The sequence below is a fragment of the Polaromonas sp. P3_B1 genome, assembly GCF_056402935.1.
Map to the genome: position 1 here is coordinate 1 of NZ_JBFUGK010000012.1, position 113258 is coordinate 113258.

General features: G+C 63.4%; 109 protein-coding genes (1 of these 109 running past the window's edge). 30 read left to right on the forward strand and 79 right to left on the reverse strand.

What is annotated here, in order from left to right:
* The 5 genes from AC1DXS_RS08850 to AC1DXS_RS08870 form a co-directional block, all read right to left on the reverse strand.
* Positions 1–339 (reverse strand): PAS domain-containing protein (locus AC1DXS_RS08850; protein WP_477737146.1); only part of this gene is annotated, 339 nt, incomplete at its 3' end.
* Positions 340–592: 253 nt separating this feature from the next.
* Positions 593–1000 (reverse strand): GNAT family N-acetyltransferase, encoded by a 408-nt coding sequence (locus tag AC1DXS_RS08855; RefSeq protein ID WP_477737147.1) that lies wholly within the window; start codon positions 998–1000, stop codon positions 593–595.
* Positions 1001–1122: 122 nt separating this feature from the next.
* On the reverse strand, positions 1123–1662 hold the full coding sequence (locus AC1DXS_RS08860) for a hypothetical protein (RefSeq protein ID WP_477737148.1): 540 nt from the start codon (positions 1660–1662) through the stop codon (positions 1123–1125).
* A gap of 12 nt (positions 1663–1674) precedes the next feature.
* Entirely contained in the window at positions 1675–2025 is a 351-nt protein-coding gene (locus tag AC1DXS_RS08865) for a hypothetical protein (RefSeq protein WP_477737149.1), read from the reverse strand.
* Between the two features lie 616 nt (positions 2026–2641).
* Positions 2642–3490, reverse strand: coding sequence for a helix-turn-helix domain-containing protein (locus AC1DXS_RS08870; protein WP_477737150.1), 849 nt, complete (start codon positions 3488–3490; stop codon positions 2642–2644).
* A 73-nt stretch (positions 3491–3563) separates the two neighbouring features.
* Here AC1DXS_RS08870 and AC1DXS_RS08875 point away from each other — a divergent pair, with 73 nt between their 5' ends.
* From AC1DXS_RS08875 to AC1DXS_RS08890, 4 genes are all read left to right on the forward strand, one after another.
* Positions 3564–3923, forward strand: a complete 360-nt coding sequence (locus AC1DXS_RS08875; protein WP_477737151.1) for a cupin domain-containing protein — start codon at positions 3564–3566, stop codon at positions 3921–3923.
* 78 nt (positions 3924–4001) lie between these two features.
* The gene (locus AC1DXS_RS08880) at positions 4002–4961 is read left to right on the forward strand and encodes a bifunctional helix-turn-helix transcriptional regulator/GNAT family N-acetyltransferase (RefSeq protein WP_477737152.1); all 960 of its coding nucleotides are present in this window, start codon (positions 4002–4004) and stop codon (positions 4959–4961) included.
* Positions 4962–5107: 146 nt separating this feature from the next.
* Complete coding sequence (locus AC1DXS_RS08885) at positions 5108–5683, forward strand: chromate transporter (RefSeq protein ID WP_477737153.1); 576 nt, start codon at positions 5108–5110, stop codon at positions 5681–5683.
* Entirely contained in the window at positions 5680–6273 is a 594-nt protein-coding gene (locus tag AC1DXS_RS08890; protein ID WP_477737154.1) for a chromate transporter, read from the forward strand. The genes AC1DXS_RS08885 and AC1DXS_RS08890 overlap by 4 nt, the downstream gene beginning before the upstream one ends.
* A 12-nt stretch (positions 6274–6285) precedes the next feature.
* On the opposite strand, the gene rlmB is transcribed toward AC1DXS_RS08890, so the two are convergent.
* On the reverse strand, positions 6286–7035 hold the full coding sequence (rlmB, locus tag AC1DXS_RS08895) for a 23S rRNA (guanosine(2251)-2'-O)-methyltransferase RlmB (RefSeq protein WP_477737155.1): 750 nt from the start codon (positions 7033–7035) through the stop codon (positions 6286–6288).
* 231 nt (positions 7036–7266) lie between these two features.
* Between rlmB and AC1DXS_RS08900 the strand changes: the two genes are divergently transcribed.
* Positions 7267–8118: a c-type heme family protein gene (locus AC1DXS_RS08900; protein WP_477737156.1), complete on the forward strand. Its 852-nt coding sequence runs from the start codon at positions 7267–7269 to the stop codon at positions 8116–8118.
* Positions 8119–8156: 38 nt separating this feature from the next.
* Positions 8157–10481, forward strand: a complete 2325-nt coding sequence (locus AC1DXS_RS08905) for a protein kinase domain-containing protein (RefSeq protein ID WP_477737157.1) — start codon at positions 8157–8159, stop codon at positions 10479–10481.
* Between the two features lie 15 nt (positions 10482–10496).
* Here AC1DXS_RS08905 and AC1DXS_RS08910 read toward each other — a convergent pair whose 3' ends face one another.
* Positions 10497–11192 carry an ABC transporter ATP-binding protein gene (locus tag AC1DXS_RS08910; RefSeq protein WP_477737250.1) on the reverse strand — a complete coding sequence of 232 codons (696 nt, stop codon included), beginning with the start codon at positions 11190–11192 and terminating at the stop codon, positions 10497–10499.
* 151 nt (positions 11193–11343) lie between these two features.
* On the opposite strand from AC1DXS_RS08910, the gene AC1DXS_RS08915 reads away from it, so the two are divergent.
* From AC1DXS_RS08915 to AC1DXS_RS08925, 3 genes are read left to right on the forward strand one after another with little or no spacing between them, the layout of a single operon-like run.
* Entirely contained in the window at positions 11344–11967 is a 624-nt protein-coding gene (locus tag AC1DXS_RS08915) for an arylesterase (RefSeq protein WP_477737251.1), read from the forward strand.
* Complete coding sequence (gene mnmH, locus AC1DXS_RS08920; RefSeq protein WP_477737158.1) at positions 11964–13031, forward strand: tRNA 2-selenouridine(34) synthase MnmH; 1068 nt, start codon at positions 11964–11966, stop codon at positions 13029–13031. The genes AC1DXS_RS08915 and mnmH overlap by 4 nt, the downstream gene beginning before the upstream one ends.
* On the forward strand, positions 13028–14125 hold the full coding sequence (locus AC1DXS_RS08925; RefSeq protein WP_477737159.1) for an SMP-30/gluconolactonase/LRE family protein: 1098 nt from the start codon (positions 13028–13030) through the stop codon (positions 14123–14125). The genes mnmH and AC1DXS_RS08925 overlap by 4 nt, the downstream gene beginning before the upstream one ends.
* A gap of 114 nt (positions 14126–14239) precedes the next feature.
* On the opposite strand, the gene AC1DXS_RS08930 is transcribed toward AC1DXS_RS08925, so the two are convergent.
* From AC1DXS_RS08930 to AC1DXS_RS09035, 22 genes are all read right to left on the reverse strand, one after another.
* Positions 14240–14416 carry a hypothetical protein gene (locus AC1DXS_RS08930; RefSeq protein WP_477737160.1) on the reverse strand — a complete coding sequence of 59 codons (177 nt, stop codon included), beginning with the start codon at positions 14414–14416 and terminating at the stop codon, positions 14240–14242.
* A 91-nt stretch (positions 14417–14507) separates the two neighbouring features.
* The gene (locus AC1DXS_RS08935; protein ID WP_477737161.1) at positions 14508–15686 is read right to left on the reverse strand and encodes a PLP-dependent transferase; all 1179 of its coding nucleotides are present in this window, start codon (positions 15684–15686) and stop codon (positions 14508–14510) included.
* A 256-nt stretch (positions 15687–15942) separates the two neighbouring features.
* Positions 15943–16467 (reverse strand): phosphoribosyltransferase, encoded by a 525-nt coding sequence (locus AC1DXS_RS08940; RefSeq protein WP_477737162.1) that lies wholly within the window; start codon positions 16465–16467, stop codon positions 15943–15945.
* Between the two features lie 100 nt (positions 16468–16567).
* Positions 16568–17908 (reverse strand): adenylosuccinate synthase, encoded by a 1341-nt coding sequence (locus tag AC1DXS_RS08945; protein WP_477737163.1) that lies wholly within the window; start codon positions 17906–17908, stop codon positions 16568–16570.
* Between the two features lie 53 nt (positions 17909–17961).
* Positions 17962–19152: an ATP phosphoribosyltransferase regulatory subunit gene (locus AC1DXS_RS08950; protein ID WP_477737164.1), complete on the reverse strand. Its 1191-nt coding sequence runs from the start codon at positions 19150–19152 to the stop codon at positions 17962–17964.
* Positions 19153–19268: 116 nt separating this feature from the next.
* Positions 19269–19457, reverse strand: a complete 189-nt coding sequence (locus AC1DXS_RS08955; RefSeq protein ID WP_477737165.1) for a DUF2065 domain-containing protein — start codon at positions 19455–19457, stop codon at positions 19269–19271.
* Between the two features lie 5 nt (positions 19458–19462).
* Positions 19463–20365 carry a protease modulator HflC gene (gene hflC, locus AC1DXS_RS08960; protein ID WP_477737166.1) on the reverse strand — a complete coding sequence of 301 codons (903 nt, stop codon included), beginning with the start codon at positions 20363–20365 and terminating at the stop codon, positions 19463–19465.
* Positions 20366–20376: 11 nt separating this feature from the next.
* Positions 20377–21795, reverse strand: a complete 1419-nt coding sequence (gene hflK, locus AC1DXS_RS08965) for an FtsH protease activity modulator HflK (protein ID WP_477737167.1) — start codon at positions 21793–21795, stop codon at positions 20377–20379.
* Between the two features lie 57 nt (positions 21796–21852).
* On the reverse strand, positions 21853–23034 hold the full coding sequence (gene hflX, locus AC1DXS_RS08970; RefSeq protein ID WP_477737252.1) for a GTPase HflX: 1182 nt from the start codon (positions 23032–23034) through the stop codon (positions 21853–21855).
* Entirely contained in the window at positions 23031–23300 is a 270-nt protein-coding gene (gene hfq / locus AC1DXS_RS08975) for an RNA chaperone Hfq (protein WP_411883131.1), read from the reverse strand. The genes hflX and hfq overlap by 4 nt, the downstream gene beginning before the upstream one ends.
* Positions 23301–23351: 51 nt before the next feature.
* Positions 23352–24695, reverse strand: coding sequence for a ribosome biogenesis GTPase Der (der, locus tag AC1DXS_RS08980; RefSeq protein ID WP_477737168.1), 1344 nt, complete (start codon positions 24693–24695; stop codon positions 23352–23354).
* A gap of 31 nt (positions 24696–24726) precedes the next feature.
* Positions 24727–25878 carry an outer membrane protein assembly factor BamB gene (gene bamB / locus AC1DXS_RS08985; RefSeq protein WP_477737169.1) on the reverse strand — a complete coding sequence of 384 codons (1152 nt, stop codon included), beginning with the start codon at positions 25876–25878 and terminating at the stop codon, positions 24727–24729.
* A complete protein-coding gene (locus tag AC1DXS_RS08990; RefSeq protein WP_477737170.1) occupies positions 25875–26567 on the reverse strand; it encodes a YfgM family protein in 693 nt (230 codons plus the stop codon). The genes bamB and AC1DXS_RS08990 overlap by 4 nt, the downstream gene beginning before the upstream one ends.
* Positions 26568–26661: 94 nt before the next feature.
* The gene (gene hisS, locus AC1DXS_RS08995; RefSeq protein WP_477737171.1) at positions 26662–28011 is read right to left on the reverse strand and encodes a histidine--tRNA ligase; all 1350 of its coding nucleotides are present in this window, start codon (positions 28009–28011) and stop codon (positions 26662–26664) included.
* A 5-nt stretch (positions 28012–28016) separates the two neighbouring features.
* A complete protein-coding gene (ispG, locus tag AC1DXS_RS09000) occupies positions 28017–29294 on the reverse strand; it encodes a flavodoxin-dependent (E)-4-hydroxy-3-methylbut-2-enyl-diphosphate synthase (protein WP_477737172.1) in 1278 nt (425 codons plus the stop codon).
* Positions 29294–30346 carry a helix-turn-helix domain-containing protein gene (locus tag AC1DXS_RS09005; protein WP_477737173.1) on the reverse strand — a complete coding sequence of 351 codons (1053 nt, stop codon included), beginning with the start codon at positions 30344–30346 and terminating at the stop codon, positions 29294–29296. The genes ispG and AC1DXS_RS09005 overlap by 1 nt, the downstream gene beginning before the upstream one ends.
* Positions 30339–31151 (reverse strand): type IV pilus biogenesis/stability protein PilW, encoded by an 813-nt coding sequence (pilW, locus tag AC1DXS_RS09010; RefSeq protein ID WP_477737174.1) that lies wholly within the window; start codon positions 31149–31151, stop codon positions 30339–30341. The genes AC1DXS_RS09005 and pilW overlap by 8 nt, the downstream gene beginning before the upstream one ends.
* Positions 31148–32296, reverse strand: a complete 1149-nt coding sequence (rlmN, locus tag AC1DXS_RS09015; protein WP_477737175.1) for a dual-specificity RNA methyltransferase RlmN — start codon at positions 32294–32296, stop codon at positions 31148–31150. The genes pilW and rlmN overlap by 4 nt, the downstream gene beginning before the upstream one ends.
* Before the next feature lie 79 nt (positions 32297–32375).
* Positions 32376–32801: a nucleoside-diphosphate kinase gene (gene ndk, locus AC1DXS_RS09020; RefSeq protein ID WP_122956648.1), complete on the reverse strand. Its 426-nt coding sequence runs from the start codon at positions 32799–32801 to the stop codon at positions 32376–32378.
* A 124-nt stretch (positions 32802–32925) separates the two neighbouring features.
* A complete protein-coding gene (locus AC1DXS_RS09025; protein ID WP_477737176.1) occupies positions 32926–34524 on the reverse strand; it encodes a pseudouridine synthase in 1599 nt (532 codons plus the stop codon).
* A gap of 3 nt (positions 34525–34527) precedes the next feature.
* A complete protein-coding gene (scpB, locus tag AC1DXS_RS09030; protein WP_477737177.1) occupies positions 34528–35361 on the reverse strand; it encodes an SMC-Scp complex subunit ScpB in 834 nt (277 codons plus the stop codon).
* A gap of 122 nt (positions 35362–35483) precedes the next feature.
* Positions 35484–36518, reverse strand: a complete 1035-nt coding sequence (locus AC1DXS_RS09035) for an RluA family pseudouridine synthase (protein WP_477737178.1) — start codon at positions 36516–36518, stop codon at positions 35484–35486.
* Between the two features lie 17 nt (positions 36519–36535).
* Here AC1DXS_RS09035 and AC1DXS_RS09040 point away from each other — a divergent pair, with 17 nt between their 5' ends.
* The gene (locus AC1DXS_RS09040; protein ID WP_477737179.1) at positions 36536–37360 is read left to right on the forward strand and encodes an outer membrane protein assembly factor BamD; all 825 of its coding nucleotides are present in this window, start codon (positions 36536–36538) and stop codon (positions 37358–37360) included.
* Here AC1DXS_RS09040 and AC1DXS_RS09045 read toward each other — a convergent pair.
* On the reverse strand, positions 37323–39329 hold the full coding sequence (locus AC1DXS_RS09045) for an ATP-dependent DNA helicase (RefSeq protein WP_477737180.1): 2007 nt from the start codon (positions 39327–39329) through the stop codon (positions 37323–37325). The genes AC1DXS_RS09040 and AC1DXS_RS09045 overlap by 38 nt on opposite strands.
* On the reverse strand, positions 39329–39532 hold the full coding sequence (locus tag AC1DXS_RS09050) for a DUF465 domain-containing protein (RefSeq protein WP_007871178.1): 204 nt from the start codon (positions 39530–39532) through the stop codon (positions 39329–39331). The genes AC1DXS_RS09045 and AC1DXS_RS09050 overlap by 1 nt, the downstream gene beginning before the upstream one ends.
* An 83-nt stretch (positions 39533–39615) precedes the next feature.
* Between AC1DXS_RS09050 and AC1DXS_RS09055 the strand changes: the two genes are divergently transcribed.
* Positions 39616–40404, forward strand: a complete 789-nt coding sequence (locus AC1DXS_RS09055) for a PP2C family protein-serine/threonine phosphatase (RefSeq protein WP_477737181.1) — start codon at positions 39616–39618, stop codon at positions 40402–40404.
* On the opposite strand, the gene AC1DXS_RS09060 is transcribed toward AC1DXS_RS09055, so the two are convergent.
* The 14 genes from AC1DXS_RS09060 to AC1DXS_RS09125 all read right to left on the reverse strand — a co-directional run bounded on the left by AC1DXS_RS09060 (position 40405) and on the right by AC1DXS_RS09125 (position 55845).
* Complete coding sequence (locus tag AC1DXS_RS09060) at positions 40405–41088, reverse strand: hypothetical protein (protein ID WP_477737182.1); 684 nt, start codon at positions 41086–41088, stop codon at positions 40405–40407.
* Positions 41085–42188: a cell division protein ZapE gene (zapE, locus tag AC1DXS_RS09065; RefSeq protein WP_477737183.1), complete on the reverse strand. Its 1104-nt coding sequence runs from the start codon at positions 42186–42188 to the stop codon at positions 41085–41087. Before zapE ends, AC1DXS_RS09060 begins: the two co-directional genes overlap by 4 nt.
* 20 nt (positions 42189–42208) lie before the next feature.
* Positions 42209–43639, reverse strand: a complete 1431-nt coding sequence (gene lpdA, locus AC1DXS_RS09070; RefSeq protein WP_477737184.1) for a dihydrolipoyl dehydrogenase — start codon at positions 43637–43639, stop codon at positions 42209–42211.
* A gap of 8 nt (positions 43640–43647) precedes the next feature.
* Positions 43648–44154, reverse strand: a complete 507-nt coding sequence (locus AC1DXS_RS09075; RefSeq protein ID WP_477737185.1) for a hypothetical protein — start codon at positions 44152–44154, stop codon at positions 43648–43650.
* The gene (odhB, locus tag AC1DXS_RS09080) at positions 44154–45425 is read right to left on the reverse strand and encodes a 2-oxoglutarate dehydrogenase complex dihydrolipoyllysine-residue succinyltransferase (RefSeq protein ID WP_477737186.1); all 1272 of its coding nucleotides are present in this window, start codon (positions 45423–45425) and stop codon (positions 44154–44156) included. The genes AC1DXS_RS09075 and odhB overlap by 1 nt, the downstream gene beginning before the upstream one ends.
* Before the next feature lie 56 nt (positions 45426–45481).
* Positions 45482–48370, reverse strand: coding sequence for a 2-oxoglutarate dehydrogenase E1 component (locus AC1DXS_RS09085; protein WP_477737187.1), 2889 nt, complete (start codon positions 48368–48370; stop codon positions 45482–45484).
* A gap of 232 nt (positions 48371–48602) precedes the next feature.
* Positions 48603–50378, reverse strand: coding sequence for a thiosulfohydrolase SoxB (gene soxB / locus AC1DXS_RS09090; RefSeq protein ID WP_477737188.1), 1776 nt, complete (start codon positions 50376–50378; stop codon positions 48603–48605).
* A 75-nt stretch (positions 50379–50453) separates the two neighbouring features.
* Positions 50454–51113, reverse strand: coding sequence for a sulfur oxidation c-type cytochrome SoxX (gene soxX, locus AC1DXS_RS09095; protein ID WP_477737189.1), 660 nt, complete (start codon positions 51111–51113; stop codon positions 50454–50456).
* Between the two features lie 16 nt (positions 51114–51129).
* Positions 51130–51936: a sulfur oxidation c-type cytochrome SoxA gene (soxA, locus tag AC1DXS_RS09100; RefSeq protein ID WP_477737190.1), complete on the reverse strand. Its 807-nt coding sequence runs from the start codon at positions 51934–51936 to the stop codon at positions 51130–51132.
* Positions 51937–51996: 60 nt separating this feature from the next.
* Positions 51997–52308: a thiosulfate oxidation carrier complex protein SoxZ gene (soxZ, locus tag AC1DXS_RS09105; RefSeq protein WP_477737191.1), complete on the reverse strand. Its 312-nt coding sequence runs from the start codon at positions 52306–52308 to the stop codon at positions 51997–51999.
* A 61-nt stretch (positions 52309–52369) separates the two neighbouring features.
* A complete protein-coding gene (soxY, locus tag AC1DXS_RS09110; protein ID WP_477661644.1) occupies positions 52370–52837 on the reverse strand; it encodes a thiosulfate oxidation carrier protein SoxY in 468 nt (155 codons plus the stop codon).
* Between the two features lie 128 nt (positions 52838–52965).
* Positions 52966–54114 (reverse strand): c-type cytochrome, encoded by a 1149-nt coding sequence (locus AC1DXS_RS09115; protein WP_477737192.1) that lies wholly within the window; start codon positions 54112–54114, stop codon positions 52966–52968.
* Complete coding sequence (gene soxC / locus AC1DXS_RS09120) at positions 54101–55444, reverse strand: sulfite dehydrogenase (RefSeq protein WP_477737193.1); 1344 nt, start codon at positions 55442–55444, stop codon at positions 54101–54103. The genes AC1DXS_RS09115 and soxC overlap by 14 nt, the downstream gene beginning before the upstream one ends.
* A 17-nt stretch (positions 55445–55461) precedes the next feature.
* Positions 55462–55845 (reverse strand): ArsR/SmtB family transcription factor, encoded by a 384-nt coding sequence (locus AC1DXS_RS09125; RefSeq protein WP_477737194.1) that lies wholly within the window; start codon positions 55843–55845, stop codon positions 55462–55464.
* A gap of 320 nt (positions 55846–56165) precedes the next feature.
* Here AC1DXS_RS09125 and AC1DXS_RS09130 point away from each other — a divergent pair, with 320 nt between their 5' ends.
* The 3 genes from AC1DXS_RS09130 to AC1DXS_RS09140 all read left to right on the forward strand — a co-directional run bounded on the left by AC1DXS_RS09130 (position 56166) and on the right by AC1DXS_RS09140 (position 60337).
* A complete protein-coding gene (locus AC1DXS_RS09130) occupies positions 56166–57446 on the forward strand; it encodes a surface lipoprotein assembly modifier (RefSeq protein ID WP_477737195.1) in 1281 nt (426 codons plus the stop codon).
* A gap of 10 nt (positions 57447–57456) precedes the next feature.
* Positions 57457–58920: a FecR family protein gene (locus AC1DXS_RS09135; protein ID WP_477737196.1), complete on the forward strand. Its 1464-nt coding sequence runs from the start codon at positions 57457–57459 to the stop codon at positions 58918–58920.
* A 67-nt stretch (positions 58921–58987) separates the two neighbouring features.
* Positions 58988–60337: a FecR family protein gene (locus AC1DXS_RS09140; RefSeq protein ID WP_477737197.1), complete on the forward strand. Its 1350-nt coding sequence runs from the start codon at positions 58988–58990 to the stop codon at positions 60335–60337.
* A gap of 23 nt (positions 60338–60360) precedes the next feature.
* On the opposite strand, the gene AC1DXS_RS09145 is transcribed toward AC1DXS_RS09140, so the two are convergent.
* Positions 60361–61383, reverse strand: coding sequence for a glycosyltransferase family 4 protein (locus AC1DXS_RS09145; RefSeq protein ID WP_477737198.1), 1023 nt, complete (start codon positions 61381–61383; stop codon positions 60361–60363).
* Positions 61384–61517: 134 nt separating this feature from the next.
* On the opposite strand from AC1DXS_RS09145, the gene AC1DXS_RS09150 reads away from it, so the two are divergent.
* Positions 61518–63650, forward strand: coding sequence for an O-linked N-acetylglucosamine transferase family protein (locus AC1DXS_RS09150; RefSeq protein ID WP_477737199.1), 2133 nt, complete (start codon positions 61518–61520; stop codon positions 63648–63650).
* Between the two features lie 103 nt (positions 63651–63753).
* Here AC1DXS_RS09150 and AC1DXS_RS09155 read toward each other — a convergent pair whose 3' ends face one another.
* The 3 genes from AC1DXS_RS09155 to AC1DXS_RS09165 all read right to left on the reverse strand — a co-directional run bounded on the left by AC1DXS_RS09155 (position 63754) and on the right by AC1DXS_RS09165 (position 67472).
* Positions 63754–64782: an XdhC family protein gene (locus tag AC1DXS_RS09155; RefSeq protein ID WP_477737200.1), complete on the reverse strand. Its 1029-nt coding sequence runs from the start codon at positions 64780–64782 to the stop codon at positions 63754–63756.
* A gap of 63 nt (positions 64783–64845) precedes the next feature.
* Positions 64846–66996 (reverse strand): xanthine dehydrogenase family protein molybdopterin-binding subunit, encoded by a 2151-nt coding sequence (locus tag AC1DXS_RS09160; RefSeq protein WP_477737201.1) that lies wholly within the window; start codon positions 66994–66996, stop codon positions 64846–64848.
* An 11-nt stretch (positions 66997–67007) separates the two neighbouring features.
* On the reverse strand, positions 67008–67472 hold the full coding sequence (locus AC1DXS_RS09165; protein ID WP_477737202.1) for a (2Fe-2S)-binding protein: 465 nt from the start codon (positions 67470–67472) through the stop codon (positions 67008–67010).
* A gap of 246 nt (positions 67473–67718) precedes the next feature.
* On the opposite strand from AC1DXS_RS09165, the gene AC1DXS_RS09170 reads away from it, so the two are divergent.
* Positions 67719–68252, forward strand: coding sequence for a hypothetical protein (locus tag AC1DXS_RS09170; RefSeq protein WP_413330802.1), 534 nt, complete (start codon positions 67719–67721; stop codon positions 68250–68252).
* A 28-nt stretch (positions 68253–68280) separates the two neighbouring features.
* Here AC1DXS_RS09170 and AC1DXS_RS09175 read toward each other — a convergent pair whose 3' ends face one another.
* From AC1DXS_RS09175 to AC1DXS_RS09220, 10 genes are all read right to left on the reverse strand, one after another.
* Positions 68281–70233: a propionate--CoA ligase gene (locus tag AC1DXS_RS09175; protein ID WP_477737253.1), complete on the reverse strand. Its 1953-nt coding sequence runs from the start codon at positions 70231–70233 to the stop codon at positions 68281–68283.
* Between the two features lie 108 nt (positions 70234–70341).
* On the reverse strand, positions 70342–71319 hold the full coding sequence (acuI, locus tag AC1DXS_RS09180) for an acrylyl-CoA reductase (NADPH) (RefSeq protein ID WP_477737203.1): 978 nt from the start codon (positions 71317–71319) through the stop codon (positions 70342–70344).
* 128 nt (positions 71320–71447) lie between these two features.
* Positions 71448–71870, reverse strand: coding sequence for an SgcJ/EcaC family oxidoreductase (locus AC1DXS_RS09185; protein WP_477737204.1), 423 nt, complete (start codon positions 71868–71870; stop codon positions 71448–71450).
* Between the two features lie 46 nt (positions 71871–71916).
* Positions 71917–72312, reverse strand: a complete 396-nt coding sequence (gene arr / locus AC1DXS_RS09190; RefSeq protein ID WP_477737254.1) for an NAD(+)--rifampin ADP-ribosyltransferase — start codon at positions 72310–72312, stop codon at positions 71917–71919.
* A gap of 157 nt (positions 72313–72469) precedes the next feature.
* Complete coding sequence (locus AC1DXS_RS09195) at positions 72470–72823, reverse strand: energy transducer TonB (RefSeq protein ID WP_477737205.1); 354 nt, start codon at positions 72821–72823, stop codon at positions 72470–72472.
* Positions 72824–72834: 11 nt separating this feature from the next.
* The gene (locus AC1DXS_RS09200; protein WP_477737206.1) at positions 72835–73458 is read right to left on the reverse strand and encodes an isochorismatase family protein; all 624 of its coding nucleotides are present in this window, start codon (positions 73456–73458) and stop codon (positions 72835–72837) included.
* A gap of 27 nt (positions 73459–73485) precedes the next feature.
* The gene (locus AC1DXS_RS09205; protein WP_477737207.1) at positions 73486–74109 is read right to left on the reverse strand and encodes a TetR/AcrR family transcriptional regulator; all 624 of its coding nucleotides are present in this window, start codon (positions 74107–74109) and stop codon (positions 73486–73488) included.
* 217 nt (positions 74110–74326) lie between these two features.
* The gene (locus AC1DXS_RS09210) at positions 74327–74851 is read right to left on the reverse strand and encodes a hypothetical protein (protein ID WP_477737208.1); all 525 of its coding nucleotides are present in this window, start codon (positions 74849–74851) and stop codon (positions 74327–74329) included.
* Positions 74852–75055: 204 nt separating this feature from the next.
* On the reverse strand, positions 75056–75508 hold the full coding sequence (locus AC1DXS_RS09215; RefSeq protein ID WP_477737209.1) for a DUF2721 domain-containing protein: 453 nt from the start codon (positions 75506–75508) through the stop codon (positions 75056–75058).
* A 62-nt stretch (positions 75509–75570) separates the two neighbouring features.
* Positions 75571–76335, reverse strand: coding sequence for a DNA-formamidopyrimidine glycosylase family protein (locus tag AC1DXS_RS09220; RefSeq protein WP_477737210.1), 765 nt, complete (start codon positions 76333–76335; stop codon positions 75571–75573).
* 246 nt (positions 76336–76581) lie between these two features.
* On the opposite strand from AC1DXS_RS09220, the gene AC1DXS_RS09225 reads away from it, so the two are divergent.
* The gene (locus tag AC1DXS_RS09225; RefSeq protein WP_477737211.1) at positions 76582–77373 is read left to right on the forward strand and encodes a glutathione peroxidase; all 792 of its coding nucleotides are present in this window, start codon (positions 76582–76584) and stop codon (positions 77371–77373) included.
* Here the strand turns inward: AC1DXS_RS09225 and AC1DXS_RS09230 are convergent.
* From AC1DXS_RS09230 to AC1DXS_RS09250, 5 genes are all read right to left on the reverse strand, one after another.
* Positions 77366–78727: a type II toxin-antitoxin system HipA family toxin gene (locus AC1DXS_RS09230; protein WP_477737212.1), complete on the reverse strand. Its 1362-nt coding sequence runs from the start codon at positions 78725–78727 to the stop codon at positions 77366–77368. The genes AC1DXS_RS09225 and AC1DXS_RS09230 overlap by 8 nt on opposite strands.
* Positions 78724–79068 (reverse strand): helix-turn-helix domain-containing protein, encoded by a 345-nt coding sequence (locus AC1DXS_RS09235; RefSeq protein WP_477737213.1) that lies wholly within the window; start codon positions 79066–79068, stop codon positions 78724–78726. The genes AC1DXS_RS09230 and AC1DXS_RS09235 overlap by 4 nt, the downstream gene beginning before the upstream one ends.
* A gap of 147 nt (positions 79069–79215) precedes the next feature.
* Entirely contained in the window at positions 79216–81369 is a 2154-nt protein-coding gene (locus tag AC1DXS_RS09240) for a TonB-dependent receptor domain-containing protein (protein WP_477737214.1), read from the reverse strand.
* A 339-nt stretch (positions 81370–81708) separates the two neighbouring features.
* Positions 81709–82692, reverse strand: coding sequence for a tripartite tricarboxylate transporter substrate-binding protein (locus AC1DXS_RS09245; protein WP_477737215.1), 984 nt, complete (start codon positions 82690–82692; stop codon positions 81709–81711).
* A gap of 56 nt (positions 82693–82748) precedes the next feature.
* Positions 82749–84071, reverse strand: a complete 1323-nt coding sequence (locus AC1DXS_RS09250) for a class-II fumarase/aspartase family protein (protein ID WP_477737216.1) — start codon at positions 84069–84071, stop codon at positions 82749–82751.
* A 140-nt stretch (positions 84072–84211) separates the two neighbouring features.
* On the opposite strand from AC1DXS_RS09250, the gene AC1DXS_RS09255 reads away from it, so the two are divergent.
* On the forward strand, positions 84212–85072 hold the full coding sequence (locus AC1DXS_RS09255) for a LysR substrate-binding domain-containing protein (protein WP_477737217.1): 861 nt from the start codon (positions 84212–84214) through the stop codon (positions 85070–85072).
* Between the two features lie 14 nt (positions 85073–85086).
* On the opposite strand, the gene AC1DXS_RS09260 is transcribed toward AC1DXS_RS09255, so the two are convergent.
* The 3 genes from AC1DXS_RS09260 to AC1DXS_RS09270 form a co-directional block, all read right to left on the reverse strand.
* The gene (locus AC1DXS_RS09260) at positions 85087–86343 is read right to left on the reverse strand and encodes an Hsp70 family protein (protein WP_477737218.1); all 1257 of its coding nucleotides are present in this window, start codon (positions 86341–86343) and stop codon (positions 85087–85089) included.
* The gene (locus tag AC1DXS_RS09265) at positions 86340–86864 is read right to left on the reverse strand and encodes a hypothetical protein (protein ID WP_477737219.1); all 525 of its coding nucleotides are present in this window, start codon (positions 86862–86864) and stop codon (positions 86340–86342) included. Before AC1DXS_RS09265 ends, AC1DXS_RS09260 begins: the two co-directional genes overlap by 4 nt.
* A gap of 124 nt (positions 86865–86988) precedes the next feature.
* Complete coding sequence (locus tag AC1DXS_RS09270) at positions 86989–87456, reverse strand: nuclear transport factor 2 family protein (RefSeq protein WP_477737220.1); 468 nt, start codon at positions 87454–87456, stop codon at positions 86989–86991.
* Between the two features lie 108 nt (positions 87457–87564).
* Between AC1DXS_RS09270 and AC1DXS_RS09275 the strand changes: the two genes are divergently transcribed.
* On the forward strand, positions 87565–88125 hold the full coding sequence (locus AC1DXS_RS09275; RefSeq protein ID WP_477737221.1) for a TetR/AcrR family transcriptional regulator: 561 nt from the start codon (positions 87565–87567) through the stop codon (positions 88123–88125).
* Here AC1DXS_RS09275 and AC1DXS_RS09280 read toward each other — a convergent pair.
* Both AC1DXS_RS09280 and AC1DXS_RS09285 read right to left on the reverse strand, forming a co-directional pair.
* Positions 88122–88580 carry a MerR family transcriptional regulator gene (locus AC1DXS_RS09280; RefSeq protein WP_477737222.1) on the reverse strand — a complete coding sequence of 153 codons (459 nt, stop codon included), beginning with the start codon at positions 88578–88580 and terminating at the stop codon, positions 88122–88124. The genes AC1DXS_RS09275 and AC1DXS_RS09280 overlap by 4 nt on opposite strands.
* A gap of 22 nt (positions 88581–88602) precedes the next feature.
* Entirely contained in the window at positions 88603–89061 is a 459-nt protein-coding gene (locus AC1DXS_RS09285) for a nuclear transport factor 2 family protein (RefSeq protein WP_477737223.1), read from the reverse strand.
* A 151-nt stretch (positions 89062–89212) separates the two neighbouring features.
* On the opposite strand from AC1DXS_RS09285, the gene AC1DXS_RS09290 reads away from it, so the two are divergent.
* Complete coding sequence (locus AC1DXS_RS09290) at positions 89213–89452, forward strand: hypothetical protein (RefSeq protein WP_477737224.1); 240 nt, start codon at positions 89213–89215, stop codon at positions 89450–89452.
* A gap of 150 nt (positions 89453–89602) precedes the next feature.
* On the opposite strand, the gene AC1DXS_RS09295 is transcribed toward AC1DXS_RS09290, so the two are convergent.
* The 4 genes from AC1DXS_RS09295 to AC1DXS_RS09310 are packed head-to-tail and all read right to left on the reverse strand — an operon-like array spanning position 89603 to position 92472.
* Entirely contained in the window at positions 89603–89908 is a 306-nt protein-coding gene (locus AC1DXS_RS09295) for a hypothetical protein (protein ID WP_477737225.1), read from the reverse strand.
* Between the two features lie 10 nt (positions 89909–89918).
* Positions 89919–90602, reverse strand: coding sequence for a hypothetical protein (locus tag AC1DXS_RS09300; RefSeq protein WP_477737226.1), 684 nt, complete (start codon positions 90600–90602; stop codon positions 89919–89921).
* Positions 90599–91624, reverse strand: a complete 1026-nt coding sequence (locus AC1DXS_RS09305) for an MlaD family protein (RefSeq protein ID WP_477737227.1) — start codon at positions 91622–91624, stop codon at positions 90599–90601. Before AC1DXS_RS09305 ends, AC1DXS_RS09300 begins: the two co-directional genes overlap by 4 nt.
* 44 nt (positions 91625–91668) lie before the next feature.
* Positions 91669–92472 carry an MlaE family ABC transporter permease gene (locus AC1DXS_RS09310; protein WP_477737228.1) on the reverse strand — a complete coding sequence of 268 codons (804 nt, stop codon included), beginning with the start codon at positions 92470–92472 and terminating at the stop codon, positions 91669–91671.
* A gap of 212 nt (positions 92473–92684) precedes the next feature.
* Between AC1DXS_RS09310 and AC1DXS_RS09315 the strand changes: the two genes are divergently transcribed.
* The 10 genes from AC1DXS_RS09315 to AC1DXS_RS09360 are packed head-to-tail and all read left to right on the forward strand — an operon-like array spanning position 92685 to position 101524.
* The gene (locus tag AC1DXS_RS09315) at positions 92685–93185 is read left to right on the forward strand and encodes a hypothetical protein (protein ID WP_477737229.1); all 501 of its coding nucleotides are present in this window, start codon (positions 92685–92687) and stop codon (positions 93183–93185) included.
* A gap of 1 nt (position 93186) precedes the next feature.
* On the forward strand, positions 93187–93693 hold the full coding sequence (locus AC1DXS_RS09320; RefSeq protein WP_477737230.1) for a hypothetical protein: 507 nt from the start codon (positions 93187–93189) through the stop codon (positions 93691–93693).
* Positions 93690–95999 (forward strand): cohesin domain-containing protein, encoded by a 2310-nt coding sequence (locus AC1DXS_RS09325; RefSeq protein WP_477737231.1) that lies wholly within the window; start codon positions 93690–93692, stop codon positions 95997–95999. Before AC1DXS_RS09320 ends, AC1DXS_RS09325 begins: the two co-directional genes overlap by 4 nt.
* Complete coding sequence (locus AC1DXS_RS09330; RefSeq protein WP_477737232.1) at positions 95996–96496, forward strand: type II secretion system protein; 501 nt, start codon at positions 95996–95998, stop codon at positions 96494–96496. The genes AC1DXS_RS09325 and AC1DXS_RS09330 overlap by 4 nt, the downstream gene beginning before the upstream one ends.
* Before the next feature lies 1 nt (position 96497).
* The gene (locus tag AC1DXS_RS09335) at positions 96498–96905 is read left to right on the forward strand and encodes a type II secretion system protein (RefSeq protein ID WP_477737233.1); all 408 of its coding nucleotides are present in this window, start codon (positions 96498–96500) and stop codon (positions 96903–96905) included.
* The gene (locus AC1DXS_RS09340) at positions 96892–97425 is read left to right on the forward strand and encodes a hypothetical protein (protein WP_477737234.1); all 534 of its coding nucleotides are present in this window, start codon (positions 96892–96894) and stop codon (positions 97423–97425) included. Before AC1DXS_RS09335 ends, AC1DXS_RS09340 begins: the two co-directional genes overlap by 14 nt.
* An 11-nt stretch (positions 97426–97436) precedes the next feature.
* Entirely contained in the window at positions 97437–98630 is a 1194-nt protein-coding gene (locus tag AC1DXS_RS09345) for a type II secretion system F family protein (RefSeq protein WP_477737235.1), read from the forward strand.
* A 14-nt stretch (positions 98631–98644) separates the two neighbouring features.
* Positions 98645–100276, forward strand: coding sequence for a GspE/PulE family protein (locus tag AC1DXS_RS09350; protein ID WP_477737236.1), 1632 nt, complete (start codon positions 98645–98647; stop codon positions 100274–100276).
* Complete coding sequence (locus AC1DXS_RS09355; protein ID WP_477737237.1) at positions 100257–100991, forward strand: hypothetical protein; 735 nt, start codon at positions 100257–100259, stop codon at positions 100989–100991. Before AC1DXS_RS09350 ends, AC1DXS_RS09355 begins: the two co-directional genes overlap by 20 nt.
* Positions 100988–101524 carry a hypothetical protein gene (locus AC1DXS_RS09360; protein WP_477737238.1) on the forward strand — a complete coding sequence of 179 codons (537 nt, stop codon included), beginning with the start codon at positions 100988–100990 and terminating at the stop codon, positions 101522–101524. The genes AC1DXS_RS09355 and AC1DXS_RS09360 overlap by 4 nt, the downstream gene beginning before the upstream one ends.
* Positions 101525–102047: 523 nt before the next feature.
* Here the strand turns inward: AC1DXS_RS09360 and AC1DXS_RS09365 are convergent.
* The 6 genes from AC1DXS_RS09365 to AC1DXS_RS09390 form a co-directional block, all read right to left on the reverse strand.
* Positions 102048–102518: a hypothetical protein gene (locus tag AC1DXS_RS09365; RefSeq protein WP_477737239.1), complete on the reverse strand. Its 471-nt coding sequence runs from the start codon at positions 102516–102518 to the stop codon at positions 102048–102050.
* Between the two features lie 54 nt (positions 102519–102572).
* Positions 102573–106310: an RHS repeat domain-containing protein gene (locus tag AC1DXS_RS09370; RefSeq protein WP_477737240.1), complete on the reverse strand. Its 3738-nt coding sequence runs from the start codon at positions 106308–106310 to the stop codon at positions 102573–102575.
* A gap of 62 nt (positions 106311–106372) precedes the next feature.
* The gene (locus AC1DXS_RS09375) at positions 106373–109225 is read right to left on the reverse strand and encodes an FG-GAP-like repeat-containing protein (RefSeq protein ID WP_477737241.1); all 2853 of its coding nucleotides are present in this window, start codon (positions 109223–109225) and stop codon (positions 106373–106375) included.
* Between the two features lie 78 nt (positions 109226–109303).
* On the reverse strand, positions 109304–111976 hold the full coding sequence (locus tag AC1DXS_RS09380) for an FG-GAP-like repeat-containing protein (protein ID WP_477737242.1): 2673 nt from the start codon (positions 111974–111976) through the stop codon (positions 109304–109306).
* Positions 111977–112741: 765 nt separating this feature from the next.
* Complete coding sequence (locus tag AC1DXS_RS09385; protein ID WP_477737243.1) at positions 112742–113188, reverse strand: hypothetical protein; 447 nt, start codon at positions 113186–113188, stop codon at positions 112742–112744.
* Positions 113189–113193: 5 nt separating this feature from the next.
* Positions 113194–113258, reverse strand: partial view of an RHS repeat-associated core domain-containing protein gene (locus AC1DXS_RS09390; RefSeq protein ID WP_477737244.1) — the 3' end only. The gene runs 3760 nt beyond the window's last position; 65 of the gene's 3825 nt are visible here — the last part of the coding sequence; its start codon lies off the right edge, out of view; its stop codon occupies positions 113194–113196.

The following is a 113258-nucleotide window of genomic DNA, read 5'->3' on the forward strand; positions in this document are numbered from 1 at the left end:
AGGCGGTGAGGCGGTGATGACCACATTGGCCCAGAACCGCGAGCCGTCCTTGCGGACTCGCCAACCCTCGTCCTCAAAGCGGCCTCTTGCTTTGGCGAACTCAAGCTCCTGCTGCGGCCACCCCGTGGCGCGTGCCTCGTCCGTATAAAACATGGAGAAATGCCGCCCGATCACGTCGTCGGCGCTATAGCCCTTGATGCGGCTTGCACCGGCGTTCCATGACACCACGTGGCCGCCTGGGTCGAGCATGAAAATTCCGTAATCCACCACGGAATCCACCAGCAGGCGAAAGCGCTCGATGCTGACGGAATCGTCGGGGAGCGCGGTGGGACGGGTCATGACGGAGAACATCCTGCTCATTGGCAAATGGCCGGCAGGGTCACGGCAGGCAAATAAAGCTTACTGCGTATAAATACAGCATCGCGGCGGCCCGGGCAAAAAAAAACCCGGGCGGCCCGGGCCTTAAAACTGGTAATACCAGCGGAGAGGTGCGATCTCTAACAGAGGCCGCGCCCTCAATATAGCCAAGCGAAAAGTAACATTGTGTAGGAGAACGCCGCGTTTTGCTGAGTGCGCAGGCGTTGCCGCAACCTTATTGCTTACGCCGGATGACAAACGCGTTGCCGGCCTGCTCGAAGCCCAGCGCCGGGTAGTAAGACATGGCGTCTGGCGCGGACAGCAGTATCAGGGACACCTGGTCCCCGATCAAAGCCTGCGTGCGCCGGATGAGTTCCTTGCCTATACCGGCGCCCTGGTATTTCTTGTCGACGGCAAGGTCCGAGAGGTAGCAGCAGTAGGCATGGTCGGTCAGCGAACGGCTCAGGCCCACCAGCTCATTGTTCACCCATGCCGACAGCAGCAAACTGGGCGCGGAGAACATGCGCGCGATCCGGGGCAGGTCGCCCGTCGGCCGCTTGATGCCGGACTGGTCGAAGACACGGACGACATCGAGCGGGTCCAGCGGATAGTTGTGGCGGTATTCAATGGTGATGTTTGTCATTGGGTTGAGGATGCGGAAGTTGTCACATCCCTCTTTTAGCCAGGCCGGGTAATCGCAGCAATGGACACTTTCGGCTCAAAGACACCAGAACAGCACCTCACGCCCTGAGGTGGCACCGAGTCTCAGGCGGCGTTTCGCTCAAAGTACCGTTGGTAGACATTGGTGTAATTTGTACCCGCCTGGCACGAGGTGATGTCCTCGTACTTGAGGCTCACCAGCTCTTCGTCCCAATTTGCGGCGCCTGAAAAACACTCCAGCCGCACCTCGCCATGCGCCATTTCTTTCACCCTTCCAATCACGAAGTCCGGCGCCTCCAGGCGCTCGCATTCAAGAATCAGCAGCGGATACCCGTGTGCGAGATCAGCGATGGCGGATCTCCAGTCCTCCAAATTGATTCGCAGTCCAAACGGAACCTGCGCTACAAGCCCATCCGTATCCAGAAGGGTTTGCTGGAATCTATCCGTTGCAGTGCAACGAACCTCCGTGATGTCGGCAACAGCCAGAACCATGAGTCCATCAAGACGGAAGTCGTAGACATACTGAAGAAGCACCAGATCATCCGAGGTGCCGATGACGAATCCCTGGATGGCGTTGTCGTCGATCCGGTCGCGCCTGAGCGAGATGAGCGAACGCTGCTCTTGATGACGAGTGATTTCGTACATAAGCCTCAAGCGCTAGCTTTCATCCGCATGGGTTGACCCGCGCGCCTTCTCCTTGTCCATGGCCGCACTGACTATTTTCAGCAGAGGCATGAGGACCCAGATTCCAGCAGCGAACGAGTACAGGGACCACACCGTGAAGAGCGCTGTACCGCGGGCGTACGGCCCCTTATAGACCAGGACGACAAGACCGAGCAGTATCCAGCCGGCGAATGCAATGATGAGGCGCTTTGTTGTCTTCATTTCAATGCTGGTTGCTGTCGGGCTCGCGCCGGTGCAAAAAATGATGCGCCGGCGGCAACGACCATGCTTATCGCCGCGGCAATCAATAGCGACGCCCAGCCTGAAACGTCGGATTGCATCCAAGTCAAAGCCACCAGCAATGCCGCGGAACTAAGGGCACCGGAAATCAGCGAAACAGCACCCTTAGGCGAACGGCGAGACATCTGTCCGGCCAGCCAGTAGGCGGCACAAGCAAGCCAGGCAGCGATAAAACCCAGAAGCAACACAGATGCCGGCGCCCCAACAGGCTCGGAATCTCCGCTTGCCAGGAAAAAAGCACCAGGCAGCAGGACGCAGATATACCCAGCGAGGAAACCAGTCAGCCACACAGTTGAAAGCCTAAGGTTGGCAGTGGGTTAACCCTGCTTCGATGGGTCATCGGCAGTCCGTGCTTGCTTGAGGCTGGGCCGCACATGTCGGACGCGGCAAGAGCAGAAAACTTCCGGCAAGCAATACCACTCCCGCCAATGCCCTAAGCAGCCACGACAATCTCCGAAAACCATAGCCGAGCATCACCAGCATTACCAAAGCGACCAAGCCGAAAACAACACTGATTGCCGTACCGCCCAGAGAACTGCCACAGAGCACTATCGTATAAAGGGCCGTAAGCAAGGACACGACCAGTGCCGCAGCGCCGGAAAGCGCCACGGTAGCGACCTTTCCGGTATATGAAAGATATTGAGGCACTGGCATAGTTTGGCTAGCCCCCAACCTTCATCTGCCGCAACCAGGCCCCAGGCGCCAAACCCACGCTGCCCTTGAAACGCCGGCTGAAATGGCTCTGGTCGGCAAAGCCGCAGGCGGCGGCCACTTCGGCCAGGCTATGGCCGGCCAGCATGGCTGACTGGGCGCGTTCCAGGCGCACGGCGTTGAGGTAAATATGGGGCGGCACGCCGAACTGGCGAGCGAAGGCGCGGGTCAGGTGCACGCGCGACAGGCCGGCCTCGCGCGCCAGGGCCTCCACGGTGATGTCCTGGTCGTAGTGGCTGCGCAGGTAGTCGCGGATGCGGGACATGCGGGCCGCGCCGGCGTCCTTGCCGCCCTCGCCCGCGCTGCGCCGCTCGCCATAGCGCTGCAGCAGCCGCACTAGCACATCACGCGTGAGTTCCTCGGCGCGCAACGATTCCTGGGCCTGCCCGGCCGCGCCTATGGCTTGCGCCAGCGCACGGCCCATGGCCGCGTCACGCACCACGGGCTGGCGGAAGTAGGCGGCCATGTCGACGCCGGCCTCCCTGTCGCGGCACTCGTCAACGACCTGCGGCGCCACATACAGCATGCTGTAGCCAAAGCCCTCCTGCGTGCCGCGCTGGCCGTCGTGCGGCTCGTCGGGGTTGAAGAGGATGACGTCGCCGCGCAGGCTGGCATGCAACGTGCCGCCGCAATGAAAGGTCTGCACGCCGGAGGCGGTGACGCCTATGGAATAGGTTTCGTGGCTGTGGCGTYCAAAGCTGTGCTCGGTGAAGTGGGCCTTCATCTGCGTCACGCCGGCTAAAGCGCCGGGACGAAAGCGCGCCCAGTCTTGTGAGGTGGGTTCCTGGGCATGGTGCATGAAACAATCGTACAAGACGCGGCAGGCGCGGACAAGCAGACTCTTGTCTTTCACCACACACAAGAGGAGTTCCATGAAAACCGACGCCATAGACCTGCAGGCCAAGCTCGCGAGCTTTGAGGGCCACTGGCAGCCGCGCACCGTGAGCGAATTCAACGGCCACGACGTGATGGTGGTCAAGGTGCAAGGCGAGTACAGCTGGCATTCGCACCCGGAGAGCGACGACTTCTTCCTGGTGCTCAAGGGGGAGCTGCATATCGACATCGAAGGCAGCCCCACCGTGATCCTCAAGCCCGGCCAGCTTTATGTGGTGCCGCGCGGCGTGCGGCACCGGCCGCGCGCGGCGCAGGAGGCGCAGCTACTGCTGATAGAGCCGACGGGCGCGCCCAACAGCGGCGATGCGGCCACCGCGGCCCCGCGCAGGGTGATCTGAAGCTGGGGCTCGCAAGCGGGCAGTACGGCAAACCCCAATTACTTGACTTTGTCAATCAATTGCTTGATGATAGCCGTCATGGCCTCTTCAAGTTCCACTACCCTCCCCTCGCCGGCGCCCTCCACGGCGCACATCAAGGCGATTCGCGGTTTCAACCGTTTCTACACCCAGCGCATCGGCGTCCTGGCCCCTTACCTGGGCAGCGAATTCTCGCTGACCGAGGTGCGGGTGCTGTACGAACTGGCCCACCGCGACCAGCCGACGGCCACCGAGCTGGGGCGCGATTTGTCGCTGGACGCGGGCTACCTGAGCCGCATCCTGCGGCGCTTTGAATCCAAAGGCTGGCTGGCGCGCGTGCCTTCTCCTGCCGATGCGCGGCAAAGCCTGCTCAAGCTGACGGAAGCCGGCCACGCGGTGTTCGCACCGCTGCAGCAGCAGTCGCGCGACGAAGCGGCCGCCCTGCTGGCCGGGCTGGCCCCGGATGAGCAGCGCAAGGTGGTGAGCGCCATGGCGACGGTGCAGCGCCTGCTGGCGGGTCCCGGCGAGGCCGCGGCGACGCGCACCGTGGTGCTGCGCGACCCGCAGCCCGGCGACATGGGCTGGGTGGTGCAGCAGCACGGCGAAATCTACGCGCGCGAATACGGCTGGAACAGCGAGTTCGAGGCGCTGGTGGCCGACATCGCAGGCAAATACCTCAAGAACCACCAGCCCGATTGCGAAAAGTGCTGGATTGCGGAGCTTGACGGCGAGCGGGTGGGCGCGGTGTTCGTGGTGCGCAAGTCGGCCACGGTGGCGCAACTGCGCATGCTGATTCTCACGCCGGGCGCGCGCGGCCTGGGCCTGGGCGCGCGGCTGTCAGACGAATGCATCGCGTTCGCACGCGCCAAGGGCTACAAAAAAATGGTGCTGTGGACCAACAGCTGCCTGGCGGCGGCGCGCGCGATTTATGCGAAGCGCGGCTTCAAACTGGTCAAGAGCGAGCCCTACCAGGGCTTTGGCCATAAGCTGGTGGGTGAGACCTGGGAGCTAAAGCTTTAGGCGTACAGCGCCCGGCGGTTTCCGGATTTGCAGGCACAAGCCCTCGTGAACCACGATCGGCGAGCTATCGTTTTAATAGCAGATGAAGCGCCTCGGCTTCTCGCAAACGAATCAGGGCGCGCGATGCGCACGGCGATAATGGGTCTATGAGCCCCATGCCCGCGGAAGAGCATCCGCAACCCAAGTCCCTCACCGACCTCTTTGTTTCATTCACCCTGCTGGCCCTTCAGGGTTTCGGCGGCGTCCTCGCTGTCGTGCAGCGCGAGCTGGTCGAAAAAAAACGCTGGATGACACGTGAGGAGTTCATTGAAGACTGGGCAGTGGCGCAAATCATGCCGGGCCCCAACGTGGTGAACCTTTCGTTGATGGTGGGCGGGCGCTATTTCGGCCTCAAGGGCGCGATGGCGGCGCTGGCCGGCATGCTGACGCTCCCGCTGGTGCTGGTGCTGCTGCTGGCGGTGCTGTATGCCCAGTTTGCCGGCCACCCCGGTGTGGCGGGCGCGCTGCGCGGCATGGGCGCGGTGGCGGCCGGGCTGATCGGTGCGACCGGCCTCAAGCTTTTCGGCGCCCTCCAGAAAAACGTGCTGGGCATGCACCTGTGCGTGGGCCTGGGCGTGCTGTGCTTTGTGTCTATCGCGCTGCTGCGCATTCCGCTGGCTTACGTGCTGCTGAGCCTGGGCCTTGCGGCCTGCGTGCTGGCCTACCGGAAGCTCCAGCCATGAACGAACCATTGCAGACGCTGCACCTGGCCTTCGGCGCACGGGAATGGTTTGACCTGTTCCTGCATTACCTCTCGCTGTCGCTGCTGTCGGTGGGCGGGGCCATCAGCACCGCGCCCGACATGCACCGCTTTCTGGTCGACAAGCAGCACTGGCTGACCGACGCCCAGTTCAACGCCTCCATCGCCATCGCGCAGTCGGCGCCGGGACCCAACGTGCTGTTCATCGCCTTGCTGGGCTGGAACGTGGGCCTGAATGCCGGCGGCATGCTGACGGGGCTGCTGGGCGTGTTCCTGGCAATGCTGGGCATTTTGATTCCGAGCACCACGCTGACCTACACGGCCGCGCAGTGGGGCCACCGCAACCGCGAACTGCGGGCGGTGCGCGCCTTCAAGCAAGGTATGGCCCCCATCGTGGTGGCCTTGCTGATCGCCACGAGCTGGATTCTGGCCGCTGCCAACGGCAGCTCGCTGAAAGACTGGCCGGTATGGCTGGTGACGGCGGCCACCGCTCTCATCGTCTGGCGCAGCCGCATCCACTTGCTTTGGTTGCTGGGCGCGGGGGCGCTGTTGGGCTGGTACGGCTTGATTTAAGCCCGGTTGGCCTTAACGCCGCTGGCGCAGGGCCTCATACAAACAAACGCCGCTGGCAACGGAGACATTCAGGCTTTCCACCGCGCCGCGCATGGGGATGCTGACCAGTTCATCACAGGTTTTGCGCGTGAGCTGCCGCATGCCCTCGCCCTCAGCGCCCAGCACCAGGGCGACCGGGCCTTTCAGGTCCACGTCGTAAATGGTTTTTTCGGCGTCGTCACTGGTGCCTATGCACCAGATATTGCGTTCCTTGAGTTCGCCCAAGGTGCGGGCCAGGTTGGTGACCATGAAATAAGGCATTGTTTCGGCCGCGCCGCTGGCGACCTTGGCGACGGTGGCGTTGATGCCGGCCGCATGGTCCTTGGGGGCAATCACGGCGTGGGCGCCGGCGCCGTCGGCCACACGCAGGCAGGCGCCCAGGTTGTGCGGATCGGTGACGCCGTCGAGCACCAGCAGCAAGGGCTGGGCCGTGCCGGCCTCTTCAAGCTGCTCAAGCAGCTCATCGAGCGACTTGACCTGGGCCAGCGCGTCAACCCGGGCCACCACCCCCTGGTGCCCATGGCTGCCGCACATTTTGGCCAGGCGCAGGCCGTCGGACTCGATCAGCCGCACGCCGGCCTCGCGGGCGCGGTCCGTGAACTGGCGCATGCGCGCGTCGCGGCGCGACGCATCGAAAAACACCTCGAGAACGGACTTGGGCGCGGTTTTGATGCGGACGCCGACGGCATGGAAGCCAAAAAGGACTTTGGGAGAAGAGGACATGCAGGGATTATCACTGCAGCCCCTGGAACCTCTTCACTGTCTAAACGGCGCCGCCCAGGCCGTCAACTGCGTCTTATTGGCATTACTACCGGTGCATCAGGGCCGACCGGCGGTCACAATGCGGACAGGGTAAGTCTAAAATAGTAACAATTTGTGGCCAGCACCGGCCCGACGATTTTTCACAATAACGCAGTTGGGGACGCTATGGGATTAAGGCTTAAATTCAATTTGGTGTTGATCGTCGTGTTCCTGGCCGGCTTCGGCGCAGCGGGCTTTATGTCACGTCAGTTGCTGCAGGAAAACGCCCGTGAGGAAGTGCTGCGCAACGCAAGGCTGATGATGGACACCGCCCTCTCGGTGCGCGCCTACACGGTGGAGCAGATCAAGCCCCACCTGGACAAGCAGCTTGAAGAAGTCTTCCTGCCGCAGACCGTGCCGGCGTATGCCGCGACCGAAACCCTGGGCCACGTCCAGAAGAAGTACCGGGATTACGGCTACAAGGAAGCGACGCTGAACCCGACCAACCCGCGCGACCGCGCCACCGACTGGGAAGCTGACATCGTCCAGCAGTTCCGCCAGAACGCCGACTCCAAAGAGCTGATCTCCGAGCGGGCCGCGGCCACGGGCCGGTTGCTTTATATCGCCAAGCCCATACAGATCACGAACGCGGCCTGCCTGCAGTGCCACAGCGTGCCGGCCGCCGCGCCGGCCAGCATGGTCAAAATTTACGGCGAGGCCAATGGCTTCGGCTGGAAGCACAACGAAATCATCGGAGCGCAGGTGGTGACGGTGCCGATGGAGATCCCCATCCGCAACGCCGACCGCGCCTTCAAGACCTTCATGGCGTCGCTGGCCGCGGTGTTCGCGGTGGTGTTCGTGGTGCTCAACCTGATGCTGAGCTGGCTCATCGTGCGGCCGATACGCCGCATGTCGCAGGCCGCCGACAAGATCAGCACCGGCGACTTCGAGGTGCCCGAATTCACCGACGGCGGCAAGGACGAGATGGCGGTGCTGGGCAGCTCCTTCAACCGCATGCGCCGCAGCCTGGAAAAAGCCATGCAGATGATTGACCGCGGCGACTGAGATTCATTGGACTTCGAACTGACGACGACCACGCCCGAATGACCGATCCCGAAGACAAGACCCGGACCCAGCCCGTGCGCCCCGGCCCTCCCTCGCCTGGCGGGGGTGGGGGCGGCGGTGGTGGTGGCGGCGGTGATATTGCCGCGCTGGCGGCGGGTCAAACCATCTTCGAATACCGCATTGAAAAAATGCTGGGCGGCGGCGGCTTCGGCATCACCTACCTGGCCCAGGACATCAACCTGCAGTTGCCGGTGGCCATCAAGGAATACTTCCCGGGTGACCTGGCCGTGCGCTCGGCCGACCTGTCAGTCCACGTCCGCTCCGGCGAAAACAAGGGCCAGTTCCAGTGGGGCCTGGAACGTTTCCTCGACGAAGCGCGCGCGCTGGCGTCGTTTCGCCATCCCAACATCGTGCGGGTGCTGCGCTATTTCAAGGAAAACGGCACCGCCTACATCGTGATGGAGTACGAGTCGGGCGACCCGCTCAAGCGCTGGCTGGCCAAGCAGCCGGCGCTGGACCAGCAGGGGCTGCTGAAGATCATCTACCCGCTGATGGACGGCCTGGAAGCCGTGCACAAGGTGAACTTCCTGCACCGCGACATCAAGCCGGACAACATCTATATCCGCGCCGACGGCACGCCGGTGCTGCTGGACTTCGGCGCGGCACGCCGCCTGACCGGCAACCAGGACATGACCAACATCGTGAGCCCGGGTTTTGCGCCTTTCGAGCAGTACCACAGCAAGGGCCACCAGGGGCCATGGACGGACGTCTATTCGCTGGGCGCGGTGATGTACTGGATGACGACAGGCCACAAGCCCATGGAGTCCGCATCGCGCGTGCGCGAAGACAGCATGCCCAAGGCCGCCGACACCGCCAGCGCGGTGGTCTTCGGCGCGCCGCTGCTGCGCGCGATCGACTGGGCAATGACGCCCAATGAAACCCAGCGGCCGCAGGACATCGCGGCGCTGCGCCAGGCGCTGATGAGCTCGGACTTTCTGAAGACCCAGACACTGCGCGCGGCCAGCGTGCTGGCGCCGCCCACGCCGCCTGCCCCACCCGCCCCGCCTGCGTCACCCGCGCCCGCGCCGGCATCCGCTGAAGTCAGGACAGTGTCCGCACCGCCCGACAGCGCGCTGCTCGCCTACGCCGCCAATTCGCAGTCGATACCGCTCAACAGCGCCGAGAACCTGCGCAAGAACGTGCTCGGCACCATCATGTTCCTGGACCTGGTGTCTTACTCCACCTATTCGGTGGAGCAGCAGGTCGTGGTCAAGTCGCTGTTCAACGAGCTGATCACCAAGGCCGTAGGCGGCGTGAATGAGTCCTCGCGCATCATGATCGACACCGGCGACGGCGCGGCCATCTGCTTCCTCGGCGACCCCGAGGAGGCGCTGCAGTCGGCGCTGCTGCTGCGCGACCTGCTGGCACAGAAATACGGCCGCAAGCTGTCGCTGCGCGTGGGCCTGCACCTGGGGCCCATCCGCATGGTGTTCGACATCAACAACCGGGTGAATGTGGTGGGCGACGGCATCAATGTGGCCCAGCGCATCATGGACTTCGCCAAGCCCAACCAGGTAGTGGTCTCGCGCGCCTACTACGACGTGATTTCGCGCATCACCGACAGTGCGGCAGGCCATTTCGACTATCTCGGCCCGCACATGGACAAGCACCTGCGCTCGCACGAGATCTATGCGGTGCTGGACCCGAATGCCATCCCGGCGGCGCCGGCGGAACGCAATCTGGAATTCGAACACACGGCCTCCTTCGCCGCGCTGGCATCCCTCACTCCCGAGATAGTGCATGACATCGAAGCCGAGCTGGCAAAGCTGATCGGGCCGCTGGCCAAAGTGCTGGTGAAGAAGTCGGTGCCGCGCACGGTGAGCGCGCAGGGGCTGCGCGACCTGCTGGCGGTCTCCATCCCCGACCCGACGGCGCGCGAAAACTTTGTGCGGCCGCGCAATGCCAGCGCGCCCGTGCACTCAGGGCCGCTGGGCGCCTCCGGCCCACGCACGGGCGTCACCGGCGCCAGCGGGATGACGGGCGCCACCAGCGCGGGTGCGACCAGCCGAGTGCATTCCATGCCGGTCTCAGGCCTGCGCCACCAGGACATGAGCCGGCCTTCGGGCGTGACATCGCCGTCGGGGACATCGAACTCCATCAATGTCCAGTATTTCAGCGCGGAACTGCAGGCCCAGCTTGACCGCATGCTGAGCCTGTACATCGGCCCCCTGGCCAGAACCCTGGTGCGCAGGGAAGCGGCGCGCCATACCACCCTGGGCGGCCTGGCCAAGGCCCTGGCACTGCAGATCGACAGGCCCGATGACCGGGCGAAATTCCTGGCCGCGGCGCAAAAGCTGCGCTGATCCTGTCGGCCGGCCCTAGGTCGAAACCACCCGCCCCGCGTCTATGGTGATGCGCCGCTCGCAGCGCGCTGCAATGGCTTGGTCGTGGGTCACCAGCACCAGCGTGGTCCCGAGTTCGCGGTTGAGCTCGAACATCAGCGACATGACGGTCTCGCCGGTGGCGAAATCCAGGCTGCCGGTAGGCTCGTCGGCCAGCAGCACCGCCGGCTGCACCACAAAAGCCCGGGCCAGCGCCACGCGCTGCTGCTCGCCGCCCGAGAGCACCTTGGGGTAGTGGCCCAGGCGCTCGCCCAGTCCGACGCGCTTGAGCATCTCCGTCGCCAGCGAGCGGGCGTTTTTGGCGCCCGACAGCTCCAGCGGCAGCATGACGTTCTCGAGCGCGGTCAGGTTGCCCATGAGCTGGAAGCTCTGGAACACAAAGCCGACCTTCTGGGCGCGCAGGGCCGCGCGGTCGTCCTCGTCGAGTGCGAACAGGTCCTGGCCGGCCAGCTTGACCGTGCCCTGGGTGGGGGTGTCCAGCCCCGCGATGATGGAGAGCAAGGTGCTTTTGCCCGAACCTGAAGCGCCCACAATGGCAGCGGTTTCGCGCGCGGCGAGCGCGAAGTCAATATCGCGCAAAATGGCCAATGTGCCGGTGGAGTCGGTGACCGACTTGAAAACATGCTCCACGGAAATAATTGATGCCTCAGGCTTTGCAGCCGCACCGGCCATGCCGGGCGCCGTGGAGGCCACAGAAGCATCATTCACGCCATTCACCGCGGGTTCAAACATGTCAGCCTCGTCAAAAAATATGAAATCCGACTTTACCAAGCTTGCCGTCCAGGCCCTGGCGCGCCTCGTAAAACCTTTGGCGGCGCTGCTGATGGCCGCGCTGCTGGGCGCGGCCCCGGGAGCCCGGGCGCAGACGCCCGCCCCTGCCGCCCAGGGCGGCGACACCATCCTGGTTGTCGGCGACTCCCTGAGCGCCGAATACGGCCTCAAGCGCGGCACCGGCTGGGTGCCGCTGCTGGAAAAGCAGATCGCCAGCGAAAAGAAAAGCGCCAAAGTCGTCAACGCCAGCATCAGCGGCGACACCACCTCGGGCGGCCGTTCCCGGCTGCCGGCGCTGCTGACACAGCACAAGCCCGCCGTGGTGGTGCTTGAGCTGGGCGGCAACGACGCCCTGCGCGGCCTGCCGCTGGACATGACGGAGCAAAACCTCAGCGCGATGACCCAGGCCGCCAAAAAGGCCGGCGCGCGGGTGTTGCTGGTCGGCATGCAGGTGCCGCCCAACTACGGCAGCGCCTATGCGGCGAGTTTTGCAGGCTTGTTCCCCAAGATCGCCAAGGCGGAAAAAGTGGCGCTGGTGCCGTTTTTCCTCAAGGGCATCGCGGACGCCGCCGATCCGGTGGCCGCCTTCCAGGCCGACCGCATCCACCCCAACGAACAGTCGCAGGCCCGCATGCTGGCCAATGTGTGGCCCGAACTGAAGAAGCTCCTCAAGTGAGCCTGGACCGGATTTCCGCCGAGGAAGCGCTGGCCACCCTGGGCCGTTATTCCGACATCATCGATGCGCGCAGCGAGGGCGAATACGCCGAGGACCACTTGCCCGGCGCACTGAACTGGCCCAGCCTGCACGACGAAGAGCGAAAAATCGTCGGCACCAGGTACAAGCAGATCAGCCAGTTCGAGGCCAAAAAGCTGGGGGCGGCGCTGGTGGCGAAAAACATCGCAGAACACATTCAGCGCGAGGTGCTCGAAAAACCCCGCGAGTGGCAGCCGCTCATCTACTGCTGGCGCGGCGGCAAGCGCAGCGGCTCGCTGGCGCTGGTGCTGGACCAGATCGGTTTCCGGATCACGCTGGTTGACGGCGGCTACAAGGCCTTTCGGGCGGCGCTGGTGGCCGACCTGCCGCAGCTGGCCGCGAGCCTCCATTACCGGGTGATCTGCGGCCCCACCGGCTCAGGCAAGACCCGGCTGCTGCAGGCCCTGGCGGCCGAAGGTGCGCAGGTGCTCGACCTGGAGGCGCTCGCGAATCACCGCAGCTCGGTGCTGGGCGCGATTCCCGGCGTGCAGCAGCCCAGCCAGAAGGCGTTTGACAGCGGTATCTGGTCGACCCTGCGGGGCTTTGACCCCGCCAGGCCGGTGTATGTCGAAAGCGAAAGCAAAAAAGTCGGCAATGTGGCCGTGCCGGACAGCCTGATCGCGGCTATGCGGGTCAGCCCTTGCCTGGACCTGCATCTCGATGAGGACGAGCGCGTGGCGCTGCTGCTCGAGGATTACGACTTTTTCGTCAGGGACACGGCGTTTTTCTGCGAACGGCTGGGCGCCCTGACGGAAATGCGCGGCAAGGCAACGGTGCAGGACTGGCAGGCCCGCGCACGCGCCGGCGGCACGGCCCCGGTGGTGCGGGAGCTGCTCACCCTGCACTACGACCCGGGCTATGCGCGCTCCATGGAGCGCAACTTCAGCCAGTACCCCAAAGCCATACAGCTCAATGCGGCCGACCGGTCCAGGCAGGCCATGGCGGAGTTGGCCCGGACCATTCTCAAGGAGGAGAAAACAGCATGAAAAAAACCCTTGCCGCCGCCGGCATTGTCCTGGCCGGGCTGGCCGCCTACCTGTGCCTGTGGCCGGTGCCCATAGAACCGCAAAGCTGGGAAGCCCCTGCGGCGCCCGGCTACACCGGTGCTTTCGCGGTCAACAACAAACTGGCGAACCTGAAAATCATTGCGCTGGGGAGCGCAGAAGGCCCCGAGCACCTGGTCGTGGCCAGGGACGGAAAGCTTTACGCCGCCGTTGCCGGCGGCGCCATCCTGCGGATGAATCCGGACGGCAGCGGCCAGGAGGTCGTGGTCAATACCGGTGGCCGGGTGCTGGGTTTTGATTTCGACGCGGCCGGCAACCTCGTCGCCGCCGATGCGTTCAAGGGCTTGCTGTCGATCTCGCCGGACAAAAAAATCACGGTGCTGGCCGACAAAGCCGCGGGCACGCCGATCCTGTATGCCAATGCGGTGGTGGTGGCGCGCAACGGCAAGGTGTATGTCAGCGACGCCTCCACCCGCTTTGGGGCCAAGGAGTGGGGAGGCACCTTCGAAGCCAGCATTCTCGACATCCTGGAGCAGTCCGCCACGGGCCGGGTGATCGAATACGACCCGGCGACCCGGGCCACGCGCATCGTGGCCAAAGGCCTGAGCTTTGCCAATGGCGTGGCCCTGAGCCAGGACGAGCGCTCGCTGTTCGTGGCCGAAACGGGGCAGTACCGTATCTGGAAGCTGCCGGTGGAAGCGCGGGAACTGGATGTCCGCAAGACCGAGGCGGGGCTCAAGCCGCTTTTTGACAACCTGCCGGGCTACCCCGATAACCTGATGCGCGGCCTGGACGGCAAGGTCTGGGTGGGCCTGGTCAAACCGCGCAACCCGAAAATTGACGGGATGGCCGGCAAGCCCTTTATGCGCAAGCTCACGCTTCGCCTGCCACGTGCCCTGTGGCCCATTCCCAAGGCCTACGGCCACGTGGTGGCGTTCACGGAAGATGGAAAAGTGGTGGCCGACCTGCAGGACCCTGCGGGCGCTTATCCCGAAACAACCGCGGTGACGGAGACGGCGGACAGGCTGTATGTGCAGAGCCTGCATGCCAGGGGACTGGGCTGGTTGCCCAAATAGTCTGGCGGCGAAACGTCGGCCCTTAAAAAAGAAAAAACCCGGCAACACACACGGTGTGCCGGGTTGTTGGCAGGCCTCAGCGCCCTCGCCCGCCTTTGCTGGAAAGCGGGTAACTCAAGCGGCGGGATCCGCAGGGGGGGTGTCGCCTGCAACGTCGCCTGTGGTGTCGGCGCCGTCATCCGGCGCATCATCCGTCTTGCCCTCAGCCTTGCGCTTGAGCTTTTCTTCTTTTTTGCGTTTTTTCGCGAGCTCTTTCTGGCGCTTTTCGTACGAGTAATTGGGAGTTGCCACTGCGTGCTTTCGTGAGGAGGTAACCCTTACTGTACTGCATTGCCGTCACGCCATGCCAGGCTTTTGGCTGGGTGTTTGGCTGGGCTTTGGATCAGGCTTTTTCCAGGGCCTGGGCGATATCGGCCTGCAGGTCGGCCACGGCTTCCAGGCCCACAGAGAAACGCACCAGGCCGCCCTTGTGGGGCCAAGGGGTGGTGCGCAGCGCCGCAATGTCGTAAGGCGCACACAGGCTCATGGGGCCGGCCCAGCTGTAACCCAGTTTGAAAAGTTTCAGGCTGTCACAAAACCGGTCCACCCGCGCCTGGGTGAACTCCGGCTTGAAGACGGCGCTCATCAGGCAGGCGGCGCCCTTGCAGTCGCGTTTCCACACATCGTGGCCGGGCGAGCCGGGCAAAGCTGGGTGCAGTACAGTGGCGATCTGCGGCTGACCTGCCAGCCAGCCGGCCAGCTCCCGCGTGGCGGCATCCTGGGCCGCATAGCGCAGGGCCATGCTGTTCAGGCCGCGCAGCACGAGTTCGGCATCGTTGCCGCCCACGCCGTAGCCGACGCGCATATGGCAAAAGTGCACCAGGTGGTGCAATGCTTCGTCGCGCGTGACGACGGAGCCCATCAGCACGTCAGCGCCGCCGCTGGGGTATTTGGTGAGGGCCTGGACCGAGATGTCGAGACCGAGCTCGAAGGCGTTGAAGGCCAGTCCCGCCCCCCAGGTGTTGTCCAGCGCGGTCACGATGCCGGCGGGGTGCGCATTCTTGTGCGCCTTGACGGCCGCGACCAGCGCCGGCATGTCAGGAAATTCCAGCGTGATGGAGCCTGGCGCCTCGATCCAGACCAGGCGCGTTTTGGGGCCCAGCTTGGCAACCAGGTCGGCCGGGTTCATCGCGTCGTAAAAACGGTGGGTGATGCCCCAGGCGGCCAGTTCGCCCTGCGCGAAGGTCTTGTTGGGGCCGTAGGCGTTGTCGGGGATCAGCAGTTCGTCGCCGGCCTTGAGCAGCGCCATGCCAACCAAAACCACCGCCGCCAGGCCGCTGGGCACCAGCGTGCAGTACTTGCCGCCTTCGAGGGTGGCGATGCGCTCTTCCAGCGTGAAAGTGGTGGGCGTGCCGTGCAGGCCGTAGGTGTAACCGGTCTTGTGTTTCCAGTCGCGGCTGCGCAGCGCGGCGACGGTGGGGAACGCGATGGTGGAAGCCTTGTAAACCCCTGGCGGGATGGCATCAAACCCGGCAGGCGGCTTGTAGGGATGGTGGATCAGGGTGGTGGATGTTTCACTCATGATCGCATGTTAACGGCAAGCCCGGAATCGCTGAGAACAACAGTACTTTTCCATGGCCCCTCTTATTCCAGCAGGGGCCGCGGAACCGGCTTTGCCGGGCCGCAGGCGCAGCGCCCCCCGAGGGGCTGGAGCCCGCGGCTCCAAGCCTGCCTGCGCAGGCTTGGACGGGCGACAGAGGCGAAGCGTCTCGCGAGCCGCGGCCTGCAAGGCCTCGCGCATTACACGAAGTCGAAGACGCAGTGAAAAGCGTGGGGGCTCAAATCTTCCATTTCGCCATCAATTGGGCCGGAGAGAGAGAGTCGTAGCCCTCAAACGGCTGGTGAATCCAGGGGTTGGTGGGCAACAACTCGACCGAGTAGTCGGGCTCGAAGGTGGAAACACCTTTGGTCCAGATCACGGCGCTGCGCAGCTCGGTGATGGGCTGGTAGTTGTTCTTGAGCTGGTGGATCACCGCGTTGAGCGTGTGGCCGGTGTCCGCCAGGTCGTCGACCAGCAGCACCTTGCCGGCGATCTCGCCCTTGGGGGTGGTGATGTAGCGGGCGATGTCGAGGTTGCCCTGCGTCATGCCTGCGTCGGCTCTGTAGGAGCTGGTGGACATGATGGCCAGCGGCTTGTCGAAGATGCGCGACAGGATGTCGCCGGGGCGCATGCCGCCTCTGGCCAGGCACAGGATGGTGTCGAACTGCCAGCCGGATTGGTGAATCTTGATGGCCAGCTTTTCGATAAGGTTGTGGTACTCGTCGTAGCTCACGTAGAGATGCTTGCCGTCTTCTGTCAACATGGGGCGCTCCTGATTCCTGGTGTATTCGCAGCCCGCACCCTTTTCGGCGGGCGGCAGGCTTGTTGGGCTAAGGCTGTGGCCGGTAACCGCTCATCACCGCTCAAGCGGCGTACGGGTTGCGCAGCAGGATGGTGTGGTCACGGTCCGGGCTGGTGGAGATCATGTCGATGGGCACACCCGTGACTTCCTCAATGCGGTGCAGGTATTTTTGCGCGGCCGCGGGCAGCTTGTCGTACTCCGTGACGCCGACCGTGCTTTCGCTCCAGCCCGGCAGGGTTTCGTAAATCGGCTTGCAGCGGGCGATGTCCTCAGCACCCATGGGCAGGATGTCCGTGATGTGGCCGTCGAGCTCGTAGCCGGTGCACAGCTTGAGCTCGTCGATGCCGTCGAGCACGTCCAGCTTGGTGATGCACAGGCCCGACAAGCCGTTGACTTGGGCCGAACGCTTGAGCAGCGCGGCGTCAAACCAGCCGCAGCGGCGGCTGCGGCCGGTGGTCACGCCTTTTTCGGCGCCCACGGTGCTCAGGTGGTAGCCCACGGTGCCGGGCTTTTCCCAGTCAAGTTCGGTCGGGAAAGGCCCGCCGCCCACGCGGGTGCAATAGGCTTTGGTGATGCCCAGGATGTAGTGCAGCATGCCCGGGCCGACGCCGGCGCCGGCGGCGGCATTGCCGGCCACGCAGTTGCTGGAGGTGACGTAGGGGTAGGTGCCGTGGTCGACGTCGAGCAAGGTGCCCTGCGCGCCTTCAAACAGCAGGTTGGCGCCGTCACGGTGCGCGTCGTTGAGTTCGCGCGAGACGTCTGCCATCATGGGTTTGAGCAGTTCGGCGTGGCGCATGGCTTCGGCGTACACGGTGTCGAAGTCGATGGCCGGCGCATGCAGATAGCCGGTCAGCACGAAGTTGTGCAGCTCCAGCAACTCGCGCAGCTTGGCGGCGAAACGGTCGGGGTATTTGAGGTCCTGCACGCGCAGCGCGCGGCGGGCGATTTTGTCTTCGTAGGCGGGGCCAATGCCGCGGCCGGTGGTGCCGATCTTGGTGGTGCCGCCCTTCTCGCGATAGGCTTCGCGCGCGATGTCGAGCGCGGCGTGGAAAGGCAGGATCAACGGGCAGGCCTCGCTGATGCGCAGGCGTGAACGCACTTCGACGCCGGCTTTTTCCAGGCCTTCGATTTCCTCAAACAGCTTGGCGGCCGACAGCACCACGCCGTTGCCGATATAGCACTTCACGCCGGGGCGCATGATGCCGCTGGGGATGAGGTGCAGCGCCGTCTTCACGCCGTTGATGACCAGCGTATGGCCGGCGTTGTGGCCGCCCTGGAAGCGCACCACACCTTGCGACATTTCGGTGAGCCAGTCAACCAGCTTGCCCTTGCCTTCGTCGCCCCACTGGGTGCCCACGACCACGACATTGCGGCCCGCGTCTGCGGTTTGTTTGTTTGTCATTTCAACTCTCGTTAAGGTGTGTTGGGATCAAGCCGGACGCAAGGCACGGGGCCTCACGCGGCTTTCTTCAGGGGCTGGACCACCCATTGACCGGCCGCATGGGCCAGTTCGCGGTCGCAATCGAATTCGTTGACTTCGTGCTCGTGGCCGGGCAGCACGCAGGCCACGGTTTCGCCGCCTGCGCGCAGGCGGGCGATGGCGGCACGCAGGCCGGCGTCCTCGCTCCAGGGTGCGCGTATGGCGGCCTTCAGGGGCCGGGGTGGCAGCACGCTGACGAGTTCCTTCAGATCCAGGCTGAAGCCTGCGGCCGGACGGTTGCGACCAAACACGGCGCCGACCTCGTCATAGCGACCGCCTCGTGCCAGTTCGGCGCCCTGCCCGTAGATGGCAAAGCGCGTGCCGCTGTAATAGGCATAGCCGCGCAAGTCGGCCAGGTCGAAGCTGACCTTGACCTCACCCTTTTCACCGCCGGTATGAGCCGCCAGCCATTTGAGATTCTGCAAGGCGGCTTTCAGACCGGTCGAGGGCGGCAGGACTTTTTCGGCCTCGGCCAGGACTTTTTCGTCGCCGTAGAGCTGCAGCAGCGCCTTGAGGCCGTGGCGCGCTTCGCTGGAAATGCCGTCCTTGAGGCTGGCCGTGAGGCTGTCGAGTTCGCTCGCGTCCTTGGCGGCCAGTGCGGTGTGGATCAGCGCAAGTGTTTTGCCGCTGACGGTCGCGCCGGCCAACAGGCTATTGACGATACGCACGTCGGCCATATCGACGCTCAATGCGGTGACGCCGGCGGCTTTGAGGCCCTCAAGCGCAAGCTGCTGGGCTTCGAGGTCGGCCTCCAGGCCGGCATGGCCGTAGATTTCAGCGCCGAACTGCAGGGGCTCGCGGGTGGCGTGGGGGCGGTCGGCGCGGGTATGCAGCACCGGACCGCAGTAACAGAGGCGAGCCACACCGCTGCGGTTGAGCAGGTGGGCATCGATACGGGCAACCTGGGGGGTGGTGTCGGCGCGCAGGCCCAGGGTGCGGCCCGAAAGCTGGTCGACCAGTTTGAAAGTTTGGAGGTCCAGGGCCTCGCCGGTGCCGGTCAGCAGCGACTCGAGGTGCTCGAGCAGCGGCGGCATGACGAGTTCATAGCCATAGCTGCGGGCGGTATCCAGGAACAGGCGGCGCAGCTCTTCGATGTGGCGCGCCTCGGAGGGCAGGACATCGGCAATTTGATCGGGCAATTGCCATGATGACGACCAGGCGGGCATTGTGATTTTCGTGGGCTGTTAAAAACAGCATTTTACCGGGCTTGGGACCGCTTTTTGGCTTGCGGGAGGCTGATAAGGCCCCCGGAGCGAAATAGTGCCTGGGCGGTGGAGGCGATTCAGGCCAGCACGGCCAACAGGATCAACCCCAATGCGATGCTGCACAGCCCGAAGAAGCGGATCTGGCCATCGCCCAGCGTGAGTATCTGCTCGAACATGCGGCGCCAGCCGCCGGGAGAGATGAAAGGCAACAGGCCCTCGATGACTAGCATCAGGGCCAGCGCCAGCCAGAAGGTGTTGCCGTCCACGCGGCTTATTTTTTGGCGGGCGCGGCGCTGCCGGTGCCGGGGCCCCGCATCGCCTTGAAGAAGTCCGAGGATGGATCCAGCACCATCACGTCGCTTTTCTTGCTGAAGCTGGCCTTGTAGGCATCGAGGCTGCGGTAGAACTGGGCGAACTGCGGGTCGCGGCCGAAAGACTCGGCATAGGTGCGGGCGGCTTCGGCATCGCCCTCGCCTTTGACCTTTTGCGCATCGCGGTAAGCATTGGCGATGGTCACCTCGCGCTGGCGGTCGGCATCGGCGCGGATTTTTTCGCCTTCGGCCTGGCCGGTGGAACGCAGTTCATTGGCCACGCGCTGGCGCTCGGCCACCATGCGCTTGTAGACTGAGTCGGTAATGGCCTCCACATAGTCCACACGCGTGATGCGCACGTCGACCACGTCCACGCCCCAGGGCTGGGCGCCCTGCACGGCCTGCAGCACTTCACGCTTGACGTCGGCCATCAGCGCTTCGCGCTTGAGCGAGAGCAGGTCCTTGACGGTGCGCTTGTTGATCTCTTCCTGGAATGCGTTGCGAACCACGCGGCTGAGCTGGTTGGCGCCGGCTTTTTCGTCCAGGCCGACATTGCGGATGTAGTCGCTGGGCTGGGTGATGCGCCAGCGCACATACCAGTCGATCACGACGCGCTGCTTTTCGGCCGTCAGCATGGGCTCAGCGTCGACGCTGTCGAGCACCAGCAGGCGCTTGTCGATGTAGGAGACGTTCTGGAAAGGCGGCGGCATCTTGAAATGCAGGCCGGGCTCGGTGACCACGTCCTTGATCTGGCCCAGGGCATAGACCACACCGAACTGGCGCTGGTCGACCACGAACAGCGTGGAACTGAGCAAGGCCAGGAGCACCAGCAGCGAGGAAACAATAAATCCAACTCTATTCACGATCGTTTTCCTTAGCGAGTTTCACGGTCGCGCGAGCGGGCGGAATCGCGCGAACGGGCATCCAGGGGTGGCAGGCTGGAGGTCGGCGCGGCGGGCACCGTGGAGGGCGAAGCCGAGCCGGGGATCAGCGGGGTGTCGCCTGAAACAGCGGCGTCGCCCTGGGACGTCATCTGCATGATCTTGTCCAGCGGCAGGTACAGCAGGTTGCTGCCCTGGCGCGATTCGACCAGCACCTTGGTGACGTTGGTATACACCTGCTGCATCGCGTCGGTGTACATGCGGTCGCGCGTGACCTGGGGCGCTTTCTGGTACTCAGCCAACACCGATCGGAAACGCTGCGCGTCACCCTGGGCCTGCGCCACGATCTTGGCCTTGTAGGCTTCGGACTCTTCCTTCAGGCGCGAGGCGGAACCCACCGCACGCGGGATCACGTTGTTAGCATAGGCCTGGGCTTCATTCTTGGTGCGTTCGCGCTCCTGGCCGGCCTTGAGCACGTCGTCAAACGCCGACTGCACCTGCTCGGGCGGGCGCACACCGCTTTGCTGCAGGTTGATGCCGACGACTTCAACACCGACCTTGTAGCGGTCCAGGATGGTCTGCATCAGGGTGCGCACGCGCGGCCCGATCTGGTCGCGTTCGTCGGCGAGCGCCGAGTCCATTTTCATCTTGCCGACAACTTCGCGTACGGCGGTCTCGGCAGCCTGCACCACCGCGGCGGCGGGGTCCTTGCTTTCAAACAGGTAGGCGCGTGCGTCGCTGAGGCGGTACTGCACGGCAAATTTGATTTCGACGATGTTTTCGTCCTCGGTCAGCATGGCCGAGTCGCGCAGGCCCGTGGCCTTGATGATGACGTCGCGGCCGACGTCCACCGAGCGGATCTGCGTGACCACGACGATCTCATGGCGCTGGACGGGATAAGGCAGGCGCCAGTTGAAACCCGCACCCACGGTGGAGTGGTATTTGCCGAACTGGGTGATGACGGCCTGCTGGCCTTCCTGGACGATGAAGAAGCCGGTGCCCAGCCAGATCAGCACGGCGACGCTGGCGATCAGGCCGACGCCTATGCCGGCGCTTTTCATGTCGGGCTGGAAGCCGCCGTTATTGCCGCCGCCGTTGCCGCGGCCGAAACCGCCGCGGTTGGGGTTGTTGTTTTTGCCGCCGCCGAAAAGCCCGCCCAGCTTGCGGTTGAAGTCGCGCCAGAGTTCGTCGAGGTCGGGCGGGCCCTGGTTGGGGCCCTGCCCTTGCGGACGGCTGGGGGGACGCTGCGGCTGCTTGTCATCCCGGGGCGCCTCCGGCTTGCTGTCGTCGGACGAGGCTTTGTCTTCGTCCCGGCCCCAGCGCGGATCATTGAGGTTGAACATGCCTTGGGCGCGTTGCCTGAGCCGGCCCGGCAAGGTCGTCAAAGTCTGCAGCACGGGGTTCAGATTCATGGGATCAAACTCACTTTTTTTCGTTACACCGACATTGTGCCTAATGAAACTGCCCTGTCAGGCAAGGTCCTCGGCCGCCAAGGGGATTTCCTCTGCCGGCAACGCCGCCGCGTGGCTGGCCAGCAAGGCGCGCAAAAGCGGCAGGCCCTCGCCGGTCCGGGCGCTCACGAACACCCGTTCAGCACTGCGGCTGGAGCTCTCGAATGCGTCCCGGAGTTCAAACATGTCCTGCAGTTGCAGGGGCATGTTGTCCTTTTCAATGGCGTCCAGCTTGTTGAAGACAAGTATTTGCGGCACGTCGGCCGCGCCGATCTCTGAAAGCACGCGCTGCACCTGCTCGATCTGCTCGAGGTAGTCGGGATTGGCGCCATCCACCACGTGCAGCAGCAGGTCGGCGTCGGCCGCCTCCTGCAGGGTCGCGGCGAAGGCGTCTATCAGGCCGTGCGGCAGGTCGCGGATGAAACCCACGGTATCCGACAGCGAGACCGAACGCCCCGCGTCTCCCAGGTAGAGCTGGCGCGTGGTGGTGTCGAGTGTGGCGAACAACTGGTCGGCGGCATAGGCGCGCGCCTTGACCAGCGCATTGAAGAGCGTGGACTTGCCCGCGTTCGTGTAGCCCACCAGGGAGATAGTGAAGGAGTTGCGGCGCTCGCGCTGCTTGCGCTGGGTTTGCCGCTGCTTCTTGACTTTGGAGAGGCGCTCCTTGGTCCGCTTGATGGCGTCGCCGATCATGCGCTTGTCGAGCTCGATCTGCTTTTCACCCGGTCCGCCGCGCACGCCGGCACCGCCGGTCTGCCGTTCCAGGTGGGACCATCGGCGCACCAGGCGCGTGGACATGTATTGCAGCCGGGCCAACTCCACTTGCAGCTTGCCCTCGTGGCTGCGGGCGCGCTGGGCGAAAATTTCGAGAATCAGCAGCGTGCGGTCGTTGACCGGCATATCGAGATGGCGCTCGAGGTTGCGCTGCTGCGCCGGGCTCAGCGACTGGTCGAACAAGACCTCGGTGGCGCCGGTGTCCAGCGCCAGCAGCTTGATTTCGTCAGCCTTGCCGCTGCCGATGAAGAGTGCGGCGTCGGGCGCCCTGCGCTTGCAGCTGACGCGCGCGACCGGCTGCAGGCCCGCTGTTTGCGCGAGCAAACCCAGTTCCTGCAGATCGGCATCAAAATTCGGGAGCCCAAGATCAACCCCCACCAGAAGCACGAGGGGTTTGGCGCTCACCGGAGCATCGGACGAACTCAGCTGGCGGGGCTTTCTTCAGACTCGTTGGTCGCGAAGTTCACGGCGCGGCCCGGAACGATGGTGGAAATCGCGTGTTTGTAGACCATTTGGGTCACAGTGTTGCGAAGCAAAACCACATACTGATCGAAGGATTCGATCTGGCCCTGCAATTTGATCCCGTTGACGAGATAGATGGATACAGGAACATGCTCGCGACGCAAGGTGTTGAGAAATGGGTCCTGCAGGAGCTGGCCTTTGTTATTGCTCACGATATTTTCCGTGTTCAAAAGTTAATAGAACCTGACCTTACCACAGCGCTAGCGCCGGGTCATGTAGTCCTAGGCCGATTCCTTGTCCTTAAAGGGGTTGTGCGAGCTTTTCATCTGGATGCGCAAAGGGGTTCCGACCAGATCGAACTCCTTGCGGAAACGCCCTTCAAGGTAGCGTTTATAGGACTCGGTGACGTGCTCCAGCGAGTTGCCGTGGATGATGATGATGGGCGGGTTCATGCCGCCCTGGTGGGCATAACGCAGCTTGGGGCGGAACACGCCCGAGCGCTGGGGCTGCTGGAACTGCACCGCCTCAAGCAGCAGCCGGGTCAGCACCGGGGTGGACATCTTGCGGTTGGCCGAGGCATGGGCCTGCACGATGGACTTCCAGACCGGGCCCAGGCCCTGGCGCTTGATGGCCGAAATCGCGTGGATGGAGGCGAACTTGAGGAAGCCCAGCCGGGTTTCGATGGAGCGCTCCAGCAGCTCGCGCTGGTAGGAGTCCACCGCATCCGACTTGTTGACGGCCAGAACCACCGAACGGCCGCTTTCCAGGATGTAGCCGGCGATGTGGGCGTCCTGGTCGGTCACGCCCTGGGTGGCGTCCAGCAACAGCAGCACCACATTGGCGTTTTCGATGGCCTGCAGGGTCTTGACGACGGAAAACTTCTCGATGGCCTCGAACACCTTGCCTTTGCGGCGCAGGCCGGCGGTGTCTATGAGTTCAAACTTCTGCCCGGCTCGCTCGAATGGCACCGAAATGGTGTCCCGGGTCGTACCCGGCAGGTCGAAGGCCACCAGGCGCTCTTCACCCAGCCAGGTGTTGATCAGCGTGGATTTCCCCACGTTGGGACGCCCCGCCACGGCCAGGCGAATAACGGAAGGGTCTTGCGGCTCAGGCTCTTCTTCCGGATCCGGCAGGTTCAGCGGCGCGAGCGCCGTATCGACCAGCGTGCGCATGCCCTGGCCGTGCGAGGCCGAAACCGGCAGCACCTCACCCAGGCCCAGCTCGAAGAACTCGGACATCTGCACGCCTTCTGTCATGCCTTCGGCCTTGTTGGCCGTCAGCACCGTGGGCTTGCCCAGCTTGCGCAGGTATTTGGCAATGTCGTGGTCCTGCGCGCTGATGCCGGCACGGGCATCGACCACAAACACCACCACATCGGCCTCGGCGACCGCCTGCCGGGTCTGCTTGGCCATTTCCTTGTAGATGCCGGAAGCCGCGTCAGGCTCGAAGCCACCGGTATCGATCACGATGTACTCGTGGGGGCCCAGCTTGCCGTTACCGTAATGACGATCCCGCGTCAGGCCGGCGAAGTCGGCCACGATCGCATCCCGCGTCTTGGTCAGCCGGTTAAAAAGCGTCGACTTGCCCACATTCGGGCGGCCGACCAGCGCAATGACAGGTTTCATCAATCGATTTCAGACAGGGCCACAAGGCCCTTTATTGGGGCTGGAAGCCGTAAACGCCGCCGCCTTGCGTCACGGCAACCAGCGTATTGCCCACCAGAACGGGGGTTGCAACGATAGCCGTGCCGTCGGTAGGCAGGCGGTTGAGCAGTGAGCCGTCTTCACGCGACAGCAGGTGCACATAGCCGGTAAAGTCGCCGATGGCGATGGAGCGTCCCACCACCACCGGGGCGGTCAGGCCGCGGTAGCGCAGGCGGTCTGTGCTCCAGGCGCGTTCGCCGTCGGTGCGGCGCCAGGCAATAACGTTGCCGTCGGCTTCGGTGCCGAACACAAAGCGGTCGTCGCCGTCCAGGCCTTGCACGCCGTTGGCGGGCTTGGTCCAGAGCAGGTTGCCGCGCGCTGCGTTGACACAGCCGACGCTGGCCTGGAAGGCCCGTGCGCAGACGACGTCACCCTGCCGGCTCACGTGCCCGACCAGATCGACGAGGCGTTCCACGTCATTGATGCCGCGAGGCGTCGCGATCGGGGCTTCCCAGCGAATGCTGCCGGTGGAGGGGTTCAGGCCCGCCAGACGGCCCGCCAGGCCCACCACCAGGGTGTCACCCACGGCCAGCATGACGCCGGACTGGCGCAGGATCAGGGGTTCATTGGGGCGCTGCTGGGTCCAGAGCTTGCGCCCCGTTTGCCCGTCAAAGGCGTTGACCGAACGGTCGGCCGCCAGCACGAACACGCGCGCACCAGCCACAAAGGGCGCGGTGAAGGCCTGGGCGCCCAGCTTCTGGCGCCACAGTTCGCGGCCGTCCTGCAGGGCAACAACTTCATTGGCCTTGGTGACCACGGCAACGACCTTGCCGTCATTACCGGCCCCGGCGGCCAACGGGGTATTGAGCGAAAACCGCCAGACGTCGCGGCCGGTCTGGGCGTCGATCAGGGCCACGGCGCCGTCGCCGCTGGCCACCGCCACGCTGTTGCCCGAAACGCCGGTATCCAGCGGGAAATTCACCTGCCCGACGCGCGTGGCCCAGGTCTGGCGGGCCGATACCAGGGCAGTCACCGGCTGGAGTTCAGCGGGCTGCGGCTTGGCGGGACCGCTGCCGAACATCGAGCAACCACCCAAGGCGGCGACCAGCAGGATAAGGGCCGGCACTCGCGCGGAATGGGCCAGGCTGAAAGACGAACGGATCATTTCTTCACCTCGGGATTCGATGCTTCGGTTGCGGATTTGGCTTTCGCGGCCGGGTCTACGCCCAGCGCATTGAGCTTGACTTCCACCAGGCGGCGGTACTCGGTGCGTTCGTCAAGCTCCTTGTAGGCCTTTTCATATTCCGCCTTGGCTTCGGCTTTTTTTCCCTGCGCAGCAAAGATGTCGCCGCGGCGGTCGGCGGCCAGCGCCGCAAAGCCCTTGGGGAAATTGCCCGAGACCTGCTGGAGCGCTTCGTCATAGGCCTTCTTCTCAAGCAGCAGGCCCGCAAGACGCAGGCGCGCGATGGCCTGGTAACCCTCGTCGGAGGCTTTTTCGGCAACCCAGTTCAGGGCGGCACGCGAAGCGTCGACATTGCCCTTGTCATAGTAGGCGCGGGCGGCCAGCAGACCGGCCTGCTGCGCGTATGCGGTTCCGCCGAAACGCTCTTTCATGTCCGCCAGGGAGCGATCAATCCGGGCTACATCGCCCGACTGGATGGAGCGCTCGACTTCTTCATACATGACCGAGGCCTGCGCCGCCTGATTGCGCTGCCAGTACTGGTAACCATTCCAGGCCGCGAAAGCGCCCAACACGACAATCAGGGCCCAGGTGATCATGTCACCGTACTGTTTCCAGAAATGCTTGAGCTCGTCAAGCTGTTCCTGTTCTTCCAAATCGAGGTGTTTTGCCATAAAAGTCTTCTTGTTCTGCCCGGTGACGGCGCGGATTGAGTTGGGGTGATTGTAGAGGCCCGGGAGAGGCGTCCCATCGGGACGGCCCGGTGGTTCAGCCGCGCAGGGTCTGGGCCCAGGCCGCAATATCGTCCAGCGGCTGGAGCGCCTGGGCTTGCAGCGCCTGGTCTTTTTCACCGCGCAGGTGTTTGACCGCGACACGGCCCTGGGCGAGTTCATCGTCGCCAAAAATCAGCGCAAACCGCGCGCCGCTGCCGTCGGCTTTCTTGAACTGGGATTTCATGCTGCCCATGCCTTCGGCCGTGCCGCAGTGCATCTGCACCTTGATGCCGGCGCCGCGCAGCGCTTCGCAGGCGGCCATGGCGACGGGCAAGGCCTTGGCCGACGGCAGGATGGCGTAGGCGTCGGGCGCGTTTTCGGGCGGCAGCGCGCCGACCGCTTCCAGCAACAGCAGCATGCGCTCCACACCCATGCCCCACCCGACCGCCGGTGTCGGTTTGCCGCCCAGCTGCTCGAAGAGGCCGTCGTAACGCCCTCCTCCGCAGACCGTGCCCTGCGAGCCGAGTTTGTCCGTGATCCATTCGAACACGGTCAGGTTGTAGTAGTCCATGCCGCGCACCAGGCGCGGGTTGATGCGGTAGGTCAGGCCCACGGCGTCGAGCGCGGCGCGCACCGCGTTCAGGTGGGCTAGCGAGGCTTCGCCGAGGAAGTCCATCAGTTTGGGCGCCGCTTCGACGATGGCCTGCATGGCGGGATTCTTGGTGTCCAGGATACGCAGCGGGTTGCTGTGCAGCCGGCGCCTGGCGTCTTCGTCCAGCATGTCGGCGTGTGCCTCGAAGTGCGCAATCAGCGCGGCGCGGTGCGCCATGCGTTCGCCGGGCTGGCCCAGGCTGTTGAGCTCAAGCCGCACGTGCTCCATGGGAATGCCCAGGTCGCGCAGCAGCGCCCGGCACATCAGGATCTGCTCGGCGTCCACATCGGGCCCGGCAAAGCCCAGGGCCTCGACGTCGATCTGGTGGAACTGGCGGTAACGCCCCTTTTGCGGCCGTTCGTGGCGAAACAGCGTCACTGCCGACCAGACCCGCATGGGTCCGTTGTACAGCGCGTTGTGCTCGACCATGGCGCGCACGATGCCGGCGGTGGCCTCGGGGCGCAGCGTGAGTTTGTCGCCGTTCATCGAATCGACGAAGGAGTACATCTCTTTTTCGACAATGTCGGTGACCTCGCCCAGGCCGCGCACGAACAACGCGGTCGGCTCCACGATGGGTGTGCGCACGTTGGCGTAGGCATAACGGGCCATCAACGCGCGCACCTTGGCCTCGAACCACTCCCAGCGCGCCGATTCGGGCGGCAGGATGTCGTTCATGCCTTTGACGGCGAGGAGTTTTTCCGTTTTTGCCACGGCGGATTTCTCCACCGCGGCGGCAGTTGCTTTTTCAACCATGAATTTCAGATGGCTTCAGCGACGGCTTGCGTGCCAAAGCGCTTTTCAATGTAGTTTTCAACGATGACCTGGAACTCCCGCGCGATGTTGTCGCCGCGCAGGGTCAGCCTTTTCTCGCCGTCGATGAACACCGGCGCGGCCGGGGCCTCGCCGGAGCCCGGCAGGCTGATGCCGATGTCCGCGTGCTTGCTCTCGCCCGGGCCGTTGACGATGCAGCCCATCACCGCGACCTTGAGGCCTTCGACGCCGGGGTACTGCTTGCGCCAGACAGGCATCTGGGCGCGCAGGAAGTCGTCAATCTGCTTGGCCAGTTCCTGGAAGGTGGTGCTGGTGGTGCGGCCGCATCCGGGGCAGGCCGTGACGCTGGGCACAAAGGTCCGCAGACCCAGGGCCTGCAGGATTTCCGACGCAATCACGACCTCCTGGGTACGGGCCTCGCCAGGCTGGGGCGTCAGCGAGACGCGAATGGTGTCACCCACGCCCTCCTGCAGCAAGATCGACAGCGCCGTGGCCGAAGCCACCGTGCCTTTGGTGCCCATGCCGGCTTCAGTCAAACCCAGGTGGAGCGAATGGTCCGTGCGCCGGGCCAGTTCGCGGTAGACGGAGATCAGGTCCTGAACCCCGCTGACCTTGCAGGACAGGATGATCTGGTTGCGGGGCATGCCCATTTCCTCGGCGCGCTGGGCCGATTCCACCGCGGAGGTGATCAGGGCTTCATACATCACCTGCTTCGCATCCCAGGGCACCGGACGTGCGCTGTTTTCATCCATCAAGCTGGCCAGCAGTTCCTGGTCCAGGCTGCCCCAGTTGACACCTATGCGCACCACCTTGTTCCAGCGCATGGCGACTTCGATCATCTGGCCGAACTGGCGATCGCGCTTGTCGCCCTTGCCGACATTACCGGGGTTGATGCGGTACTTGGACAGGGCCTCCGCACAGGCGGGATAGTCGGTGAGCAGGCGGTGGCCGTTGTAATGGAAGTCGCCGATCAGCGGCACATCAATGCCCATGCGGTCCAGTTGTTCGCGCACATACGGCACGGCCTGGGCGGCTTCCGGCGTGTTGACCGTGATGCGGACCATCTCGGAGCCTGCGAGCGCAAGCTCCTTGACCTGGATGGCAGTGCCTATGGCATCAACCGTGTCGGTATTGGTCATGGACTGCACGCGCACCGGCGCGTCGCCGCCCACGGTGACGATGCGCGAACCCCAGGCGACCCGCGCCTGCAGGGAACGCCGCGCCTTGGGAAAAGCGGATTCAATGGGAAGGCTGGCCTGCGGCACTATTTCACCTCGAAGCGGGCAACGTTGTCACGGGAAACCGCACTCAGGTCGAAAGCCTTCCCACGCACCTGCACCTGTGTGAGGTCGGCTTTGCCGACCACGGCGGCGAGCGGCAACGCACCCGATGCGCCGGCGACCTCACCGGCCGCCAGGAGGCGGCGCAGCACGACCGTGCCTTTGGCATCGGTCACTTCCACCCATGATTCGCCCTTGGCGCTGAACGTGACGATGCCCGTGGGCGCGGGCTGAGAGGCGGCAGCAACCGGAGCAGGCACGGCGGGCGCAGCAGGCACCGCCGGGGCCGCCGGGGCGGCAACCTGCGCGGGGGTGCTGGCGGCCGGCGGAGCGGGATTGACCACCGCCGGTGGCAGCGTCGCGATGGCCGAGGGAGCCGCAGTTGCCGCGGCGGCGACTGTGTCGGGCGGGTTGGATGATTCTGTTGGGGCGGGAGGCGCTGCAGCGTTGCCCAGGCCGGAACCGGCAATGGCTACCGGCAGGGGCTTGCCGGCATCAGCACCGCCCGGCGGCATGGTCGCGTCGGCGGATTCGGCCTTGCCGCTGCTGCCGTCGTGCTTGACGGCCGGCAGGAAAATCAGGACCAGGGCGCCAAGCAGCAGGAGCAGGCCTGCCAGCACTGCCGGACGGGAAACCTGGGTCCAGACCGACGGTCCAGGGCCCTCGCCCGGCGAGCGGAACGGGGCATTGATGCTGGTGCCCTGGTAGGTCAGCTTGGGAGCGCTGGTCTGGGGCAGGAGGCCCAGCACCGGGGCCGCGTCGAGTTTGAGGGTGCGGCACACGCTGGAGGCGAGTGCCCGTACGAAGACGGCATCAGGCAACAGGTCAAAGCGGTCCTGCTCGAGCGCTTCAAGCTTCTTCACAGGCACCTTGAGCGACACCGCCAGCGCGGCGATGTGGATGCCCGCCGACTCCCGCGCCTGGCGAAGCAGGCTACCCGCTGTCGCATCCGGGGCCGGGATGCTGCTGTGGCTGAAGCCCGAAGACACCGCCTCACTGCCGGAAGGTCCCGCCGGTACCGGATCAAGCTCACTCATTGAAGGCGCCCTTCTCATAGGAAGCCGCCTCGCGGGACTGTGCGAACCGTTTCTTCAGCTGGTCACCCAGCTGCAGCACCGCGCTCCGGTTATTCAGTTTTTGCTCGGTCTTGATGCCCAGCCACAGGCTCTCGGCGTTGGCGAGGTCGCTGTTGTTGATGCGGCGAATGTAGAACTGTGCGCGGGTCAGATCACCACGCTCATACAGCAACTGCGCGAGGTTGTACCCAGTGATGGGATTCCCCGCGTCCAGTTCATAGGACTGCATAAGGCTTTGCTCAGCTTCGGCTCGCTGTCCCGCGCGAACCTGGCAGATCCCTTGCGTCATCAGCGTTTTGGCCCGATCACCATAGTTGGGATTGGACACAGCCTGGCCGAACAGGCGCAGCGCGTCGTTGTAGCGACCCTGCTGGCACATCAGCCAGCCGAAGTTGTGCGCCGCATTCCCGTCGCGCGAATTGAGTGCAAGCGCGCGGCGGAAGCTGTCCTCGGCCATCGGAATGTCGTTAAGGCGCATGTACACGAGCCCGCGCAGGTTATAGGCGTCCGCGAAAGTAGGGTCGGCCAGCAGGGACTGCTTGATCTCGTCGAGCGCGACATTGGTCTGGCCCTGCTCGAAATAGCCTGAGGCCAGCTCAAGCCTGAGTCGCGCGCGCCGGCGGCCCTCGGGTTCATCCGATTCGGTGATGATATCGCTGCGGCTGGAAGCCGCCGTCCCGGAAGTGCCCTGCTGGTTGGCACATCCCGCCAGCAGCACGACCAGCCAGCACACCGGCAACCAGATCACATTGGAGAAAAACCTCATACACCCATCCCCTTGGCCACAACGACTTTAATTCCCCCGAGCATACCCTGCCGCTGGGCCGCCATGCGCTGGTCCACACCGGTACGGTCCTGCACATCGCCGGCAAGCTGCCCGCAGGCCGCATCAATGTCGTCCCCCCGCGTTTTGCGCACGGTGGTCACAATGCCCGCGTCCATCAGAATTTTCGCAAATGCGGCGACCTGCGGCATGTCGGAGCGTTTCAGACCCGAGGCTGGAAAAGGGTTGAACGGAATCAGGTTGAATTTGCAGGAGAGGCCGCGCGCCGCGTGCGCCTGGACGAGTGAAACCAGTTGGCGCGCATGCGCGGGCTGGTCGTTCACGCCGTCCAGCATGCAGTATTCGAAAGTGATGAAGTCCCGGGGCGCCGACGCCTGGTAGCGGGTACAGGCCTCGAGCAGCTCCGAAATGGGGTATTTCTTGTTCAAGGGCACGAGGTTGTCGCGCAGTGCGTCTTCAGGCGCATGCAGCGAGACTGCCAGGGCCACCGGGCAATCGCCGGCAAGGCGGTCAATCATGGGCACCACGCCCGAAGTGGAGACCGTCACGCGCCGCCTTGACAGGCCGTAGCCGTGGTCATCCAGCATGACCTTGAGCGCGGGAACCAGTTGCCCATAGTTTTGCAGGGGCTCACCCATGCCCATCATGACCACATTGGAGATCACGCGCTCGTCGCGGCCCAGGTGCTGGCGCAGGAAGTGCTCCGCAAACCACAGTTGGGAGATGATTTCTCCGGTGGTCAGGTTGCGGCTGAAGCCCTGGTGGCCGGTCGAACAGAAGCGGCAACCCACGGCACAGCCGGCCTGCGAGGAAATGCACAGGGTGCCGCGGTCAGTTTCCGGAATGAAAACGGTTTCAATGACATCGCCAGCGCCGACGTCGAACAGCCATTTGATGGTGCCGTCGGCGGAATCGTGGCGGGAGACCACTTTGGGTCCCTGGATGTGGGCCGAACCGGTGAGCTTTTCACGCAGGGACTTCGCGAGGTCCGTCATTTGCGTGAAATCGGTCGCCCCCTTCTGGTGAATCCAGCGAAAGAGCTGGGTGGCGCGAAAACGCTTTTCACCGAGCCGCTCGCAGAAGGCGGCCAAACCATCGAGATCGAAATCAAGGAGATTGGCCGTCATCGCAGCAGGCAGCCGGGTGAACCGCCCCAAGCAAGCGACAGCCCTGGTAAAGGGGATCGAAGCATGGGGTCGGACATGATTAACGCGAGTAGACGTTCATGCCGGGGAAGAAGAAGGCGATTTCCACCTTGGCGGTTTCCGCGGCATCGGAACCGTGCACGGCATTGGCGTCAATGCTGTCGGCGAAGTCGGCGCGAATGGTGCCGGCAGCGGCCTTCTTCGGGTCGGTGGCGCCCATCAGGTCGCGGTTCTTCAGGATGGCGCCTTCGCCTTCCAGTGCCTGGATCATGACCGGGCCGGAAATCATGAAGGACACCAGATCCTTGAAGAAAGGACGCTCTTTGTGCACGGCGTAGAAAGCCTCGGCCTCGCCTTGCGACAGATGGGCCATGCGTGCAGCCACAACCTTCAGGCCGGCAGCTTCAAAGCGCGCGTAGATTTGGCCGATCACATTTTTTGCCACTGCGTCGGGTTTGATGATGGAGAGAGTGCGTTCGATCGCCATAAGAGTTCCTTAGGAGTTTTTTTGGATTTTTAGATTATTCAAAAATTGAATAAAGCCCATGATTTTAACCTGTGGGCTTTGGGATTCAGATCAACCCTGCGGTTGAAAGTGCTTCTGCCGGTGCTCAGCGATTTCCGCCACGGTTTCCACCACCGCGATTGCCGCCCCCGCGGTTTCCGCCGCCTCCACCCCCGCCGCCACGGCGTGGACCACCGGCATTGTTGCCGCCGCCCATCCCCGAGCCGCGGCGCTGCTGGCCCTGGCCCTGGCCCTGGCGCTGCCGCGTGAAGGTGTCCGCGCCGATATAGCCAAACGAGGTTTTCATGGGATCGGGTTGGGCGCCGCCCGGGCCCTTATCGCCGCGGTCCCCACGGTCGTCGCGCCTTTTTTGCCCCTGCATGCCATTGCCGGGAGGRGGACCGTTACGGGGGCCTGGACCTGTGTTGCCGCCCTGCCCACGGCTTTTTCCGCCGCGGCGGCGATTGCCCCGGGGCGCGGAATCGTTTCGCGGAAGCGGTGGTTGCGAGTCGTCGGGCTCCTGGTCAGATCCCTCCGGCATTGAATCCCCGGAAGGAATCTCCGCCGGTGGCGCTGCGAAGCGGTCGCGCCCACCGCGCGGCCGGTCGTTCCTTCGCGGCCCACGCCCCTGGCGCTGCTCGCCTTCGCCGGCCTGCAGGCTGGCGCGCGGGGCACGCTGGTCGGCGCGGGCTTCAGAGCGCGTCAGCGCACTGGTCAGGGCCCGGATATCGCCCTCATCGAGTTCGACAAACGCACCGCGCTTGAGGCCGCGCGGAAGCACCATGGCGCCATAACGGATGCGGATCAGGCGGCTCACGGCGTGGCCGACCGCCTCAAACATGCGCCGCACTTCGCGGTTGCGCCCTTCAGAAATGGTGACCCGATACCAGCAATTGGCGCCCTCACCACCGCCGGCTTCGATCGAGCTGAACTGGGCGACGCCATCGTCCAGGTTCACGCCCTCGAGCAGGCGGTTTTTCTCTTCGTTGTTCAGGGCGCCCAGTACGCGAACCGCATACTCGCGCTCCAGTCCAAAGCGCGGGTGCATCAGCTTGTTGGCGAGCTCGCCGGAACTGGTCAGCAGCAGCAAGCCTTCGGTGTTCAGGTCAAGCCGCCCTACCGACTGCCACTTGCCCTGGAACAGCTTTGGCAGGCGCCGGAAAACAGTCGGACGGTTCTGAGGGTCATCGTGCGTGACGACTTCTCCAGTGGGCTTGTGATACGCAATGACGCGCGGCGGCGGCGGGTCTATGCGCACGCGCACGGGTTTGCCGTTGACCTTCACCGTGTCGCCGAACTGGATGCGCTGGCCGATATGGGCCGGCTCGGCATTGACCGAAATGCGCCCTTCCAGGATGAGTTGCTCCATCTCCAGCCGCGAACCCAGGCCCGCCTGGGCCAGCACCTTGTGCAGTTTGGGCGTCTCGGGCTGCGGAGACAAGACCCGTTTGGGCAGCGCGAGCGCGACATCTTCCTCGTCCGCATCAAACTGCCCCGTCACCACGTCTTCGAATCGTATGACGCCGGGAGCGGGAGCGGCGTTGCGTCCCTTGCCCGGCCGCGCGGGCGGCACCGCTTCGGCTTGCGTCGGCGTAATCGCCTCGGGAGCCCCCTGTGCAAGTTGCTCCTGGGGTTGCGTCTTGACCTGTTCTTCAGCAGCGGGCAGGTCCACGGGTTCCGGGACGGGAGGATCTTGTTGGGTCATTTTTTACATTCGAACGGAGGAGTCGAGGTCGTTCTGCCCGGAAGCTTCGGCATCGCTCTCCTCGGGCTCTCGCGCCGGGGAAGCCTCGGCGACGACTTCCGCCGGTTCGGGGACTTGCGTTTCAGCAGCATCGGGAGCGCCATCTGCTTCAGGGACTTCGTCCGCGGCAGCCATTTCAAGGGGCTCGCTTGCGTCGGCCGGCTCATGCGCGAGGGTGGCATCCTCCGCCTGCGCGGCCGACTCAGGGCCTTCCAGTTGCAGCTCGCCGTCCGCAGCCCCGGCCATCCCAAACTCGATTTGCTCCAGCATCGCGGCCGGCGTGGAGGAGGCGCTGTCCATAACGGGAAGCTGGTCCAGCGACTCAACGCCCAGGTCGTCCAGGAACTGTCGGGTGGTGGCGTAGAGCGCGGGCCGCCCCACGGTCTCCCGATGGCCGATGACTTCCACCCAGCCGCGGTCTTCCAGCTGCTTGAGGATCATGCTGTTGATCGTCACGCCGCGAATGTCTTCCATGTCGCCGCGCGTCACGGGCTGGCGGTAGGCGATGATGGCCAGCGTTTCCAGCGTTGCGCGGCTGTAGCGCGGGGGTTTTTCGGGATGCAACCGGTCAAGGTATTCGCGCATCTGGGGACGGCTTTGAAAGCGCCAGCCCGTCGCGACGTGCACCAGCTCCACACCGCGCCCCGACCAGTCGTTCTGCAATTCTTCAAGTACCAGCTTGAGGCTGTCGGCAGTCAGTACCCCGTTGAACAGCACACCCATCTCACGCAGTGGCAGCGGTTGCTGCGCGCAAATAAGTGCTGTTTCGAGGACGCGCTTTGCATCCGTCGTATTCATGATTGTGGTCGTTCCGAAAAAGGGCGGAAAAAAAGGCCGGGAAAACGTGGGTTCGGCGCTTGTTCGCGCATGCATCCATGCGCAGTCTCCTGGTCAGGAGCCATGGTGCAGGTAGCTGGAAACTACTGAATTTGATTGTATATCAGGCCCAAAGCAGCAATAGCCGCCTGTAAGTCGGCGGGTGGGTCCGCCCGGAACTCCACGGCCTTGCCGGTGACGGGATGCTCAAAGGCCAGGCGCCACGCGTGAAGACCCTGGCGACCCAGCCCCGCCGCCGGTGCACCGCCATAGAGCTCGTCCGACACCAGCGGATGGCCGAGAAGCGCCATGTGCACCCGTATCTGGTGGGTGCGCCCTGTGTGCAGCTTGCACTTGACCAGGCAGTGCTTGCCGGCGTTTTGCAGCAGTGAGACCACCGTGGATGCCGTCTTGCCGGCGTTTTTCTCAAGGTCCACGACCGCCATGCGCAGGCGGTTACGAGGGTCCCGGCCTATGGGGGCATCAACCTGCCGGGTTTTCGCACCCTGCCAGGCGCCGTGGGCCAGCGCCACATACTCCCGGCTCACATCCCGGGCGGCGATCAGGCCGACCAGTTGATCCATCACGGTTCGCTGCCGAGCCACCACCATCAGGCCGCTGGTGTCCTTGTCGAGGCGGTGGACGATACCGGCGCGCGGCAGGAACACGGCCTGGGGATCATGGGCCAGCAGGCCGTTGAGCAGAGTGCCGCTCCAGTTGCCGGGGGCGGGGTGCACCACCAGGCCGGCAGGCTTGTTGATGACCATCAGATAAGCATCTTCAAATACGATGTCCAGGGCCATGGCCTCGGGCTTGAAGGCCTGGCTCTGCGGCGTGGGGCGCAATTCGATCAGGAGTTCATCTCCCGCCTTGACTTTGGCTGAGGCCTTGGCCGCCGTAACGCCCGCCAGCTTCACCATACCGCCTTCGATCAGCTGCTGGAGATAGGTGCGGGAGAACTCGGGCACAATGGCGGCCAAAGCGCGATCCAGCCGGCTGCCATGGCTGTCCGCAGGGACCGTCACCTGGCGCAGTTCCATCTCGGCCGAAGCGTCCCCCTCCTCCTGGACTTCGTCAGCGGCGCTTTCGGGCGCAGCAGCGGCCGATATAATCAATTTGCTTTGTTCCGAATCAGTCATCAAGAAGGTCGATTGCAATGTTTTCCACCAAATTATCGGTCGTTCCCAATGCAATGCCGCTTCTTGCAGCCGTTTGCGCACTGTCCTTCGTGATCGCCGGCTGCTCCAGCACACCCGCCGTCGACAAGACGGCCACCTGGAGCCCCAACAAAATCTACGCCGAAGCCAAGGACGAAGCCAGCTCGGGAGCCTACGACAAGGCCATTCCCCTGTATGAAAAGCTCGAAGGCCGCGCGGCGGGCACCCCGCTGGCACAGCAGGCCCAACTCGAAAAAGCCTATGCGCAATACAAGGGCGGCGAGCAGGCCCAGGCCATCGCGACGCTGGACCGCTTCATGAAGCTGCACCCGGCCAGCCCGGCTTTCGACTATGCGCTCTACCTCAAGGGCCTCGTCAACTTCAACGACAACCTGGGCATTTTCGGCTTCATCTCGCGCCAGGATTTGTCTGAACGCGACCAGAAGGCCGCCAAGGAATCGTTTGAATCATTCAGGGAGCTGGTGACCCGTTTCCCCGAGTCGAAGTACACGCCGGACGCCCGCCTGCGCATGAGCTACATCGTGAATTCGCTGGCGCAATCGGAAGTGCATGTGGCACGTTACTACTATTCCCGCGGCGCCTATGTGGCTGCCATCAACCGCGCGCAGAGCGCGATCGCCGACTACCGCGATGTGCCCGCACTGGAAGAAGCCATCTACATCCTCTACAAATCCTATGATGCCCTCGGGATGGCTGAGCTGCGCGACGACACCCGCCGCATCATGGAAAAAAACTACCCGCAGAGCCAGTTCCTGACCAAGGGCTTCAAGTCTGCAGACAATCCCTGGTACAAGTTCTGGTAAGGGTGGTCAGCCTTTCCGTCAGCTCCTGTTCTGACGCCAGGCGCCGCATCGGCGGCAACGCCCTCAGCAGGCGCTTGCCGTAGCCCATGGATGCCAGCCGGCTGTCGCAAACCACCAGTACACCCTCGTCGCTCTCGCGGCGTATCAGACGACCGGCCCCCTGCTTGAGCGCCACGGCCGCTTCAGGCAGAAAATAATCGTTGAACGCGCTGCGGCCCTGTGATTCCAGGAGCTTGGAGCGGGCCTCCGCCAGCGGATCATTGGGCGGCGGAAAGGGCAGCTTGTCGATGATGACCAGCTGCAGCGCTTCTCCAGGCACATCAATGCCCTCCCAGAACGATGCCGAAGCCACCAGAACGCAGCCCTTGCCGCCGTTTGAATTACCTTCCCGAAAGCGCTCTATCAGCACGCGCTTGGGCATGGCGCCCTGTACCAGCACTTCCATGTCGGACGATTCCTGGAAAGCGTCCCTGAGGGCATCACCAATGGTACGCAAGGCCCGCAGCGTGGTGGTGAGCACCATGGTGCGGCCGCCCAGCTGCCTTGACCACCTCGCGGCGGATTCGGCCACCTTCACCGTATGCGCCGGGTCTCCGGGCTTCGGGAAGGCCGGCGGCACATAGAGCGCCGCCTGGCGCTCGTAGTCAAAAGGGCTGCCCACCCGCAGAACCTCAGCGTCCTCCAGCCCGCAAGGCTGGGTGAACCAGCTCAGCTTGTCGTCATCGCCCAGGGTGGCCGAAGTGAATACCCAGGTTTTGTCCGCACCGTCTCCCCCGCCCAGCACCTTGCTCTTGACCGCCTTGGAGATATCCAGCGGCGATTCGACCAGGCGCAACTGCGTGCCCACGTCGGCCCAGCGCACGCAGCCAGGCTCACAGGCGTGGACAAAGCGCCGGGCGCGTTCGGCCAATTCGGTGGCGCGCTCATGCAGGCGAACGAAGTCTGGGGCTATTTCACTGACGGTATCCAGCGCCGCGCAGGCCTGCTCGCAGGCGGCGTGAACGGCTTGCAGCGCGGCGTTCCACTCGTCCGGATGCAATCCTTCGGGAGATTCGCCCACCCACCTGAGCTTGGTCCCGGGGTACTGCTTGCCGGCGCACAATCGCATCTCGCGCGCGGCGTGCTCGACGGCGGACACCACCTCCTGCCAGTCAACCAGGCCGCGGGCCAATTGCAAGCCGGTGGCGAGCATATCCCTCGCGAAATCCAGGAGCTGGCCGGTGGTCAGGTTGGTGCCCAGGAATTGCACACCGGTTTCGTTGAGCTGGTGCGCTTCATCGAAGATGGCAATGCGCACCGAAGGCAGCAATTCGGCCACGCCGGATTCGCGTACCGCCAGGTCGGCAAAAAACAGGTGGTGGTTGATGACCACCACATCCGCCGCCATGGCCTCCCTGCGGGCCAGGTTCACATGGCAGGCGCGAAAGCGCGGGCACGTGGCGCCCAGGCAGTTCTCACGGGTGGAAGTCACCAGGGGAATCATGGGGGAACGTTCGTCCAGCCCCGGCAGCTCGGCCAGGTCGCCGGTGCGCGTCACCTTGGACCATTCTTCAATCCTGGCCAAGGCACGCACCGAAATGCCGTCGGGCAAGTAAGCCTCCTGACGGGCCATTTCCATGCGGTGCAGGCAGAGGTAACTTGCCCGTCCCTTGAGCAGTGCCGTGCTTACCGGAAGCCCCAGCGCCTCGACAAGGCGCGGCAGATCCCGTCCGAAAAGCTGGTCCTGCAAAGCCTTGGTCGCGGTCGACAGCAGCACACGTTCACCGCTGAGCAGCGCCGGGACCAGGTAGGAGAACGTCTTGCCGACGCCGGTGCTGGCTTCAACCACCAGGGGGTAGGCACCTTCAATGGCGCGCGCGACGGCCAGGGCCATCTCGGTCTGCCCGCTGCGCGGCGTGAAATGCTCGGCTGCCCGCGACAACACGCCGCCGGGCGCAAAAGCCTCTTCGACTTCAAGCGCGAGGGTCATCAGGCGGGCTCAGGGGGGTCCAGCGACAGCTCGAGTTGAGCGATCTGGTCACGCAGCTGCAGGCGCCGTTTTTTCAGGCGCCTGAGCAGCAATTCGTCGATGGGCATGGTGTGCGCCGCGATGTCCACCAGCGCATTGAGGTCCGCATGCTCCATCCTGAGTTCAATCAGCTGCCGTTCCGGGGAATGTAAATTTAAGTCCAAGGTTTTTTATCCGTACGCGCCGCTTCGCTTGATAATACGTCGATTGCGACCATAAATCGAGCCTCGCGCCGATCGACCACACAATGTCCAAAGGTTATCGAATCACAGCTTCCACCGGTATCCACAAAGGGGATCGGGACTACCAGCAAGACCAGGTCAACCTGTTCAGCCACTCGCGGATTCCGGGCTGCATGCTGGGCATCGTGGCTGACGGCATGGGTGGGCGCAGCGGCGGGCGCAAAGCTTCCGACCAGGTCATGTTGACCGCCAAGCAGCTCTTTGACCGCTATGCGCCGGAGACTGATGATGCCCCCGCCATGCTCAAGCAGATCATCGAAGAAGCGCACATCGTGATCAAGCTCACCGCGATCTCGGCCGAACAGGAACCCCACAGCACGCTGGCCGCCTTCCTGATCAATCCAGGCGGTGACTGCCATTGGGTGCACACCGGCGACTCCCGTATCTACCACTACCAGGGCAGCAAGCTGGTGCACCGCACGGTCGACCATTCCTACGTGCAGACGCTGGTCGACAAAGGCGAAATCACCGAGGATGAAGCCAATGTCCATCCTCAATCCAACATCCTGATGGGCTGCCTGGGCACCGAAGAGCCGCCGCCCATCACCCACCACTTTATCCCGCAGCTGCGCCCGGAAGACGTGCTGCTGGCCTGCAGCGACGGCGTGTGGCACTACTTCAGCGCCAGCGAAATGGGCTCGGCCCTGTCCATGCTGTCGCCGCGCGAAGCCACCGAGTTCCTGATACAGAAAGCCCGCTCCCGCGCACGGGGCGGTGGCGACAACCTTTCGCTCGTCATCGTCAAGCTCGAACCCCTGGCACCTGAGCCACCACCCCGCCTGGTCGCCGGCTGATCACCGGCTCGTCGCTGGTGAGTCGCTGGGCAGAGGCAGGGATTTCGCCGGCGGCTTGGTCTGCTTCTGGCGGTCGATTTCGTGTTGGGCCTTGCGCTCCTGCGCTTCTTTCACGCGGTCATTGTATTTTCTGGCTTCTTCCGCCGCTGTGGCCTGCTTGTCAGCCCGGGCCTGGGATTTGTCCTGGCTGCCCTTGAGCCTGGCGGCGTTGGCATCGCTGTTGGCCTGCTCGCCGGCTTTGGCGGCCGTACGGTCCTCGTTCTTTTTCTTCTCGCGCTCCAGACGTGACTGGTAGTCCGCCGCGGCTTTCGCCCGGCGGTCGGCGGCTTCCTGCTGGTTTGCGGGAGACGCCTTTTCTTCGGTCTTGCGGATCTGTTCGGCACCCCGGATACGACGCTCTTCATCGTTGAGCAGGATTTCCTGGCGGCGCAGGTCGCCCATCGCCTCGCGCCGCCGCTCGTTGACCTTGCCAAGGCAGCTGTTGACGGCGAATTTTTTATAGCACTCGGCGTCTTCGGCCAGGAAACCCGCCTCCAGCCGGGCGCGTTCTGCGCCAATCCGGGTACGTTCGGCGTCGATGCTGCGAGGGGCCTCAGCAGGGACGGCCGGCTGCGGCGCCACAGCTTGCGCGCTCGCAAGCCCACCCAGGGTGGCGATAAAGCATGCGATAACGATTCTTTTCATGTGAGGGTGGTGTCCACGTTGCGGCGGTCGAGGGCCAGGAATTCCTTTGACTGCATTTCGTTGAGGCGGGAGACAGTGCGGGGAAACTCGTGCACCATGGGCCCTTCCGTGTACAACGCCTCCGGCGGGACTTCTGCCGACATGATGAGCTTGACCCGCCGGTCATACAGTACATCGACCAGCCAGGTAAAACGTCTCGCTTCGGAGGCCATACGTAAGGGCATGTAAGGCACGTCGCTCAGCAAGACGGTGTGGAACTGGGTCGCGATCTCCAGGTAGTCGTTTTGCGAACGCGGCCCGCCACAGAGCGTCTTGAAGTCAAACCATACAACGCCACCCGCCTTGCGCCTGGCCTGAATCTGCCTGGACTCGATCTGCAGCACCGGGTTTTCATCCTGGGATTCCGCCAGCGCGTTGAAAGTTGCCGTCATCTCAGCGTCGGCCTGCGGGCCTAGTGGCGTGTGATAAAGCCTTGCCTGCTCCAGGGTGCGCCTGCGGTAATCGGTACCGTTGTCCACGCTGAGGACCTCCAGGTTCGCCTTGAGCAGTTCAATGGCCGGCAATACACGGTCGCGATGCATGCCGTTGGGATAGAGTTCGTCCGGGTGAAAGTTGGAGGTGGTGACAAAACCGACGCCGTTCTCAAACAAGGCCGAGAGCAGGCGATGAAGAATCATGGCGTCCGTGATGTCGGCGACATGGAACTCATCAAAGCAGATCAACCGATAGCGTTTGGCGATGCGCCGGCCCAGCTCATCCAGGGGGTTGGCCGTACCCTGCAGGTCCTGCAGTTCGCGGTGCACTTCGCGCATGAACTCGTGAAAATGCAGCCGGACCTTCCGGCGCAACGGAACGGCCCCGAAAAAGCAGTCCATCAAAAAGCTTTTGCCGCGCCCTACCCCGCCGTACATGTAGACACCGCGCGGAATGTCGGGCCGGTTGATCAGCTTCTTGAAGGCGTTGGAGCGCTGCTCCTTGAAATCCGCCCATTCAGAGGCGCAACGTTCCAGCGCCTCGACGGCGCGCAGCTGCGCGGGGTCGCTTTGATAACCCCGCGCCGCCAGTTCAGCGTCGTACGCTGCGCGTACCGGTTGAGCCACCGACTCGCTACCTGTGTAGCTCAGAAATTCAGCGTGCGTTTGTCCACCGCCAGGGCGGCTTCCTTGGTCGCCTCGCTGAGAGACGGGTGCGCGTGGCAAATACGCGCGATGTCCTCGCTGCTGGCGCGGAATTCCATGGCCACCACACATTCGGCGATCAGTTCGCTGGCGAAAGGTCCGACGATATGCACACCCAGAATCTCATCCGTGGCGGCGTCGGCCAGCATCTTGACCATGCCGGTTGTGTCGCCCAGCGCCCGCGCACGGCCGTTGGCCATGAAGGGGAAGGTGCCGGCCTTGTAGGCACGACCTGCGGCCTTGAGCTGCTCTTCCGTCTGGCCCACCCAGGCGATCTCGGGATTCGTGTAGATCACCCAGGGAATGGTGTTGAAGTTGACGTGGCCGTGCTGGCCGGCGATACGCTCGGCAACCGCAACGCCCTCTTCCTCGGCCTTGTGCGCCAGCATGGGGCCGCGCACCACATCGCCAATCGCCCAGACGTTGGGCAGGTTGGTTTTGCACGCGTCGTCGACCACCACCGCGCCGCGTTCGTCGAGCTTGAGGCCCACGGCTTCGGGAGCCAGGCCTATGGTGTTGGCCACGCGGCCGATGGAAACGATCAGCTTGTCGACTTCCAGCGTCTGCGCCTGTCCCTTGGCATCGACATAGGCGACCGACACGCCCTTCTTGGAAGACTTGACCTCGCCGACCTTGACGCCGAGCTCGATCTTCAGGCCTTGCTTGGTGAAAGCCTTGTGGGCTTCCTTGGCGATCTGCTGGTCCACCGCACCCAGGAAGGTCGGCAGGCCTTCGAGCACCGTCACGTCGGCGCCCAGGCGGCGCCAGACCGAGCCCATTTCCAGGCCGATCACGCCGGAGCCGATCAGGCCCAGCTTCTTGGGCACGGCGCCTATGCGCAGCGCGCCGTCGTTGGACAGGATGTTTTCCTCGTCAAACGGCGCACCGGGCAACGCGCGGGCATTCGAACCGGTGGCTACGATGATGTGCTTGCCGGAAATGGTTTCTTCGGCGGCGCCAGCGACCTTGACGTCATAAAGGCCGTTCTTGGCGGCGGCAAAGGAGCCGCGGCCGTGGAAGAAGGTGACCTTGTTCTTCTTGAACAGGTAGACGATGCCGTCGTTGTTCTGCTTGACGACGTTGTCCTTGCGGCTGAGCATCTTGGCGACGTCCAGGCCCAGGCCCTTGACCTCGATGCCGTGGTCGGCGAAGTGGTGGCCGGCCTGCTCGTAGTGCTCGGACGACTGCAGCAGCGCCTTGGAGGGAATGCAGCCCACGTTGGTGCAGGTGCCGCCCAGGGCGGGGCCGCCTTTGGCGTTTTTCCATTCGTCGATGCAGGCGGTGTTAAAGCCCAGCTGGGCTGCGCGAATGGCGGCAATATAGCCGCCGGGGCCGCCGCCGATGACGATAACGTCGAATTGTTTAGTGCTCATCAATATTCTCACTTCACTTTACGAAATGCCGGACTGTGTATGCCGGCAGGTGAACCAAAAGCCATCAAATAACCTGAGTCGCTGACCGTCGCAGACCATGAAGAGCCATTGTCCCGAAACGAAAGCGGCACCTTGGTCGGCACGCGGCACAACATCGGCATCGGCCAGCCTTCACGGATACACCGAATCGAATCTAGCGGCATCTTGTCGCTGAACAAGCTCCCCACATCCTCTCGACTCATTTCCCGCCAGGTTTGGGACACCACAACCGCATCGCCGGATTCGTTCCCGACAGCTTTTATATTCCACTGCCCCTGCCCTGCTTCAGAAATGGTCAGCCGCTTTATGCCTGTGAGAAGGTAACCCTTAGTAGGCACTTCCTCGAACTCGCCCGAAAAACCATCGTCAGTGCGAACCGACGCACAGCCTGCGGCCAGGCAAGCAGCAAAGATTGCCAGGATGACGCGCGCGGAAGACTTTTCCGACGCGCCGCCGCTGGCTTTCCCCTGCTTCATCAGATATCAAACAACAGGCGGGCCGGGTCTTCCAGCGCTTCCTTCATGGCCACCAGGCCCAGCACGGCTTCGCGGCCGTCCACGATGCGGTGGTCGTAGCTCATGGCGAGGTAGTTCATCGGACGCACCACGATCTGGCCGTTTTCCACAACGGCACGGTCCTTGGTCGCATGCACGCCCAGGATGGCCGACTGGGGCGGGTTGATGATGGGGGTGGACAGCATGGAGCCGAACACGCCGCCGTTGGAGATCGAGAAGGTGCCGCCGCTCATTTCCTCAATGCCCAGCTTGCCGTCACGCGCCTTGGCACCGTATTCGGCGATCTTCTTTTCGATGTCGGCAAAGCTCATCTGGTCGGCATTGCGCAGGATGGGTACCACCAGGCCGCGGGGCGAACCGACGGCAATACCGATGTCGAAATAGCCGTGGTAGACGATGTCATTGCCGTCCACCGAGGCATTGAGCACGGGGTATTTCTTCAGGGCGTGCACAGCCGCCTTGACGAAGAAGCTCATGAAGCCGATCTTCACGCCGTGTTCTTTTTCAAACTTTTCCTGGAAGCGCTTGCGCATTTCCATGACGGGTGCCATGTTGACTTCGTTGAAGGTGGTCAGGATTGCGTTGGTGGCTTGCGATTGCAGCAGGCGCTCAGCGATACGCGCGCGCAGGCGGCTCATGGGCACGCGCTGCTCGGGGCGCTCGCCCAGGTCGGCAGGCTTGGCCGAAGCCGCGACCTGCGGCAGGGCCGTGGTCGGTGCGCCCGTAGGGATGGCGGCAGCGGCAGGCTTGGCGCCACCGGCGGTCGCGCCGAGCACGTCGCCCTTGGTCACGCGGCCGTCCTTGCCGGTGCCGGGCACAGAGCCGGCGGCCAGGTTGTTGTCGGCCATCAGCTTGGCGGCTGCGGGCATGGCAACGCCCGCCATGGAACCACCTGCTGCAGCGGGTGCTGGGGCCGGAGCAGGCGCCGAAGCTGCCGCGGCAGCCGGTGCTGCTGCAGCGGCGGCGGCGGGCGCCGCGGCACCTGCCTTGCCTTCGGTGTCGATCCTGGCGATCACCTGGTCGGACACCACGGTGCCGCCGTCGGCGACCACCAGTTCGGTCAGCACGCCGGCCGAAGGCGCGGGCACTTCGAGCACGACCTTGTCGGTTTCGATTTCGATCAGGATTTCATCCACGGCGATTGCTTCACCGACTTTTTTCTTCCACTGCAGCATGGTGGCTTCGGCCACGGACTCGGACAGCTGGGGGACTTTGACTTCTACGATAGCCATGTTGTTTCTTTCGTGTACGTTCTAGTGTTCTGTTCTGTATGGTGAAGAGGCCGGCCTTACTTGGACAGCACAAAGCCCTTGAGCTTGGCGAAGGCGCCGTCCACCAGCGCCTTTTGCTGTTCCTGGTGCAGGTGCGAGTAACCCACAGCCGGCGATGCCGAAGCGGCGCGGCCTGAGTAGCCCAGCTTCTGGCCGTCGAGCATGTTTTCGTGGATGTAGTGCTGCACGAAGAACCATGCGCCCTGGTTTTGCGGCTCGTCCTGGCACCACACGATGTCGGTGGCGTTCGGATAGCGTTTGAGTTCGGCCGCGAAGGCCTTGTGCGGGAAGGGATAGAGCTGCTCGACACGCAGGATGACGGTGTCGTCGGCGCCCTTTTCCTCGCGCTTCTTCGCCAGGTCGTAATAGACCTTGCCCGAGCAGGCGATGATGCGCTTGACCTTGTCGGCCTTCTTGTTGATCTCTTCCTTGTTCTCGGGGATCACGGTCTGGAAGGCGCCCTTGGTGAACTCGGACAGCGGCGAGGTCGCGTCCTTGTTGCGCAGCAGCGACTTGGGCGTCATGATGATCAGCGGCTTGCGCAGGTTGCGCACCATCTGGCGGCGCAGCACATGGAAGATCTGGCTGGCTGTGGTGGGCTGCACCACCTGCATGTTGAGATCGGCCGACAGCTGCATGAAGCGCTCCAGGCGCGCCGAGCTGTGCTCAGGGCCCTGGCCTTCGTAGCCGTGCGGCAGCATCAGCGTGATGCCGTTGACACGGCCCCACTTCACTTCACCCGAGGCGATGAACTGGTCGATCACGACCTGCGCGCCGTTGGCGAAGTCGCCGAACTGGGCTTCCCAGATCACCAGCGTGTTGGGGTCGTTGGAAGCGTAGCCGTATTCAAACGCCAGCACCGCCTCTTCGGACAGGATGGAGTCGATGACGACGAATGGAGACTGGTTGTCGGCCACGTTCTGCAGCGGCACATAGGTGCCGGTGTCGAACTTCTCACGGTTCTGGTCATGAATGACGGCATGGCGGTGCGTGAAGGTGCCGCGGCCGCAGTCTTCGCCCGACAGGCGCACGGGGTAGCCGCTGGCCACCAGCGAGGCGAAGGCCATGTGCTCGCCCATGCCCCAGTCCACGGGAATGTCACCGCGGCCCATGGCGGCACGGTCGTCATACACCTTCTTGACCAGCTGGTGCGGCGTCACGGTGGATGGGATGGCCGTGATCCTGTCGGCCAGGCGCTTCCACTCGGCCATGGGGATGGCGGTGTCACCCGCGTCGGTCCACTTCTTGCCCAGGTAAGGAGTCCAGTCGACCGCGTACTTGCTCTTGAAGTTGGTCAGCACCGGATCGAAGGTGCTCTTGCCGGCGTCCAGCGCCGCGCGCGTGGCCTTGACCAGGTCGTCGCCCAGCGTGTCGCCCATGCCCTGGGCCGCCAGCTTGTCGGCGTACAGCCTGCGCGTGCCGGGGTGCTGCGCGATTTTTTTGTACATCAGCGGCTGGGTCAGCGCGGGGGTGTCCTGCTCGTTATGGCCCAACTTGCGGAAGCAGATGATGTCGACCACGACGTCCTTGTGGAATTCCATGCGGAATTCGAGCGCGAGCTGCGTGGCCAGCACGACCGCTTCGGGATCGTCGCCATTGACGTGCAGCACCGGTGCCTCGATCATCTTGACGACGTCGGAGCAGTACAGCGTCGAGCGGCTGTCGCGCGGGTCGCTGGTGGTAAAGCCGATCTGGTTGTTGATCACGATGTGCACCGTGCCGCCCGTGAAGTAGCCACGGGTTTCGGCCAGCGCCAGGGTTTCCATGACCACGCCCTGGCCCGCGAAGGCGGCGTCGCCGTGCACCAGCACGGGCAGCACCTGCTTGCCTTCGGGGTCGGCGCGTCGGTCCATGCGGGCGCGCACCGAGCCTTCCACCACGGGGTTGACGATTTCCAGGTGTGAGGGATTGAAGGCCAGCGTCAGGTGGACCGGGCCGCCGGGGGTGGTCACGTCGGAGCTGAAGCCCTGGTGGTATTTGACGTCGCCGCTGGGCAGGTCTTCAGGAGCGGTGTGGTCAAACTCGGCGAAGAGGTCGGCCGGGACCTTGCCCAGGGAGTTGACCAGCACGTTAAGGCGGCCGCGGTGGGCCATGCCGATCACGATTTCCTGCACGCCCTTGACGCCGCCCTGCTGGATCAGCTCGTCCATGCTGGCGATGAAGCTTTCACCGCCTTCCAGCGAGAAGCGTTTCTGGCCGACGTACTTGGTGTGAAGGAAGCGTTCCAGGCCTTCGGCGGCAGTCAGGCGGTCCAGGATGTGGAGCTTCTTTTCCTTGGTGAAATTGGGTTTGCTGCGGATCGATTCGAGCTTTTGCTGCCACCAGCGCTTGTGGTTCTGGTCGGTGGCGTACATGTATTCGGCGCCAATCGTGCCGCAATAGGTTTCACGCAGTGCGTTCATGAGCTCGCGCAGGCTCATGCTGTCCTTGCCGAAGAAGGTGTTGCTGGTGTTGAACACGGTTTCCTGGTCGGCGTCGCTGAAGCCGTAGAACGAGGGCTCCAGTTCGGGAATCTTGTCGCGTTCGGCGCGTTTGAGCGGGTCCAGGTCGGCCCAGCGGGCGCCGACATTGCGGTAGGCGGCGATCAGCTGCTGGACGGCCGTGCGCTTGCGGCCCATTTCGGAGTCGGCGCCGCTGGCAACCACGACCTTGGTCTGGCCCTGTTTGGCGCGTTCGGCGAAGGCATTGACGACCGGCAGGTGCGGAACATCCTTGGCATTGCTGCCGTCAACGGCGGGAACGTGCTGGAGTGCGTCGAAATACTCGCGCCAGTTGTCGGGCACGCTGCCGGGGTTGGCGAGGTAGTTTTCGTACATCTCTTCGACATAGGGCGCATTGCCGCCGAAGAGATAAGTGTTGCCTTGATAGGCTGCATAGACGGACGACGCCGCCGGGTTGGAACTCATATCCGCTGACCTCCGTTTCCCTTAGGGAAACATTAGCTGGTTAAAGCTGGTTGATTAACCTTCCGCAACACGGCTGGACCGATTAGCGGATGCGACTGTGGCAGGAAGGGCCTTCAGAAACAAGCCAGATTGTGCCACCGAACTGTGACAGCGGAAAGACCGTGGTTATGCGTATCTCGAATGCGGACCCTCTTTTACATGGCTCACACTCCCACACACCCCTACTTCGGGTTCATATGCCTCGGCTTGACAGCTGATTGACAGTTGGCTGGCAGATTGGGGCGAAAACTCWGGCGGCAAGGCCAGGGTCGCCGGCCACACCAAGCAGCTTCGGCGCGTTGGGCTTGACGGGTTTGATGACTTTCTGGGCCTTTAAGTAGCTTTCCACCACGTCCCACACCGGCGGGCCCGCGTTCTTGCTGGCTTCGGCCACCGGCGCCCAGCCGGCCACCTTGTAGGTCTTGCCGGCTTCTATGAGCTTGCCGCCCAGTCGCATGTCCTGGATGCGATCGCCCATTTTTGCGCCGGGCTCGCAGGTGTAAGTGAGGCCGCCCACGCGCACCATGTCGCCGCCCTGCTGGTAATAGGGGTCGGGGTTGAACAGGTTGTCGCCCACGTCTTCCAGGATGGTCTTGATCATGTCGCCGCGCATGTCGGTCAACGTGGTCCAGGGATAGCTGATGGCGGTCTGGTCCATCACATGCTCGCGCGTGATGGCCTGGCCAGGCAACAAAGAAGTGCCCCAGCGGAACCCCGGGGAGAACGCGATCTCTGCGCCGCGCACCTTCATCAGCGCATCCAAAATGAGCTGATCGAAGCTGCCGTTGAAATTGCCACGGCGGTAGAGCGTGCCTTCCGTCACCGCCAGCTTTTCACCGAGTTTGGCGGTGTAAGGCGCCCTCACCTTCGCGATCAACTCGTTCATGGCTGCATCGGCCGGCAGCAGGTTGGCAAACACCGGCAGCAGCCGGTAGTTGAAGCCGGCCACCTTGCCATCCTTGACGTCAAGGTCCAGCACGCCCAGGAACTTGCCGTTGCTGCCGGCATTGGTCACGATGGTCTGGCCGCCCGGATTTTTGACGATCACCGGCACCGGCACGCCGTCATGGGTGTGGCCGCCCAGGATCGCATCGATGCCGGTCACGCGCGAAGCCATCTTAAGGTCCACGTCCATGCCGTTGTGGCTCAGCAGCACCACGGCCTGGGCGCCTTTGGCGCGCGCCTCGTTGACGGTCTCCTGCATCTCGCTTTCGCGTATGCCGAAAGTCCAGCTGGGCGTGAGCCAGGCCGGGTTGGCGATAGGCGTATACGGAAAGGCCTGGCCGACGATGGCGACAGCCACCCCGTTCACTTCCTTGATCACATAGGGCTTGAATACCGGGTCGCCGAAGTCGCTGGTCTTCACGTTCTGGGCGACGAAGTCGACCTTTCCGGCGAAGTCCTGCTCGACGATCTTCTTGATGCGCTCTTCGCCATAGGTGAAGTCCCAGTGGCCGGTCATCACGTCCACACCCAGCAGCTTGGCCGCGTCGACCATGTCCTGGCCCTGCGTCCAGAGTGCCGTGGCGCTGCCTTGCCAGGTGTCGCCGCCGTCCAGCAGCAAGGCGCCGGGGCGCCCGGCCTTGAGCTGTTTGACCAGCGTCGCCAGATGCGCGAAACCGCCGACCTTGCCGTATTGGCGCGCCGCCCGCTCGAAGTCGAGAAAAGTCAGGGCATGGGCTTGGGGCGTTCCCGACTTGAGGCCGGCCGCCTTGAGCAGATGTTCGCCCACCAGATGCGGCGCCTGCCCGCGCATGGCGCCCACGCCAAGGTTGACGGAGGGCTCGCGAAAGTAGATTGGCAGCAGCTGGGCATGACAGTCGGTCATGTGCAGCAAATGCACATTGCCGCTGCGCGGCAGTTCATAGAGGCCCGCGGCCTGGGCGGCGCCGGCCTCGCGCTGCAGGGGGAAACCGGCGGCCAGGGCGGCCGCCATGACACTTGCAAACTCGCGGCGGGAGAGATTCATGGCGTTGGTCATCCTGCCCGGCGCGCCAGGCATGCTTTCAGGTTGCGGTCGATCCGGGCGCCGGAGCGCCGCGGATCACTTGTTGACGGGCGAGTTCGGGTCCAGCAGCAGCGCCATCACGTCACGGATCTGCTGCTCGTTCAGGATGGACGCATGGCCGAAGCGGGGCATGTCGGAGCAGGCGTTGTAGGCCTTGGCATTCCACAGCTTGCCCCAGGTGTAGTCGATGATGGGCTTGCTTTCGGGCGAGGCCGGGTTGCTCACGCCGCGCAGCTTGCCGTAGTTGTAGAGGCTGGGGCCTATGGAGCCGAAAGACAGCTCAGCCTTGCTGATCTGGTGGCAGTTGTAGCAGCTGCCGCCATTGGCCTCGCCGGGCTTGTCACTCCAGGTCAGGCCTCGGCCGTTCTGCGCGATTTTCTCGCCCTCGCTCCAGTTGCCCAGATACTTGCCGTCCGAAGGCGGCTTCACGGTCTGCAGGTTGGCCTCTTCAATGGACTTGGCGAGCTTCTCATCCAGCGGCTTGCCGGCTGCTTCCGAGCAGGCCTGGTTGGAGGCGTCCATCGTCAGCCGGTCCATCTTGGCGATACCTTGTTCGCGGAAGGAGCTCTTGAGCACCTGCTGCGTGGCTTCATCAATCTGCTGGGCCGTGGGTGCAGTGGCGCAACTGGACAGGAAAAAAGCCGCGAAGACCAGGCCGGCCGCGGACAGCGCTACTTGTGTATGTGACTTGTTCATAGGATTCCCTGCCGGATTAACGTTTCAAGGCAGGCGCGATCGAAACGCCGCCCTTGCTGTTGACGCCCATGTACACGCCCAGGGCGATGGTGGCATCGGAGGTATAACCCGGGAAGGGGAAGCGCTGCTGCCGGTAGCAGTCGTTCAGGCGGCGCTGCATGCTCCACAGGTCGCCGCTGGAAACCCGGTAAGCCGGCCAGGCGCCGAAGCCGTTGCCGGCGCCGGGCTGCTTGGTCAGGTTGGGCAAGTCTTGCAGGCGAACGCGTTTGTTGTCCTCGCCATGGCAGGACGCGCAGGAAAAGTCGTACGGGCCGCCGCGAAGGTAAAACACCTTCTTGCCGACTTCGTACATCAGCTTTTCCTTGGCGTGCGACTGCGGCACATTGAACGCCATGTCGCGCGACTCGGCAGAGATATACGCCACCAGAGATTCAATCGACTTCTGCTCGCCCGCGCCAAAGGGGGTCTTGGCGATGTCGGCGGCGCTGAAGCCCTGCAGCTGCTCCATGCAGGTCAGCAGGCGCGACTCCAGGTCCTGTACGCGCTGGGTGTCGGCAAAAAAACGCGGCAGTTCAACAAAAGCGCCCTTGACCACACCCGGGCCTTTGCCCAGGTCGCATTTTTCCAGCGAGGCGTTTTTGGGGCCGCGCGCCTGTTTCCAGAGGGCCTCGCCTTTGGCTTCATACAGCTCGGCGGGGTTGCCGTCGGCCAGCATGGCGCGGTATTCGGCAATGCCTTCGGCCGTGCTTTTCTGCGCCGCTGCCGGCAGCGGCAAGGCGGATATGGCGGCCAGGGCCGCCAGCCCAAACAGGCTCAATTTCATCGTGGTCTCCTCAAATATCGTTGTGGACGGCCCGGGCCGTAGCGAATGGCCCGCGGGAACTCAGGAGATAACAGCCTCGTCGGTCCGCTTGTCGCCGTGGTTATCGACCCAGCTGACCGCGATCTTGTCGCCGGCCTTGCCTCCCTTGAAGCTGAACTGCACAAAGGGATTTTTGGACACGGCCGTGCCCCACTGGGCGCTCATGACTGTCTTGCCGTTCCAGGTGGCGTTGATGTTCTGGATAAACCAGGCCGGCACGGTCTTGCCGGCTGCATCCTTGCGCTGGCCGCTTTCCATTTCATGGCTCACGAGCACACGCACCGTGGTTTTATCGCCTTGGGCCTGCGCCCTGATTCGCATGGGATCTGACATGATCTTTTGTCCTTAAATTCTTCAACAACATTACCGGCGTAGCGAGCGGCGCAGTAGCCGCTCAGCCGCCGCAGCCGCCTAGCGTTACCTTGACTTCCTTGACCGCATAGAAGTACTTGTCGCCAGCCTTGGCCAGCGCATAGACATTCGAGGACTGGCCCATCTTGATGTTGGTCGAGACATTGGCGTCGGTGCCGGCCGGGATCTCGAACATGGCGGCCAGTGCGCTGGGGTTCTTTTCGACGACCAGAGCGATCTGCGTGGTATTGGCGATATTGCTTTGAGCGCCCACACGCACCACGTTGCCGTTTTCGGCGATCTCGGGCGCCTGCAGCAGCAGGTCCTTGCTTTCGACCGGAGCACTGGTGGCGCCCATGGCCTTGGCCGCATCGGCCAGAGACTTGCTCTCAAAAGCGGCCTTGTTCCAGCCCGGAGCGTTTTGTGCGTAGGCCGGGCTCAAGCCCGAAGCGGCTGCCAGCGCCAGCGCCGTGGCGCCTGAGCTGCTAGCCAAAAAATCACGACGTTCCATGGTTGAACTCCTCTTTATATAACTTCAATGTCTTAAACACTTTGTCCGATTGGACACCAAAACCTCAACGACCCGGAAGGGTATTTCTCCCAAGCGTGCCCCCAAAAAGCATCGTCGGCTTGCTCGCCCTACTTGGCCGCACCCTGTGCCAGCCATTGGGAAATCTGGACTGACTCCGCCGCGCTCAAAGCCTGCGGCGGCATGGGGATCGCTCCCCATACGCCCTGCCCGCCTGCCTTGATTTTGCCCGAGAGGTAATTCACCGCGTCGRCACGGTCCTTATATTTGTTGGCTATATCCTTGAATGACGGACCCACCAGTTTGTTGTCCATGCCGTGGCAAGCCACACAGGCATTTTTCTGCAAAAGCGGCATCACGGACGCGGCGCCCGAAGTTGCCGTCTTCACGACCGCAGCCACCGGCGCAGCGGCGACGGGTGCCCGCTCCGCTTGAACCACAGCAGCGCCGGATTGTGCCCCTGCCGCCGACGCGGGCCGTGTCGTGTCTACTCCGCGGCTTTCGCCAACCAGCCGTGACTGCTCTGCCAGGTTGCCATGGGCATTGCGCGCATAGTCAGGCAAAAAGCTTTTGATCACCACTTCGGCCTTGCAGTTCACCATGCAATTCGAGCCCTGCACATCGGGCCTGGCCGTGCCGCCCAGTTCCTTGCCGGGCCACATCGCGTGCGCTGTGGTCATGCCCTTGCGATTGGGCAGGCGGTCCTGCACCTCGCGGATGTTGACGTCCGACAGCGTGAAGTCTTCCGGCAGCACATTGCCCAGGAACAGGATGTAGGCCGTCGCGGCATAGACCTCGTCGGGTGTCAGCGTCTTGGGCGCGGTCCAGGGCATGGCGCGGTTGATGTAGTCCCACAGCGTCGACAGCGTGGACACCTTCATCAGCGTGGTGCGGTTGGGCTGGTTGGCGCCCGGCATCAGCCCGTCGACCCGGCCGTTTTTCACGTCCTGCGCCGTGGTGCCGCCGGCAATCGGCGTGAACACCTCGGACGACTCGGCAAAACTGCCGTGGCAGGAAGCGCACTGCGCCTCCCACAATACTTCACCCTGGCGCACCGAGCCCTGGCCCTTGGGCAGGCCCTTGAAATCGGGACGCACGTCGATGTCCCAGGCCTTGACTTCGGCGGGCGTGGCGGTCCGGCCGATGTTGGCCAGCGCCGCCTGCCGCGCGGCGGCTTGCGTTTGCGCGAATGCCGTGCCCATCGTGCCAAGGCAGGCGAGCACCAGCAGCGAGCACCGGACACGGTTAAACCTGGACATTTTTCACCTCGCCGTTTTCTTCCAGCGACCACGACTGGATGGCGTTGTTGTGGTAAATGCTGCGCGAGGCGCGCACCTTGCGCAACTCGTTGTAGCTCGGCTGGATCTGCCCGGTTTCGTCCAGCGCGCGGCTCTGGAAAATCGCCGGCTTGCCGTCCCAGACGAAGTCGGCGTTAAAACGCGTGAGGCACTTGGCCAGCACCGGGCCTTCCAGCCGCGCCTGCGTCCAGTTGCGGCCGCCGTCGACCGAGACATCGACCCGGCGAATCTTGCCGCGCCCGCTCCAGGCCAGGCCCGTGATGTTGTGAAAGCCTTTTTGCAGCAGCACCTGGCCGCCGCTGGGCGAGGTGACCACGCTTTTGACTTCCTGGATGCTGGTGTACTGCCGGTGCAGGCCGCTGGGCTGCAGGTCCACGTAGTGGATGGTTTCGTCCTTGGCGCCGTAAGGCATGTCACCCACTTCGATGCGGCGCAGGTATTTGACCCAGCTCACCCCCTGCACGCCGGGCACGATGAGCCGCAGCGGGTAGCCGTTTTCGGGCCGAAGCATTTCGCCGTTTTGCCCATAGGCGACCAGCACCTCGCCGCTCATCACCAGGCTCATGGGAATGGTGCGCGTCATGCCCGAGCCGTCGGCGCCTTCAGCCAGGATGAATTTCGCGCGCTTGAAGTCGGCGCCACAGAGTTCCAGCAGGGTGCGCAGCGGCACGCCGGTGAACTCGCTGCAGCTCAGCATGCCGTGGGTGTACTGCACCGTCGGGACGGCGGCATTGCCCCATTCCATGCCGGTGTTGGCGCCGCACTCGATGAAATGCATGCGGCTCACGCTGGGCAGGCGCATCAGCTCGTCCATGTTGAAGACCATGGGACGCTTGAGCATGGCCTCGTCGGAGCCGTTGAGCATCAGCCGGTGTTTGGAGGGGTCTATGTCCCACCAGCCCTGGTGGTGGCGCTCAAAGTGCAGACCGCTGGGCGTGATGATGCCGAACAAGCCCTGCAAAGGGCAAAAGCTCACGCTGGCCTGGCCCACGCGCGTCAGGCCCGGGCTTTCGCGGCGCTGCAGGTTTTTCTCGAACTCGCTGGGCAGGCCGTAGCCGCGGGCCGCCACCGGCTGGCCCAGGCCCTTGCTGTGCGGCGGAAGGTTCAGGACTTCAGGTTCGCCTTCGGCAGGCGTCGCCGCGCCCTGCGCGACGGCCCGGCCCGCGGCCACAGTGCCGGCCGCGGCGGCAAAGGCGCCGGCCAGAAAGCCGCGGCGCCCTGCCCGCACTTCTTGTATCTGCTCCCGGGAAAGAAAGTTTTCGGGCGCGCGCTGCAGGAATCGGTTCAGCATGGGTGGCGTCTTTCGGTTCAGGCGTCCAACATGCCGGGGCGTGGCGACAGGCTTTCCGCCGGGGACAGCGCGCCCGGCTCGTCCAGCTCGATGGCGATCTGGGTGCAGACGCTGCGGCACAACGCCACCGCTTTTTCGCTTTGCACCCGGTAAATCACCTGGGTGCCCTCACGGCGCTTGGCCAGCACGCCGGTGCGGTACAGCACGGCCAGGTGCTGTGAAAGATTGGGCTGGGTGGTGTCGATCTCGGCCAACAGTTCGTTGACGGATTTTTCGCGCTCGCACAGAGCGCTCAGCACGCGCAGGCGCATGGGCGTGGCCAGCACGGCGAACAACTCGGCCGCCAGTTCAAACACCCGGCCCCGCTCAACCTGGGCGCTGGCGTGGATCATCTCGTCCATGGTGACTCCTAGTGACTTCTTCTTAATATAAGCAATGACTAATATTATTCATGCGAATCGGGAAGCCATCCCCCGTAAATACCCTCGGGCGGCCCCTCAAATTGGTGAATATCACCAAGCCGGTGCCAAAGCCCCGAAAAGGTGTTGCCGCGCCGCACTTACGCCCTCTGTGCAAGGTGTAATAAACCCCTTAAAGTCACGCCCGCGTGATATAAAACTTTTGTTGCTTACGGGTTGTTACCTGGGACCTTTATAAAATAATACTTATGTATTCAAAAAACAGACTTCTCTCGGGCGCGATCGTTCTTCTTATTGCCAGMATGGCCCATGGCCTGGCGCAGGCGGAAGTCGACGCTTTGGTCAGCAATGCACGCACCCTGCTGGACCAGAGCCAGGCGCAAAAAGCGTTTGACCTGCTGGAGCCGCAAGAGGCCACGCGCGCAGGCGACCCGGACTTTGACACCGTCCTGGGCATCGCAGCCAACGAAACCGGCCAATACACCCGCGCGGTATTCGCCCTCGAACGCGTGCTGGCCGTACAGCCCAGCAACTCGCGGGCGCGCGCCGAACTCGGCCGCGCGCTGTTCTCCGTCGGCGACACCAAGGCCTCACGCCAGGTGCTGCTGGAGACCAAGCAGGACAACATCCCGGCCGAAGCCGCCGCCACCATCGACCAGTTCCTGCAAGCCATTGACCGGACCGAGGAAGCCGCCCGCTCGTCGGTCAAGCCCTTCCTGGAAGCCAGCATCGGCTACGACACCAACATCAACAGCGGCCCCGGCAACCCCAATGTGGCTGTGCCTGCCTTCGGCGGCCTGATCTTCACGCTGAACTCCGCCGGCGTCGAAACCAAGGATGCCTACATGAGCCTGGGTGGCGGCCTGTCGGCCCGCTACGTGGTGGATCCGCGCTGGTCGCTGATCGGCAATGTCTACGGCAACGGACGCGTCAATGCCAAGTACAACGACTTCAACACCGGCCAGGTGGATGTCAATTTCGGCGCCAGCTACCGCTATGACAAACACGAGTTCTCCGGCGTCGTCCAGGCCGGGACGTACACCGTCGCCGGCTCGCGCGCCCGCGACCAGCAGGGCCTGGTCGGCGAATGGACCTACCGCATCGACGGCTTTCGCCAGTGGAGCACCTATATCCAGTGGGGCGATTTGAGCTATCCCGGCCAGTCCCTGCGCGATGCGACCCGGACGGTGATCGGGACCTCTTACGCACACGCTTTCCGCGACAGCAATATCGTGGTCTTCGGCGGCGGCTATGTCGGGACGGAAAAAGAACGCGCGGCCGGCGTTCCGCACCTGGGCCATGACCTTGTGGGCCTTCGCACCGGCATCCAGAAAACTCTCTCTGATGTGCTGGCGCTGTTCGGCAGCCTCGCTTACGAAGACCGCAAATACGGCGGCGCCGATCCGCTCTTCCTGGTCACGCGCCATGACAAGCAGTGGAACCTGAACCTGGGCCTGAACTGGGTGCCCGCCAAACTGTGGCGCGTGACGCCCCAGCTGGCTCTGACCTCGGTGAAATCCAACGTCGCGATTTCCGACTACAAGCGCAGCCTGCTCTCGGTGACGGTGCGCCGCGACTTCTGAGCTTGCGGTTTTGACTGAAGACATCCGCCGCTACAGATCCATGAAGACCATCCGGGAACTCCCCCTCAAACGCGCCGCCCTGTCGGTCGTGATGGCGGCGGCCCTCCCCGCGCCGTCCTTTGCCGCCGGCTCGGCCGGCGTGGCCCAGTTCATCGCCGGCGACGTCAACGTGCTGCGCGCCAACGGCAAGACCGAGGCGCTGGCCAAAGGCAAGGCGCTTGAAAGCGGTGAATCCATCCTGACCGGCAATGCCGGCCGGGCCCAGGTGCGGTTTTCCGACGGCGGCCTGGTCTCCCTGCAGCCCAACACCGATTTCAAGATCGCCAACTATGTCGACGAAGCCGATCCCAAGCAGGACCGTTTCCTGGTTGACCTGCTGCGCGGCAGCATGCGCGCCATCACCGGGCTGATCGGCAAGCGAAACCGCGACAACTACAAGGTCACCACCACCACGGCCACCATCGGCATACGCGGCTCGGGTTTCAGTGTGGGCTACAACCCGGATGGATCCCTGGGCATCACGACCGAGCTGGACGCCATTGAAGTCTGCAACGCCGGCGGTTGCGTCGGTCTCACGGCCGGCGAGTCGGTGCGGGTCGTCAACAGCTCCGAGGCCCCCGTTCGCACCAATGTGCGCGCCAATGTGCCAACGCCGCCACCCACGCAGGAAGCGGTCGTGGCGGGTAACCAGACCACGTCCGACGGCAAACCCGCCATCGTTCCGACCGTCACTGCGCCCGTCAAACAGGTGTTCACCGACCTGGCCGCGGCGGTTGCCTTCACCGACAGCAGCACGACCAACTCGGCGGTCGAAAGCTACTACCCCGAGGCCGGCACCGCCGTGCTGACCAGCTTCCTGAGCGGCAAACCCATCGATTTCGACAGCGTCGACAGCCGCAACGTCAGGACGCAGTTCCGCAGCACGCCCGGCCTCACCACGATGGAAAAGGGCGCACTCGGTGCGCCGGCCGACGCCGACTTTGTCGGCTGGGGCAGCTGGGTGACGGGGCAAAAAATCGTGGCGGGCTCCACCACCACCATTGAATCCGTCCACTTTGTGATGGGCCGGCCGACACCGACGGCCCAGTTGCCCGCCGACAACATGCAGGGCACTTACCAGCTTGCCGGCGGCACCGCCATTTCCAGCACGCTGGGCGCAGGCCAGCTCGTCAGCGGCTCGCTGACCGCCAACTTCGGCGCCTATGGCGCGGGCCAGGGCTATGGCAGCCTGAACCTCACCACGCGCTTCGGCGGCAATGACTACGGCATCAGCAGCAGCCTGGACACCAACAACTCGAAGATCACCAGTAGCTCGGGCGCAAACGTCACCGGTTTCTTCACCGGCAACAATGCCAGCCGCGCCGCGCTGGTCTATAGCGCGCCCTCGGTGACGGGCGCCGGCCCCAGTGCGGGCCAGGTTTCCGGCGCGGCTGTTTTCCAGCAGACCAACCTCGTCTTGAGCCCGCCCCTCTGAGCAGGGCCACCCCTAGCCCCTCACACCAGCCAGTGCGCACCACCTAAAAAATACCCGGAGAAACCATATGACACCGAACATCAAGCTCCAACACACTGCACTGGTCATGGCGCTGGCCGCCATCTACCCCCTGCAGGCCTTTGCCGCGCCTTCCGCGGGCGTGGCCCAGTTCATCGCCGGCGACGTCAACGTCCGCCGCGCGGACGGCGCCACCACGGCACTGGTCAAGGGCAAGGACATCGAAAGCGGCCAGGCCATCCTGACCGGCGCCAGCGGACGTGCGCAGGTGCGCTTCACCGATGGCGGCCTGGTGTCCCTGCAGCCCAACACCGAATTCAAGGTAGCCAATTACGTCGACAAGGCCGACCCCAAGGAGGACCGCTTCCTGGTCGACCTGCTGCGCGGCAGCATGCGGGCCATCACCGGCCTGATCGGCAAGCGCAACCGCGAGAACTACAAGGTCACCACCACCACGGCCACCATAGGCATACGCGGCTCCGGCTTCAATGTCGGCTACAACCCCGACGGCTCCCTGGGCGTGACGACCGAGCTGGACGCCATCGAAGTCTGCAATGCCGGCGGCTGCGTGGGCCTGACGGCCGGCGAATCGGTCAGGGTGATCAACAACACCGATGCGCCGAAGCGAACCAACGTGCGCGCCCCCGTGCCAACGCCACCGCCCGACCAGGAGCCCGTTGTTGTCGGCAACAACGTCAATGGTGATGGCAAGGCCACCATCGTCCCGTCGCAAACTGCAGCGCCGGTCAATACCGGCACGTTCACCAACCTCAAGTCGGCCGCAACCTACCACTCACAGGGTAATTTTGGCCCCTCCACCATTTCGCCCGTTGCCACAGGCACTTCCGCAACCCTTGACACCGGCAAGCTGACCGCGCTGAGCGCCAACGGCAAGGACTTTACCCCCACCCTCAACGCCTTCGCGGGCTCGGCGGGTTCGACCGACGCCGGCGACTTCATCGGATGGGGATCGTGGACCACGGGTACGCGCAACCCAGGCGCCACGAATATCAACGATCTCCACTATGTCATCGGCCAGCCCACGGCGGTAATGCCCACGACAGGCACCCTCAGCTACAACCTGATCGGCCAGACGCCTGTCACGGGCTACGACACATCCATACAGGCCGCAGTGGCTTCCGGAACGCTGACGTCCGCAACGTTCAACATCAACTTCGGCACCAGCAAGCTGAACATAGGCGTGGTCACCACACTTGGCAGTTTTAGCGCTTCCAACATCACCGTGTCGGGGGGGCAGTTCAGCTACTCCAACGGCGGCCCGGTTTTCACCGCGGACGGTTTTTTCACAGGGGTGAATGCAAGCCGCGCCGGCATGGTTTACACCGGCACCAACGGAAATATCCGTTATTCAGGCGCCGCGGCATTTGCCGCTCCCTGACGCACGACGCGGCCCTAGGCCGCTCAGGCGAGATAAAACGCCAGGTCCCGTTCCGTCGCCTCGGGGCCATGCACCTGGCTGGCCCGCTGCCGTGCGGCCATGCCCAGCTGAAGCCGCAAATCAGGCGAATCGTTGAGCGACATCAGGGCGTCAAAAGCCTGTTCCTGCGAACGGATCAAAAACCCCGAAACGCCCTGCTCGATCACCTCGGCATAACCGCCGTTGACATGGGCCACCACCGGCAAACCGGCGCCCATGGCCTCCAGCACAACCCGGCCATACGCCTCAAAGAAGTTTCCGGTGCGGTAGAACATCGCGTCCAGCGAACGGTAAAAGTCCGGCACAGACTCCGCCCCAGCGGGCAGCAGCTCAATGCCATCGGTTCCCGCCAGGCCCGGCGCCAGGCAGGTTCCGCCCATGACCCGCACCCGTATGCCGCGGCTGGCCAGCATGCGGTAGAGCGAAAGATCCTGCGGGTTGTGCTTTTCAAGCAAATCCCGGCTGGCGCGTCCCACGGTAAATGGCCGTGGCCGGGCTTCAACGTCTTTCCATCGGGCAAAGCGGTCGGCGGCCACTTCTGAAAAGGGCGTGAGATCGAGCAGGCTGGGAATGACGCGGCCGCTCAATGCTGCACTGCGGCGCAGCCAGTCGGACACAAAAACAATTTCAGGGTTGAGGCCGGTATATTCCCGCACGCCTTCAACAATGGCAAACAGCTGCGCCTGGTGTGAAATGTTGTGAAAAAGAATGATCCGTTTGAACCGCGTGTATTTCAGCCATATCCCTGGTTGCAGATGCACGCCGCCAATCAGCAGCGTGCCTTCCTTGGGAAACTGGTGCGCAAAAGGCTGCACGGCGGTAATGCCCTCGGGGGCGTAGGCCGGGTGCACCGGAACGTCGGACCACAGCCTGACCGGCCGCCGCCCGGCCAGGAGCCGCGACAGGTCCAGCAACTCCCGCTCCGCGCCGGTGTACAGCTCGCCGAAGCGCCCCAGCAGGTGCAGGACGCCGGTGTCCGTGTCGGTGGGAGTCAGGCCTTGGGTCATTAGCCGCGATTATCTCCGCGCCTGCCTGAAAGACCGAACCCGCCGTGCCACATAATTCCCGCATGCAAGACGGCAGCAAAGTTGCAATGGACCCCGCCACTTCCTTTCTCCGCGAGGAGGATCACAGAGGCTGGATGTCGCGGGGCAGCCAGCTGGACAAGGCCGGGCAACCCGAGCTGGCGCTTGCCGCCTTCGAAAAAGCACGCGCCCTCCTGCCGACGGACGTCAATTCAGCGTCCGCCTGCGCCACGCTGCTCAGCGTGCTGGACTGCCCGCAGGCGGCTTATCGCACACTGCTGGGCGTTGAGGTGCCGTTGCTGCAGGACGCAGATGGCGCGGCCAACCTGGCGATCGCGGCAGAAGGCTGCGGCGACCTTGAAAACGCCCGGAAGGCCTATGCACGGGCCCTTGAACTCAACCCCAACCACCTGCGGTCGCTCAACAATGTCGCCATCCTGGCGGCCGGGTCCTCTCAGTGGGACATGGCGATCCGCATGGCCCGCCAATGCATTGACTTGCAGCCCGGCTACGCGCCCTACCACGCCAACCTGGCCGAATACCTCTCAGGCGCACGGCGCTACGCCGAAGCGCTGGAGGCCATACGGCTGGCCCTGGCGCAATTTCCCGGGCATGCCGAACTGAAGATCCGGTACATCGCGCTCCTGGCCTTCACCGGTGAGCTTGAACAAGCCGACACCGCGCTGAAAGAACTCGACGCCGGCACCCGCAATCTGATGGCGGAGTTTCTGCTGAAGCTTGAAACGGCTGAAGGCGGTGCGCTGGAGGGCGCCATCCAGGGCAAGGCCGCCGACCACCTGGCGGCGGACGCGCTGCAAATCTGCATGCGGCAAGCATTCCGCAATATCGCCATCAGCGACTGGCGGCATCACAATGCCCTCACCGGCATCCTGCAACAAGCACTGGCTGAATCGCCGGCAGTCTCCAAACACCGTGACTGGGGTGATGCACCCATTCATGGCCTTGCACTCGGCATGAACGAAGCCGCGCCGCAGCAGATGTGGCGGCAAACCCAGGAAGCGATCAAATGCCGCTTCAAATCCTGCCCGCCCTTCAGGCCCGACTCGCGCACGCGCCGGCTGCCAACAGACAGCCGCATCCACGTTGGCCTGGCCGTGCAAAGCCTGGCCGATGCACGGCAGGTTCGCTCGCTTGAGAGGCAACTCGCGCGGCACGACAGCAGGCGTTTTGCCGTGCATGTCTATGCTTTCACAGGGCGCCCCCAGCCTGAACACCACGAAATCTTGCGCCACCACGCGGCCAGCGTGAATGAGCTCGGGCACATGACCGACCTCGAAGCGGTGGGGCGCATCCGGCTGGACAGGCTTGATATTTACCTGGAACAGGCCATGAACCCAGCCTGGACCCGGCAGGAAATCGCCGTGATGCGGGTCGCGCCTGTGCAACTGCGCGAGCCCGGCCTCTACAGCCACCAGGTCCCCGGTGCCTGGGACTACACCCTGTCCGACCACACCATCCACCCGCAAGTAAATGATGACCTGGCCGCGCACAACACCCAGGAAAGCTTCGGCGCCGTCGTCCGCCTGCCGCAAACCTGTTGGCCGGGAAACCTCGAAACCGATGCGGAGCCGACCTCTCCTTCCCGCAAAAGAGCCGGGCTGCCGGCAGACGCCATCGTGCTGTGCTCATGCCTGCTGCCGCCCCTGCTTGACGAAGTCACCTTCGCCAGCTGGATGAAAATCCTGCGCTCGCTGCCCGACGCGGTGCTGTGGTTGCCTTTTTGCAGCCGGGCGGGCATCAACCTGGTACGCGAGGCACAGGCCGCAGGGGTAGGCCCACAACGGCTGATTTTTTCAGCCCTGGCGGCCTGGCCAGAGATTCCTGCCCACCTCGGCTGCGCAGACCTGTTTCTTGACACCTTGCGCCTGAACGCCGCCCCCGGGCTGGCGGATGCCCTGCGCCAGGGCGTACCCGCACTCACCTGCCTCGGCGGCAGTATGGCCGCACGCATGGGCGCAAGCATTCTGCAGGCTGCAGCCCTGCCTGAATGCGTTCTGGAAAATGCGGATGCCTATGTCGCAAAAGCGGTTCGCCTGGGCCGTCAACCCGAAGCCCTGCAGCAATTGCGAAACAAACTACAGTCTGCCCAGCAAACGGCGCCTTTGTTTGACGCGGCCGCACGTGTCAGGGACCGCGAAGCCGCGTGGGCCCACATGGTGGAGCGCTCACGGGCCGGCCTGCCGCCGGCAGCTTTTGATGTGAGCCCCGCATCTGCTGCCAAGCCCTGATTCTTGCTACCAATAAAGTAGCAGCTTGCGCACGGACTTATTGGCCCACAAGCCGATTAACGCCTGAAACTGCTGCTTTCAAGGCCCAAAATCACGGCAAAAATCACTGCGTGACGGTGCACACCTCTCCCGTCGGCGGCAAACCGAGCTGGCCCTTGGCTGCCGCGACATTGGCCATCTGCGCGGACCCCACGCCGTTCTTGACGGCCGTCAGCTCGGCCAGGATGGAGATCGCAATCTCCGGCGGCGTCTTGCTGCCGATATAAAGACCTATCGGGCCGTGCAACCGGGCCAGTTCTTCCGGCGTCATGTCGAAGTGTTCGGCCAACCGTTCACGGCGGCGCTGGTTGTTCAGCCGCGAGCCGATCGCGCCCACATAAAAAGCCGGCGAGCGCAGCGCCTCCATCAACGCCAGGTCGTCCAGCTTGGGGTCGTGCGTGAGCGCGATCACCGCACAGCGCGCATCCAGCTTCATGGCCTGCACCACGTCGTCGGGCATGCCGGTGGCCAGCTCCACACCATCGACCTGCCAGCTGTCGCGGTACTCCTCGCGCGGGTCGCATACCGTCACGGCGTAATCCATACCTTGCGCGATCTGCGCCACAAAACGCGAAAGCTGCCCCGCGCCGATGATCAGCAAACGCCAGCGCGGGCCGTGCAGGGTCACCAGCGCGGCTTCGGACACCTGCATGGACTGGCTGGGCTGGGCCGCGCCCAGTGTGACGGCGCCGGTGTGCAGGTCCAGCCGCCGCGCCACCAGCTCGCCGGCCTGCAGGCGTTGCAGCAGTTCATCGACACGGCTGGCCGCCGATAGCGGCTCCAGGGCCAGCTCTATGGTGCCGCCGCAGGGCAGGCCGAAGCGGCGTGCCTCATCGGCCGAAACGCCGTAGGTAACGATGGCCGGCTTTACACGGTCCAGGCCCTCGCGGCGCGCCCGGTCGATCATGTCATCTTCAATGCAGCCGCCCGAGACCGAACCCACCACCCGGCCGTCTTCGCAGATCGCCAGCATGGAGCCTTCGGGCCGCGGGCTGGAGCCCCAGGTTTTGAGCACAGTGACCAGCTCGCAGCGCAGGCCGGCGGCCAGCCACTGCGAGGAGGTTTTCAGAACTTCAAGGTCAATGTTGTCCATGCGCCGGATGCTAGCAGTCCACGTTCATTTCTGCCTCAATTCCGGCGCCAACCCCATATGCCGTCAGGCTTTGGCGAGGTTGTCATTGAGCGGCAGCGTGCGCACCCGCTTGCCGATGGCCGCGAACACGGCGTTGGCCACGGCAGGCGCCACCAGCGCTGTGGCCGGCTCGCCGATGCCGCCGGGCTTTTCGGTGCTGGGCACGATGGTGATGTCCATGACCGGCGACTCATGCATGCGCAGCACCGGGTAGTCCCCAAAATTGGTCTGCTGCACCCGGCCCTTGTCCAGCGTGATCTGGTTGTTCAGCGCCGCCGAGAGTCCAAACACCACGCTGGACTGAATCTGCGCCTGCACCGTGTCGGGGTTGACCATGCGCCCCAGGTCGGCCACCACCGTCATCTTGTGCACCGTGACCTGGTTGTCCTTGACCGACACCTCGGCCACCTGTGCCATATAGGTGTCGTAGCCGTCCATCAGCGCGATGCCGCGGCTGCGCCCCGCAGGCGGCGGCGTGCCCCAGCCGGCCTTGTCGGCTGCCAGCTTCAGCACATTGGCAAAGCGCGGCTGCTTTTCCAGCAGCGACATGCGGTAGGCATACGGGTCCTTGCCCGCGGCCGCGGCCATCTCATCGACAAAACTTTCGTTGGCAAAGGCATTGAGCGCATGGCTCACCGATCGCCAGTAGCCCGCCCGCAGCCCGCTGTCGTGGATCACCAGGTCGTACTGCGTGTTCGGGATGTCGTAAGGCAAGACACCCGCCTCGGCCATGAAGGGGTCCAGCGTGTCCTTGGGCAGGCCGAAGGCGCGCTGCGTGATGGACTGCGAGGTGATCTTGAAATTGAGCGCCACCGGCTTGCCGTCAGGCCCCAGCCCGGCAGAAAGCTGGTTGACCGCCATGGGCCGGTAAAAGTCGTGCGTGGTGTCGTCCTCGCGGCTCCAGAGCAGCTTGACCGGCTTGCCCACGGCCTTGGAAATCTGCGCCGCCTGCACGATGAAGTCCAGCTCCAGCCGCCGGCCGAAGCCGCCACCCAGAAAGGTCGTCTTCAGCGTGATGTCCTCAGGCTTGATACCCAGCGCCGCAGCCACGCTGCCTTCCGCACCCTGCTGGAACTGCGTGGGGCCTATCAGCAGAATTTTCCCGTTCTTGTAGTCGGCCGTGAAGTTCATGGGCTCCAGTGTGGCATGCGCCAGCAGCGGCGACACATATTCGGCTTTCAGCGTCTTGGCCGCGCCCTTCATCGCACCGGCCGCGTCGCCTTTGGGCGCGATGATGGGAATCACCTTGCCGCTTTCCGCCGCCTTGCGGATGCCGTCCAGCATGCTGGCGTTGTCGATGGCCGCGACCGGGCCTTCGTCCCACTGCACCGTCAGCGCCTGGCGCGCCTTGAAAGCGTGCCAGTAGCTGTCGGCCACCACCGCCACACCGTCGGGAATCTGCACCACGTCCATCACGCCGGGCATGGCCTTGGCCTTGGCCGCGTCAAAGCTGGTGACCTTGCCGCCAATCACCGGGCATTGCTGCAGGCTGGCGTAGACCATGCCCGGCAGCTTCACATCGATGCCGAACTCGGCCGTGCCGTTGACCTTCATCGGTGTATCCAGCCGCTTGGTCGGCTTGCCGACCACGGTGAAGTCTTTGGGGTCTTTGAGCGCCACTTTCTCGGGCACCGGCAGTTTAGACGCCGCCTCGGCCAGCGAGCCGTAGGTCGCCTTCTTGCCCCTGGGGCCAATGACCATGCCGTTCTCAGCCTTGAGCGTCGATGCATCAACATTCCATTTCGCGGCCGCCGCCGACACCAGCATGGTGCGCACCTGTGCGCCCGCAATGCGCAGCTTCTCCCAGCCATCACGCACCGACGTCGAGCCGCCGGTGATTTGCGCGCCCAGCAAGGCATTGGTGTAGACCTTGCCCGGCGGCGCAATCGCGACCTTGACCTTGCGAATGTCAACATTCAGCTCTTCAGCGATCAGCATGGGCATGGAGGTATAGACGCCCTGCCCCATCTCCGAACGTGCCGACAGCAGCGTGATGGTGTTGTCGTCGGCGATGTGCACCCAGGCATTGGGCGTGTAGAGCGTGCCCGCCGCCTGCACGGCAGACGGAACGCCCAGCGAGACACCCAGCATCAGCCCGCCGCTTGCGACGGTCAGCGCCGATGAGGTTTTAAGGAAGCTGCGGCGATCAAGGGAGACCAGTGTGTTGGCAGTCATGATGGTTCTCCTCAGGCTTTGCGCAGGGTGGAAGCGGCATCCTTGATCGCCGCCTTGATGCGCGGGTAGGTGCCGCAGCGGCAGATATTGCCGCTCATCGCGGCGTCGATATCGGCGTCGCTCGGGTTCTTGTTGCCCTGGAGCAAGGCCGCCGCGCTCATCAGCTGGCCCGACTGACAGTAGCCGCACTGCGGCACGTCATGCTTGATCCACGCGACCTGCAACGGGTGCGTGTTGTTGCGCGACAGGCTTTCAATCGTCGCCACCTTTTGCCCCGCCGCCGCCGACAGCGGCGTCTGGCAGGATCGCACCGGCTGGCCGTTGAGGTGCACGGTGCAGGCGCCGCACAGCGCCGCGCCGCAGCCGAACTTGGTGCCGGTCATGCCCAGCTCATCGCGTATCACCCACAGCAGGGGCGTATCGGGTTCGGCATTGACGGAAACGGCCTTGCCGTTCACGTTGAGTTTTGTTGTCATCTGGTGTCCCCTTTTATTGAATCGCTGTCATCACAGGATCGGGCAGGCCTCCACAGTCAACTCACTMAGCTACTACCCGAAGGCCTTGCGCGACTCATGCTACGGCTGGGCGCAAGGGGGTATCCCGGTAGAAACCCTTGGCTGAAACAAAGTGTTGAGAAGTTTTCTCAAGATGAGACATCGAAGGCGCACCCGCTGTGCCCTCTAGAATCTGCCAACTCTCATGACCACTAAGGCTTGATTCACATGAACTTGGAAGTCAAGATGATCCGACGCACGCTGGCAGGAATACTTTTGATTGCAAGCGCCTGCACTTGGGCCAATCCCGCCGCAACGCCTTCTACACCACAGCCCACGGAAGTTCAGCTGCAGGACCCCATGCCGGGGCAGGCATTGCTGTATCTGGTGAGAATTTCCGGAGATACAGAGACCGCTACAGTGTTGGTGGACGGTGCAAAGGTGGCCACTCTGCCGCAAAACAGCTACACCGCCATCAGTGTCGCGCCAGGCACCAGGCGGCTCACAGCTGCCACATCTGTAGGGCAAGAGCGTGTCACGGAGATCACGGCGCAAGCGGACGAGCGGCGGTTCTTTTACTTGCTCGCGCCCTTCGCACGACCGACAGGAGACTTCTCCCTCATGTTTGGTTTGCTCGGTGCCCTTGTTCAGGAAACCATTAACCGCCCCGTTGCGACCAGCGGAAACCGCGTCTGGACCGAGATCCAGGAACCGGAAGCGAAGGGCATGATGGCCGGCACCACTCTTGCCCTGCCGGACTAAGGCAGATCGAAGGCTTCGCAGTAGTGCGTTACCCAGCCACCCGATCCCGAATCTGCTGCAGCGCCGCCGGGTCGTCCATGGTCGTTAAATCCCCGGGGTCCCTGCCCTCGCACACCGCCTGAATCGCGCGCCGCAGCATCTTGCCGCTGCGCGTCTTGGGCAGGGCCGACACAAAATGCACACGCGCCGGCCGCGCGACGGCGCCCAGGTCGCCGTCCACGCGTTTCATGATTTCGCCTTCGAGCTTCATCGCCGCTGCGGTGTCGGCCAACACGCCCGAATCTTTCGGCACAGCGAACGCCATGGCAACCTGGCCTTTGAGCTGGTCGGCCACGCCGATCACCGCAACCTCAGCGACGCCGGCATGGCCTGAAATGCTCTCTTCAATCTCGCGCGTGCCTAGGCGGTGGCCGGCGACGTTGATGACGTCATCGGTGCGGCCCAGGATAAAAAAGTAGCCGTCCTCGTCGCGTATGCCCCAGTCGAAGGTGGAATACACCATCTTGCCGGGCACGCTCTTCCAGTAGGTGTTGACGAAGCGCGCGTCGTCTTTCCAGATGGTTTGCATAAAGCCGGGCGGCGTCGGGCCTTCGATGACGACCACGCCTTTTTCATGGGGCTGGGTCAGCTCTTCGCCGGTGGACTCATGCAGGATCTTGACCTTGTAGCCGTACATGGGCACGCCGGGGCTGCCGAAGCGGCTGGGCTTTTTTTCGACGGCGTTGGCGATGGTGATGATGGGCCAGCCTGACTCGGTCTGCCAGTAGTTGTCGATGATGGGTACATTGAGGCCCTCGCTGATCCAGCGCGCCGTGGGTTCGTCAAGTGGCTCCCCGGCCAGGAAGAAGGCGCGCAGGCTGGAAAGGTCGTGTTTTTTGAGCAGGCCCGGGTCCTGTTTTTTGAGCACGCGCACCGCGGTGGGCGCGCTGAACATGCCGGTGACCTTGTATTTCTCGACCAGGCTCCACCAGATCGCGGCGTTGGGCTGCTTGTCCATGCCTTGCGTAGGCAGGCCTTCGTACATGATGGTGGCCATGCCGGCGATCAGCGGGCCGTAGACGATGTAGCTGTGGCCCACCACCCAGCCGATGTCGCTGGTGGAGAAATAGGTTTCGCCCGCGTGGCCGTCAAAGATGTGTTTCATGCTGGCGGCCAGCGCCACCGCGTAGCCGCCGGTGTCGCGCTGCACGCCCTTGGGTTTGCCGGTGGTGCCACTGGTGTAGATGGTGTAGCTGATGGCGACGGAGTCCAGCCATTCGCAGTGCACCTGGGCGTGCATGTATTTGGCGCGCAGGGTTTCCCAATGCAGGTCGCGCCCGGTCACCATGGGCATGGGCGCCAGGCCGCGGTCCACCAGCAGCACGGCCTCGGGCTGGTGTTTGGCCAGGCGAATCGCCTCGTCGAGCAGGGGCTTGTAGGCCACGACTTTGCCACCGCGCGAACCGGCGTCGGCGCTGATGATGACGCGCGGCGTGGCATCGTCGATACGCGAAGCCAGCGAGCCGCTGGCAAAGCCGCCGAATACCACGCAGTGGATGGCGCCTATGCGCGCGCAGGCCAGCATGGCAAACGCGGCCTCGGCAATCATGGGCATGTAGATCAGCACGCGGTCGCCCTTGACCACGCCCATGGCCAGCAGGCTGGCGGCCATGCGCTGCACTTCGGCGTGCAGTTCGCGAAAGCTATAGGTTTTTTCGACACCGGTTTCGCTGGAGACGTAGATCAGCGCGGCCTGGTCGGGCCGATCCTTGAGGTGCCGGTCGACCGCGTTGTGGCACAGGTTGGTTTGCCCGCCTTCAAACCACTGAACAAAAGGCGGTTTGTCGTCGTTGCAGACACGGGTGAACGGCTTGTGCCAGTCGATCAATTTGGCCTGTTCAGTCCAGAAGGCCTCGGGCTGCTCTATGGACTGGCGGTAGAAGTCTGCGTAGCTCGTCATCTCTTGTCTCCGTTTTTCTAAAGGGAACTGCGCGCCCCATATTTTTGAATTCTCACCCCACCGTTCGGGCTGAGCTCGTCGAAGCCCTTGGACCCTTCGACAAGCTCAGTTCGAACGGAACGGTGATAAGGGATACGGGGTAAGCTTTGTTCAGATTTTGACGACCACACGGCCGCGCACTTTGCCGGCCATCAAGTCGGCCGCTTTTTCGGCGGCACGAGCCAGCGGCACTTCCTCGACCATGGCCTCCAGTTTGGCCGGGTCCAGGTCGCGGGCCAGGCGTTCCCAGGCCTGCTGGCGCTTGGCCAGCGGCGCCATTACGCTGTCGATGCCGRCCAGCGTCACGCCGCGCAGGATAAAAGGCATCACGGTCGCCGGGAAGTCCGCGCCTTGGGCCAGGCCGCAGGCCGTCACCACGCCGCCGTAGCGTGTCTGCGCGCAGGCATTGGCCAGCGTGTGCGAACCCACGGCGTCCACGACCGCGGCCCAGCGCTCTTTTTGCAGCGGCTTGCCGGGCGCTGAGAGTTCGGCCCGGTCGATGATGCTGCTGGCGCCTAGCTGCTTTAAATAAGCCTCTTCAGTGGCCTTGCCGGTGGCGGCCACTACGGTGTAGCCCAGCTTGCCAAGCAAGGCCACGGCCACACTGCCAACGCCGCCGGTCGCGCCCGTGACCAGCACCTCACCGTCATTGGGTTGGACGCCGTGCCGCTCCAGCGCCAGCACGCTGAGCATGGCGGTATAACCCGCCGTGCCGATCGCCATCGCCTGGCGCGGCGTGAAGGCGGTCGGCAGCTTGACCAGCCAGTCGCCCTGCAAGCGCGCACGCTCGGCCATGAGGCCCCAGCGCGTTTCGCCCAGGCCCCAGCCGTTGTGCACGAAACGGTCGCCGGGTTTCCAGGCCGCATGGGTGGACTCGAGCACCGTGCCCGCGCCGTCAATGCCCGCCACCATGGGCCAGCTGCGCACCACCGGCCCCTTGTTGGTGATGGCCAGGCCGTCCTTGTAATTGAGGGTGGAATATTCGACCTGCACCAGCACGTCGCCGGCGGGAAGCTGGGCTTCATCTGTGTCGGCCACAGCGGCCGAAAAGCCGGCCTCGGACTTGTTGAGCAGAAGTGACTTGAACACGGCGTTGTCTCCAGAGGGTTTGTTATCTCAAGGCCAAAAACGCTAAAAAACCGCAAAACTGAATTCTTAATTATGGATAACGGGCTTTCAGGAGGCTGACGCGCATGCCCTGTCAACACAAGGCCGTACTAGCCGCGCAAGATGGCCTCGCCGGTTCGAGGGTTGACAAGGGTCACGTTCTCAAGCGCTCGAATGCGCCACATATCGTTCTGTCTCGTCAGCACTGCGAGGATCAGCGTATCCACCACGTGGGGGCCGGCAGGATGGGCGGCGCCGGCAGCCAGGCGGCTCCAGCAATGGATCACCGCCACCCCCTCGGCAATGGGGGCGATATCGATCAGCTCATTCTGGAGCGTGGAGTCGCTATAGATGGTTTCGTGAATCGGAGCATGGAGTGCCACGATCTCTTGAACGCCCCGGACATAGTGCCCAAAGCGATTCACGAACGTTGCGTCCTGATCGAAAAGCTCACCGAGGGCACGCATGTCGTGAGCATTCCAGGCGTCTTGAAATGCGCCGGGTGCATCTTCCGGTTTTTGCATCTTGGTCATGCCCCATTGCCACGGCTGAATGCTCGTTTCACAAAGCTGCCTCACATCAATTGATGATTTTGCCCATGCCATTCTCTACGCGGGCTCTCAGTTGTTGAATGAACTCCGGGTCATACGGCTCCCAAGATTCGAGCTCGCCGACCACTTTTAAAGGCAGCTTGCTTCGATAGGACCGCGTCGGGTTGCCTGGAAATTTCTTGTCCGTCACGTTGGGATCATTCTCGAATTCCCCCGTGGGCTCCACGACGTAGACACGCGGCCTGCCGCTGCCCTTGGCTATTTCCGCGGCAAGCCCAGCGCCTTTAGCGATGGCCGTGAAATAAATGTGATTCATCACGACGCTTTCGTCGTAGTTCGATTTAAAGCCTGCGCTTAGTAGATCACCTGGCAGCAGTTCGGCTTTCGTGCCGTGAAAAAAAGGGCCGGGGTCCAAAGTTGTCATGAGTTTCTCAAGTGAAAAACGGGGCGATGCCAAGCCTTCCAGTGCTTCCAAACCATTGCCTGGGTGAGGCCTCTTGTTAGGCGCTTCGACCCAGTGTATGGGTCGCAGCCGGTAGCAAGCGCTGAGATGGCGAGGAGTAAGACTTGCGTTGAATCGCTCATTTCAAGGTGTACTGAATAGGCAAGGTCACCCACGAATCCACCGCGCGACCTGAGCGGGTTCGTGCGGGGTTGAATCTGAATTGTTTGACGGCCGCAATCGCTGCCGCGTCCAGCCTGTCAACGCCTGAACTTTGATGAAGCTGTACCTCGGCGGTGTCGCCGCTGGCCAGTACCCGCGCCCGGACGAGCACGCGGCCCTGCTCCCCAAGGCGTCTGGAGATGGCAGGGTATGCAGGACTGGGCGAGCTCGCCTGGCTCGCGAACTGCACAACTTCATCCGGAGAGGCACAGCTCGCAACAAGCATCAAAAGCACCAGCCCGAGCAGGCGCATGGCGTAAGCAGGCTGCAAACCCGCCCGCCTCACTTCACCAGCCCCAGCACATCCTTGAACGCCTCATGCTCGGCCGTGCGCAGCCACTCAAACGCCACCATCTCGGTGGTCACCAGCTCGGCGCCGTTGCCGGCCAGCCGGTCAAAGGCGGCGTCGCGGTTGCGTTCGCTGCGCGAGCTGCAGGCGTCGGTCACGACCCAGACCTCAAACTCTTCTTCCAGCAGGTCAAGCGCGGTCTGCAGCAGGCAGACATGGGCTTCGCAGCCGGCGATGACGATGGTGCTTCTGCCCTCTTCCGGTTCGGGCGCTGTTTTTTGCAAATGCTTGGGCAGGCTGCGCGCATTGCGGCCCTGGCTGGGCTGGCGCACGGGCGGGCGCAGCAGGTCGCTGAGGCCGTCGGCGACGGCGCTGAAAGACATCTTGTCCAGCATGCGGCCGCCGGCCGCGGCAATCGCTGCCTGCACTTCGGGCACATGGGGGCCCAGGCTGCCGGGATTTTCGGCCGTGCCCCAGACGGGCACCTCCAGCAATTGGGCCATGCGCGCCAGCCTCACCGCATTGGCCACCACCAGGCTGTTTTCAAAAATCGAGGGCATGAGGCGGGTCTGGTAGTCCACCAGCACCAGTTGGGAGTCGTCGGCATCGAGCAGCATGGAAATTCCTGGAAATGATTGGGAGGGTCAGCCGGGATGTCGCTGCAAACGCTCCACCAGACTGATCAGGTAGGCGTCAAACAGCAGCGTCGCATCCTGGCCGAAGTAGCGTATGCGCCCGGTGTGCTGCAAGAGCAGCAAGCCGAGGCCGTGGGCGAACAAAGCGGTATTTTCGCGCAAGGCGTCTTCGGCATTCAAACCCATGGCCTGCAGGGCTGCTTCGCAAGGCTGCAGCGCGTCATGCAGGCGGTCATTGAGCTGCAAATTAAGTTCTGCCGTCAGCCCGCGCGGGCGCATGCCCTGCACCAGGTAAAAAACAAGGTCGAGGTCGCGCGGGCTGGCCGCGAAAAAACCGAACCAGGCGCCGGCCTTGGCCTCCAGCAGGTCGGCCGGCCCGGCGCCATCCTGGCCGGCCGCACCCACCGCCGCATTGAGGCGCTCCAGCGATTCGGCCAGCAAGGCGCCATAAATCGCCTCCTTGCTTTCAAAGTAAGAGTAAATGGCGCCGGCGGTATAGCCGGCTTCCCTGGCGATTTCACGGATGCTGGCGCCTTCAATGCCCAGGCGCTCGAACACGCAGCGGGCGGCGTCCAGCACCCCCTTGCGGCGTGAGTCGCTTTGGGCCTGCTGGCGGTCTAGTCGAGCTTGCATCGGCCAAATGTAAAGGCAATCCCGGCTTCAATTCCGGTAAAAATTAACGCTCGTTTTATATTTTGAACGCTGTTAGATATTTGAAAGATATTTGGATCCTGCTTGTGTACAGGGGACGCCCGACGGGCCCGCCCATCGTGTCGGCCATGCCCCCGCACACCGGTCCGAACGACGGGCCAGACATCCAGAGCGCCCCGAATCGGGGTAGGACCGGGCTTTAAATCGAACCCAAATCCTGGATGGCATCCACCACCATGCTGGTGCCTACGGCAATCAGCAGGATGTCGGTGGCAACCCGCACATACTTGTGCCCCGCGGGCGGAGCGCCCAGTTGCACCACCACAGCCGCCGGCACGGGATAGAAGACGATGTCACGCGGCAAGGGCTGGCCTATGGCGTATTTCTTGGCCTGCCCAGGCGGCAGGCAGCCGTTGTTCTTCTTGGCCAGGCCCGGGGGGCAGTGGCCGGCCTTGAATTGCTTGCCGTAATAGTTCTGGACCACCACGCGCTGCTGCGGCACGAAATACGCACCGACCTTTACCTCGGCGCCGTGCTTGTTTTTCTTGGCCTTTTTACCGCCCTGCTCATGGTCGCCTTGGTCGGACTGCTCAGCCTGCTCATGTTTGTTGCCCTTGTTTTTTCCGCCCCCCGCCCACTCGGGTTTCTCGGCGAAACTCGTGGAACAGGCCAAGGTCGCTGCCATCAGCAGTGCAAGGCTGCGTGTGATCGTGGGGATTTTCATTATGGTTCTCCGGTAGTTTTGAAATGGGCTTGCGGCAAGGCAGCGCAGCCCGTAAGCCGAACGCCTGGCTGTTCAACGGGAGGTTTACACGGCAGTTGACGGGGTTCACCCGAGTCTGACCATGGCAAAGGCAACAGTTTGTAGGGCAAACACCAGAATCGGCGTCCTGCATTTGCCCGATTTGGACGCTCGGCGCCCCTGGCTTTAACGCGAAGGCTCCGCGAACTTGAGCAGGCGCGTCGCCAGCAAGGTTTCCGCCAGAAAGCACACCAGGGCCAGCAGAAAACACACCACTCCCGACAAAAAGCAGACCGTGGCAATCCGCAGCGTGGGCAGTTCGCTGGTCTCACCCAGGAACAGCAGGATGATGGTGGTGCCGATAAGGATGGCGCAGAAAGTCAGGAAGGCGATGCAGATGTTGACCAGCCAACCACGGTGGCGAAGTTCACCGAGCTCCTTGTACATGCGCTGCGCGCGGGCGTCTTCCACGCCGCCGGCTTCCAGCCGGTTTTCCAGAAAGCGCGCGCGGTCAATGATGCGCGCCAGGCGGCCGGCCACCGCGGCGATCATGCCCGAGACGGCGGTGAGCAAAAACACGGGCGCCACCGCCAGCTGTATGCCGTGGGTGACCGTGGCAAGGTCGGGCGCGAAGTTCATGCAAAGCTCCAGCTGCGGGTTTCAGGGTCCTGCATTTTGTCATGCGTTTGCCGCCTGGGACCTTAAGCCACTTCTAGCGGCACTCCCTGGCTTTCGTAGCGCCTCTGGCAGCTTTCGCAAAAGAAGCTGCGCCGCTGGGTCTTGCCCAGATGGGCTTTCACAAACGGGATATTGCAGCGCGGGCAGATGGTTTTGGTGTGGGCCAGCCAGTGCTGCTTGAGCACAAACGCCCGCTTCCATTCCAGAAAATCAAAGCTGTACTGCCGGGCTTGCGCCACCAGCTCGCGCAGCTTGGGCGCCGGCAATGCGCCCACGGTCGACAAGGGGTGCACGCGGATGCGAAACAACACCTCGTTCTTGATGATGTTGCCGACCCCGGAAAACACCGTCTGGTCCAGTAGCGCATCGCATGCCAGAGTGCCGGGCATGGCGCGCAGCTTCTTGCGGGCGGCCGCGGCATCCCAGGCGTCGGAGAGCACGTCGGCGCTCCAGTCGTAAACCGTGTCCAGCGGCTCCTCGATATAGCGCACCGAGCAGGTGTAAAAGTTCAACTCGTTGCCGCCGGCAAAGCCCAGGCTGAGACGGGGTGTGGCGCCCTCCTTGCCTTCATTGATACGGTAGCTGCCGAACATCAGCAAGTGGATGCGCACGGCGAACCCGTCGAACTCGAGCAAAAAATGCTTGCCCCAACTGCGCACAGCCAGCAGGCGCTTCTCTGCGAGCCGCGATACGTCAACGCTGGTATTACCGCCGGCGTGTCGCACAACTTTGCCCGCAAAGCCCGCGGCTTGCTCCCTAAGTATCTGGATGGACGGTCCTTCGGGCATGAAAAACTCCTTGAGCGCCCGCAGCAATCGAGCGCTGTGGAATTCTGGAATGCCGGCGGCGCCCGGTGCGTGGGCACAAGCCGGCCGCACCTGACAGTGGGTGCGCGGCTTGATATATGAGATTGCCCTACAGCAATGTCGTCGTTGTCCGACAACTTGCGGTGTGGGCGGTTCGCACAATCAATCTCATCGCCACCGGATGGCTGCCGGGGGCGGCGCCCTGCAATCCCCACCCAAGGACTTCCCATGCTCTCCAACAACGAGGGGCAACGCGTCCCCGACGTCATTTTTAAAACACGCCAAAACGAACAATGGGCCGACGTCTCAAGCACCGACCTGTTCGCCGGAAAAAACGTCGTGGCTTTCTCCCTGCCCGGCGCTTACACGCCCACCTGCTCATCCACCCACTTGCCGCGCTTCAACGCGCTCGCCCGCACCTTCAAGGCCCACGGCATCGACGAGGTGGTCTGCTTCTCGGTCAACGACGCTTTCGTGATGAACGAATGGGGCAAGGCGCAAGAGGCTAAACACATCACGCTTATACCCGACGGCAACGGCGACTTCGCCAGGGGCATGGGCATGCTGGTCGATAAGAGCGATCTGGGCTTCGGCAAGCGCTCCTGGCGCTACTCCATGCTGGTGCGCGACGGCATGATCGAAAAGATGTTTATCGAGCCCGAGAAGGACGGCGACCCTTTCGAGGTTTCGGATGCCGACACCATGCTGAAGTACCTGGCGCCGGATACCGTGGCGCCCGAGCCCATCACGCTCTTCGGCAAGCCGGGCTGCCCGTTTTGCGCCACGGCCAGGGCCATGCTGGACGAGGCCGGCCTTTCCTATGAAGAAATCACGCTGGGCCACGGCATCAGCACCAGCACCCTGCAGGCGGTGGCGGGCGCCGCCACGGCGCCGCAAGTGTTTGCGGGCGGCAAAAAAATCGGCGGATCGGAGGCTTTGGAGGCCTGGCTCAAGGAGCGGCAGCCAAGGGCCGAACCCGCATCGTCGCAGCAGCAAGAACCGCAGCAGTTTCTCAGATAGGCGCCGGCGCCGGCGCTTGCGCCCTGCGCCTGGCGCCCGCCGCGCGCCGGGCCCGCCAGCTTTTGACTGCATCACAAGCCTCGAAGTGCTTGAGCAGGTTCTGCTTCTGCCGCTCCAGCAGGCCGCTGGCCTCAATCATCCGAGGCCAGGTTTCGCAGGCCTTGCCCACCGCCTCATTGAGCACACCGCGCACGCGTGTTTCGAACATGCCGGTGGCGTTGCAAAAGCTGCGCAAGGTCTGGGCCGTGAGCCTGGCCTGCTTTTCGCCACCGGGCACAAAGCGCAGCGCGTGGCCGCGCCCGCCCAGATAGGCCGCGTAAGCGACCACGTCATAAGCCGGGGATAGTTCCGGCGTACGGCCGTCGCGATAAAGCACGCCGAAATTCTTCACGTGCGCGTCATAGTTGCCCAGCATTTCATTGACCATGACGCGGCGTATCAACTCTTGCGCCGCGCCCTCGCCCGCCTCGCCCGGCAAGCTCATGCCCTCGCGCAGCGTCCTGGCCATGGCGGCGTAGCTGGCTGCCGGGTGGGTGTATTTTTCTTCGGGCTGAATGCGCAGGATCTGCGCGAAATCTTCGCAGTGGATATGCCCCTGGGGCCCGCGGTCAAAGCGTTTCACCGCCAGGAAGTTCCGGCTTTCACCGAGTACAAAAGGCTGCTCGGCGACGATCTCTTCCATCGGGGCCAGCCAGGCCTCGCATACCTGCACACCCGCGGCCTGCGCCAGTCGAAGCGAAAGCTCTTCCACCTCGGGCAAAAATGCGAACTCGGCCGTGGGCAACTTGGCGATGATGTGCAGGCCTTTGGCGTCTTTGGTGCGCGCCACATACCGCCCGCCCTGCTGCACCAGCGCGAGCTTGGGTTGCACGCCGGATAGCGAGGTCGCGTCGGGCATGGGCTCGGCGGTGACCGACATCTCCAGCGCATCATGGTGCTGCGTCACCACCCCGGCCAGCGCCTGGAAATCGAGGCGCGCGGGATAGGCATAGACATTGCCCGGCAGGTCGGTGCCGCAGGCGGCCAGCATGTCGAAATGGTCGTTGGGCCCGCAGCCGCGCAGTTGCTCCAGGTGGCGGCGCAAGGGCCCCTCAGGCAACAGGTTCTGGAAAAAAGCCGGCAGGCGCCCGCCTTCGGCGTTGAAAAAAGGCGTGTTCACATAACTGCGCCAGAAAATCTCGCGGCGCTGCGCATCGTCATCAGCGGCGGCCCAGGAAAACACCGGCGACGCCGCATTGGACCAGAAGGCCTCGTCAGGGATGAAGCGCGTGAGCGCGGTGCTGCCCGTGCCGTACTGGAACAGCAGACCGGCGCGCAGGGAACCCAAATAGATATCCAGCGCCAGAACGTTCACGGCAGGTCGCCCTTGGGTTTCTTTCCGCGCGCCGCAGCGGCTGCGAGCAGCGAAGTCTCGGCCACGATGCGGTCCACCCGCGACAAGGCAGGCGGCGCGGGCTCCTGGACGGTATGCGAGTGCAGGCCAGCGGCCACCACTTTGGGCAGCAGCATCACCTCCAGCCCCAATGGGTCGGCAATCGCCATCAAGGTGGTGATGCGTGGCGCGGTGCGGCCCTGCAGGATGTTGCGCACAGACAGAGGCGTGAGGCCCGTCCTTTCAGCCAAGGCCTGGTAATCCAGCTTCAAACGCTGCCGCTCACCTTCCAGGCGCGAGGTCACTTCGGACAGGGTCTTCATAAATATAAAAATATCGTTTTCGATAAAAACGATATTATCATATCTTTTCATCTCGCATCAAGCGATGAAAATAAAACTATCGTTTTTATACAAACAATTAGTTTTATATCGATTTTGTTTCGACCACACCCAACAGCCCGGCAGGCGTTAGAACGCATAGCTGCCGGTCCAGGACAGCAACCACGTCCTCCCGGCGGCAGGCTCAAAGTAGCGGCCGTTACCCTCATTGACGATGACGGAGCCCGCGTATTTTTTGTCGAACAGGTTGTCCAGCCGCAGGGTGCCAAGCATCTTCCAGCCGTCGGCCTCTACCGCGTAGCCGACATGCGCCGCCGCGACGGTAAACGAGGCGGCCGCGTCCGAGTTGAGGTCGTTGACGGGAACACTGCCCAGATGGCGGGCTTCGACGCCGCCGCGCCACCCTCGCGCCGGCCGCCAGCCGGCTTCCAGTGCCAGGGCCGAGCGCGCAATGCCCGGAATACGATTGCCGGCCGGCACGGACACATTGGGTGTGGCGCAAGGCGTGGCGGCGCAGGTCAAAAACGCATCGCGGTAGCGCGCATCCAGCCAGGTGTACGAGAGCTGCACCCGCCAGTCGCCGGGCAAAGCCAGGCTGCTGGCAAGCTCCAGCCCGCGGCGGCGTGTGGCGCCCGCATTCTGGAAGGTGCTGCGCCCGCCCATGTTGGTCTGGCTGACGATTTCATCGCGCGTGGCGGTGTGGAAAACCGCGGCGCTGCCCTCCAGGCGGGCCGCCTCGCCCACTGGCGTGCGCCACTTCAGGCCCGCCTCCAGGTTGTTGCTGCGAGAAGGCTTCAGGCCCAGGTTCAGCCCGGTGGATCCATCGGCGCGGTAGGCGGTTTCGTTGAGGGTCGGGGTTTCGAAGCCTTTGCCCGCCGTGGCATAGACACGCAGGTTGTCGGTGGGGGCGTACAGCAGGCCGGCCACCGGCAAGGTGGCGCTGTAACGCGCGCTGCCGCTGTCGTCGCCGTTGGGCCCCGCCACGTAATGATCGGCGGAATCAAAGCGCACCGTGCTGCGGCGCAGGCCCGCGTGCACAGTCCAGCGCGGCGACAGCTTGAGGGTGGCCTGGGCATATGGATCCAGGCTGCTGACCCGGTTGGTTTCATCGCGGCGCAGCGCGCCCTGCACGCCCAGGCTGGCGCCGCTGAAATTCTGGAAACCCAGGCGCTGCTCGCGCAGGCTGTCGTAGGCCAGGCCGGCGACCACCTCCAGCGGAAAACCGGCCAGCTGCGCCTGCGCCGTCAGCCGCAAGTCGGCGCCGCCGTAACTGCGGTTCAGGTCTATCACCCCGCCCGGGTGCAGCGGGCTGGCCTGCGGCGCCACCGGAATCGCCTGGTACTGCACGGTGGCACGCTGTCCCTGGTAGACCATGGCGCGCAGCTTGTTGCCACCGCCCAGCGGCTGTTCGTAGACCAGGCCCAGCTGGGTCTGGCGCACGGTTTTGCGGGTGTTGAACTGGGTGGCGGATGCATCCGCGCTTTGCGGCGCCGCATCGAACTGGGCGCGATTGAGTCCCAGCGGGTCGTCGGCGCGCAAGTCCAGATGGTTGGCCACCAGCATGAGCTGCCCGCCGTTGGCCAGCTGCCAATCAAGGCGCGCATTGGCCAGGTCGCGCTGCGCCGCACTGTGCGCGCGAAAGCCGTCGGTGCTGAAGTGGCTGGCGTTCAGGGTATAGCCCAGCGAACCCGCGCTGCCGGTGGCCTTGAGGCCGCTGCGGAAAAAGCCGTCACTTCCAAAAGCGACGTTGGGCGCAAGCGTGGGCCGGCCTTCACCGCGCTCGGTAAACACCTGCACCACGCCTCCTGATGAATTGCCATAAAGCGAAGAAAAAGGTCCTCGCAGGATTTCCACCCGCTCCGCCGAGCCGATATCGATGTGGGAAAGCTGGCCCTGCCCGTCAGGCATGGTGGCCGGAATGCCGTCGACATAAATCCGCACGCCGCGCACGCCGAAGGTGGAACGCGCGCCAAAGCCGCGCACGGAAAGCTGCAGATCCTGCGCCTGGTTCTGCCGGTCGCGCGCCAGTACACCGGGCGTGAGCGCCAGGCTTTCCGAGAGATTGAGCTGCGCCCTGCCATCGGCGCGAAGCCGCTCTCCATCGATGACGTCGACGGAGGCCGGCACATCGAAGGGCGGCAGCTCGGTACGGGTGGCGCTGACGGTGACCGGCGCCAGCGACTGGGCCAGCGCCGCGGCGCTCAGCCAGGACGACAAGGCTATCGCCAGCGGCACGGGCCTCAGCAAGACACGAAAAGCTGCGGTGCGGAGGCGGTGGGGCATGAGGGTGGCGGATTCCGTTAACAAGCCAGACAATGGACAGGCCGAGCCATCGTAGCGTGCCGCCGCGGTACTTGCCACCGCGCGGTTGTRGGCCAAGGCAGCAAAAGCGGCGCGGCCCGGTTTTACCCCCCTCTCCCTCAGGGAGAGGGTTGGGGTGAGGGCCAGCAGCGGCAAATACACCGCTGTTTCATGCGCAGGCCGCAGCCCTCACCCCTGCCCTCTCCCAGAGGGAGAGGGAGTGAAACCCTTAGCCGAGCTTGCGCACCGCATCCAGCGCCACCCCACGCCAAAGCGGCCAAAGCGCTCGCCTTCCACCCTGCTTCGCCGGCTGGGTAAGCCCTAGTCGGCGTAAACGCCGGCCGCCTTGATCAGGGGCTTCCAGCGGGCAATTTCCCGGGCCAAGAAAGCGCGATGCCCGGCCGGCGTTGCACGCTCGTCATCGACCACCTGGATGCCGGAGGCGATTTGCGCCCGCCTGAAAACATCGCTCTTCATGACAACCCTCAAGGCATCGTTGATGCGCTGCTGGACAGGCTGAGGTGTGTCCCGGGGCGCATAGAGGGCGAACCAGATGCTCAGCTCCATGCCCTGTATGCCGAAGCGCGCCATGGTGGGAACGGCCGCAAGCGGCGTGCCGGCAAGGGGTCTGGCCGCCGTCACCGCGATGGCCTTGAGCTTGCCGGCCTGGATGTGACCCACCGTGGTCGGCGTCGGGTCGCACATCATGTCGACGTGGCCGCCAAGCAGGTCCGCCACCGCGGGCGCGCTGCCGCGGTAAGGCACGGTGGTGATGCTGAGTTTCAATTCGGACTGCAGCAGCAACCCGCACAGGTGCGACGAGGACCCTATGCCCGCATGCGCCAGCTTGACCTGCGGCTGCGTCGCCATCCATCGCACCAGGCTCACCAGGGAATCCGCCGGCACCTGCGGCCGCGCCGTCAGCACCAGGGGCGTGTCGACCACCACGCCCAGCGGCGCGAAATCGGTATCAGGCTTGAAACCCAGGTTGCGGTAGAGGGCCGGCGAGGTGGCCATGCCGATGTGGCCCATCAGCAGGGTGTAGCCATCGGCCTGCGCCCGCATGGCAATGGCGGTTCCCAGGTTGCCGCCGGCACCTGAAAGGTTTTGCACCAGTACCGGCTGCTTGAACTGGGCCTGCAGCGGCCCGGACAGCTCCCGCGCGAGCTTGTCCATGGGGCCGCCGGCCGCAAAGGGCACGATGATGGTGATGGGCCTGGCGGGATAGGCCTCCTGCGCCCATGCCGGCGCGGCATTCAAAACGCAGCAAACACACATGAAGGCAAGACACAGGGCTCTGGACATGATTTCCTCCTGGGGTTACTGGGGTTCCTGGAAAAGGCCGGATCGTGCGGCCCGCCTCAGGGCCGGGCGGCGGACGGGCGCCGCGATGCATCGATTTCCCGCACCGAGAACGGTGTGTGCCTGTGCACGTCCAGCAGCGAATCGAGCGCGGCCTCGTCCAGCCCCGGCTGCAAAATCACCAGGGCCCGCGCGATCGAAACGCCCTCCTGCTTTGACTTTTGACAGGCGCGCGCGACGAGTTCATGCGCGCGGTTCAGCCCGATGTCGCGCGCCAGTTCCATCTGCAGCGTCTCGGTGACGATGGCGCCGCCGGTCAGGGCAATGTTGCGCGCCATGCTGGCCGGATTCACCACGGCTTCCTCCAGCATGGTGGTGGCCTGGGCCAGGAGCGCGCCCATCAGTGAAAAGCACAGCGGCACGGCATGCAGCTCCACATACCAGGCATCCAGCGAACGCTCGTTTTCCACCAGCGACGCATCCAGCATCATGGGCGCGGCATGAAACAGCATTCTTGACAGCGCCACCACCGAGGATGCCGCGACCGGGTTGTTTTTTTGCGGCATGGTGCTGCTGGCGCCCCGGCCCGGGGCGAAGGCGAGTTCGCCCACCTCGGTGCTGGAAAGCACCAGCATATCGCGGCCCATCTTGCCCAGCGTCGCGGCGACCTGGGACAGGAACAGCACCGCCTCGGCCGGGCCGTCGCGCATGCAGTGCCAGGCCAGTTCGGGCTCATTCAGGCCCAGCCTGCGCATCAGGCGCTGCCGGGTCTCATGCCCTGTGCCGGACAACGAGGCGAGCGTACCCACCGCGCCCCCCAGCTGGCCCGTGGCCGCGCGCGGGACAACCTGGGCAAGCCTGTCCAGCTGCCGGCGCACGCCGCTATTCCAGACCGCGGCCTTGAAGCCGAAGGTCACCGGCAAGGCATGTTGCTGGTTGGTGCGGCCGGCTTGCAGCGTGCGCTGGTGCTCCGTGGCCAGCCCGTCAAGCGCCGCCGAAATATGCGTGAGCGAATCGCCCACCAGGGCCAGGGCCTCCTGCATTTGCAGCGCCAGGGCGCTGTCCATGACGTCCTGTGTGGTCGCTCCGTAATGGGCATATTGGCCCAGGTCATCGCGGCAAAGCGCCACGACCTGGTTGATCAGGCCCACCATGGGAAGCCCGACAAACTGCGTTTTGCGCTTGAGCTGGCCCAGGTCGATGTTTTCGATGCGGGCAACGCGGTCGATCTCTTTCGCCGCTTCATGGGGGATGACACCCAGTTCCGCCTGGACGCCGGCCAGCTCCCGCTCAAAGCGCAGGCAGCGCTCGACAAAACCCTGCTCGGAAAAAATGGCCGCGATCGCGCCGCCATGGTGCAAATCACTGAAAAGCTGGTTCATGCCTGCTAGCCCGTCCCAAGAGAAATGTGAATATCAGAAACAAACTGTATCTATCATGATGTTTCCGTAATAATGATTTGTTCTGATTCCTGCGTTCTCTTTTCGTGATGGCTTAAGGCTGGCTTTGCCCGGAGGGTTTTATGGATGTACTGGGACTGAAAACATTTGCCGCGGTCGCCACCGAAGGGGGCATCACCTGCGCCGCGCAATCCCTGCACACCGTGCAGTCCAACATCACCCAGCGCATCCGGCGGCTTGAGAACGAACTCGGGCTCACCCTGTTCACCCGCCACAGCCGGGGCATGGAACTCACGCGCGCAGGCCAGCGGCTGCTGCCTTACGCGAGCCGCATCGTGTCGCTGATGGGCGAAGCCCAGGCCGCGGCAAAAGGAGAAGAAGAAGCCCCCGCCTGCCTGACCCTGGGCTCCATGGAAACCACCGCCGCCGTTCGCTTGCCGGTTCTTCTGGCCGCCTACCGCCGCGAGCTTCCGGGCGTGGCCCTCTCGCTGGAGACCGGCCCCACCGCCACCCTCATAGACGCGGTCCTCTCACGGCGCGTGGACGGCGCCTTCATCGCGGGGCCGCTGGACAACCATCTGCTGCTCAGCCAGGTGGCTTTTGAGGAAGAGCTGGTGCTGGTGTCGTCGGCCAACTGGACACGCGCCGGCGAACTCGGCCGGCGCCTGGAAAACGGCGCGGCGGCCATCATGTTCAAGACCGGCTGCGCTTACCGCCAGCGCTTTGAGCAAATTCTCAGCGAACGCGGATGGCCCCGCTTCACCCGCCTTGAGATGGGCACGCTGGAAGGCATACTGGGCTGCGTGGCCGCCGAGGTGGGTATCTCGCTGCTGCCGCGCTCGGTCGTCGAAAGCGCGGCAAACCGCTCGGCCCTGAGGTGCCACCCCTCAAAAGGCAAACGCTTTGCCGTGAAGACGCTGTTTATCCGCCGCCGGGATGAGCACCCGGGGCCGGCCCTGGCGCGCTTCATGAGCCTGCTTTAAGCCGGCCGCTTCACCTAGCCGAACTTGCGCACCGCATCAAGCGCCAGCCCGGCGCCAATGCTGCCGAAACGGTCGCCTTCCACGCTGCGCGCCTGGGGCAACAGTGCGGAAATCTGCTCGCGCAGCAAAGGCACGCCGCTGGAGCCACCGGTGAAAAACACGGTGTCGATATCGTCGCCATCGACACCAGCGTCCCTGAGCAGCCCCGTGACGGTGCGCGCCACCGTGCCGACAAGCTCGCTGATGGCGCCGTCAAAGTCGGGCCGGTGCAAGGTAAGCGTCTCGCCCGGGGCGATGCGCCCCAGGTCCATGACGGCTTCGGGCGCATCGGACAGTGCGATCTTGGCCGCCTCGACCTGCATCGCCAGCCAATGGCCGGCGCGCTCGCGCACCAGGTTTTGCAGGCGGTCCAGCTTGTCCTTGTCGACCGCGCCGCGCCGGATATCGCTGATCTGCGTCCAGGATTTTTTGCTGTAGGCCTGGTTGATGGTGTGCCAGGTCGCGAGGTTGAAATACTGGGCCGACGGCACCTCCAGCCCGCTCGCCAGCCGGCTGCCCAGGCCCAGCGTGGGCATGACGCTGGCCAGGCTCAGGTATTTGTCGAAGTCGGTGCCGCCTATGTGCACGCCGCCGCTGGCCAGGATGTCGTCCCGCCGCTCGGTTTTTTGCGCCCGCTCCGGCGACAGGCGCACCAAGGCGAAGTCCGAGGTGCCGCCGCCTATGTCCACCACCAGCACCAGTTCTTCGCGCCTGATGTGCGATTCGTAATCGAAGGCGGCCGCGATCGGCTCGTACTGGAAGGCGATGTCTTTGAGGCCCACCGCATGAGCGATTTCGGCCAGGGTGTTTTCGGCTTTCTTGTCGGCTTGCGGGTCGTCGTCCACGAAGAACACTGGGCGGCCCAGCACCGCCTGGCTGAAGGCCTGGTCCGCGGCTTTTTCGGCGCGGTGCTTCAGTTCGCCGATGAACTGCGCCAGCAGCACCCGAAAGGGCAGCGCACGGCCGGCCACTTCGGTATGGTCGTCGATCATGGAGGTGCCCAGCAGGCTTTTGAGCGAGCGCATCAAGCGCCCTTCGTAACCGGCCAGGTAGTCGGCCAGAGCCGCGCGGCCGTAGCTCACATGCTCGTCCTCGGCATGGAAAAACACCACTGAAGGTAACGTCGCCTTGCCGCCTTCCAGCGGCAGCAGCGCGGGCAGCCCGGGCCGGCTCCAGCCCGCCGTCGAATTGGAGGTGCCGAAGTCTATGCCGCAGGCCTTGGGAGCGCTCACCGGCCTGCCGGCTTGGCAAAGCCGCTTTCGGCCCACGCCACGGCGCTGGCGCGGTTGAGCTTGAAGGACGGCGCCACGCGCACCTGCGCCAGTGGCTCGCCGGCCTCGTCGGCAGCGCTGAGCAGGCCGTGCGGGTTGTCCTCGTCGGGAACGATGTCCAGCGTCACGGTGACACGCGCCGCATTGGCGGTCACGGTGATGCTCTGGTGCAGCGTGGCGTGCAATTGCTGCTCGTGCCGGCGCACGAATTCCGAGGCGGTTTTCACCAGCGTGCTGAAGGCGGGGCCATCGAGCGGCTTGGGGTTCTTCTTGTCACGGCCCATGGTCCAAGGGCCGACCAGCGCAGGCTCGGGCTCGCCGTCCTTGATCATGGCGACGGCCCAGCCGTCGTCGTCTTCATTCTTGATGACCTTGGCCGTCCAGCCGTCGCCGCGCCAAAGCCGCGCCTCCTGAATGGTGGGCTCGTCGTCCTGGGGGGATTCGTTGGCCGGGCCGGCCGTTGGGGTGTGGGAATCAGTCAAAGCGCTATCACTCGGGTCGGGCGCCCCGGCGGCAGTCGGGGGCAGCCGGGGGCAAATTCGGGTCACGCAGCGACAACACGGTGCGCATGGGGGACACGGATTCTACAGCCCCGCCCCCACCCCCTCACAAGCCAAGGTCGCTCAGGCTCGGGTGGTCGTCGGGTCGGCGCCCCAGCGGCCAGTGAAACTTGCGATCTGCCGCCTTGATGGGCAGGTCGTTGATGCTGGCGTGGCGCACCGCCATCAGGCCGCTCTCGTCGAATTCCCAGTTCTCGTTGCCGTAGGAACGGAACCAGTTGCCGGCATCGTCATGCCACTCGTAGGCAAAACGCACGGCAATGCGGTTGCCGCCGAAGGCCCACAACTCCTTGATCAGGCGGTAGTCCAGCTCGCGCGCCCATTTGCGCGAGAGCAGGCCGACGATTTCTTCGCGGCCGGTGACGAACTCGGCGCGGTTGCGCCAGTGGCTTTGCGCCGTGTAGGCCAGCGACACGCGCTGCGGGTCGCGCGTGTTCCAGCCGTCTTCGGCGGCGCGGACTTTCTGCACCGCGGTCTCGTGGGTGAAGGGTGGGAGCGGTGGCCGGGTTTCCATGGAAGCATCCTTTGAATGGGGGAGGTGGAAGTAGCAAAGAAAGTAGACAAGTCTGTCTACCTGTCGAAATTCTGGCACAGGTAGACAGACTTGTCTACAATCACCACCATGGACGTTTCAGCCCCCTCCCCACGCGAGCGCATCCTGCTCACCGCGCACGACCTGTTTTACCGTGACGGCCTGCGCGCCACCGGCATAGACCGCATCATTGCCGAGTCGGGCGTGGCCAAGCTCACCTTCTACCGCTGCTTTCCAAGCAAAGACGAGCTGATCCGCACCTTCCTGGACTACCGCCACGAACGCTGGATGGCCTGGTTTGTCGACGCCCTGGGGCGGCACGGCGCGGTGTCGGGCGGCGGCCTGGCGCCGCTGCTGCCCGCGCTGGCCGAATGGTTTGCTGACCCGCTGTTTCGCGGCTGCGCCTTCATCAACGCCACGGCCGAAGCGGCCGCCCTGCCCGGCGTCGCGCAGATCGTGCAAAACCACAAAAACGAGATGCGCCAGGTCATTGCCGGCCTGCTGCCGGCCGGCCCGCGCCAGCAAGCCGTCGCCGGCGCGGCGGCGCTGGCCGTTGACGGCGCCATCGTGCGGGCGCAGATGGAAGGCGGCGAAACGGCGCTGGCCGGCTTGCGCGTTCTGCTGGACGCGCTGGATTCTCCCGCCGGCTAAGCCTTCACAGGCCGGCGCGTCTTCGCCTTGGGCCGGGACGTGAGCGCTGTGCCCGCGCGCTGCGCCACCTTGACCGCCGGCCGTTTGCCCGACGCCACCCATTCATCGTAAAAATCGATCTTGCTGTCCAGCAGCCTGAGCGCCTGCTGCCATTCGGCAATCATGTCCCTGACCTGCTCACGGTGCGCCGACAGCAGCGCCTGCCGCTTGGCCAGCGTGCTGCTGCCCTGCTTGACCAGCGCGGTGTATTCGCGCATTTCCGCAATCGACATGCCGGTGCGCCGCAGCCTGTCCATCAGTTCCAGCCAGCTGATGTGCAGTTCGCCGTAAACGCGGCGCCGCCCGCCGTCGCGTGCCACGCCGGGGATCAGGCCCTGCGCCTCGTACCAGCGTATGGTGTGCACGCTGCGCCCGGTGCGCGCGGCGAGTTGCCCGATCAGGAAGGTTTCAGCCATGCGTCACTATAGAACCTGCGGTTCAGGCGGCATGCGCGGAACTCAATGGCACGGGAGATGAAGGAGCCTCAAGCACCGAACTCACCAGCGCTGTGTCCAGGTACTCCATCAGGTCTTTCATCTGCCCGTCCGCCATGCGGCAGACATAGCAGTAATGGTTGTTGTAGGCCTTGCCGGCTTTGGTGGTGACGCGCCCGTCGAATTCAATGATGACCATATCGCCGTCCGCCATCACGCGGCGTGTGGTGCTGATGTAAGGCGTGGCGAACTGGGCATACAAAGGCTGCAGCAGCTCCGTGAGGACCTGCTGCTTGCCGCGGTAAGTGCGCGACCACGGCGTGCCCCCGGGAATCGTCCATGAAAAATCATCGGCCATGGCCTCGACAAATGGCTTGCCGTTGCCTTTGTCCAGTTCGGCCATGATTTGCTGGATGTGCTGCCTGTTGGCCTCGGTGGTGGTGGGGATAGGTGCTGTGCTCATGAGGAATCTCCTGGAATGCCCGTTGCACCGGGTGTGAGGCCCTGCACGTCGCGAGGGCTTGCAGGAATTAAAAGTCCTTGAGTGCACTCAAGGTCAAGTCCCCTCTCCAGTTGAGCACCCTTTGTCTTGGAGGGCCGTCCTACAATGCCGCATGAACCAGAAACGACCCGCCGCCAGCGATTGGGTGACAAAGATGCTGGCCGTGCTTAAAACCGGCAACACCACAGCGGCCATCGCCCAGATCAAGGCCACCACCAGCAGCAAGGATTTACGGCAGTTGCACGCTGCGCTCGAAAAAACACAGCTGTTCAAGCAGGTTCCCGCGGTCGAGACAGCGATCTCGGACCAGTTGCAGGCGCTGGCCTCGCCGCGCCTGAGCCGCTCGCCCTGAGGCGTTTTACTCCCTCTCCCTCTGGGAGAGGGCGGGGGTGAGGGCCAGCGGCGATAAAAGTTGCACAGGCTCATCCACAGGCTGCGGCCCTCACCCCAACCCTCTCCCAGAGGGAGAGGGAGCAAGATTCCAGGAGAGTTTGTCGGGCCCCTATGCCGGACGAATCTCGAACTGCGCATCACCCATATAGCGGTTCGGCCCCAACGCAGCGGTCACCGCAGCCAGTTCCGCCGCCTGCCACTGGCTGAACACCTCCTGCTCATCGGACGACAGCACATCTTCCGCCGGTGCTTCGCCGTAAGTTGCGACCAGCCGCATATAAGCGTTGTACACCGGCAGCACCAGGCTTTCATGGCCCAGCGCGGCCTCCAGCGCCGTCCTGAAGCGCTGCTCGGCGGCCTGCAACTCTCCTTCGGACGCATCTTCATAGGCGTACAGCCTGAGCTGGTAACTCACGGTGCTTCCTTCACGGCTTGCCGGGCGCGGGCATGTTTTGCGTCAGTTCGATGCGCCGGCGCAGGCGGTCGACTTCTGCCGCGTTGCCACCCTGCTCTACCCGGCGCAGCTCCACGCCCAGCCAGGCCAGCAGCGGACGCCGCCAGCCCTGGGCCGAAGCGGTATCAATCGCCTGGCGGATCACGGCCGGGTCGGCCTTGCCGGTCTGCAGCAGCACACCGGCTGCCACCAATTTCGACAGCGGGTCGGTGATGCCGGCCAGAGCGCCCGCACTGCCGGCTGCGGCGGCACGCTGCGATTCGGGCAGCAGCGCGATGCCCTGCGGCGCCACTTGGCCTTTGAGGTAGTCGGCATAAGCACGCTGCACCTCTGTGGCGTCAGGCCGCAGTTTTTCAAAACCCGTGCAAGGCTCATCAAGAACCAGGCTGGCAACGCGTGTCGCGCAATGCAGCAACTCAGCCGTGGCCAGCAGGTCGGCGCGGCCCGAGCGCGTGAGCTGGCCGCGTGCGCGCTCAAGCTCGGCCATCTCCACGCGGCTGTTGCCTTCCATGTAGGCGGCGACGGACCGGTCCATGGAGCCCTTGGCTTCAAGCTGCCAGTCGGGCGCACGCGGCCCGCTGGAGCAGGCGGCCAGCAGCCCGGCGGCGATCACGGCCAGCAGCAGCGCAGCGGGTTTGATCAAAAAGGTGTTCATGGCAGTTTCATCTCCGCCTCGCTCGCATCCTTGGCGAAAGGCCATTTGCGGCTGATCTCGTTGATCAGGCCCTCCACCTTGCGCAGGCTGGCCTCGACGTCGGCGCGCAGCGCGCCCAGGTCGTCGGTCGCCACCTTGGCGTTGCGGGTCACGGCCTGCGCATCCTGCAGCAGCGCATCGACCTTCTTGAGGCTGGTACGCGCTTCGCCCAGCATGGCATTGAGCTGCACCACGGTCGCGCGCGTTTCCGGCATCAGGCCCTTGTCGCCGAAGACCTGGGTATCAGTCTTGGCGGCCAGCCCGTCCAGCTTGGTGAGCAAGGCATTGGTGCGGTCCAGCGTGGCGGCGAATTTCTTCGCTTCGGCCTCGCTGCCCAGCAGCACCGTGAGTGCGCCGCCCGGGCCGTTGAGCCGATCAGTCAGGGTTTTCAGGTTGCCCAGGCTGGCACCCACCGCGCCGCCGTCGCCGGTCAGGGTGTTGAGGTTTTCGATCAGCTCTTTGGCGGCGGCGACCACCTTGGGCACCTCCGCGGCGGCGTCACCCAGCAGCACCGTGCGCTCCGCCCCTTCGGGCAGCGGCGGGTCGTTCAGCAGCCCGGTGTAGGCGCGCAAGGAGGTCCCGCCGACCAGCCCCCGCACCAGCGTGAACACGCTGCTGGTACGCAGCCAGTGGGCATCCTTGGCGGCCACATCGACCAGGATGCGCGCCTTGCCGTCGGGGGCCAGCTCCACACGGTTGACCCGGCCAATCGGGAAACCCGAGAAGGTCAGGTCCATGCCGACCACCACGCCGTCGGAATCGTCGGCGACCAACACCAGCCGCTGGGTCGATTCAAACGCGCCGCGCGCATACATCACATACAGCGCCGAGCCGCACACCAGCAGCACCATGAAAATCAACAGCAGCCTGGCCTTGAATTCCAGGTTGGCGATTTCCGCAGGCGAGGATTCGGCCTCGCGCGCCGGTTGCAACGGGTCCGGCCGGCCGGGCGATGGGTTCGAATTGTCGTGGGGAGAACTCATGGGTGTGCTTTTTTCTTGCCGGATTCTTATTGGGTTCTTGTTGGTCAATAGTAATTGCCGACCAGCGACGCGATTTCAATCAGCAGTATCACCGCGAACATGCGCACCAAGCCGCGCATCTCGGCGCTGGTGCGCACACTGGCCTCGGACATGCCGTACAAGGCCGAGGCCATGGGAATCAAGGACACCGCCAGACAGAAGAACAAGGTCTTGAGCACGAAGATCAGCGTCACCGCCGGGCTGAACACCTGGCCGAACAGCCGCGTGTAAGCCGCCAGGCCGGACAGCCCAAAACCGTAAGTGGCCAGGTAGGCCACCACCAGCGCCACCACGCAGCTCAGCGCCGCCAGCGTGATGCCCGAGAACATGCCCGCCACCACGCGCGGCAACACCTCGCGCCGCACGGGTTCGATGCCTTTGCGCCGCATCTCGTCCAGCTCGCCGCTGGCCTGCATGGCCGTGAGCTCGGCCCCGTCGGGAATCGTGCAGCGCAGCGCCACAAACAGGGCAGCCGTCAGCGGAATGAGTTCCAGCACCAGCACCCGGATCACCACCTGCAGCGCATACTGCGACAGCCCATAGCTGAGCGCCGTCACCAGCACGATGCGCGTCAGCACCACCGTCACCAGCGCGCACAGCACCGTGAACCCCAAAAGAATGGGCGCGGTGTTGAGATAGATATGGCGCGCCAGAATCGCGCGGCTTTGCGGGCTGTAACTCGAAGGCGACAGCGTCAGCACCAGGATCAAGGCCCCCAAATGCACCAGCCGCCACCACTCGACCACCCACAGCTGCGCGGCACGACGGGTTTGCGTGAGTTGATTTTGCGCGTATCCCCTGGAAGCCATGCGGGCATGATACCCAAGCGTGCTGCGTGCAGGCCTGTTGCCGGGGGCGGCGCACGGACCTCCTCCATTCGAAGGAGGCAGCTTGGCCCGACACGTAACAAGCGGCCAAGGGGAGCATGGGTCACATAGAATCCAGGGGCTGTCACATTCGTCACAACCGCTTGCAATTCCCCGGCTAACCGTCTCCCATGCGCTCCCTTTTCAACATTCCCATGCGAAGGTGGCCTTTGCGCTTCCATGTGGCAGCGGCATGCATGGCGGTATTGGCAATGTCCGGGGTGGCGGGCCTGCTGGTGTATGGGACCGCTGAAAAGTCAAGGCAGCAGCAAGCTGAGCTGCGGGCACTGGAAACCCGCCTGAAAATCCTTGCGCAGGACGAGAAAAAAAGGTCGGCCGGCAACTTCATGCAAACCCTGCCCCTCGCTGCCAGCGCCGATGAGGTCGTGCGCGACATGGGGCGGCATGCCCAGGCCCTGAAAATCCAGGTGGCCTCCTTGTCCATCGCGGTGACCGAGCCCTCACCTGGGTTGATCCGCAAAGTCCAGTTCAATCTCACCGCCAGCGGCGACTACACGTCAATGAAAAGCTGGCTGGCCGAAATGCTGGGCCGTTATCCCTCCCTGGGTGTCCAGACACTCTCCCTGCGCGGGCTGCCCAATGACGCCTTGCGCCAGGAAATCCAGCTGGCACTGGTTCTTTTCGTCAGGGATTGAGATGGCGAGCCGGCGATGGATCTATTCCTTGGTGGGCGCGGTCGCGATCGGCATCTGGGCCTTTGCACCGCCACCGGCGCCTGCTCCTGTAGACGTTCCCTCCGCGCGCACGCCAGGCACCGCCAGGGCATCGTCCAGGCTCCCATCGCTTTTGCCGTCCATCCTCGAGCGCCCCGCCCTGGAGGCCGCCAGCCGCGACCCTTTCGCCCCCGTGGCGCCGCCCGCGCCGGTCGTCGTCGCACCCAAACCGGTCCAGGTCGCCCCGCCCCCGCCCTCTCCGCCTCCCTTGAACCTGCAATACGCGGGCAGGATGACCGCCCCTGACGGAAGCCAGATCGTTTTTGTGGCGGTGGGCGACACCACGGTTTCCCTGTCGGTGGGCCAGACCCTGCCCAATGGGTACAGGGTGAACGCTATCCACGACCGGGCCGTGGAGCTGAGCTACCTGCCCATGAATTTCAATACCCGTTTTGACCTCCCTGCTCCTCCCACCTACGAGATCCGATGAAACTCCGCACACTGCAACTGGCGACCTGGAGCAGCCTGGCTTCCTTTTTTGTGCTCACGGGATGCGCACAATTTGTCCGCGATGACGTCAACGCCAAGATGCGCCAGGGCGACTATGAAGGCGCGCTCCAGGGTCTTCAGGAAGGCCTGGCCAAATACCCCGACAACACGGCGTTACGGGCAACCCTGATCTCGGCGCAGAACGAGGCGATCTCCCGGCTCATCGCCCAGGCCATACAGCAGCGCGCGACGGGCCGCTTTGACGACGCCGACAACACCCTGTTGCGCGCCCAGGCCCTGGATCCGAAGAACGAACGGATCATGGCCCTGCAAAACGACATCACCGCCCAGCGCCGCGCCGAAAAAAGCCTGGACGAGGCCCTGAACCTGATGAACGCCAAAAAACGGGAGCAGGCCCTGCAGGTGGTGGAAGCGGGTTTGCGCGATTCGCCACGGCAGCCCGAGCTCCTGGCCCTGCAGCGCCGGCTTGAGGCCGAGCTGCGCTTTGAAACCGAGCCCGCCGGCCGGCGCGGCCTGGCGGAAAGCCGCCCCATCACGCTGGATTTCCGCAATGCACCGCTGTCCACCGTGCTGGAGGCCATCACGCGCGGCAGCGGAATCAATTTCGTCCTGGACCGCGACGTCAAGCAGGACAACCGCGTCACCCTGTACCTGCGCTCGGCGAAGGTCGACGACGCCATCGACCTGGTCGTGGGCGCCCACCAGCTGGCGCGGCGCACCATAGACCCGCAGACCGTGCTGATCTACCCCAACACGCCTGAAAAGCAGCGGGAACACCAAGAGCAGGTGATACGCGTTTTCCACCTGGGAAACGCCGAGGCCAAATCGACCGCCGCTTTGCTGCGCAACATACTGCGCATCAAGGACCCTTTCGTGGACGAGCGCGCCAACCTGATCGCCCTGCGCGAAAGCCCGGAAATCATCGCCCTCGCCGAGCGCCTGGTCGCGCTGCACGACATCGGCGACGCCGAGGTCATGATGGAGGTGGAAATCCTCGAAGTCAAAACCGCGCGACTCACCGAACTGGGCATCAACTTCCCGAGCACGCTCACGCTCACCCCCCTGCCCTTGCCCGGCGCCACGGGCTTAACGGTCAGCAGCGTGAGAAGCCTCAATTCGGAGCGCATTGGGGTAGGTATCGGCAACACGGTGATCAACCTGCGGCGCGAGGTCGGCGACTTCAACGTCCTGGCCAATCCGCGCATCCGCGCCAAAAACCGCGAAAAAGCCAAGATCCTGATCGGCGACAAAGTGCCGGTCGTCACCACCAGTTCCACCGCCACCTTCCTGTCCGAAAGCATCAGCTACCTGGACGTGGGCATCAAGCTGGAGGTCGAACCGGTGGTCTCGCCCGACGACGAGGTTTCCATCAAGCTAGGGCTGGAGGTCAGCAGCATCGCCAAGGAAGTCCGCACGGCCGCCGGATCGCTGGCCTACCAGATCGGCACCCGCAATGCGAACACAGTCCTGAGGCTGCGCGACGGCGAAACCCAATTGCTGGGCGGGCTGATCAGCAACGAGGACCGCTCCAGTGCCAACCGTGTGCCGGGCCTGGGCGACATGCCTGTGCTGGGGCGCCTTTTCTCCAGCCAGAAAGACGACTACCAGCGCACCGAGCTGATCCTGGCCATCACACCCCGCATCCTGCGCAGCGCGCCCCACCCCGATATTTCCCAAGCCGAAATGTGGGTGGGCAGCGAGATGGCGACCCGGCTGCGGGCCTCGCCGGCACGCGTGCCCCTGGCCAAAGCGGCGGGCGCGGAAGCCGCCGTCACCACCGCTGCCGGCAGCCAGCCCACCGCAAACACGCCTGCCGCCTCCACCGCGCTTGCAGGGGCAGCTGCGGCAGGCGCGGCAAAGGCGGCGGCCGCAAGCGGCCCCATCCTCGCCACCTGGAAAGCCCCGGCCGACATCAAGGCCGGCGCGGAATTCGTGGTCACGCTGAACCTGTCTTCCGGCGCTCCGCTGCGCGGCGCTCCCCTCGAGATCTCCTTCCCGGCGCAGTCCCTGGAGGTGCTGGACGTCTCGGAAGGCAGCTTCTTCAAACAATCGGGCGCCACCACCAGCTTCACCCAGGCCGTCAACACCACAACCGGCCGCATAGGCGCCGGCATCCTGAGTAACGACAGCAACGGTGCGACCGGCCAGGGCAGCCTGCTGCAGCTGCGCCTGAAGGCCAAAACGGCCGGGCCCATCGACCTGGGCATCACCAGCCTCAAGCCCATTCCCTTGAGCGGCGCGGCGGCCATCGGTGAGCTGCCCGCCTTGCGCCTTGAGGTGAAATGAAGCCACCTTCGCCCACTACCGCCCCGCGCCTGTCGCGCGGCTTCACCATCATCGAGCTGCTGGTGGTGATGGCGGTGCTGGGCGTGCTCGCCGCGGCCGTCATGCCGCTGGGCGAAACCCTGGTCACGGCGCAGAAGGAGCGCGAACTGAGGGCGGCCCTGCGCGAAATCCGCGGCGCCATCGACGACTACAAGCGCGCCGCCGACCGCGGCGCGGTGGCCGGCGCCGCTGGAGGAAACGGCTATCCGGCCAGCCTCATGGCACTGGTCGAAGGCACGCCCGATATCCGGCCGCAAGGCAAGGGCCAGATGCAATACTTCCTGCGGCAGATCCCGCGCGACCCTTTCGCCGACGCGCGCCTGCCGGCCGAGCAGACCTGGAGCCTGCGCAGCTATGCGTCGCCGCCGTCCAAGCCCTCGCCAGGCATCGATGTCTACGACGTCCACTCTTCATCGCCCGCCACCGGCCTGGACGGCTCACCCTATGCAAGCTGGTGACATGCCCCTATCCCGCCGAAGGGGCGCCATGCAGGCCTTGCGCCGGCGCGCCGGCTTCACCTTGATCGAGCTGCTGGTGGTCATGGCCGTGCTGGCCATCCTGGCCAGCATGGTCGCGCCGCGCTACCTGTCCCGGGTCGACGACGCCCGCGAAACCGTGCTGCGGCAAAACCTCGTGGGCCTGCGCACCGCCATCGACCAGTTCTACCGCGACAAGGCGCGCTACCCCGAGACCCTGGATGAGTTGGTCGCGCAGCGCTATATCCGCGCCGTGCCCCTGGACCCCATCACCAAGCGGCTGGATAGCTGGGTGCTGATTCCGCCCAAGGAGTCTTCCAAAGGCGTTTTTGACGTCAAAAGCGGCGCCACCCAGCGCGCCAGGGACGGCAGCGACTATGCGAGCTGGTAAATCCCACAACCGGCCAAAGCTGGCGAGGAGCCAGCGCGGCTTCACCATGGCCGCCGTGCTGGCGGCCCTGCTGATCCTGGCGCTCTCCACCCAAAGCGTGATGACCTATGTCTCGCAGCAAGACCTGCGCGAACGCGAGGCCGACCTGCTGCGCATCGGCCAGGCTTATGCGCAGGCCATAGGCGCTTACTACGAGTCATCGCCCGGCAACCTCAAACGCTGGCCCCGCACGCTGGAAGACCTCACGGAGGACAAACGCTTTGTCGGCATCCGGCGCCACATCCGGGAGGTGTACCCCGACCCCATGACCCGCTCCGCCAACTGGGGCATCGTGATGTCGGAAGACGGCGGCATCGCAGGCGTGCACAGCCTGTCGACGGCGCAGCCCATCCGCAGCGCAGCCCTTGAACTGGACACCCTGTCGCTGCCCGCCGCCAGCCGCTACGCCGAGTGGGAGTTTGTCTACCGCCCCCCCTTGCTGCAAACCGCGCCAGCAGCGCCCACAGCGCCCCGCCGCTAAAGGCCACAATCATGCAGTACCACGTTCGAAGCCTGCGCCTGGGGGACTCCGCTGTCAGCGAACAGTTGCTGGAAGCCGCCAACGAACCGTCCCTGAGGGCCTCGCTGCAGGCCCAGGGGCAGACCGTGCTCAGCGTGCGCGCAGCCTCCAAACCCTGGGCCTTCCGGTTGCCACTGGCGGGCAACCCCTTTCCCATGTTTTGCCGCGAGGTCAGGACCTTGATCCATGCCGGCATGACCGTGGTCGAAGCCGTGGACACGCTGTCGGCCCGCCAGCGCCTGGAAGGCCGCAACGACGGCATCGCCGCGGCATTGCTGGTGCGCCTGGAGCAAGGCCAGTCGCTGTCGAGCGCCCTCAGCGAGCTGCCCGGCACACCGGCCGTGCTGATCGCGGCCGTGCGCGCCGGCGAGCGCACCAGCAACCTCGTCGAGGCGCTGGACGACTACCTGCGCTTTAACAAGCTCGTGGAAGAGCTGCGCACCAAGGTCGTCAGCGCGTCCATCTACCCCGCCCTGGTGACCACGCTGGGCCTGGGCATCTCGTTGTTCCTGCTGCTGGTCGTCATGCCCAATTTCGCCGGCATGTATGAAAACCTTCGCGGCGCCTCCAAGGGCGCGACCGCGCTGACCATAGAGCTCAGCCGGTTCATCGGCAACAACCGCGCGCTGGTCCTGGGCGGCCTGCTGGGGGCGGCGATCCTGCTCGCCTACGGCATCGTGAGCGGCCACGGCAAGCGGCTGGTGGTGCAGGCGGCGCGCTCGATTCCCTGGATACAGCGGCGCATCGAGGATTTCCAGCTCGCCATGATGTACCAGGCGCTGGCCCTGCTGCTCAAGGGCGGCTACCCCATGACAGACGCCATGGCCGTCGCCAGCCAGTCGGCCCTGTCGCCCAAGCTCAAAAACGGCCTGGCCCAGGCGCTGAGCCAGATAGAGCGCGGCGGCCTGGTGTCCCAGGCCCTGGCGCAGGCCAGCCTGTGCGACGAGGTCGGGCGGCGCCTGATGGCCGCCGCCGAGCGCAACGGCGACTTCCATCTCGCGGCCGACGTGGTCTCGCGCATCCACGGCGAGCGCTTTGAGCTGTTCGTGGAGCGCACCACGCGCATCGTCGAACCCCTGTTGCTGCTGGCGGTCGCCCTGATGGTGGGTACCATCGTGGTCATGATGTACCTGCCCGTGTTTGATATGGCCACCAGCCTGCGCTAAAAGGCCCCGCACCCATGAACACACCCCTTCCCGCCAGGCTGCTTGCCCAGGGCGAATTCGACCAGGCGCTAGCCGCGCTGCGCCAATCCCCCGCGCTGGACGGCAACCTGTGGCAGGGTCTGCTCAGCACCCTGGCCGCCAGCGAAGCCGCCTTGAGCGCCACGCTGCTCGAAGGGCACGGCATCGCCGTCATCAGCGACGGCCAGTGGCCCGGCGTCAAGCCTGAAGCCGCCGCGGGCGGCATGGCCGACGTGTGCATCAGGGTCACCCTGGACGGCAAAACCCTGCTGCTCTGCGAAGACCCCTGGTCCGCCGAGGCCACGCTGGCGCTGGCCCGAAGCACCCAGGCGCACCGGCAGCTGGCCCTGGCCCGCCCCGGGCAAATCGCCTTCCTCAAAAAATCCCGGACATCGGCGACACCCGCCGCGCCGGCAGGCAGCACCAAGCCAGCCAACCTGAACGACGCCTCCCCCGTCGTCCAGTTCGTCGACCAGGCCATTGCCAAGGCCTATGAAGAAGGCGCCAGCGACATCCATTTTGAAAAAGACCGCAAAGGCGTGAGCATCAAGTACCGGCTCGACGGCGTGATGGCGCCCGGCGAAAGGCTGGACGACCCGCAGCGCGCCGAGGAAGTGATCTCGCGCATCAAGGTGCTGGCCCAACTCGACATCACCGAGCGCCGCCGCCCGCAGGACGGACGCATCCACTGGCAGCAAAAAAACGGCGACAGCATAGACCTGCGCGTGTCCATCATGCCCAGCATCTTTGGCGAAGACGCCGTGCTGCGCCTGCTCGACAAGGCCCAATTACGCCACACCGAAGAAAGCATGTCGCTGGACGTGCTGGGCTTTGACGGCGCGGTCGCCGCCACGATCCGCGCCCTGGCCACCCGGCCGCACGGCATGCTGCTGATCACCGGGCCCACCGGCAGCGGCAAGACCACCACCGTCTATGCCGCGCTGTCCGAAGCCAATGACGGCCTCGAAAAAATCGTCACCATCGAAGACCCGGTCGAATACGAACTGCCCGGCGTGCTGCAGATCCCCGTCAATGAACAAAAAGGCCTGACCTTCGCCACCGGCCTGCGCTCCATCCTGCGCCACGACCCCGACAAAATCCTGGTCGGCGAAATCCGCGACGCCGAAACGGCAGAGATCGCCATCCAGTCCTCGCTGACCGGCCACCTGGTCTTCACCACCGTGCACGCCAACAGCCTGTTCGACGTGCTGGGGCGCTTCCAGCATTTCGGCATAGACCCCTTCGCCCTGGCCTCCGCCCTGAACGGTGTGGTCGTGCAGCGCCTGCTGCGCAAGCTCTGCCCCCATTGCGTGCAATGGAAAGACACGACAGCCGCCGAGCGCGACAAGCTCAGCGCGCTGGGCCTGCCCGTGCCGCCCCAACTGCCCAAGGCCCAGGGCTGCGCCCACTGCCGCCAAACCGGCTACCGCGGGCGCTTTGTCGTCGCCGAAGTCCATGAACTGACAGACGCCGTGCGCGACCTGATTGTGAGAAAAACCTCCATGACCGAACTCAAGGAAACCGTCTACCGCGATGCCAGCACCCGGCTGCTGGCGCAAGCCGTGGCCAGGGTCGAACAAGGCACGACAACACTCGAGGAGGTCGCCCGTGTGGTCGGTCTGGTCTGAAACGGTGGACGTCTACCTCGGCCAAGGCGTGGCCATGCTCAAGGCCGGCGCCCGGGAAACCATGGTCTCGCGCAGCCCGACCACCCTGCCGCTGGAACGCGTGCTGGCCAGGCTGGCCGAGAGTGCGTCCTCCAGCGGGCAATCCCTCGTCAAAAAAGGCAGCCGCCTGCGCATCAGCCTCAGCGGCGCCTGGTGCCCCGCCCTCGCCGTGGCGATCCCCGAAGGCGTGACCCGCTGGGAAGAAAGGCGGCAGATCGCCCTGGCATCGGCCGCCAGGGACATGGGCACAGACCTGGAGCAGATCGCCTGCGAAATCGACCCCACAGCACCGGGGGCCGCGGCGGCCATTGCTCTGCCCATGCGGCAGGAGCTGGAACGCTGGGCGGTGCAACTGGGCTGCCGGCTGGTGTCGGTGTCGCCCTTGTGGGCGACCGCCACACAATCAAAACTGAGCCGCCAGCGCGGCATCCAGGGCTTGCTGGTGATTGAGCCTGATGCAGCCACCCTGATCGCCAGCGATGGCAAGAACGGTTTCAAGACCACAACCTTGCCAGGTGAACAGGATGCCGCCACCTTGTACGCCCATAGCCAGCAATGGCTGCAAGGCCTCGGACTGGAAGACAGCGGCTTTGCCAGACTCGGCTTTGGCCTCACAGCCCACCCGCCTATGGCTACCGGCCCCAAGCGTTGGGCCGGCTACTGGTACAGCGCATGAAAACGATTGAAATTGATTTTGTCGCGGACAAGCGCTGGCGCTGGGTGTGGGCAACGGCTGCGCTCTGCGCTGTGTGCCTGGCAGGCGTCGTAGCCCTGCACTGGCAGAAGACGAATCGGGCAACACGCGACACCGAAAGCCGCGCCGCCGCCATCCAGCAGCAGATCACCCAACTCAATGCACGGCGTGTTGTCACGGCAGAYCCGCGGCAGGCCAGCGCCGAGCAAGCCGTTCAGTTGCTGCAGCAAGACCTCAACAAGGTATTTGCCTCAGCCGAAAACCTCAAGGAAATCGGCGTCCGCCTGCGCGGCTTCAACCTCGACGGAACAGCCGGCGTGTTGCGCCTGGAGTTTGAACTCGACGCCATGCAGAAGGCCTCAGCCGTGACCGAGGCGCTCAATGGCGGTTATGAAAACCGGCCCTGGCAGCTGGAGAGTGTGACGGGGGCTGGGGGCGGCGGCGGTGGGCAGATCGGGTTTGCTTCTGCGCAGGTGGTTCGGGGTTTGTGGTTTGTGCAGATTGGCAAGCTTTGAAAGGCTCTGCGAAAGAGCCAAGCGCAGGTTCTATGCGAAAAACATACCCATGTACTAGGGCGACAAACCAGACTAAGGTGGCCTGACTTTGGATGGAAGCTTCGGTGTGTTACGCCTGGATTTGAACCCGACGCCATGCCCACTGCACCCATCGTGACTGCCGTACTCAATGGGCTATGAAAGCTGGCCTTGGCAACTGAAGCGTTACGGGGGCGATGGGCTCTATGGGAATGAACTCAGGCGATTCGAGATTTATGGTTAGGGCAGACAGCCAATTGTGAAAGTTCTTATGAGCCTAGCTTAGGCTCTGCAAAGACTTATCCAACCCAGCGGTGCTACCTTCTTGATGCGGGCGCTCGAGAACTATGCTTGTCTCACCTAAGCACAAAGGCAATACAACACTCGGACTGCCGCAATCAATGCCATTGACGTCTAGAAGCCAGCTAAATGCCCGTCCGGCAATTCTGTGCGCGATACAGTAGTTATCGGAAGCTCTTACCCCCCCAACCGGCAGAGATAGTGATCAATTGGTAAGATTTTTCCTAGGAAAAATCGAAATACGAGCACCAAAAGAGAAAGCAATTAGTGCCACAGCAATAGGGGGTAATAAATCGGGGAGTCCCCGATACCATCGAGAAAAAAGAACTTCGAAAGATGGTCCCAGTTGAAGCTCAACAAGAAACGTGATTGCACAAACAATCACCATCTCTACGCTAACTAAGACGACACTGCAATTGAGCCCTATAGCTTCCAAGAAAATCACTACAGGGATTATGAAAACTACAGTACCAAGCAAAGTAGTAGGTACGAGTACCAGCACAGCATCGATCAGGTCAGAATAGCTCAACTGAACCGCAACGATTAACGATGAGGCAACAACCAACGCAACATATCCTCCCAACATACGTCCGTAACCCACGGCCTTAAATGACTTTGGCATCGTTGCATTAACAAGCAGAAGGACAACTCCAGCAGTAATTAGAAGGAGCGTCAAATACGGAATAGACCAGAGGAGACTAGCAGTAGATTTTAGATCCGGCATAAATCCCTAACAGCCAACACTGCGCATTTTCAGTTGACACTGGGCAGTCACTTTGTTTCGAACTCCAATGTCGGTGAAGAGTGTAGGACCTATTATTTGATTGGTCCATCGACGGGCAACGCTCGAGTTAGTGCCATATCCGAACGTGTAAATAGCAGCGTTACCAAGTGAATCAACGCCGACCCATCGCACGACATAGCCATCATGAAACATATGATTTTCAGATGTGCCGTTAACAATCATATTCGCGTTAGGACGATATTGTGTAATTGGATTTGTTCCGCTTAAGGAAAGACTACGCTCCTCCCCGACGGCTGTGCACCCTATCTGTCCAGGAGCAGAGTCACAGCCGATAACAGCTTGGAGAACGCTCACACAGCCGGGATTAGAGTCTTTACAGATAGTTCCGGTACTCTGCACCCCTGATGTGTGAGTTTTAGGGTCGCTTGAATCGTAATCTTCACTACTGCACTTATGTGCCGTGCAATTAAAGAGATACCCAAATGCTCCAGTGACTGCCCCATTTTCGAACTTTCCACCCCCCAACACTGAGCCGATTCCACCGGCAATCGCCGCTTGCGTCACACGCATTGGAAAACTTCCACTTATAAATGGCGTTGCAAATTTCGCAAAACCCGCAGCCAACGCGCCCGACTGGCAACTGCCGCCGCTGGCAACGCTGGACGCACAACCTACAAAGGCATGGGCAGCAATACCCGGCACAGTGCTAAACCCCTGATCTCCAACAGCATTGAACGCCATTGCCGTCCCGTAACTAATTGCCGCAGCCTTCAGTCCCTGCGACAAAGATCCTGTCTCATAGGTAGTACGTGCACCTGCATAGGCCGCTGCGGCTCCCGGGCCGGCATATACGCCAATAACAACTGTCACCACGGCCTGCACAACAGGGCTGTGCCAAGCGTCACGCCAGGCACCTGCGAGGGCGCTGCCCAAATTGAAGTAACCGCTAGGATCCGTGAACGCCAGAGGATTGTTCTTCACATAGGCGTATCGGTTATAGCTCTGCAGGTCATCCGGACTCTGAATGAATGGATCGGCACTCATGAACCGCCCGACCAGCGGATCATAGATGCGGCCATTCATGTGAATCACTCCCATCTCGTCGAGGTGTTCGTGTTCGGTGTAACCACGGTCGGTGTTCCAGCCCACGATGGAGTCCACGACGTCCGGCGTGCCGTTCACAAATCTCCGCTTGCCCCAGGCATCAAAGGCCATGCGCTCGACGACCGTTCCGGTCTCATCACTGATCCCCACGATGCTGCCCAGGTGGTCTTTGTGGAAGTAGCTGGTGGTGGTGGCCGGTGTTGAGCCGAGGGTGCCTGTCCGGCTCACAAACAACGCAAATACCACACCGCCCGCGCTCACGTAATGCTTGTTCTCGGTGATGCCCGTGCCCTTGATCTCTTTCTCATAGCTCAGACCCAAGCTATCCTCGCCATTGAGGTACCAGGTCGTACCCGGATTCGGCCCGCCCACCACCGTCTGCTTGATGCGTTGGTGCTCGGGGCCGTAGACGAAGGCCAGGTTGCGGTCCACCGGGCCTGCCGTGCTGCCCGACATATTGCCGAAGGTGATCGTCGCCGGCATGTTGAAGCTGGTATAGGTCTCGCCGCGGTAGGTGTGGCGGTTGTTGACCGCATCCAGGCTCACCGTGTATTCGAGGTTGCCGTTGCCCAGGGCCGTGCCGTTGACCGTTTGGGCACCCGGCTTGTAATCGTCAAAGGCATAGGTCAGCTGGCGCGTGCCGGTGAATGCGATCTGCGCGCCGGGGGCCGTCTCCAACGTAATGTTGGTCATGCGGTTGGGACGCGCGCCGTCGTACCAATAACGGCCCACATCGCTCTTGTAGGTGATGTTGCCGCGCGCGTCGTACATGACCTCGGTGGTCGTCGGTGGGCTCACCGCGCCGCCCAGCAAGGTGTTCAGGGTCAGGCGGTTCAGGCTGTCGTAGCTGAAACTTTCCTGGGTGCCGACGCCGGGCGAATTGTCGGCGCGGGTGGTCAGGTTGCCCAGCGAGTCATAGGTGTAACTCTGATTGAGCACATTGCCGGTGGCCTGCCCCGCTTTCGTTGCGGTCTGGCCGGTGAGCCGGCCGTTGGCCTCGTTATAGGCCTTGACGGTGGTGACTTGGTTGCCTTGCTTGTACTGGGTGATATGGCCCTGGGCGTCCATGGCCAGCACTTCGTAGCTCACGGTCTGGGTAAAGCCGCCGGTGCCTCCGCCATTGACCTGTTTAAGGTAGCCCGTAGCGCTGTAGACGTAGCTGGCCTGGTAGCCGGTTGGCCAGGTCTTGCTGGCCATGCGGCCTGTGACGGCGTCGTAGGCGATGCTGACGACGGCCGGAGTGGCCGGGTTGTCGAGCACGGTGGAGGTGCTGCTCGGGCGGCCCAGGCTGTCGTAGGTATGCACGCGCTTGTAGCCGTTGTCGGCTTTGGCTTCGCAGAGCTTGCCAACACCCTTGCCGCAGGCAGTGCCGTCGAACTTGGTGTCGTAGCTCCACTGGCTGACCAGGTCGGGCTCGGTGCGCTGGGTCATGCGACCTAGGGAGTCATACGAGATAGTGACGCTCTGGCCCAGGCTGTCGCGCTGCCAGACAAGCTCGCCAAAGACGTTATAGCGGTACTCCCAGGCGCCCATGGCCGGGTCGGCCATGCTGGTCTTTTGGCCGCGCTGGTTGTAAGCCATCGTGGTGATGGAGCCGGCCGCATTCGTCTGGGTGAGCTGACCCAAGGCGTCGTAGGTATACACCACAGTGTTGCCCTGGGTGTCAGTGACCTGGGCGATCTGGCCCTGCGCGTTCTTGGTGGTGGTCTTGGTTTGGCCCTTGCTGTTAGTGGCGATCATGGTCAGACCGCTGTAGCTCTGGGTGGTGACAGCGATGCCGCCAGGGGCGTCGGGGTCTGGCGACTCTTCGCGGGTGACGCGGCCCAGCACGTCGTAAGTAAAGCTGGTCCAGTAGGCCGTGCCGCCTGTGAGTTTGTAGAGGTTGGACTTGCGGGAAACGCGGCCCTGGGCGTCGTATTCGGTGTCCTGCACCAAGGTGGGTGCGGCGCCTGCGCCGTCAAAGCCTGTTGTCTGGCTGCGCACGACGCGGTTCAGGGTGTCGTAGTAGCTGCGTTTGTCGGGGGCGCTGGCAACAGCATTGGCCGCGTAGCTTTGCTCGATGGCAACCCAGGTGATGGTGGCCCCGGCGATGGGGCCGGGGCAGCTGATGCCGGCGTCGGTGCAGAGTTTGTAGGCCCAGGTGGTGTAGGTGCCGTCGGAGCGGGTTTCTTTGCTCTTTCGGCCAAAGCCGTCGTACTCCCATTGGGTCGCCAGGCTGTTGGGGCCCGTCAGGCTCGAGGGAGCGCCGAAGCGGGCGTCGTAGGCCTTGGTTTCGCTTTGGCCCAGGACGTTGCTGGTGCTTAAAGCAAAGCGCCCGTCGGTGCCATAGCTGCTGGTGGCGGTTCGGGGTGTCGTGGCGCTGACGATCGCGTAACCGGTAGCGCCTGCGCAGGCCGAGGTGGTGACGCCGATCTTGTTGCCGAAGTTGTCGTAGCTATAGCTGGTCTGCAGGCAGTCATTGGGGCTGTCGGGTTCGACCACTTCTTTGCTGAGCAGGCCAGTAGCGTCGTATTCAAAGCTGCTGGTACGCACTTTGGTGTCCGCCCAGGCGGCCTGCCCCCAGCCGAGGACGGCCAGCAATGTGATGGCTGCAAAGCTTTTGTGGATGTGGTGTTTCATATTCCCTGCCCTCTTGATTACTTGTGCTTCTTGCTGCTTGCTTGTGCTTTATGGACTGCTGCTTACGGCGCCACGCTGGTGACGCTGGCTTTCTTGAGCCGGCCCAGGATCCAATTGCCGCTGCCGGTATTGGCCGGCCAGTATTCGTTGACCGTGGTCTTGCCGGCGCCCGCACTGTTGCTGACCGTGATCTGCGTGGGGTCGCCGTATTGCGGGCTCTGGCCGTATTGGTAGGCATTGGTGACTGTGGGGTAAGCAGCGCCGCCGAGGTCCCAGCTTTCTTCAATACTCTGGTTGGGGTAAACAAAGGTCGTGCCGGTGGCCGAGCCAGTTCCCTGGGCGTAGCTATTGGTCGTGCGTTTCAAGACGCCTGCATTGCCGGAGCCGGCCAGACGCGTCTCGCTCTTGAGCACACTTCCGGTGAAGGGCCAGTTTTGGTTGAACTCGGTGTAGCTTTCGATGTTGTTGGCCAGGTTCTTGGATTTCATCCACCTGAAGCCGAGCATGCCCCGGCCTGTGCCGAGTTCGGCTTTCAAGCCGCCGTAGTTGTATTGCGTGGTGACCGTGCCGCCGACGCCGTTGCTGCTCGCGACCGTGCTGACCACGTACTGCGCGTACTGCAGGTCCAGCTTGGGATAGGCCGCGGCGTTGGGGGCGGCGTCTTTGGTGTAGACCGTTGGGTTGCCGACCAGGGAGTTCAGGGCAACGGTGATTACCTGGCCGTTTTTGGTGACGGTTTCAAGGCGGTCGTTGGTGTTGGGCAAGGAGGTGGTGCAGTAATAGCCGTCGATGGCGCGCCCGCAAATATCCGTCACGCCATCGCCGTTAATGTCCGCGTAGCGCATGGTGCTGTAGTACTCAGGGGAACCCCATCCGTTGTTATTGCCATAGCTGGCCGACCACTGCGTCAGCCCGCCAAAATTGTTGTTGCCGGTGTTCAGGCCGCAATAAAGACCGTCGTACAGGCGGGCGCAAAGATCAGGCAGGCCGTCGCCATTGATATCGACATAACGAATGGTGGAGTAGTACTGGGGAATATTGAAGCCACCGGCATCGGACAGGCTGGTCGACCACGCCGTCATGCCGCTGAAACCGGTGCCGTTGCCGGTGTTGATGGCGCAGCCAATACCATCCCCGCTGCGGACACACATGTCCGCCAGCCCGTCACCGTTCAAGTCCGGGAACTGGATGGTGCTGTAGTACTGCGGCACATTGAAGCCGTTAACGTCACTGACGACGGTCGACCACAGCGTGGCAGTCCCAAACCCGGCGCCGGTACCCAGGTTGAGCGCGCAGAACAAGCCGTCACCGCCGCGGCCGCAGACATCCGGCAAGCCGTCGCCATTCAAGTCCATGTACTGGATGGTGCTGTAGTACTGTTCGACGCCCCAGCCATTGTTGTCCCCATATTGCGTGGACCAACGCGTGACCGCGCCAAAGCCGGCTCCATTGCCGAGGTTCAAGGCGCAGTACAGCCCATCCCCTCCCCGGCCGCAAATATCTGCCAGGCCGTCGCCATTGAGGTCCAGGTACTGGATGGTGCTGTAGAACTGCACAGGGCTCCAGCCGTTGTCGTCGCCATAACGCGTGGACCAGCGGGTCAAAGGGGAAAAGCTGGTGCCGTTGTTGAGGCCGCAATAAATGCCGTCGATCAGCCTGGCGCAAATGTCCGGCAAGCCGTCCCCGTTCACGTCGGGATAACGAATGGTGTTGTAGTACTGCGGCTGGTCAAAACCGCCGGGGTCCCCAAAACTCGTTGACCAGCGGGTCAAGGCGCCGAACCCGGCGCCGTTCCCGAGATTGAGCCCGCAATACATGCCGTCATAGTTGCGGGAGCATACGTCCGCGAGGCCATCGTTGTTGACATCCACCAAGACCAGGTTGTTGTAGTACTGCGGCAAGTTGAAGGCGTCCGCATCGCTGTAACGCGAGTGCCATTTGGCCAGCGGCTGAAGCGAGGTGTTGGTGACAGCCTTGTACCCAAATACGCTTTGGGGCAGGCAGGTGCCGCCGGGCGCGCATTCCGCAACGGTCAGCAGCCTGGAACGGCTCGTGGCGGGACTGGGGCTGTAGGCCAGCGAATAGGTCTTTGTGAGGGTGCTGCCGTTGAACAGCTGGATGCTGCTGATGCGCCTGTCCTGCTGGATAAGGCTGCCGCCCTGGTAGACCTTGGTCTTGTCGGTCCTGGCGGTGTCGTATTGGATGCTGACGGACAGGCTGTTGGGCAAGCCCGCCGCCGTGTTGCCGCCATAGCCGATGTTGAGCGGTGCATACACGCTGCTGTCGGCACTCTTGTAATAGCCGAAGGTCATGACGTTGGCCTTGACGTCGCTGATCTTGTTGACGGCCCAGACCCTGACAGTCGCCTTGCCCTGCGCTTCAATGCGCGAGTCGGCCGTGTTGCCGTACTCCATGGTCAAGCCGGCCTTGGTTTGCACCGTGAAAGAGGCTACGCCATTGCCGGCCGTGCCCGAGGCAACGATCCGGCTGAAGCTGTCCAGCTCGGTTCGGTACTCGCTGCCGGCGACGCCATAAGTGCCGCTGACCAGGATCAGCCGCTGGCCATCCATGCAATAGCGGTCGTTCATGTCGAAGTTGACGCCGCCCCTGAAGTTGTCAATCGCCATGGTGCGTGGGCAACGGCCAATGCTGCTGAGCCCGGCCAGGCTCCAGCCCATACCGAGCAAACCATTGCCGCCCTGGCTGTTATAGGCCAGCTCGAGTTTGGGTTCCATGCCGGCGACGCCGGGCGGAACCTGGATGGGAATGCGGTAGGTGGCGGCGCCGGACTCGTTGACCGAGAACTGGCCGGGCGTGACGCCAGCAACCGTGGTCTGGGCCTGGGCCAGGCCAAGCCCGGTGCCCAGCAACCACAGAGCCGCGCAGCGCAATATCTTGCTGTGTCTAGCGTACATTTCCCACCCTCCTTTTTTTGGTTTTGCTTTTTTAGCTTGACAGCTTTTTTACTTGCCGTCGAATGTATCCGATCAAGACTACGGCGTCACGCTCGTTACAGTGGCTTTTTTGAGCCGGCCCAATATCCAGTTGCCGCTGCCAATATTGGCCGGCCAGTATTCGTTGGCAGTGGTCTTGCCGGCACCGGCGCTGTTAGTCACGCTGATCTGGGTGGGGTCGCCGTACTGCGGGCTCTGGCCGTACTGGTAGGTGTTGGTCACCGTGGGGTAAACACTTCCGCCCAAGTCCCAGCTTTCTTCCACGCTCTGGCTGGGGTAGACAAAGGTAGTACCCGCGGTCGAGCCAGTTCCCTGGGCGTAGGTATTGGTCGTGCGTTTGAGGACACCGGCATTGCCCGAACCGGCCAGGCGCGTTTCGCTCTTGGCGACGCTGCCCGTAAACGGCCAGTTCTGGTTGAACTCGGTGTAGCTTTCAATGTTATTGGCCAGGCTCTTGGATTTCATCCATCTGAAGCCCAGCATGCCCCGGCCTGTGCCCTGCTCTGCCTTCAGGCCGCCGTAGTTGTATTGCGTGGTCGTTGTGCCGCCGATCCCGTTGCTGCTCGCGACCGTGCTCACCACGTACTGCGGGTACTGTAAATCTATCTTGGGGTACACAGATCCCGTACCCTTGGTATGCACGGATGCACTGGTCAGCGGCTTGTTCTCGATCGTCATATTGACGATCGCTCCGTCAGAGACGCTGCTTAGCAAATCCGGCCGGCCACCAACGCCCGCCGCAAAGTAGCTGCCTCCTGACCCAATCAGATAAAGATCGAGCACCCCATCCCCGTTGTAGTCTCCCGGGTAAAAACCATAATTGTTTCTCCAGTCTCCATTCACCGTGATCACGCAGTTGTTGGCCGACGCAATCCCTGGGCCTGGGCAAAATGCACTGGCACTGGCCCCAATCAGATACAGATCGGTGACACCATCTCCGTTGTAATCACCAGGGTAAACATCGAACTGGCTTTTCCAATCTCCGTTCACCGTGACAACGCAGTTGTTGGCCGACGCAATTCCGGGGCCCGCGCAAAACACACTGGTGGTGGCACCAACCATATACAGGTCCGTGACACCATCCCCGTTGTAGTCGCCGGGGTAGACTTTGAAGTGGTTTCTCCAGTCTCCGAGAACGGTTGTCACGCAATTGTTGGCCGAAGCAATTCCAGGGCCCGGGCAAAAATAACTGCCCCCAGACCCTACGAGATACACGTCGAGTATTCCGTCTCCGTTGTAATCTCCCGGATAAAAACCATACTGGCTCCGCCAATCTCCATTGACCGTTACCACGCAGTTATTCGCCGTCGCAATACCAGGGCCTGCGCAAAACACGCTGACATCAGTCCCCACCAGGTAAAGATCGGTTATGCCATCTCCGTTGTAGTCGCCTGGATAAATGCTGTACCGGCTTCTCCAGTCGCCGTTCACCGTTACCCCACAGTTATTGGCCGATGCAATTCCGGGGCCTGCGCAAAACACGCTGACATCGGTCCCCACCAGGTAAAGATCGGTTATGCCATCTCCGTTGTAGTCACCGGGATAGGCATCGAACTGGCTTCTCCAATCTCCATTAACAGTGACAACGCAATTGTTGGCCGAGGCAGTTCCGGGGCCTGCGCAAAATGCGCTGACGTCGTATCCGATCAGATAAAGGTCAGTGATGCCATCGCCGTTGTAATCACCGGGGTAGGCATTGAACTGGCTTCTCCAGTCCCCGCTGACCGTCAAAACCGCATTGTTCGCCTGGGTAATGCCCCGGGCTACGTCGCGCCAACCGAATTTCTTGGCGGGAAAACAGTTTTCATTTCCGTCGCAAACATCAAATGACGTCACCCTGGAACGCGAAGTGATTTGACTGGCCTCGTAGTTCGCACGGTACCGTGCAATCAAAGTCGTCCCAACAAAGGTACGAACATTCAGCAACCGTTTTTGCGATGTGACCAGGCTCCCTCCGACATAGCCGCTGACAACATCAGGACGCGCTTCGGTCGCGAATTGCACTGAATTGGCGGGTGCTATTCCGGCATTGGTATTGCCCGCATAGTCAATCCGGCTCGGATAAAAATCGCCGTTGGCGTTGTCTTCCGTATAGCTGAACGTCATGTAGTTGGTCTTGACGTCGCTGATCTTGTTGATGGCCCAGACCCGCACCGTGGGTTTTCCCTGTGCCTCAATGCGCGAATCGGCCGTGTTGCCGTACTCCATGGTCAGGCCAGCCTTGGTCTGCACTGTGAAGGAGGCCACGCCATTGCCTGCGGTTCCCGTTGCAGTGATGCGGCTGAAGCTGTCGAGCTCCGTACGGTACTCGCTGCCGGCAACGCCATAGGTGCCGCTCACCAGAATCAGCCGTTGGCCGTCCATGCAGTAGCGGTCATTCATGTCGAGTTTGACGACACCCCTGACTCCATCCTGGGCTATGGTCCGCGGGCAGCGGCCGATGGCGCTCAAACCGCTGAGGCTCCAGCCCATGCCCAGCAAACCATTGCCCCCCTGGCTGTTGTAGCTGAGCTCGAGTTTGGGTTCCATGCCCGCCACGCCAGGCGGAACCTGGATGGGGATTCGGTACGTCGCGGCACCAGACTCGTTGACCGAGAACTGGCCGGGCGTGGTGCCTGCGACTGTAGTCGTCTGGGCCTGGGCCAGGCTGAGTCCGGCACCCAGCAGCCATAGAGCCGCGCAGCGCAATACCTTGCTGTGTTTAGCGTGCATCCCATCCCTCATTTCGATTCTTGTTTCCAGCTTTTCAGCTGCAGGCCTTTTGCCTAGCATTTGACTGTATCAAAACCAGACCACGCGGTCACGCTGGTCATGGTCGTTTTTTTGAACCGGCCCAGTATCCAGTTTCCGCTTGCGAAATGGTGGACCGTTGACAAAAGACGAACCGGGCGTCACGCGACATCGAGAGCTGGACCGTCATCACCCTGCAACAGATTACCCAGTTCAATGCGCAGAGAGTGTCGTCGCGGATCTCCGGCAAGCCAGCGCAGAGCAAGCCGTTCAGTTGCTACAGCAGGATATCAACAAGGTGTTTGCTTCAGCCGAAAACTTCAAGGAAACAAGTGTCCGCCGGCGTGGGCTGACTCTGGATGAAGCGCCGGCATGCTGCGCCTGGAGTTTGAACTGGACGCCATGCCCACCGCGTCCATCGTGACCGCCGCGCTCAATGGCGGTTATGAAAACCGGCCCTGGCAGCTGGAGAGTGTGGAGTGTGACGGGAGCCGCGGGTGGCGGCCAGATGAGGTTTGCGTCAGCGCAGGCGGTTCGGGGCTTGTGGGTTGTGCAGCTCAACAAGCTTTAGGATGCCTGTAAGACGAGCCGCTTGCTATGGAATCCATGGCTGCTTGCGCGGCCCCCATTGGGTCAGAGGTTATGTGGGTTGCATGTAAAGAACCGAAACCGTTTGAGCTAGTCTGCACGCATCAGGCTGCAGTCCAAAATAGAGAACAAATTTAAATCCGATCTCGATCCCACTGATCAGCGCTTGCTAAAACGTTCGTACATTTCCAGTGTATTAGCCGCCTCTTTATCGCCTTGTGCTGCAGCTTGCGTCAACAACTCAATTCCTTCTTTTTCACGATTTAAATCCAGAGGCTTACCGTTACGTCTTAGAGTCATGCATTCGTTAATGATCTTGACGCCTAAAGCAAATTGAATTCGTTTGTCCCGAGTAGCCAATAACTCTCTTAATATTTCCTCTTGGCGTTTGGTTTGTGAGGCCGCTTCAAAAAGATACGCATCATAAAGTTTCAGACCTGCCTCAACATCACCAGATTTAATCTTTCGCCAGTACTGATCCTCATCGACAAGAACTTGTAATGCCCCATCCACTGTAGGTCGCTGACTTTTGCTTATGAACCAGATGACTGATGCAGCAACGGTCAAGCTAAATACAAGTACAAGGATTTGAATCAGTTTGCTCACAAGATTTACCTTGGACTAATGGTTTTCCAACTACCTGCAGTGGTCGGATAATCGAACCCCATACGAATGG

Bases quoted from the DNA above. Each gene is read 5' to 3' on its own strand.
- AC1DXS_RS09060 (WP_477737182.1), bottom strand. From the start codon at position 41,088: ATGAAAAGAATCGTTATCGCATGCTTTATCGCCACCCTGGGTGGGCTT.
- AC1DXS_RS09240 (WP_477737214.1), bottom strand. From the start codon at position 81,369: ATGCCCCACCGCCTCCGCACCGCAGCTTTTCGTGTCTTGCTGAGGCCC.
- AC1DXS_RS09150 (WP_477737199.1), top strand. From the start codon at position 61,518: ATGTCGCGGGGCAGCCAGCTGGACAAGGCCGGGCAACCCGAGCTGGCG.
- AC1DXS_RS09035 (WP_477737178.1), bottom strand. From the start codon at position 36,518: ATGACTGATTCGGAACAAAGCAAATTGATTATATCGGCCGCTGCTGCG.
- AC1DXS_RS09350 (WP_477737236.1), top strand. From the start codon at position 98,645: ATGAACACACCCCTTCCCGCCAGGCTGCTTGCCCAGGGCGAATTCGAC.
- AC1DXS_RS09185 (WP_477737204.1), bottom strand. From the start codon at position 71,870: ATGACCAAGATGCAAAAACCGGAAGATGCACCCGGCGCATTTCAAGAC.
- AC1DXS_RS09170 (WP_413330802.1), top strand. From the start codon at position 67,719: ATGAACTTGGAAGTCAAGATGATCCGACGCACGCTGGCAGGAATACTT.
- AC1DXS_RS08990 (WP_477737170.1), bottom strand. From the start codon at position 26,567: ATGGCAAAACACCTCGATTTGGAAGAACAGGAACAGCTTGACGAGCTC.
- AC1DXS_RS09145 (WP_477737198.1), bottom strand. From the start codon at position 61,383: ATGACCCAAGGCCTGACTCCCACCGACACGGACACCGGCGTCCTGCAC.
- soxZ (WP_477737191.1), bottom strand. From the start codon at position 52,308: ATGTCAGATCCCATGCGAATCAGGGCGCAGGCCCAAGGCGATAAAACC.
- bamB (WP_477737169.1), bottom strand. From the start codon at position 25,878: ATGATCCGTTCGTCTTTCAGCCTGGCCCATTCCGCGCGAGTGCCGGCC.
- AC1DXS_RS09340 (WP_477737234.1), top strand. From the start codon at position 96,892: ATGCGAGCTGGTAAATCCCACAACCGGCCAAAGCTGGCGAGGAGCCAG.
- AC1DXS_RS09200 (WP_477737206.1), bottom strand. From the start codon at position 73,458: ATGCTGCTCGATGCCGACGACTCCCAACTGGTGCTGGTGGACTACCAG.
- AC1DXS_RS08925 (WP_477737159.1), top strand. From the start codon at position 13,028: ATGAAAAAAACCCTTGCCGCCGCCGGCATTGTCCTGGCCGGGCTGGCC.
- AC1DXS_RS09270 (WP_477737220.1), bottom strand. From the start codon at position 87,456: ATGGAAACCCGGCCACCGCTCCCACCCTTCACCCACGAGACCGCGGTG.
- AC1DXS_RS08950 (WP_477737164.1), bottom strand. From the start codon at position 19,152: ATGCCCGCCTGGTCGTCATCATGGCAATTGCCCGATCAAATTGCCGAT.
- AC1DXS_RS09235 (WP_477737213.1), bottom strand. From the start codon at position 79,068: ATGAAGACCCTGTCCGAAGTGACCTCGCGCCTGGAAGGTGAGCGGCAG.
- AC1DXS_RS09140 (WP_477737197.1), top strand. From the start codon at position 58,988: ATGACACCGAACATCAAGCTCCAACACACTGCACTGGTCATGGCGCTG.
- AC1DXS_RS09125 (WP_477737194.1), bottom strand. From the start codon at position 55,845: ATGGACGAGATGATCCACGCCAGCGCCCAGGTTGAGCGGGGCCGGGTG.
- AC1DXS_RS09305 (WP_477737227.1), bottom strand. From the start codon at position 91,624: ATGAGTTCTCCCCACGACAATTCGAACCCATCGCCCGGCCGGCCGGAC.
- AC1DXS_RS08875 (WP_477737151.1), top strand. From the start codon at position 3,564: ATGAAAACCGACGCCATAGACCTGCAGGCCAAGCTCGCGAGCTTTGAG.
- AC1DXS_RS09275 (WP_477737221.1), top strand. From the start codon at position 87,565: ATGGACGTTTCAGCCCCCTCCCCACGCGAGCGCATCCTGCTCACCGCG.
- AC1DXS_RS09315 (WP_477737229.1), top strand. From the start codon at position 92,685: ATGCGAAGGTGGCCTTTGCGCTTCCATGTGGCAGCGGCATGCATGGCG.
- AC1DXS_RS09320 (WP_477737230.1), top strand. From the start codon at position 93,187: ATGGCGAGCCGGCGATGGATCTATTCCTTGGTGGGCGCGGTCGCGATC.
- AC1DXS_RS09005 (WP_477737173.1), bottom strand. From the start codon at position 30,346: ATGAGTGAGCTTGATCCGGTACCGGCGGGACCTTCCGGCAGTGAGGCG.
- AC1DXS_RS09245 (WP_477737215.1), bottom strand. From the start codon at position 82,692: ATGTCCAGAGCCCTGTGTCTTGCCTTCATGTGTGTTTGCTGCGTTTTG.
- AC1DXS_RS09375 (WP_477737241.1), bottom strand. From the start codon at position 109,225: ATGTACGCTAGACACAGCAAGATATTGCGCTGCGCGGCTCTGTGGTTG.
- AC1DXS_RS09210 (WP_477737208.1), bottom strand. From the start codon at position 74,851: ATGAAAATCCCCACGATCACACGCAGCCTTGCACTGCTGATGGCAGCG.
- AC1DXS_RS09155 (WP_477737200.1), bottom strand. From the start codon at position 64,782: ATGGACAACATTGACCTTGAAGTTCTGAAAACCTCCTCGCAGTGGCTG.
- AC1DXS_RS09300 (WP_477737226.1), bottom strand. From the start codon at position 90,602: ATGAACACCTTTTTGATCAAACCCGCTGCGCTGCTGCTGGCCGTGATC.
- ndk (WP_122956648.1), bottom strand. From the start codon at position 32,801: ATGGCGATCGAACGCACTCTCTCCATCATCAAACCCGACGCAGTGGCA.
- AC1DXS_RS09165 (WP_477737202.1), bottom strand. From the start codon at position 67,472: ATGACAACAAAACTCAACGTGAACGGCAAGGCCGTTTCCGTCAATGCC.
- odhB (WP_477737186.1), bottom strand. From the start codon at position 45,425: ATGGCTATCGTAGAAGTCAAAGTCCCCCAGCTGTCCGAGTCCGTGGCC.
- AC1DXS_RS09370 (WP_477737240.1), bottom strand. From the start codon at position 106,310: ATGAAACACCACATCCACAAAAGCTTTGCAGCCATCACATTGCTGGCC.
- AC1DXS_RS09220 (WP_477737210.1), bottom strand. From the start codon at position 76,335: ATGCCCGAAGGACCGTCCATCCAGATACTTAGGGAGCAAGCCGCGGGC.
- AC1DXS_RS09255 (WP_477737217.1), top strand. From the start codon at position 84,212: ATGGATGTACTGGGACTGAAAACATTTGCCGCGGTCGCCACCGAAGGG.
- AC1DXS_RS09225 (WP_477737211.1), top strand. From the start codon at position 76,582: ATGCTCTCCAACAACGAGGGGCAACGCGTCCCCGACGTCATTTTTAAA.
- AC1DXS_RS09040 (WP_477737179.1), top strand. From the start codon at position 36,536: ATGTTTTCCACCAAATTATCGGTCGTTCCCAATGCAATGCCGCTTCTT.
- AC1DXS_RS08855 (WP_477737147.1), bottom strand. From the start codon at position 1,000: ATGACAAACATCACCATTGAATACCGCCACAACTATCCGCTGGACCCG.
- AC1DXS_RS09215 (WP_477737209.1), bottom strand. From the start codon at position 75,508: ATGAACTTCGCGCCCGACCTTGCCACGGTCACCCACGGCATACAGCTG.
- AC1DXS_RS09310 (WP_477737228.1), bottom strand. From the start codon at position 92,472: ATGGCTTCCAGGGGATACGCGCAAAATCAACTCACGCAAACCCGTCGT.
- AC1DXS_RS09345 (WP_477737235.1), top strand. From the start codon at position 97,437: ATGCAGTACCACGTTCGAAGCCTGCGCCTGGGGGACTCCGCTGTCAGC.
- soxX (WP_477737189.1), bottom strand. From the start codon at position 51,113: ATGAACAAGTCACATACACAAGTAGCGCTGTCCGCGGCCGGCCTGGTC.
- soxA (WP_477737190.1), bottom strand. From the start codon at position 51,936: ATGAAATTGAGCCTGTTTGGGCTGGCGGCCCTGGCCGCCATATCCGCC.
- pilW (WP_477737174.1), bottom strand. From the start codon at position 31,151: ATGAGGTTTTTCTCCAATGTGATCTGGTTGCCGGTGTGCTGGCTGGTC.
- AC1DXS_RS08880 (WP_477737152.1), top strand. From the start codon at position 4,002: ATGGCCTCTTCAAGTTCCACTACCCTCCCCTCGCCGGCGCCCTCCACG.
- soxC (WP_477737193.1), bottom strand. From the start codon at position 55,444: ATGCTGAACCGATTCCTGCAGCGCGCGCCCGAAAACTTTCTTTCCCGG.
- AC1DXS_RS09280 (WP_477737222.1), bottom strand. From the start codon at position 88,580: ATGGCTGAAACCTTCCTGATCGGGCAACTCGCCGCGCGCACCGGGCGC.
- AC1DXS_RS08940 (WP_477737162.1), bottom strand. From the start codon at position 16,467: ATGTTGACAGAAGACGGCAAGCATCTCTACGTGAGCTACGACGAGTAC.
- AC1DXS_RS09205 (WP_477737207.1), bottom strand. From the start codon at position 74,109: ATGCAAGCTCGACTAGACCGCCAGCAGGCCCAAAGCGACTCACGCCGC.
- AC1DXS_RS09160 (WP_477737201.1), bottom strand. From the start codon at position 66,996: ATGACTGCCAACACACTGGTCTCCCTTGATCGCCGCAGCTTCCTTAAA.
- AC1DXS_RS09335 (WP_477737233.1), top strand. From the start codon at position 96,498: ATGCCCCTATCCCGCCGAAGGGGCGCCATGCAGGCCTTGCGCCGGCGC.
- hflK (WP_477737167.1), bottom strand. From the start codon at position 21,795: ATGAATCTGAACCCCGTGCTGCAGACTTTGACGACCTTGCCGGGCCGG.
- hisS (WP_477737171.1), bottom strand. From the start codon at position 28,011: ATGGTTGAAAAAGCAACTGCCGCCGCGGTGGAGAAATCCGCCGTGGCA.
- AC1DXS_RS09250 (WP_477737216.1), bottom strand. From the start codon at position 84,071: ATGAACCAGCTTTTCAGTGATTTGCACCATGGCGGCGCGATCGCGGCC.
- AC1DXS_RS09285 (WP_477737223.1), bottom strand. From the start codon at position 89,061: ATGAGCACAGCACCTATCCCCACCACCACCGAGGCCAACAGGCAGCAC.
- AC1DXS_RS08905 (WP_477737157.1), top strand. From the start codon at position 8,157: ATGACCGATCCCGAAGACAAGACCCGGACCCAGCCCGTGCGCCCCGGC.
- AC1DXS_RS09075 (WP_477737185.1), bottom strand. From the start codon at position 44,154: ATGAAGCAGGGGAAAGCCAGCGGCGGCGCGTCGGAAAAGTCTTCCGCG.
- AC1DXS_RS09055 (WP_477737181.1), top strand. From the start codon at position 39,616: ATGTCCAAAGGTTATCGAATCACAGCTTCCACCGGTATCCACAAAGGG.
- AC1DXS_RS09380 (WP_477737242.1), bottom strand. From the start codon at position 111,976: ATGCACGCTAAACACAGCAAGGTATTGCGCTGCGCGGCTCTATGGCTG.
- AC1DXS_RS09290 (WP_477737224.1), top strand. From the start codon at position 89,213: ATGAACCAGAAACGACCCGCCGCCAGCGATTGGGTGACAAAGATGCTG.
- AC1DXS_RS09085 (WP_477737187.1), bottom strand. From the start codon at position 48,370: ATGAGTTCCAACCCGGCGGCGTCGTCCGTCTATGCAGCCTATCAAGGC.
- AC1DXS_RS08935 (WP_477737161.1), bottom strand. From the start codon at position 15,686: ATGAGTGAAACATCCACCACCCTGATCCACCATCCCTACAAGCCGCCT.
- der (WP_477737168.1), bottom strand. From the start codon at position 24,695: ATGAAACCTGTCATTGCGCTGGTCGGCCGCCCGAATGTGGGCAAGTCG.
- rlmB (WP_477737155.1), bottom strand. From the start codon at position 7,035: ATGTCCTCTTCTCCCAAAGTCCTTTTTGGCTTCCATGCCGTCGGCGTC.
- AC1DXS_RS08890 (WP_477737154.1), top strand. From the start codon at position 5,680: ATGAACGAACCATTGCAGACGCTGCACCTGGCCTTCGGCGCACGGGAA.
- AC1DXS_RS09325 (WP_477737231.1), top strand. From the start codon at position 93,690: ATGAAACTCCGCACACTGCAACTGGCGACCTGGAGCAGCCTGGCTTCC.
- AC1DXS_RS08945 (WP_477737163.1), bottom strand. From the start codon at position 17,908: ATGACAAACAAACAAACCGCAGACGCGGGCCGCAATGTCGTGGTCGTG.
- lpdA (WP_477737184.1), bottom strand. From the start codon at position 43,639: ATGAGCACTAAACAATTCGACGTTATCGTCATCGGCGGCGGCCCCGGC.
- AC1DXS_RS08915 (WP_477737251.1), top strand. From the start codon at position 11,344: ATGGCCGCGCTGCTGGGCGCGGCCCCGGGAGCCCGGGCGCAGACGCCC.
- AC1DXS_RS08910 (WP_477737250.1), bottom strand. From the start codon at position 11,192: ATGGCCGGTGCGGCTGCAAAGCCTGAGGCATCAATTATTTCCGTGGAG.
- AC1DXS_RS08885 (WP_477737153.1), top strand. From the start codon at position 5,108: ATGAGCCCCATGCCCGCGGAAGAGCATCCGCAACCCAAGTCCCTCACC.
- AC1DXS_RS09130 (WP_477737195.1), top strand. From the start codon at position 56,166: ATGGCCCATGGCCTGGCGCAGGCGGAAGTCGACGCTTTGGTCAGCAAT.
- arr (WP_477737254.1), bottom strand. From the start codon at position 72,312: ATGACAACTTTGGACCCCGGCCCTTTTTTTCACGGCACGAAAGCCGAA.
- AC1DXS_RS09330 (WP_477737232.1), top strand. From the start codon at position 95,996: ATGAAGCCACCTTCGCCCACTACCGCCCCGCGCCTGTCGCGCGGCTTC.
- AC1DXS_RS09045 (WP_477737180.1), bottom strand. From the start codon at position 39,329: ATGACCCTCGCGCTTGAAGTCGAAGAGGCTTTTGCGCCCGGCGGCGTG.
- rlmN (WP_477737175.1), bottom strand. From the start codon at position 32,296: ATGACGGCCAATCTCCTTGATTTCGATCTCGATGGTTTGGCCGCCTTC.
- soxY (WP_477661644.1), bottom strand. From the start codon at position 52,837: ATGGAACGTCGTGATTTTTTGGCTAGCAGCTCAGGCGCCACGGCGCTG.
- AC1DXS_RS08860 (WP_477737148.1), bottom strand. From the start codon at position 1,662: ATGTACGAAATCACTCGTCATCAAGAGCAGCGTTCGCTCATCTCGCTC.
- scpB (WP_477737177.1), bottom strand. From the start codon at position 35,361: ATGAATACGACGGATGCAAAGCGCGTCCTCGAAACAGCACTTATTTGC.